At 53.3% G+C, this 115,343-nt stretch carries 91 protein-coding genes, 3 tRNA genes and 1 pseudogene (1 of these 95 running past the window's edge); 69 read left to right on the plus strand and 26 right to left on the minus strand.

What is annotated here, in order from left to right:
- Positions 1-1,763: 1,763 nt before the first annotated feature.
- The 10 genes from cysK (at position 1,764) to gyrA (ending at position 17,316) form a co-directional block, all read left to right on the plus strand.
- Entirely contained in the window at positions 1,764-2,771 is a 1,008-nt protein-coding gene (gene cysK / locus H8E27_08620; protein ID MBC8325675.1) for a cysteine synthase A, read from the plus strand.
- Between the two features lie 170 nt (positions 2,772-2,941).
- Positions 2,942-4,072, plus strand: coding sequence for a transcription termination factor Rho (gene rho / locus H8E27_08625; GenBank protein MBC8325676.1), 1,131 nt, complete (start codon positions 2,942-2,944; stop codon positions 4,070-4,072).
- 12 nt (positions 4,073-4,084) lie between these two features.
- Complete coding sequence (locus H8E27_08630; protein MBC8325677.1) at positions 4,085-5,098, plus strand: WYL domain-containing transcriptional regulator; 1,014 nt, start codon at positions 4,085-4,087, stop codon at positions 5,096-5,098.
- Between the two features lie 159 nt (positions 5,099-5,257).
- A complete protein-coding gene (gene smc / locus H8E27_08635; GenBank protein MBC8325678.1) occupies positions 5,258-8,998 on the plus strand; it encodes a chromosome segregation protein SMC in 3,741 nt (1,246 codons plus the stop codon).
- 65 nt (positions 8,999-9,063) lie between these two features.
- Entirely contained in the window at positions 9,064-10,002 is a 939-nt protein-coding gene (trxB, locus tag H8E27_08640) for a thioredoxin-disulfide reductase (GenBank protein MBC8325679.1), read from the plus strand.
- Between the two features lie 41 nt (positions 10,003-10,043).
- Entirely contained in the window at positions 10,044-10,709 is a 666-nt protein-coding gene (gene hisB / locus H8E27_08645) for an imidazoleglycerol-phosphate dehydratase HisB (GenBank protein MBC8325680.1), read from the plus strand.
- Positions 10,710-10,713: 4 nt separating this feature from the next.
- The gene (locus H8E27_08650; GenBank protein ID MBC8325681.1) at positions 10,714-11,316 is read left to right on the plus strand and encodes a sigma-70 family RNA polymerase sigma factor; all 603 of its coding nucleotides are present in this window, start codon (positions 10,714-10,716) and stop codon (positions 11,314-11,316) included.
- 21 nt (positions 11,317-11,337) lie between these two features.
- Positions 11,338-11,904, plus strand: coding sequence for a hypothetical protein (locus H8E27_08655; GenBank protein ID MBC8325682.1), 567 nt, complete (start codon positions 11,338-11,340; stop codon positions 11,902-11,904).
- Between the two features lie 233 nt (positions 11,905-12,137).
- Positions 12,138-14,660 (plus strand): DNA topoisomerase (ATP-hydrolyzing) subunit B, encoded by a 2,523-nt coding sequence (gene gyrB / locus H8E27_08660; protein MBC8325683.1) that lies wholly within the window; start codon positions 12,138-12,140, stop codon positions 14,658-14,660.
- Between the two features lie 10 nt (positions 14,661-14,670).
- Positions 14,671-17,316, plus strand: a complete 2,646-nt coding sequence (gene gyrA / locus H8E27_08665; GenBank protein MBC8325684.1) for a DNA gyrase subunit A — start codon at positions 14,671-14,673, stop codon at positions 17,314-17,316.
- Between the two features lie 21 nt (positions 17,317-17,337).
- On the opposite strand, the gene H8E27_08670 is transcribed toward gyrA, so the two are convergent.
- Complete coding sequence (locus tag H8E27_08670) at positions 17,338-18,465, minus strand: terpene cyclase/mutase family protein (protein MBC8325685.1); 1,128 nt, start codon at positions 18,463-18,465, stop codon at positions 17,338-17,340.
- 1 nt (position 18,466) lies between these two features.
- Complete coding sequence (locus H8E27_08675; protein MBC8325686.1) at positions 18,467-19,459, minus strand: hypothetical protein; 993 nt, start codon at positions 19,457-19,459, stop codon at positions 18,467-18,469.
- 109 nt (positions 19,460-19,568) lie between these two features.
- Here H8E27_08675 and glgP point away from each other — a divergent pair, with 109 nt between their 5' ends.
- The 4 genes from glgP to H8E27_08695 are packed head-to-tail and all read left to right on the plus strand — an operon-like array spanning position 19,569 to position 24,079.
- Positions 19,569-21,677, plus strand: coding sequence for an alpha-glucan family phosphorylase (glgP, locus tag H8E27_08680; protein MBC8325687.1), 2,109 nt, complete (start codon positions 19,569-19,571; stop codon positions 21,675-21,677).
- Position 21,678: 1 nt separating this feature from the next.
- Positions 21,679-22,755: a 23S rRNA (adenine(2503)-C(2))-methyltransferase RlmN gene (rlmN, locus tag H8E27_08685; protein ID MBC8325688.1), complete on the plus strand. Its 1,077-nt coding sequence runs from the start codon at positions 21,679-21,681 to the stop codon at positions 22,753-22,755.
- A 37-nt stretch (positions 22,756-22,792) separates the two neighbouring features.
- Positions 22,793-23,410 carry an imidazole glycerol phosphate synthase subunit HisH gene (hisH, locus tag H8E27_08690; protein MBC8325689.1) on the plus strand — a complete coding sequence of 206 codons (618 nt, stop codon included), beginning with the start codon at positions 22,793-22,795 and terminating at the stop codon, positions 23,408-23,410.
- Between the two features lie 51 nt (positions 23,411-23,461).
- On the plus strand, positions 23,462-24,079 hold the full coding sequence (locus H8E27_08695; GenBank protein ID MBC8325690.1) for a superoxide dismutase: 618 nt from the start codon (positions 23,462-23,464) through the stop codon (positions 24,077-24,079).
- 42 nt (positions 24,080-24,121) lie between these two features.
- Here the strand turns inward: H8E27_08695 and H8E27_08700 are convergent, their stop codons facing one another.
- From H8E27_08700 to H8E27_08710, 3 genes are read right to left on the minus strand one after another with little or no spacing between them, the layout of a single operon-like run.
- Positions 24,122-25,084 carry an acetamidase/formamidase family protein gene (locus H8E27_08700; GenBank protein MBC8325691.1) on the minus strand — a complete coding sequence of 321 codons (963 nt, stop codon included), beginning with the start codon at positions 25,082-25,084 and terminating at the stop codon, positions 24,122-24,124.
- A 32-nt stretch (positions 25,085-25,116) separates the two neighbouring features.
- Entirely contained in the window at positions 25,117-26,424 is a 1,308-nt protein-coding gene (locus H8E27_08705; GenBank protein MBC8325692.1) for an amidohydrolase family protein, read from the minus strand.
- The gene (locus H8E27_08710; GenBank protein MBC8325693.1) at positions 26,421-29,270 is read right to left on the minus strand and encodes an amidohydrolase family protein; all 2,850 of its coding nucleotides are present in this window, start codon (positions 29,268-29,270) and stop codon (positions 26,421-26,423) included. Before H8E27_08710 ends, H8E27_08705 begins: the two co-directional genes overlap by 4 nt.
- Positions 29,271-29,424: 154 nt before the next feature.
- Here H8E27_08710 and H8E27_08715 point away from each other — a divergent pair, with 154 nt between their 5' ends.
- The 10 genes from H8E27_08715 (at position 29,425) to H8E27_08760 (ending at position 39,903) form a co-directional block, all read left to right on the plus strand.
- The gene (locus tag H8E27_08715; protein MBC8325694.1) at positions 29,425-30,063 is read left to right on the plus strand and encodes a phosphoribosylglycinamide formyltransferase; all 639 of its coding nucleotides are present in this window, start codon (positions 29,425-29,427) and stop codon (positions 30,061-30,063) included.
- A 138-nt stretch (positions 30,064-30,201) separates the two neighbouring features.
- Positions 30,202-31,092 carry an ATP phosphoribosyltransferase gene (locus H8E27_08720; protein MBC8325695.1) on the plus strand — a complete coding sequence of 297 codons (891 nt, stop codon included), beginning with the start codon at positions 30,202-30,204 and terminating at the stop codon, positions 31,090-31,092.
- Positions 31,093-31,302: 210 nt separating this feature from the next.
- Complete coding sequence (locus H8E27_08725) at positions 31,303-33,057, plus strand: tetratricopeptide repeat protein (GenBank protein MBC8325696.1); 1,755 nt, start codon at positions 31,303-31,305, stop codon at positions 33,055-33,057.
- A gap of 57 nt (positions 33,058-33,114) precedes the next feature.
- Complete coding sequence (locus H8E27_08730) at positions 33,115-33,393, plus strand: DUF2203 family protein (GenBank protein ID MBC8325697.1); 279 nt, start codon at positions 33,115-33,117, stop codon at positions 33,391-33,393.
- Positions 33,390-33,467 (plus strand): DUF2203 family protein, encoded by a 78-nt coding sequence (locus tag H8E27_08735; protein ID MBC8325698.1) that lies wholly within the window; start codon positions 33,390-33,392, stop codon positions 33,465-33,467. The genes H8E27_08730 and H8E27_08735 overlap by 4 nt, the downstream gene beginning before the upstream one ends.
- 57 nt (positions 33,468-33,524) lie before the next feature.
- Positions 33,525-34,262: an ATP-binding cassette domain-containing protein gene (locus tag H8E27_08740; protein ID MBC8325699.1), complete on the plus strand. Its 738-nt coding sequence runs from the start codon at positions 33,525-33,527 to the stop codon at positions 34,260-34,262.
- Positions 34,263-37,133 (plus strand): Gldg family protein, encoded by a 2,871-nt coding sequence (locus H8E27_08745; GenBank protein MBC8325700.1) that lies wholly within the window; start codon positions 34,263-34,265, stop codon positions 37,131-37,133. It abuts the gene before it with no gap.
- Positions 37,130-38,365 carry a DUF4340 domain-containing protein gene (locus tag H8E27_08750; protein MBC8325701.1) on the plus strand — a complete coding sequence of 412 codons (1,236 nt, stop codon included), beginning with the start codon at positions 37,130-37,132 and terminating at the stop codon, positions 38,363-38,365. The genes H8E27_08745 and H8E27_08750 overlap by 4 nt, the downstream gene beginning before the upstream one ends.
- A gap of 108 nt (positions 38,366-38,473) precedes the next feature.
- Positions 38,474-39,190, plus strand: a complete 717-nt coding sequence (locus H8E27_08755; GenBank protein MBC8325702.1) for a hypothetical protein — start codon at positions 38,474-38,476, stop codon at positions 39,188-39,190.
- 2 nt (positions 39,191-39,192) lie between these two features.
- Positions 39,193-39,903, plus strand: coding sequence for a hypothetical protein (locus H8E27_08760; protein MBC8325703.1), 711 nt, complete (start codon positions 39,193-39,195; stop codon positions 39,901-39,903).
- A 160-nt stretch (positions 39,904-40,063) separates the two neighbouring features.
- Here the strand turns inward: H8E27_08760 and H8E27_08765 are convergent, their stop codons facing one another.
- Both H8E27_08765 and H8E27_08770 read right to left on the minus strand, forming a co-directional pair.
- Positions 40,064-40,624 carry a 5-formyltetrahydrofolate cyclo-ligase gene (locus H8E27_08765; GenBank protein MBC8325704.1) on the minus strand — a complete coding sequence of 187 codons (561 nt, stop codon included), beginning with the start codon at positions 40,622-40,624 and terminating at the stop codon, positions 40,064-40,066.
- 1 nt (position 40,625) lies between these two features.
- Entirely contained in the window at positions 40,626-41,891 is a 1,266-nt protein-coding gene (locus H8E27_08770) for a replication-associated recombination protein A (protein MBC8325705.1), read from the minus strand.
- A gap of 374 nt (positions 41,892-42,265) precedes the next feature.
- On the opposite strand from H8E27_08770, the gene H8E27_08775 reads away from it, so the two are divergent.
- The gene (locus H8E27_08775; protein ID MBC8325706.1) at positions 42,266-43,573 is read left to right on the plus strand and encodes a sulfatase-like hydrolase/transferase; all 1,308 of its coding nucleotides are present in this window, start codon (positions 42,266-42,268) and stop codon (positions 43,571-43,573) included.
- A gap of 108 nt (positions 43,574-43,681) precedes the next feature.
- On the opposite strand, the gene metG is transcribed toward H8E27_08775, so the two are convergent.
- A complete protein-coding gene (gene metG / locus H8E27_08780) occupies positions 43,682-45,190 on the minus strand; it encodes a methionine--tRNA ligase (GenBank protein MBC8325707.1) in 1,509 nt (502 codons plus the stop codon).
- A gap of 83 nt (positions 45,191-45,273) precedes the next feature.
- On the opposite strand from metG, the gene H8E27_08785 reads away from it, so the two are divergent.
- The 15 genes and pseudogenes from H8E27_08785 (at position 45,274) to H8E27_08855 (ending at position 61,142) form a co-directional block, all read left to right on the plus strand.
- On the plus strand, positions 45,274-47,568 hold the full coding sequence (locus H8E27_08785) for a hypothetical protein (protein ID MBC8325708.1): 2,295 nt from the start codon (positions 45,274-45,276) through the stop codon (positions 47,566-47,568).
- Entirely contained in the window at positions 47,568-50,276 is a 2,709-nt protein-coding gene (gene alaS, locus H8E27_08790) for an alanine--tRNA ligase (protein MBC8325709.1), read from the plus strand. Before H8E27_08785 ends, alaS begins: the two co-directional genes overlap by 1 nt.
- Before the next feature lies 1 nt (position 50,277).
- Positions 50,278-51,516 (plus strand): bifunctional 3,4-dihydroxy-2-butanone-4-phosphate synthase/GTP cyclohydrolase II, encoded by a 1,239-nt coding sequence (locus H8E27_08795; GenBank protein MBC8325710.1) that lies wholly within the window; start codon positions 50,278-50,280, stop codon positions 51,514-51,516.
- A gap of 2 nt (positions 51,517-51,518) precedes the next feature.
- The gene (gene ribH, locus H8E27_08800) at positions 51,519-51,986 is read left to right on the plus strand and encodes a 6,7-dimethyl-8-ribityllumazine synthase (protein MBC8325711.1); all 468 of its coding nucleotides are present in this window, start codon (positions 51,519-51,521) and stop codon (positions 51,984-51,986) included.
- Positions 51,987-52,157: 171 nt separating this feature from the next.
- Complete coding sequence (locus H8E27_08805; protein ID MBC8325712.1) at positions 52,158-53,258, plus strand: COX15/CtaA family protein; 1,101 nt, start codon at positions 52,158-52,160, stop codon at positions 53,256-53,258.
- Positions 53,258-54,175, plus strand: coding sequence for a protoheme IX farnesyltransferase (gene cyoE, locus H8E27_08810; GenBank protein MBC8325713.1), 918 nt, complete (start codon positions 53,258-53,260; stop codon positions 54,173-54,175). The genes H8E27_08805 and cyoE overlap by 1 nt, the downstream gene beginning before the upstream one ends.
- A gap of 20 nt (positions 54,176-54,195) precedes the next feature.
- Positions 54,196-56,097 (plus strand): cbb3-type cytochrome c oxidase subunit I, encoded by a 1,902-nt coding sequence (locus H8E27_08815; GenBank protein ID MBC8325714.1) that lies wholly within the window; start codon positions 54,196-54,198, stop codon positions 56,095-56,097.
- Between the two features lie 17 nt (positions 56,098-56,114).
- Positions 56,115-56,483: pseudogene (locus tag H8E27_08820) on the plus strand (cytochrome c oxidase subunit 3).
- Between the two features lie 183 nt (positions 56,484-56,666).
- Positions 56,667-57,260, plus strand: a complete 594-nt coding sequence (locus H8E27_08825) for a cytochrome c oxidase subunit 3 (protein ID MBC8325715.1) — start codon at positions 56,667-56,669, stop codon at positions 57,258-57,260.
- A gap of 7 nt (positions 57,261-57,267) precedes the next feature.
- Positions 57,268-57,657, plus strand: coding sequence for a cytochrome C oxidase subunit IV family protein (locus H8E27_08830; GenBank protein MBC8325716.1), 390 nt, complete (start codon positions 57,268-57,270; stop codon positions 57,655-57,657).
- A 6-nt stretch (positions 57,658-57,663) separates the two neighbouring features.
- Positions 57,664-58,092, plus strand: a complete 429-nt coding sequence (locus H8E27_08835; GenBank protein MBC8325717.1) for a hypothetical protein — start codon at positions 57,664-57,666, stop codon at positions 58,090-58,092.
- 6 nt (positions 58,093-58,098) lie between these two features.
- Entirely contained in the window at positions 58,099-59,085 is a 987-nt protein-coding gene (locus H8E27_08840; protein MBC8325718.1) for a cytochrome c oxidase subunit II, read from the plus strand.
- A gap of 20 nt (positions 59,086-59,105) precedes the next feature.
- Positions 59,106-59,756, plus strand: a complete 651-nt coding sequence (locus tag H8E27_08845; protein ID MBC8325719.1) for an SCO family protein — start codon at positions 59,106-59,108, stop codon at positions 59,754-59,756.
- Positions 59,746-60,243: a DUF420 domain-containing protein gene (locus H8E27_08850; protein ID MBC8325720.1), complete on the plus strand. Its 498-nt coding sequence runs from the start codon at positions 59,746-59,748 to the stop codon at positions 60,241-60,243. The genes H8E27_08845 and H8E27_08850 overlap by 11 nt, the downstream gene beginning before the upstream one ends.
- The gene (locus H8E27_08855) at positions 60,240-61,142 is read left to right on the plus strand and encodes an L-histidine N(alpha)-methyltransferase (protein ID MBC8325721.1); all 903 of its coding nucleotides are present in this window, start codon (positions 60,240-60,242) and stop codon (positions 61,140-61,142) included. The genes H8E27_08850 and H8E27_08855 overlap by 4 nt, the downstream gene beginning before the upstream one ends.
- On the opposite strand, the gene H8E27_08860 is transcribed toward H8E27_08855, so the two are convergent.
- Positions 61,136-62,023 carry a dihydropteroate synthase gene (locus H8E27_08860; GenBank protein ID MBC8325722.1) on the minus strand — a complete coding sequence of 296 codons (888 nt, stop codon included), beginning with the start codon at positions 62,021-62,023 and terminating at the stop codon, positions 61,136-61,138. The two genes, H8E27_08855 and H8E27_08860, sit on opposite strands and share 7 nt — an antisense overlap.
- Before the next feature lie 41 nt (positions 62,024-62,064).
- Positions 62,065-62,141: transfer RNA gene (locus tag H8E27_08865), tRNA-Arg, on the minus strand.
- Between the two features lie 80 nt (positions 62,142-62,221).
- On the opposite strand from H8E27_08865, the gene H8E27_08870 reads away from it, so the two are divergent.
- Positions 62,222-63,274 carry an aminopeptidase gene (locus tag H8E27_08870; GenBank protein MBC8325723.1) on the plus strand — a complete coding sequence of 351 codons (1,053 nt, stop codon included), beginning with the start codon at positions 62,222-62,224 and terminating at the stop codon, positions 63,272-63,274.
- Complete coding sequence (locus tag H8E27_08875; GenBank protein MBC8325724.1) at positions 63,249-65,258, plus strand: prolyl oligopeptidase family serine peptidase; 2,010 nt, start codon at positions 63,249-63,251, stop codon at positions 65,256-65,258. Before H8E27_08870 ends, H8E27_08875 begins: the two co-directional genes overlap by 26 nt.
- A 235-nt stretch (positions 65,259-65,493) precedes the next feature.
- On the opposite strand, the gene H8E27_08880 is transcribed toward H8E27_08875, so the two are convergent.
- Positions 65,494-66,003: a hypothetical protein gene (locus tag H8E27_08880; GenBank protein ID MBC8325725.1), complete on the minus strand. Its 510-nt coding sequence runs from the start codon at positions 66,001-66,003 to the stop codon at positions 65,494-65,496.
- Positions 66,004-66,027: 24 nt separating this feature from the next.
- Here H8E27_08880 and H8E27_08885 point away from each other — a divergent pair, with 24 nt between their 5' ends.
- The 9 genes from H8E27_08885 to lepB all read left to right on the plus strand — a co-directional run bounded on the left by H8E27_08885 (position 66,028) and on the right by lepB (position 80,016).
- Positions 66,028-67,560: a PQQ-dependent sugar dehydrogenase gene (locus H8E27_08885; protein MBC8325726.1), complete on the plus strand. Its 1,533-nt coding sequence runs from the start codon at positions 66,028-66,030 to the stop codon at positions 67,558-67,560.
- Positions 67,561-67,637: 77 nt separating this feature from the next.
- Entirely contained in the window at positions 67,638-69,641 is a 2,004-nt protein-coding gene (locus H8E27_08890; GenBank protein MBC8325727.1) for a DUF1549 domain-containing protein, read from the plus strand.
- Positions 69,638-71,077: a DUF1501 domain-containing protein gene (locus H8E27_08895; GenBank protein ID MBC8325728.1), complete on the plus strand. Its 1,440-nt coding sequence runs from the start codon at positions 69,638-69,640 to the stop codon at positions 71,075-71,077. Before H8E27_08890 ends, H8E27_08895 begins: the two co-directional genes overlap by 4 nt.
- The gene (tilS, locus tag H8E27_08900) at positions 71,077-72,399 is read left to right on the plus strand and encodes a tRNA lysidine(34) synthetase TilS (GenBank protein MBC8325729.1); all 1,323 of its coding nucleotides are present in this window, start codon (positions 71,077-71,079) and stop codon (positions 72,397-72,399) included. Before H8E27_08895 ends, tilS begins: the two co-directional genes overlap by 1 nt.
- 174 nt (positions 72,400-72,573) lie before the next feature.
- Positions 72,574-74,469, plus strand: a complete 1,896-nt coding sequence (gene hflB / locus H8E27_08905; GenBank protein ID MBC8325730.1) for an ATP-dependent zinc metalloprotease FtsH — start codon at positions 72,574-72,576, stop codon at positions 74,467-74,469.
- 5 nt (positions 74,470-74,474) lie between these two features.
- Positions 74,475-75,143, plus strand: coding sequence for a ribulose-phosphate 3-epimerase (gene rpe / locus H8E27_08910; GenBank protein MBC8325731.1), 669 nt, complete (start codon positions 74,475-74,477; stop codon positions 75,141-75,143).
- On the plus strand, positions 75,143-76,579 hold the full coding sequence (locus H8E27_08915) for a phosphoglucomutase/phosphomannomutase family protein (GenBank protein MBC8325732.1): 1,437 nt from the start codon (positions 75,143-75,145) through the stop codon (positions 76,577-76,579). Before rpe ends, H8E27_08915 begins: the two co-directional genes overlap by 1 nt.
- Positions 76,580-76,656: 77 nt before the next feature.
- On the plus strand, positions 76,657-78,447 hold the full coding sequence (gene lepA / locus H8E27_08920; protein MBC8325733.1) for an elongation factor 4: 1,791 nt from the start codon (positions 76,657-76,659) through the stop codon (positions 78,445-78,447).
- Between the two features lie 75 nt (positions 78,448-78,522).
- On the plus strand, positions 78,523-80,016 hold the full coding sequence (lepB, locus tag H8E27_08925; protein ID MBC8325734.1) for a signal peptidase I: 1,494 nt from the start codon (positions 78,523-78,525) through the stop codon (positions 80,014-80,016).
- An 87-nt stretch (positions 80,017-80,103) separates the two neighbouring features.
- Here lepB and glgA read toward each other — a convergent pair whose 3' ends face one another.
- The 6 genes from glgA to H8E27_08955 all read right to left on the minus strand — a co-directional run bounded on the left by glgA (position 80,104) and on the right by H8E27_08955 (position 85,923).
- Positions 80,104-81,513 (minus strand): glycogen synthase GlgA, encoded by a 1,410-nt coding sequence (glgA, locus tag H8E27_08930; protein MBC8325735.1) that lies wholly within the window; start codon positions 81,511-81,513, stop codon positions 80,104-80,106.
- A gap of 6 nt (positions 81,514-81,519) precedes the next feature.
- Complete coding sequence (gene serS, locus H8E27_08935; protein ID MBC8325736.1) at positions 81,520-82,815, minus strand: serine--tRNA ligase; 1,296 nt, start codon at positions 82,813-82,815, stop codon at positions 81,520-81,522.
- A gap of 41 nt (positions 82,816-82,856) precedes the next feature.
- Positions 82,857-83,786, minus strand: a complete 930-nt coding sequence (locus H8E27_08940; protein MBC8325737.1) for a glucosamine-6-phosphate isomerase — start codon at positions 83,784-83,786, stop codon at positions 82,857-82,859.
- A 1-nt stretch (position 83,787) separates the two neighbouring features.
- Entirely contained in the window at positions 83,788-84,591 is an 804-nt protein-coding gene (locus tag H8E27_08945) for a PIG-L family deacetylase (protein ID MBC8325738.1), read from the minus strand.
- A gap of 2 nt (positions 84,592-84,593) precedes the next feature.
- Positions 84,594-85,625 (minus strand): Gfo/Idh/MocA family oxidoreductase, encoded by a 1,032-nt coding sequence (locus H8E27_08950; GenBank protein ID MBC8325739.1) that lies wholly within the window; start codon positions 85,623-85,625, stop codon positions 84,594-84,596.
- Positions 85,626-85,849: 224 nt separating this feature from the next.
- Positions 85,850-85,923 (minus strand) — tRNA-Gly (locus tag H8E27_08955).
- A 102-nt stretch (positions 85,924-86,025) separates the two neighbouring features.
- Here H8E27_08955 and H8E27_08960 point away from each other — a divergent pair.
- The 5 genes from H8E27_08960 to lysS all read left to right on the plus strand — a co-directional run bounded on the left by H8E27_08960 (position 86,026) and on the right by lysS (position 91,242).
- Positions 86,026-87,390 carry a dihydroorotase gene (locus H8E27_08960; protein MBC8325740.1) on the plus strand — a complete coding sequence of 455 codons (1,365 nt, stop codon included), beginning with the start codon at positions 86,026-86,028 and terminating at the stop codon, positions 87,388-87,390.
- Positions 87,391-87,434: 44 nt separating this feature from the next.
- A complete protein-coding gene (locus H8E27_08965; GenBank protein ID MBC8325741.1) occupies positions 87,435-87,872 on the plus strand; it encodes a thioredoxin family protein in 438 nt (145 codons plus the stop codon).
- Between the two features lie 111 nt (positions 87,873-87,983).
- Entirely contained in the window at positions 87,984-89,129 is a 1,146-nt protein-coding gene (gene carA / locus H8E27_08970; GenBank protein MBC8325742.1) for a glutamine-hydrolyzing carbamoyl-phosphate synthase small subunit, read from the plus strand.
- 69 nt (positions 89,130-89,198) lie between these two features.
- Complete coding sequence (locus H8E27_08975) at positions 89,199-89,717, plus strand: FHA domain-containing protein (GenBank protein ID MBC8325743.1); 519 nt, start codon at positions 89,199-89,201, stop codon at positions 89,715-89,717.
- Between the two features lie 67 nt (positions 89,718-89,784).
- Positions 89,785-91,242, plus strand: a complete 1,458-nt coding sequence (gene lysS, locus H8E27_08980) for a lysine--tRNA ligase (protein MBC8325744.1) — start codon at positions 89,785-89,787, stop codon at positions 91,240-91,242.
- A gap of 57 nt (positions 91,243-91,299) precedes the next feature.
- Here the strand turns inward: lysS and H8E27_08985 are convergent, their stop codons facing one another.
- Positions 91,300-92,523 (minus strand): threonine synthase, encoded by a 1,224-nt coding sequence (locus H8E27_08985; protein MBC8325745.1) that lies wholly within the window; start codon positions 92,521-92,523, stop codon positions 91,300-91,302.
- Positions 92,524-92,653: 130 nt separating this feature from the next.
- Here H8E27_08985 and H8E27_08990 point away from each other — a divergent pair, with 130 nt between their 5' ends.
- Together H8E27_08990 and H8E27_08995 are read left to right on the plus strand one after the other, a co-directional pair.
- Positions 92,654-93,694 carry a Gfo/Idh/MocA family oxidoreductase gene (locus tag H8E27_08990; GenBank protein MBC8325746.1) on the plus strand — a complete coding sequence of 347 codons (1,041 nt, stop codon included), beginning with the start codon at positions 92,654-92,656 and terminating at the stop codon, positions 93,692-93,694.
- Positions 93,695-94,669, plus strand: a complete 975-nt coding sequence (locus H8E27_08995; GenBank protein MBC8325747.1) for a hypothetical protein — start codon at positions 93,695-93,697, stop codon at positions 94,667-94,669.
- 51 nt (positions 94,670-94,720) lie between these two features.
- Here H8E27_08995 and H8E27_09000 read toward each other — a convergent pair whose 3' ends face one another.
- The 4 genes from H8E27_09000 to H8E27_09015 all read right to left on the minus strand — a co-directional run bounded on the left by H8E27_09000 (position 94,721) and on the right by H8E27_09015 (position 98,181).
- Entirely contained in the window at positions 94,721-96,010 is a 1,290-nt protein-coding gene (locus H8E27_09000; GenBank protein MBC8325748.1) for an MFS transporter, read from the minus strand.
- Positions 96,010-96,465 carry a hypothetical protein gene (locus tag H8E27_09005; protein MBC8325749.1) on the minus strand — a complete coding sequence of 152 codons (456 nt, stop codon included), beginning with the start codon at positions 96,463-96,465 and terminating at the stop codon, positions 96,010-96,012. The genes H8E27_09000 and H8E27_09005 overlap by 1 nt, the downstream gene beginning before the upstream one ends.
- 39 nt (positions 96,466-96,504) lie before the next feature.
- Positions 96,505-98,073, minus strand: a complete 1,569-nt coding sequence (locus H8E27_09010) for a protein kinase (protein ID MBC8325750.1) — start codon at positions 98,071-98,073, stop codon at positions 96,505-96,507.
- Between the two features lie 17 nt (positions 98,074-98,090).
- A tRNA-Ser gene (locus tag H8E27_09015) sits at positions 98,091-98,181 on the minus strand.
- A 96-nt stretch (positions 98,182-98,277) separates the two neighbouring features.
- Here H8E27_09015 and H8E27_09020 point away from each other — a divergent pair.
- Positions 98,278-98,448 carry a hypothetical protein gene (locus tag H8E27_09020; GenBank protein MBC8325751.1) on the plus strand — a complete coding sequence of 57 codons (171 nt, stop codon included), beginning with the start codon at positions 98,278-98,280 and terminating at the stop codon, positions 98,446-98,448.
- A 60-nt stretch (positions 98,449-98,508) separates the two neighbouring features.
- Complete coding sequence (gene rmuC / locus H8E27_09025; GenBank protein MBC8325752.1) at positions 98,509-99,621, plus strand: DNA recombination protein RmuC; 1,113 nt, start codon at positions 98,509-98,511, stop codon at positions 99,619-99,621.
- A gap of 4 nt (positions 99,622-99,625) precedes the next feature.
- Here rmuC and H8E27_09030 read toward each other — a convergent pair whose 3' ends face one another.
- Positions 99,626-100,159 carry a hypothetical protein gene (locus H8E27_09030; protein ID MBC8325753.1) on the minus strand — a complete coding sequence of 178 codons (534 nt, stop codon included), beginning with the start codon at positions 100,157-100,159 and terminating at the stop codon, positions 99,626-99,628.
- 185 nt (positions 100,160-100,344) lie between these two features.
- Here H8E27_09030 and H8E27_09035 point away from each other — a divergent pair, with 185 nt between their 5' ends.
- Together H8E27_09035 and H8E27_09040 are read left to right on the plus strand one after the other, a co-directional pair.
- On the plus strand, positions 100,345-103,443 hold the full coding sequence (locus tag H8E27_09035; protein MBC8325754.1) for a DUF1553 domain-containing protein: 3,099 nt from the start codon (positions 100,345-100,347) through the stop codon (positions 103,441-103,443).
- A gap of 5 nt (positions 103,444-103,448) precedes the next feature.
- Positions 103,449-104,906, plus strand: coding sequence for a DUF1501 domain-containing protein (locus H8E27_09040; GenBank protein MBC8325755.1), 1,458 nt, complete (start codon positions 103,449-103,451; stop codon positions 104,904-104,906).
- Here H8E27_09040 and H8E27_09045 read toward each other — a convergent pair.
- Entirely contained in the window at positions 104,903-105,913 is a 1,011-nt protein-coding gene (locus H8E27_09045) for a bile acid:sodium symporter (protein ID MBC8325756.1), read from the minus strand. The genes H8E27_09040 and H8E27_09045 overlap by 4 nt on opposite strands.
- Positions 105,913-106,788, minus strand: coding sequence for a serine/threonine protein kinase (locus tag H8E27_09050; protein MBC8325757.1), 876 nt, complete (start codon positions 106,786-106,788; stop codon positions 105,913-105,915). The genes H8E27_09045 and H8E27_09050 overlap by 1 nt, the downstream gene beginning before the upstream one ends.
- Positions 106,789-106,862: 74 nt before the next feature.
- Here H8E27_09050 and H8E27_09055 point away from each other — a divergent pair, with 74 nt between their 5' ends.
- The 3 genes from H8E27_09055 to H8E27_09065 all read left to right on the plus strand — a co-directional run bounded on the left by H8E27_09055 (position 106,863) and on the right by H8E27_09065 (position 109,439).
- On the plus strand, positions 106,863-107,753 hold the full coding sequence (locus H8E27_09055) for a CPBP family intramembrane metalloprotease (protein MBC8325758.1): 891 nt from the start codon (positions 106,863-106,865) through the stop codon (positions 107,751-107,753).
- On the plus strand, positions 107,728-108,453 hold the full coding sequence (locus H8E27_09060; protein MBC8325759.1) for a ComF family protein: 726 nt from the start codon (positions 107,728-107,730) through the stop codon (positions 108,451-108,453). Before H8E27_09055 ends, H8E27_09060 begins: the two co-directional genes overlap by 26 nt.
- 62 nt (positions 108,454-108,515) lie before the next feature.
- Positions 108,516-109,439: an acetyl-CoA carboxylase carboxyltransferase subunit beta gene (locus tag H8E27_09065; protein MBC8325760.1), complete on the plus strand. Its 924-nt coding sequence runs from the start codon at positions 108,516-108,518 to the stop codon at positions 109,437-109,439.
- On the opposite strand, the gene H8E27_09070 is transcribed toward H8E27_09065, so the two are convergent.
- A complete protein-coding gene (locus H8E27_09070; GenBank protein ID MBC8325761.1) occupies positions 109,436-109,819 on the minus strand; it encodes a DUF3568 family protein in 384 nt (127 codons plus the stop codon). The genes H8E27_09065 and H8E27_09070 overlap by 4 nt on opposite strands.
- Before the next feature lie 160 nt (positions 109,820-109,979).
- Between H8E27_09070 and H8E27_09075 the strand changes: the two genes are divergently transcribed.
- The 4 genes in view from H8E27_09075 to ybeY are tightly spaced (at most 45 nt apart) and all read left to right on the plus strand, a layout consistent with a single transcriptional unit that may run on beyond the window.
- Complete coding sequence (locus H8E27_09075) at positions 109,980-113,552, plus strand: PAS domain-containing protein (GenBank protein ID MBC8325762.1); 3,573 nt, start codon at positions 109,980-109,982, stop codon at positions 113,550-113,552.
- A 45-nt stretch (positions 113,553-113,597) separates the two neighbouring features.
- The gene (locus H8E27_09080) at positions 113,598-114,089 is read left to right on the plus strand and encodes an HIT domain-containing protein (protein ID MBC8325763.1); all 492 of its coding nucleotides are present in this window, start codon (positions 113,598-113,600) and stop codon (positions 114,087-114,089) included.
- Position 114,090: 1 nt separating this feature from the next.
- Positions 114,091-115,044 (plus strand): PhoH family protein, encoded by a 954-nt coding sequence (locus H8E27_09085; GenBank protein MBC8325764.1) that lies wholly within the window; start codon positions 114,091-114,093, stop codon positions 115,042-115,044.
- Positions 115,041-115,343, plus strand: the 5' portion of a protein-coding gene (ybeY, locus tag H8E27_09090) for an rRNA maturation RNase YbeY (GenBank protein MBC8325765.1). It continues 150 nt past the right edge of the window; only the first 303 of its 453 coding nucleotides appear in the window; it begins with the start codon at positions 115,041-115,043; the stop codon falls past the right edge of the window. Before H8E27_09085 ends, ybeY begins: the two co-directional genes overlap by 4 nt.

Below are 115,343 nucleotides of genomic sequence, written 5' to 3' on the forward strand. Positions count from 1 at the left end.
CCCGTGAGTGCTTGGCCGAAGATTGCCATTTCGTATTCGTTCCCTGTATTGCGAGCGGGTAACTTGCAGCCCGCAAAACACGGGAGCACAAGACTGGCAGCCAGAATTAAATTGCACGCTCCCGTCATCCGTTCCATACTCCCCAAGGCAACACGGAAAACCAAACACAGTAAAGAGGAACTAATTCACTATGGGTCAACAAACCAATAAAGTACAAAAACGCCGCCGTCGCATTGACTATCTCAAACGCAAAAAGGCCAATAGCAAAGGCAGCAAATAATCCAGCCACATCACCTTCGCAAGCCCCTCAACGGGGCTTTTTTTGTGATCTTAATTTCAGATTTATTCACAAGCTGGAACTCACATTTTTGCCCACCTTGAGAAAGTTTTCACAATCACCCAGTTCAGACCCTAAAAATAAGGCTTTCCAGCAATCTTCACTCGATCAAAAAACGCAATATTTGGGGATAAGCTGTTCACAATATCTACTAGCCAACCCCCGAAAACGTGGTAACTTGTTCTTAGTTCCGCGAGCAATCGCTGGGGCTAAGGTTCCTTGAAAGAACAGAGTGAAGTGCCGGGCAACCGGCAGGAAACTCTCAGGATAAAACCCAGGAGAACTGGGAGAAAGGGCAGGCGAGGCTGATTCGACTGCCCCCTTTGAAGCGCGACGGATTTGCGGTGAAATTCGGTTGGAAATCACTTCGGTGATCTGATGGCCGTTTGGAATCGGGAAAAACCGAGCGTGAAGGAGGCACAGTTCACGTGAGTATCCGGTGGCGGTCGCACGCCATCGAAATGCGAAAAAGATACTCATGAGGTTAGGGGCGAACGGGCGCAAGCCCGACTAGAAACCGCCCCGAGCTGGCTGGAAAACGCGCTGACACGCGTCAGGCTCACTTCGGTGAACCCGATCATTCGTGACAGTTGCCGGACACAGCCCGGTCGCAAGTCCTTCGGGGTGCGGGACTGAGTTAAGTACGTGCGAGCCCGTTTCGAGCGAGCACAGAAAACAGTTGCCCAGAGGGTGTTGATTACCTACTGAAGCATCAGCACGGCGGGAAACAAAAATTGACCGGAAACGGTCAGCCAGACGAAATCCTCCGAAAGGAGGGACAAAGCTGGGGATCCCGTCGGGATGGCCACGAGCCTAAGACAACGGCCGTGAAAACCATCCAACGCGGTGGCGATACAAAAACTGTAGCGCTGCCATGTGAACGAAATGGTAATCTGAGGGGTAAGAGGCGAGACCCGTGGCAAGGGCCAACGCACCGTCAAAAGCGGTGGCAGACCCGTGCTAGATGGCTTGGAGGTGAAAAGTTCACATCCGCGTCCAAGTCTGGTCCGCAGGTCGGTGGCCGCAACTACTGGCTGAAGCGGGCTTATAAACCTCACCCAATAATTCATGTGCCGAGAGGCCTTGGACGGCCCTGCTATGAGGCCGACAACTCCGCGAGTCACGGAGAATGGCGTCGGGGAGCAACCGACCCGCATTGCGGGTGCCCAATGGTTGCATCGGGAAAGAGCGCGTGGCGAGCGCCCACCCCCCAATTTGTCCCTGCTGGACTTCGGTCCGGCAGGGACTTTTTGTGTTCACGCGAAATTTTCATGCGGGCAAAAAGTTCTCGGAAAAAGTTCTCGGATAAGGAAACCCCAATTTCTATCCCAGATCTTTTCGGCAAACAGCATCGGGCAGAAGCGGCACAAAAACCTTGCCCGAAGCACTGCTTCCGTGCTCAATCAGCCCTCACCACTTTTCGATTATGGGTAAAATCTACGACAACATCGTGCAAACCGTCGGCGGCACTCCGCTCGTCCGGCTCAACAAAGTCACCGAAGGCATCGACGCCAACGTCCTGCTCAAGTGCGAATTCTTCAACCCACTCTCCAGCGTGAAGGATCGCATCGGTCAGTCTATGATTGAAACTGCAGAAGCTGACGGGACGCTCACAAAAGACACCATCATCATCGAGCCCACCAGTGGCAATACCGGCATCGCCCTCGCTTTTGTCGCGGCCGCTAAAGGCTACAAACTCATTTTAACCATGCCCGAAAGTATGTCGCTGGAGCGCCGCACCTTGCTGGCGATGCTCGGCGCGGACCTCGTCCTCACACCAGCCGCAAAGGGAATGAAAGGCGCCATTGCAATGGCAGAAAAACTGGCCGCCCAAACGCCCAACTCTTGGATCCCTCAACAATTTGAAAACCCGGCCAATCCCGCCATCCACCGTAAAACCACCGCCGAAGAAATTTGGACGGACACTGACGGGGCGGTAGATTTTGTCGTCGCTGGCGTGGGCACCGGCGGCACCTTGACCGGATGCTACGAAGTCATCCACCCCCGCAAAGAATCATTTCAGGGCATCGCCGTGGAGCCGGCAGATTCTCCAGTGATTTCACAAACCATTGCCGGAGAAGAACTCACACCCGGCCCGCATAAAATTCAAGGCACCGGTGCCGGTTTTATCCCAGGCAACCTCCACTTAACCTCCGAAGCCGGTGACACCCAAATCGCTGAATGCATAAAAGTAAGCAATGATGATTCGTTTGCGATGGCCCGTACACTTGCCAAAACAGAGGGCATACTTTGCGGCATTTCCACGGGTGCAAACGTTGTGGCTGCACTCGAGGTAGCCCGTCGGCCGGAGAATGCCGGGAAGACTATTGTGACAATCGCGCCCTCCACCGGTGAACGTTACCTGAGCACTCCGTTAGCAGAAGAAGCACGAATGGCGGTCGCCGAACTGCCGGTTCAAGACCCTGCGGCTTAATATTTGCTGAAAAAAGTTATTGCCAACTCCGTTGGCTTGCCCCTAAATATCCGCGGCTAACGCCCCCATCTCGGATTCAGTCCGCGAAGGGTATCCCCGTTCGATCGTCTCGTTGCAGGCCATACTTGTTTCGATTCTGTTGCGCATGTTTGCACACACCAATTTTTATCATGGGAAAAAATAATAAGACCGAGTGGCCCGAAGAAGGCGAAGGCTACCTCGAAATCTCCGACAAAGGCTTTGGGTTCCTGCGCTCACCGGGCAACCGGTTCCAGTCCAAGCCCAGCGACGTTTTTGTGACGCCCGACACCATTCGGCGCCACTACCTCCGCGAAGGGTGCCACATTCAAGGCAGGCTCGTCCCGCCCCACAAAGGCCACAGTCCGCAACTTAAGGAAATTTACACCGTGAACGAAATGCCGTTCAAGGAATACACTGAATGCGCGCGGTTCGAAAACCTAACCACCATCGACCCGGTGGATAAATTTAATCTCGAGACCGAGCCCGACAGTATCGAGACGCGCATCATCGACCTCGTTACTCCTATCGGCAAAGGCACCCGCGGGATGATTGTCTCCCCCCCGCGCACGGGGAAGACCACCATCCTTAAGCAAATTTGCAACGCCGTGACCACCAACCATCCTGAGGTAAAAACCATTGTGATGCTCATCGACGAGCGCCCCGAGGAAGTCACCGACTTCGAGCGCTCCGTGGATGCAGAGGTGGTTGCCTCCTCCAACGATATGGACCTCGAAACGCACGTGCGACTATCGCGGTTTATGATCGAGCGCTGCCGTCGAATGGTCGAGTGCGGTCAGGATGTTTTTGTGTTGATGGATTCCATCACCCGCATCGCTCGCGCTTACAACAACGTTAACACCGGAAGCGGCCGCACAATGTCCGGCGGTGTGGATGCGCGTGCGCTTGAGATTCCGCGCCGGATGTTCGCCGCCGCGCGCAACATCGAAGGGGGCGGCTCACTCACGATTCTTGCCACTGCGCTGGTGGACACTGGCAGTCGAATGGACGAACTGATTTTCCAGGAGTTCAAGGGCACCGGTAACATGGAGTTGATCCTCGATAAAAAACTTGCGGAACGGCGCCTCTATCCGGCGATCGACATCCCCAAGAGCGGCACCCGCAAAGAAGAGAAACTCTTTCCGGAAGAGCACCTCGGTGCCATCCACAAACTGCGCCGGACCATGATTGATCTGGATCCCGTTCAGGCAATGGAAACGTTGATCGGCGCGCTGAAAAAACACCCAACCAACGTGGAGTTGCTTTCTAAGTTAAAAACCTAGATTATCCACCCTATGGCACGCACCACGGGGGCATCGAAAAAACTAAAGCGAGGCCGACCCGCTGATCTAAAATCGCGCCCGCCCTATGCGCGGATGCTGCAAATTCACGATATGGTGCAACGCGGCAATTATCCCAACGCCACGTCACTTGCGGATAAATTGGAAGTCACCACCAAAACCATCCATCGCGATATTGGGTTTATGCGCGATCGATTTAATCTGCCCATCGAATATGATGCCTCCCGGAACGGATACCATTACACTGCACCCGTGGATTCATTTCCAATGCTGCAAATCGACGAGGGCGAACTCTTTGCGTTGCTCGTTGCCGAAAAAGTATTGCAACAATATCGCGGAACCGTTTTCGAAAAGCAACTGAGCACCGCGTTCAGGAAAATTTCCGAGTCCCTGCCGGACACCGTTTCCGTCCGCCTCAGTGATTGGGACGATGCATTAGACGTACGCTCCACAGGCAAGGTGGAAGTGGATGAGAAAATTTTTGATCTGCTATTCAAATCTGTGGCCAAAGGGCGCCAGTTAGAAATCATTTACACCAAGCCCAATGCCGCACCCGAAAAACGCATCATTGATCCCTACCAAATTTCCAACATCAACAATGATTGGTATCTTTACGCCTACGACCATAAACAAAAGGACATCCGCTGCTTCGTGCCTACGCGGATGGAATCGGCAACAATCACTGGACAAAAATTCAAGCGTCCCGATTCGTTTTCGCTCGACCAGCACCTCTCCGGGGCCTTCGGCCCGTTCTCCGGTAATGATTCATATGATATCCGTATCCAATTCACCAAAACTGCTGCGCCGTTCATTTGTGAAAAGCAATGGCATCCGACCCAAAAACTCAAACAGATGAAAAACGGCGGGGTCGAAATTTCACTCAAGCTGAGCCACCTAACCGACATTCGCCGATGGATTCTCGGCTGGGGCGGCGAAGCAAAAGTGATTGCCCCCAAGGAATTATTGCAATCCATCGAGAATGAAGCTCGGGCGATTTTAAAGAAATAACCACTTTTTCGCTCGCCAACTGTTCTAAAACCGCTAAAATCTTTTGGTGTTGAATTTGAGCGGCAATCCACCTGTGGGGGTGGGTGTGCATAACTCACACCTTATATTGTGGGTTTTTGATTGCCAGTGTTCCGCTCTGCAAGGCACAAGGAGGTCCACATGTATTTGAAAAGCCTAAAGGCGATCGGGTTTAAAAGTTTTGCTGACAAGACAACCCTGAGTTTCGAGCCGGGAATCACCGCCGTCGTCGGTCCTAATGGCTGCGGAAAATCCAATATTTCTGATGCCATTCGCTGGGTACTTGGCGAGCAATCTGCCAAAGCGTTACGCGGCGGAGAAATGGCGGATGTCATTTTCAGCGGAACTGATGGTGCCCGTGGACGCAAGGCAACCGGCATGGCCGAGGTGTCACTTACGATTGGTGACGTGGATGAAGCAAATCTCAGTGCTGCCGGGGTGGACTTGGAGTTCAATGAAGTCACCGTTACGCGGCGAGTGTTTCGTGATGGAGGTAGCGAGTATTTTCTCAATGGCACCGGTTGTCGCCTGCGTGATGTGCAGCAACTCTTTATGGGAACCGGCGTCGGTCGCAATAGTTACAGCATTATGGCCCAGGGCCAGATCACGCACATTATCCAAAGCCGCCCGATGGAGCGCCGCGCAGTTTTTGAGGAGGCGGCCGGCATCACCAAATTCAAACAGCAGAAAAAAGAAGCGCTTCGTAAACTCGATTACACGGAACAAAATTTACTGCGATTGGATGACACGATCCGCGAGGTGAAGCGCCAGATCGGTTCCCTCCAGCGCCAAGCCGGAAAAGCGAGGCGTTTCCAGAAAATAATGGACGAACTGAAGCACCTCGAAACGCAACTTGCTCGTCATGAATTTGATGCGATCGATGCGGCTTTGAAATCCATTCGTGAAGAGTCAGATCAGATTCGCGACAGCCTTGAGGCCCATTCCAGCGGCATTATTGAAGAAGAATCTGCGCTCAAGCAACTGCGTGAATTGCTGGCCGATCTTGATCGGCAGGTCAATGCGGCCCAAACTAAGGGGCTCGAGTTGAAATCCGAAACCGACCGGCACGAGAATCGAATTCAGTTTAACGAGCAGCGGATGGGGGAGTTGGGTGTTCAGCACGCCGAAGCCGAGGTTGACATCTCCGGGGCACAGGAGCGCCGCAAACAGGTGGATGCCGAGCTGGAGAGCATCAATCAGCAACTCGGTGACTCAGGGCATTCACTTGAGCGCGCCAATCAGCACGTTGCCGAAAAGCGCGGTGTGCTCGATTCAATTGACTCGGGCATTCGTGCTCGCCAAGCCGAACAGCAGCAGGCCCAATCTGAATCCGGTGAATTGCAAAACCGCCTCACCCATACCCGCAACGATTTGACCGCGTTGGATTTGCAGAAGCAAGGGAACGCCGTGCGATTGGAAAAACTTTCAGCGGAGAAAATTCAACTAGAAGAAGAGCGTGTTAAGCTGGAAGACAGGCTTTCTGAATTTGAAAAACAGGTTGCGGGGGATTCGTTGCACGTCCAATCCCATCGCGGCACAGTTGAGGAAAGGCAGATCCGACTCGCCCAATTAACCGATGAGCTGAATACTGTGGACGATGCGCTCGATGCTCAACTCCAGAGCCAAGCTGAGGCCAAAGCGCGCCGCGACGTGCTGCAACAACTTATCGAAAACAAAGAGGGCTTCAGCGCGGGGGCGCAGGCAGTGCTTTCACATTTTGATGCGGCTCTGGGCTCCTTGGCTGACCAAATTCGAGTGCCGGATCAACACGTGCGTGCCGTGGAGGCTGCTCTCGGTGCGAATCTGCAGCTCGTGCTTACCGATCAATTTACGCATGCCAACGATATGCTTGGCCACCTCGCCAGCGGCGAGCAGGGGCGTGCGAGCATCGTGGCGCTGGAGCTTTTACGTGAGCGTGGCGGCGCAATCCCTGCGAGTGATTTGCCCGCTGAAGGCACGCTCGCATTACACGTGGTGGAAACGGATGACCGTAACCAGCCGTTATTGCAAACCTTACTGGGGCGGACAGTAATTGTCGACACGCTGGAAACCGCCACGCGATTATGGCGCGCAAACCCCGGCCGGTTTGACTATGTCACGCATCAAGGCGAGTCACTCAGTCAACAAGGCATTTATACCGGGGGGCGCGGGCACGCGAATGAGAAAGACCACACCTCGGTGCTCGCACGTCGCAATCAAGTGGATGAGCTCGACCGGCAACTTAGCTCACTTGCGCGCGAGATAGACGAAGCCAGTCGCCATAAAGGGCAATTATTGGCAGAGCAAACTGAACTTCAAGCAGGCCTGCAAAATGCCCGCGACGAATTGAGTGACCGTGAAGTTGCTGTAGCAACTTCAAAGGGAGAATTCAACGCACTTCAGAATTCGCGTGAGCTGCTCCATCAGAAAATTGATACCGTGGTGTTTGAAGTGCGAAACCTTGCTGAGCAGGAGGAAGGCGCCAAAGGCAGGGCGCAAGGTTTGGCTTCGCGTATTCGTGAAATGGAAGATCGGGCGCGCAGCTTTCAAGAAGCGTTGGATGAGCATGACCTTTTTATTCACGAACAACGCGAGCGACGTGAAACCGCCATTGAGGATTTGACGGAGGCGAAAGTGGCGCTGTCCAAGGCCGAGGAGCGCGAAAATTCGCTGCTTGAACGCAAGACGCCAATGGAGCAACGACTGGAGGAACTGCAGCGGACCCTCGAACGCGCACAACAAGTGCTAAGCGAAAGCGCGGAGCGCAAAGTGCAGTTTGAAGCACAGAACGTCGAGTCCCGCCGCGAGATCGATCGGTTGCGCATTGAGCGCGAAACGGCCGGCGAGCAATCCGCGCAATTGACGCAGCAACGAAACCAACAGGCTGCCGGAGCCGAGCGCCGCGAGATGGAGCTTTCCGAAAAACGCAATTCGCTCACCGAACTGCAAGAACGCAAGGGTGAGATTGAAGTGGAACTGACTCAAAAAAGAATGGCACAAGAGCAACTTGTGGAACGCATTCGCGAAAAGTACACCGTAAATCTTCACGAAGTGCGCGGTGAATGCGTGACCATTAAAATCACGGATAATGGTCAAACCACCACCGAAACGGTCACAGCCGAAGAAATGGCGGGCGAGGCAGCGGCGACAGACTGGGATGCAGTGAGTGGACAGGTCAGCGCTTTGCAGGAAAAAATTGATGGTATGGGGCCGGTCAATTTAGTGGCCATCGACGAGTACGAGGAAATTGAGGAACGCCATACTTTTCTCAACACCCAACATGATGATTTGGTTAACGCCAAAGCCGAATTGCAGGAAGTGATTACCCGCATCGACAAACAGTCACGCGAAATGTTCACAGAAACCTTTGAGAAAGTGCGGGGGAATTTTCAGAAAATGTTCCCCGATCTCTTCGGGGGCGGCAAAGCCAACCTTGTGCTCACCGAGGAAACAGATGTCCTTGAAGCCGGCGTTGAAATCGTAGCTTCACCTCCAGGCAAACAGCTGCGCAGCATCAGCTTGCTTTCCGGTGGCGAACAAACCATGACCGCCGTCGCGCTTTTATTTGCACTTTACCAAGTGAAACCCAGTCCTTTTTGTGTGCTTGACGAATTGGACGCACCGCTCGATGACGCTAACATCGAGCGGTACGTGAAAAAACTCAAAGAGTTCCTCGCCTACTCGCAATTCATCGTGATCACCCACAGCAAGCGCACCATTGCGGCGGCGAATGTATTGTACGGCGTCACGATGCAGGAACGGGGTGTGAGCAAAATTGTCAGTGTAAAATTTCATTCAAATCAGGCCGACGACCCGCCCGAAACAGACCGAATCGTTTCCCAAGACACTCTCGGAGGAGTGCCGGACGTTACTGAGGACGAGGAAGTCTTCCTCGCCAAATAATCTCGAGCTCCCCCCAAAAGCTTGCCCTTGCAAACATTGGGGCAGATGCGTAGCGTTCCCGCCGCATGTTAGAGGACTCCGAACAAATCGTCATCATTGGCTCCGGTTGCGCCGGTCTCACTGCCGCTTTATACTCAGCGCGAGCACAGCTTGCGCCCACTGTGCTTACCGGCGCGATGCCAGGCGGGCTGCTTACCACTACGAGTATTGTGGAAAACTACCCGGGCTTTCCCGAGGGAATTGATGGCACGGAATTAATGATCAACATGCAGCAACAAGCCGAACGGTTTGGGGCGAAAGTGAAATTTGGCAGTACCGTCGAAGCGGTCGACCTGAGTGAGCGACCGTTTAGGCTCACCGTTGATGGCGAATCGATGCGGGCCCAGGCACTTATCATCGCCAGCGGAGCAGGGCACCGGCATCTTGGGTTGGATAGCGAAGCGCGGCTCGATAAAAAAGGTGTCACTTATTGCGCCACGTGCGATGGAGCATTACCGATGTTTCGCGACCAACCATTGGTGGTAGTGGGTGGCGGTGATTCAGCCTGCGAAGAAGCAACTTTTTTAACACGGTTCGCCAGCAAAGTTTATCTAGTGCACCGGCGTGATGAATTACGCGCATCAAAAATCATGGCCGATCGCACGCTCGAAAATGAAAAAATCGAAATGGTTTGGGATTCGGAAGTGGAAGAGATTCTCGGCGACGAACAGGTGAGCGGCGTGCGATTACGGAATAATCAAACCAACGCTGAGCAAACTATCCAATGCGCCGGTGTATTCATCGCCATTGGCCATGTGCCCAATACCCAAATCTTCAAAGGGCAACTGGACATGGATGACGCCGGATATATCACCCGTAAAGAGGGAGCGCAAACAAGCGTGGCCGGCGTATTTGTGGCCGGCGATTGCTCGGATAAAGTGTATCGGCAAGCCATTACCGCCGCCGGCATGGGATGCGCCGCCGCCATCGAGGCGGAGCGATTGCTTGCCAGCGAAGGTCAATAAACATCGCAAACACCTTTATTTTGGCGTATAAAAGCTCACCCATGAAAGCACGTGCGGCGCAGATAGAACGCGCCACGGGCGAGACCCGGATTCAGCTGAAATTAAACATCGACGGCCGAGGCAAGGCCTCGATTGACACGGGCATTCCGTTTTTTGACCACATGCTCACGCTTTTCGCGAAACATTCAGTGTGTGATCTCAAAGTGAAATGTACGGGCGATTTAGAGGTGGATGCTCATCACGCCGTGGAAGATTGCGGGATCGCGCTTGGCCAGGCATACAATGAGGCGCTCGGCGAAAAGCGCGGTCTTCGGCGTTACGGCACAGGATTCGATCCACGCAATCCGCTGTGGGGCGATGCGCATGTGCCGATGGACGAAACGCTGGCTCGTTGTGTCATTGATTTCAGTGGTCGACCCTATTTAGTTTGGAATGGAATGGGCAAGCTTGGCTTTCGGGTTTTGAAACACGAAAAAGCGCAGGACGATGCGTGCGCGTTTCGGTTTGGTTTGGCGCGCGAATTTTTCCAGGGCTTCGCGAATGAAGCACGTTGCAACTTGCACTTAGAATTATTGTACGGGCAGGAGCCGCATCACGTGGTGGAAGCGTTGTTTAAGGCATTTGCGAAGGCAGCGGATTTTGCCTGCCAAAAAGATCCGCGCATTGGTCAAACCGTGCCGAGCACGAAAGGTCGATTGAAGGGCTGAGCCAATGGCAAAGAAGCTGGACATTCCGAATGCCGAAGATGAGGCGCTGGTGCGCGCCGCGCAAAAGGGTGCAATGCCGCCTTACGAAGAATTGGTCCATCGGCATCGTGATAAAATATATGCGCGAGCATTCAGTATGTTGCGAAACGAGGATGAGGCCCTGGATCTCTCGCAGGAAGCGTGGGTGAAAGGTTGGCAGCGCTTGAAGCAGTTCAAGCACAACGCCAGCTTCACTACTTGGATGACTCGGATTTGCATCAATTTGTGCCTTGATTTTTTGCGGAAGCGGAAACGGAAGCAAACTGATTCACTTGATCAAATGGAGGAAGAAACCGGCGGCGTGGAGCGGCGGATGCCAGTGGAAGAATTCAACCCCACCGGTAATGTGGAGCGCGAAGAGCTTCGTTTACAAATTGATGAGGGCCTGGCAAAGCTCAGTTATGAGCATCGCACCGTATTGATTTTACATGAATTCGAACGACTCGAATACAAGGAGATTGCCAAAGCGATGCACTGTTCCATCGGCACGGTGATGAGCCGGTTGTTTTATGCCAGAAGAAAATTGGCCACTCTGTTAATTTCTTTGAAGAAAGAACGGCAAGAGTGAGTCTACAGAAAACGATACGAAATGAAGCAAGAAGACGAACTAAAGATTCAGGCTTGGATGGACGGTGAGTTAGCACCTAAAGAAGCTGCTCAGATCGCCACGCTGATTGAACAAAACTCCGAGGCCTTGGCGCTTTCCGAAGAATTAAGAGTGGTGGAAAACGCCCTGCATCTCGGCGAAAAGCAGGCAATTCTTGATGATTCTCGCGATTTTTACTGGTCACAGGTTGAGCGCCAAATTGAGGCGGAAGAGCCGTTGGTGGAACCTTATGCCGCTCCCGTAATCGCTTCTGGCACACCATTACGCTGGCTGGTCCCTGTGGGCAGCTTGGGGGTTATCGTAGTTCTAATGATGAATTTTGGCACAATGAACCCAAACCCATCATTTCCCGCGCCTGGCGGCTCTCCGGTATCCCCAGCTGCAGTGCCCTCTGGGCTTACTGAATCGGCAGGCATATTGGAGGAAGCTGGCAATGATCCTGACGGCGTGGGTGTGATCAATTTCCAAGGAAGCCAAGGTTCGCGTCACCTGACGGATCCGGAAGATCCAAATACGTTGCCTGAATCGATCGAGAACCCTGATCGATAACTTTTTGCTGAGCGCAAAAAAGGGCTAATTTTCAGCGTCCCCGCTTGGGGGCGCTTTTTATTTGTTACAAACTTATTCACACGGCTGCATCTTGGGGCTCGACTGGCAGGCGGCACAACATCTTGTGTCATATTCCTGTATTTCAAACAAAAAGATTTGTCGTGAAATTGGATTTCAGGTAGACTTCTCCTTTAAGTTTGCGCCCGATAAAACAGGCGTTTCATAGGATTTATATGGCGAATAAAAAGGAGGCGACACCAGTCGCGGAACAGAAGTACGACGCGTCGAAAATCGACAAACTGGAGGGCCTTGAGGCTGTCCGCAAGCGGCCTGGAATGTACATCGGCGATCCCGATGAGCACGGGCTGCACCATTGCGTTTTTGAGGTGCTGGATAACTCGATCGACGAGCATCTGGCCGGCTATTGCAATCACATCACCATCGCCATTCACGTGGATGGTTCGGTGAGCATTCGCGATGATGGCCGCGGCATTCCGGTGGACAACCATCCTAAGTTTAAAATCCCGGCAGTTGAATTGGTGCTCACCAATCTGCACGCGGGCGGCAAGTTTGGGCAAGGGGCTTACAAATTTTCAGGTGGGTTGCACGGGGTGGGCGCGAAGTGTGTGAACGCGCTTTCGGAATGGTTCAAGGTGGAGGTGAGTCGCGATGGCAAAGTCCACACAATGGAATTCGAGCGAGGCAAGACGACGCGCAAGCTGGAAGTCATCGGCAAAACAAAAAGCACAGGCACGTTGGTGACCTTCAAGCCGGACGCGCAGATCTTCACCATCACCACGGAGTTTCAGTTTAACCTGCTGTCAACCCGCCTGCGGGAATTGGCGTTTCTGAATCCGGGCGTGGAGATCACGCTGATTGATGACCGCGAGGATGACAAGTCGGAGACCTTTTTCTATCGGGACGGCATCGAACAATTTGTGCGGCAGCTCGGGAAAAACAAACAGTTGGTGCATGCCAAGCCGGTTGTGATTGCCAACCGAAGCGAGCTGGAGGTGGGTGGAGTAAAAGAGGAAGTGTTCGTGGATATGGTCATCCAGTACAACGACAGCTACAACGATCAGATTTTATGCTACGCAAACTCAATCCCCAATCCGGATGGCGGCGCGCATCTGACGGGCTTTCGTTCAGCGCTCACTCGGGCGGTTAATCAGCACGCGAAGGCCAATAATTTACTGAAAGAAAAAGACCCGAACATTTCCGGCGACGATGTGCGCGAAGGTCTGGTTGCAGTGGTGAGCGTAAAGTTGGAGCATCCGCGCTTTAACTCGCAAACCAAGGGCAAGCTGGTGAATGGCGAAATTGAAGGTGTCGTGAGCAAGGCGACTTACGACGGCTTGATGCATCATTTTGACACAAATCCTTCGGTCGCCAAACGAATCATTGAAAAAGGACTCACCGCCGCACGTGCGCGCGAAGCCGCCCGCAAGGCAAGGGAAACGGTTCGCAAAAGCGCGATGGCCGGTGGCGGGTTGCCGGGGAAATTGGCCGATTGTTCGGATCGTGATCCGGCCAATACAGAGCTTTATATTGTGGAAGGTGACTCGGCGGGGGGCTCCGCCAAACAGGGTCGGGACCGCAAGTTTCAGGCAATCCTTCCGCTGCGTGGTAAGCTCATCAACGTAGAAAAGGCGCGCCTCATTAAGGTTTTGGAGAACAAGGAGATCCGCACGATGATCACCGCCGTGGGCACGGGCATTGGAGACGGGGACACCGAAGGAGCATTCGACCTTAGCAAGTTGCGCTACCACAAGGTCATCATCATGACGGATGCGGATGTGGACGGCAGTCACATCCGCACCCTGTTGCTTACGTTTTTTTACCGGCAGATGCCGGAGCTGTTGAAGCAGGGATATATGTATATCGCCCAACCGCCACTGTACCAAATCTCCCGCAAGAAACGTGTGGAGTACGTGCAGGACGACAACGAGCTGAACAAGATTCTGATTAATCTTGGCGCAGAGGATGTGACACTCAAGCTCGTTGACAAAAAGAAAACGCTCGACACCAAGCAGCTTGGTGAAATTTTAGAGTTGCTCGAGACGCTTGATAAATACGCCCGTTCCATCCGGCGACATGGCGGTGATTTTAATGAGTACGTCGGGCAGCGCAAAAAATCCGGAGAGTTGCCCACGCATTTGGTAAAAGTGCGCGACGGCAATGATGAGTCAGTCCATTATTTTCACTCTGATACAGAATTCGCAAAATTTGCCAAAAAGAACACAGATCTCAACTTATTTGAAGATGAACGCAACGAGGAAACTGAGGAAACCAACGGCTCCGTCAAAGCTGCTGCTACAAATAGTAACACCCGTCGCGGTACGCACGTGGAGCTGCACGAATCCAAGCCGGCTCAGGAATTGTTGGGCCAACTCAATCGCAAGGGGTTGCCGATGGAGCATTATGCCGCGCAAGACAAGCCGCTCTTTGAGCTGATAGAAGGTGACCACGATGGCCGAGCGCATCCGTTGTTTTCCGTTTCTGAAATCCTCGATACGGTTAAGGAAATCGGTCGGCGTGGCATTCAGCTCAAACGATTTAAGGGGCTCGGCGAAATGAACCCCAAGGAACTTTTCGATACTACGATGAATCCTGAAACACGCAAACTCCTGCGCATCGAAATCACCGACGCCGTTGAGGCGGAGGATATGTTTACCAAACTCATGGGCGACGAGGTGCCCCCGCGCCGCCAGTTTATTGAAGACAACGCATTAAACGTCCGCAACCTGGACATCTAATTTACCCAACATGGCCAAGAAAAAGAGTTCTGAAGAACTCCCCGTAAACACTACCCCGCTTTTCGCCGCAAACGAGAAGATTGCCCCGATCAACGTCGCCGACGAGATTAAAAACTCGTTCCTCGACTACTCCATGTCGGTCATCATCTCCCGCGCGCTTCCCGATGCGCGCGACGGTCTCAAGCCCTCGCAACGCCGCATCCTTTACGCGATGCACGAGCTTTCGCTTTACCCACCCAAAAAACACTTCAAGTGCGCCAAGATTTGTGGTGATACCAGCGGCAACTACCATCCTCACGGCGAAGCGGTCATTTACCCGACGCTCGTCAACATGGCTCAACCATGGAATATGCGAGACACCCTCGTTGATGGCCAAGGAAACTTTGGCAGTGTCGAGGGCGATCCTCCCGCTGCCATGCGTTACACTGAAGCGCGCCTCACCCATTTAGGCGGCACGTTAATGAGTGATATGGAAAAGGGCACCGTCAACTGGGTGCCTAACTATGATGAGCGGCTCACAGAACCAACAGTGTTCCCGGCCGCCTTCCCAAACTTGCTCGTCAATGGCGGCACCGGCATCGCCGTCGGTATGGCCACCAATATGCCACCGCATAATCTCGGCGAAGTCATTGATGGCATCACCGCGCAAATCGACAATCCCGAAATCACGCTCAAACAATTGATGAAGCACGTGAAGGGGCCGGACTTCCCGACCGGTTGCACCATCTGCGGCCTCAGCCCCATCGAGCAGTATTTCAGCACCGGCAAAGGCTCGGTGAAAGTGCGCGGCCGCCTCGGTGTGGAGGAAATGCGCGGCGGCAAACAGCAAATCATTGTCACGGAAATCCCGTACAACGTGAATCGCGCCACGCTGGTCAGCCGCGTGGCGGAGCTGGCCAACGAGAAAATCCTCTCAGAAATCACCGCCGTGCGCGATGAGTCGGATGAAAACACCCGCGTGGTCATCGAGCTCAAGCGCGATGCCGTGCCCAAAGTGGTCATTAACAATCTCTACAAACATACGCAATTGGAGACGTCGTTCAGCGTTAACATGCTCGCCATTGACCACGGTCGGCCGCGGACATTGCCGCTGAAGGATGCGATCAATTGCTACATCGAACATCGCCGCGAAGTGGTGGTGCGTCGAACGCGATTCGAACTGGAAAAAGCCGAGCGCCGCGCCGAATCGTTGGAAGGCTATCTTATCGCGCTTTCCAATTTGGATAAATTTATTAAAATCATTCGCGAATCCTCCAACCGCGAGGAGGCTAAAGTGAAATTAATGGCTCACGACTTCACAAAAGCAGCAGTCGAAAAGCTCGGCATACTCATTCGCAGCAAAGACCGCCTTACGAATGGTCGATACGAATTTAGTGAAGAGCAGGCCAACGCCATACTCGAGCTGCGCCTTTACCAACTCACCGGACTCGAAATTGACAAAGTGCGCGCCGAATACAAAGAGTTGGTCAAAAAAATCAAAGATCTGCTCGACATTCTTTCCAAGGAATCCCGCGTTTTAACCATCATCAAAGACGAGCTGTCCGCTATCCGCGAGAAGCACGCCACCCCGCGACGCACGGACCTCGCACCAGACGAAGGCGAGATGTCTATCGAAGACCTTATCGCTAACGAAGCGGTGATTATCACTCTCACGCATAACGGTCTCATCAAGCGCACCAATATCAGCGAATACCGCGCCCAACGTCGAGGCGGCAAGGGCGTCATCGGCATGAAAACCCGGAAGGCCACCACCGAAAAAGATACAAGCGACTTTATCGAGCATCTGTTCACGGCAAGCACACATGATTATTTGATGTTCTTCACCAACACCGGCCGCGCCTATGTGGAGCGCGTGCACGAAATTCCAGATCTCGGCCGGGCCTCCAAAGGCCGGAGCATTGCCAATGTGCTGGAACTGAAGCACGGGGAAAAAATTGCCGATGTCATCCGAGTGAAAGCTGTTTATGGGGAAAACAAGGCAGACGTTACTTGGCAACAGAAATATTTTATCTTTTTCGCTTCACGCGATGGCAAAGTGAAAAAGACCACGCTCAGCGATTTTGCAAATGTCCGTCGCGGTGGCATCATCGCCATCAAAATTGTTCCGGGCGACATCCTCATCGAGGCACGCTTCACTTCCGGTCAGAACGACGTGGTGCTCATCACTAGCGATGGCAAGAGCATTCGGTTCCACGAAGAAGACGTTCGCACCATGGGCCGCTCAGCGGCGGGTGTGCGTGGCATTCGGTTGAATAAAGAAGATCACGTCATCGCGCTTGCCATCGCTGATCCGGATGCAACTTTACTTGTCGCCAGTGAAAACGGGGTGGGCAAGCGCACTGAATTTGACGAGTACCGCGTTCAAGGTCGTGGCGGCAAAGGCATCATCACGATGAAAACCAACAATAAAACCGGCAAAGTGGTCGGGGCACTTACGGTGCATGACGATGACGAAATCATGATCATCACCGTCGGCGGCCAAATGGTGCGCACCAGCGTGAAAGGTATCCGCCAAGCCGGCCGCAATACACAGGGAGTGCGCATTGTGAGGCTTGATTCCAACGATCGACTACAGGACATTGCACCCGTCATCACCGCCGAGCGTGAAATTGAAGTCGAAAAAACCGAAGAAAGCGACGTGGGTGAAGCCGATTAGCTTAAGTGTGTTTGGCGCGGGTTATTCGCCGCGATAGATATAGCCTAAAGCGATGACACTATAGGCAGTGACCAGCGGTTTTTCGTTCTCCCACCAACGCGCGGATTGCGTGTTTATCCATGAACCGTCCTGCTGCTGCAATCCGATCAGTTTTAATCCCACTGCTTTGCGCCAATCAATTTTTTTACCTTTCACGTTGATGATTCGGTCTCCGGAAACTGACAGTGCCTTGGTCATCAAATAATAATAATAATACAACCCTTGGGCTCCCATCGCCGGGTTTTCTTCGAGTGTAAAATTATCGAAGAGCCATTTGCGAACGGCAACTACACGCGGGTCATCGGCCTTCAGTTGGGCGTAGGAGTAGCTGAGCATTCCGGCGTAGCTGATGCTGCCATAACTGCGCAGGGCAGTGCGTCCGTTTTTATCCTTAACTGTGCCGGCCATACTTTTGCCGGGGAAATAAATCATCCCGCCTTTTTGTTTCGGGTCATTGCTGGCCCACGGCTGTTTGTTGTGGCTGGGGAGGTTTTGGCAATTTTGAATAAATCCGATCGCTGCCTTCCAGTTGAGGTCATCCTGCGGAGGAGCGTCCTTCACAAGATGGCGCGTATAGTAAAGTGCTTCCAGCGAAGAAAGAGTATTATTGAGATCACTGTGCGGGTAGCGGCCGCCGTAGCCCACGCCGCCATCGAGTGGATGGTCCTGCTTGCCTTGTTCGCCAAGGTCCCATTGTTGTTTGGCCAAAAAGGCGCGCGCTTTGAGCAATACAGGGTTGTGCTGTTTGTCGTTTGCGGCAAGCAATGCCATCATGCATAATGATGTGTTGTAATTCGCCAGCCCCTTGCCGGGGACATAAATACTGCCATCGGGTTGAACGTGGGTGAGGAGGAATTTATACCCGTTTTCAATCCACTTTGGCGTTTGCTTGGGCTTATTGGGATTGCCTTGCCATGCGATTAGTGCGAGTGCAGTCACGGCCGGATGTTCGGGGCTGGTCCACCACCCCCCGGGGTTTTGGCTGGCCTTCAGTGAGGTGATGCCGCGATCGACGGAGCGCTGCAGCTCGTTCATGAAGGAAATGTCGCGTTGCGCCTGGGCAGGGCAGGCGAGGATGAGAAGCGCAAATAATGTTAATGCAGTTTTCATTTTATTGTTTGGATTCAACACCATCCGGATCCCATGAACGTTGGGAGATTAATTTGCCGTTTTGATATGTCAGCTCCCAGCGCTTTACGCCGGAATCATACCAGTGGGTTTCCACGCCTACTTGAATTCCGTTTTTGTAAAAGCGTTCAGATTCTAGTTGTTTGTTTTTGTAATGCCCGGCCACGCGTCCGCTGTAGGGTGCTGATTCCCCGCGTTTATACCATAAGCCCTTTTCGAGCAGCCCCACGCGTTCGCCTTTGGCGTTGCGCTTTTGCATTGCTTCAAATGTTGCGGTGGGAATTTCGGTTGGTTTTTTATGGGGAGGTTTTAGTAATCGAATCACTACTGTCGCTTTGTGATCTTGAGCCGGCAGCCCTTTCGGTTGCGGCCGCCATAGCTCGTCATCCTCACGGCCGGGCCGGGGATTATTGAATTGAGCTGCGTTATCAGTAATGAGCGAAACGATGGAACCATCACGTTGCGCCAAAAACTGCCCTTCGAATACGCGGGAACCGTTGAAGATGAACGGGCCTTTTTTAGCCGGTCGCAATGCAGGCCGAACGGTTTGCACAAATTGTTCGATGCGGGCCTTTTTCTGTTTTCCGTTTTCTTTCCAATGTAATTCGATGTCAACTGGTTGCCCTGGGATCGCTTTGGCTTCATCTTCGGGAATGAGTTTGCCGTCGCTTCCTTTTGCGTTTAGCAATAACATGGCTACTTGCACATGGAAAGGTTCAGCAGTGGTCACCAGCAGGCTTTCATGAACCTTCCCGCGGCCAGTGACGACCAGGTATTCAATGGGGCCTTCGCGAATTTCCACCACAACGGGAATGTGAACTTCGCGGGCCTCCTTCACCAGTTTCACCGTTCCGACCTGAAGTACGCCCGGAGAAATTTCTTTAATGACCGGTTTGGGTAATGGCTCAGGTTTGAAAGGGTCATCCTGTGCACAAACGCCGACCGCCATTAAAATGCAAATGCATAGGTGTTTCATATTCTCCAGGTAGTTTGACGGCGGTGCGCTATGTTTGCGACATATTTCTTGTTAAGCAAATGTAAAAACCGCTTGGTTTTTCGGGCCGGCGCCTCTACCAATTCCGCAGATGGATATTTCCAAAACAGTCGTTGCGCTCAATCAATTGGCGCGAAATATTTGGTGGACTTGGAATCAGGATGCACGCGGCATCTTTGGTGAGCTTTCGCCGCGCACATGGCAAAATGTGTACCACAATCCGGTGGCCATTTTGAGGGAAGTATCCGATGCGGAATTGCGCGCCCGCTTGCTCGAACCCGATTATGCCGAACGCGTGGCTGATGTACTGGCGGAATTTGACGGCTATATGAATTCCCGCGACACGTGGGTGACGCGGGAGGCGCCCAAACTGGCTGATCGGCAGGTGGCTTATTTCTCGGCGGAGTTTGGATTGCACGAAACACTCCCCATCGCTGCCGGTGGCTTGGGCGTGCTCGCGGGCGACCACATTAAAAGTGCCAGTGATCTTGGCCTCAACTTTTGTGGCATCACTTTATTTTACCGTGAAGGGTATTTCCAACAAACCATCAACCAGGATAACTGGCAGGCTGAATACTATAACCAACTCAACCCGCGCAACCTCCCGATGGATGTCGTGACTAATGCCGAGGGTAAACCCATCACCTGCGCGGTGGACATCGCCACCGATACCATTCGCTTCCGTGCGTGGCGCATCAATGTCGGCCGTTGCCCGCTGTACTTACTCGACACCAATTTGCCTGAAAACCCTGCCCACTATCGTGACCTTACGTTGCGCGTGTATGGCGGCGACACCACCACGCGCATCCAACAGGAAATCCTACTTGGCATCGGTGGCGCGAAACTAATACGCACACTTGGCAAAACCCCCAGCGTGTTTCATATGAACGAAGGTCATGCTGCATTTCTGGCGCTGGAACTCATTCGTGAAAAAATGACTGGCGGCAACAGCTTCGATGATGCCCTTGCTGCCACGCGCGAGGAATGCATTTTCACTACGCACACGCCCGTGCCGGCGGGGCACGATCGCTTTTCGCCCGAGTTAATGAGCTATTCGCTCAGCCGTTACGCAAAGCAACTAGACCTTTCCCACAAGGAACTCATGGCACTCGGCCGTTTGGATGCCGAGGACGACGATGAGCAATTTTGCATGACCGTGCTCGCCCTCAACGCCGCCCGCGCCGCCAATGGAGTCAGTGAATTGCATGGCGCGGTGAGCCGGGAAATGTGGCGGGGGAAATATAATGTGCCCGTCGACGAAGTGCCCATTGGCCACATCACCAACGGCATTCACACGCTCGGCTGGATGAGCCGCAGTGCGCGCGATTTCTGGCAACCGCGCCTCGGCAACGGCCCGAAGTTTTACGAACACATCAATGACGCTGAATTCTGGGCCAAGGTGGCGGATGAAAATTTTATTGCCGACGAGGAACTTTGGGCGTTGCGCTATCGGTTGCGGCGGGAATTGATTGATTTTGTGCGCAGTCGCCTCATTGACACTCCACCCTCCCGCGAAGGCGACTTTATCAGTTATGATCATTTGCTCGATGCCGACACGCTTACCATTGGCTTCGCCCGGCGCTTTGCCACTTACAAACGCGCGCCGTTGATTTTTGATCACTTTGAAGAAGTCGTGAAACTCGCTAAAAACGCCGACCGTCCGGTACAATTTATTTTCGCCGGCAAAGCGCATCCGGCCGATGAGGAAGGTAAAAGATTCATTCAAAAAATCGCGCATCTGGCCAAGCACAGCGAATTGCAGGGGCACTTGGTGTTCATTGAAAACTACGATATTCAAATTGGCCGAATGCTCGTGGGCGGCTGCGACGTGTGGCTCAACAACCCCCGGCGCCCGCTTGAGGCCAGCGGAACGAGCGGTATGAAAACCGCCGCGCACGGAGGGCTCAACTGCAGTATTATGGACGGCTGGTGGCGCGAGATTTATGATGGCGAAAACGGCTTTTCCATTGGCGACGATTCACATCCGGATAACCTCGAAGAACAGGACCGCGTCGATAGTGAGAATTTATTCCGCGTGCTGTCGGATGAAGTGATCCCCACTTTTTACAATCGCGACGCCTCGGGTTTGCCGCGCCAATGGATTCACAAAATGCGCCACGCGATGGCGACGGTGACCCCAAAGTACAACACGTGGCGAATGGTGCAGGATTATTCGCGCAACTATTATTTAGGGAGCTAACGTGCGTCTGCCCATCTCATCGCAAACTCCAGAAACCCTCCGTACGTGGCTGGACGAACGGGGCGAGAAACCATACCGCGCTTCGCAAATCCTCAAATGGGTGCATCAACATTTTGCCGTCGATTGGGCGGCGATGACGAATCTCGGCGAATCGCTACAAATCAGCCTCGCCGAATCCTTCAATTTTTCTACTGTCGAACTTGCCCGCAAACAAGGCGACGCCGACACCACTCAAAAATTTCTCTGGAAATTGCGCGATGGGCAACTAGTCGAGAGCGTCCTCATCCCCGCCAGCCCCGCGCTTTATGGCGAGCCCAGCGATCGCCACACGTTATGCATCTCCACGCAAGTGGGCTGCGCGTACGGCTGCACTTTTTGCGCCAGCGGATTGGACGGATTCAAGCGCAACCTCGAACCCGCCGAAATCATCGACCAAGTGCTTGCGGTCGAACGCGCGCAGGGCAGGGCAGGGCAACGCGCCATCAATAATCTCGTCATCATGGGAATGGGTGAGCCAATGGCGAACTACGATAACCTGATGTTGGCGCTGGAATCGTTAAATGCTGATTGGGGTGCAAATATCGGCGCACGTAAAATCACCATCTCGACCAGCGGACTCGTGCCGCAAATCCAAAAACTCGCCGCTCAACCACGCCAATATCGCCTGGCCATCAGCCTTCACGGGGCCACCGACGAAGTCCGCGATCGCATTATGCCCATCAACCGGAAATATCCATTGGCAAAACTAGCGGCTGCCGCCGAAGAATATCAGCAAGCCAAAAGCGGCAAGCTCACACTTGAGTACATCCTCATCGCCGGTGTAAATGACGCCCTCGACCAAGTCGCCCCGCTCGCGGAACTCGCCCATCGCCTTCGCGCCAAAGTCAACCTCATCCCCTACAATCATGTCGACGGTCTCGAATGGGGCCGACCGGACCGCGCCATCCAAGATGCCTTTCACGAGGCATTAGTTTCCCGCGGAACGCTCACCACTCTTCGCCGTGAAAAAGGCCACGATATTGACGCCGCCTGCGGGCAATTACGATTAAGGACCGAAAAGGAATTGGCCGCGACGTGAAGTTTGCATTCAACAATTTGATCGCTAAGGTCTCCCCGTGATTGCCTTACTTGATTATGGCGCGGGGAATGTCCGCAGTGTACAGAAGGCGCTAACGGCGGCTGGTGCTGAGGTCGCATTGGTGGCTAATCCGGAGGACGTCGCGCGGGCGGATGCAATGGTGCTGCCGGGCGTGGGGGCGTTTGACGATTGCGTGAATGCGATGCAGCGGCAGGAGTTGTTTGCTGCAGCGAAGGATTTCATTGGCACGGGCAAGCCGTTCCTTGGGATTTGCGTGGGCTATCAGGCGTTGTTCGAGAAGAGTGAGGAGTTTAATTCGTGCGCGACAGGCTTGGGAATTTTTGGTGGCAGCGTGGTGCGGTTTGCGGAGAATGAAATTAAAGTGCCACAGATTGGCTGGAACGAAGTGGAATTTGAAAAACCGGAGTGCCCCATTCTGAAAGGCATCGAATCGGGGAGTCATTTTTATTTCGTACACAGTTATTTCCCGAAACCCACGGACGAATCCATTGTCGCCACGCGCACCAATTATGGCAAACCCTTTGCCTCAGCCGTCTGGCGCGACAACGTTTTTGCCACGCAATTCCACCCGGAAAAAAGCCAAAAGGTGGGTCTGAAATTACTAGAAAACTTTGTCCAGTTGGCAGATTCTTAACGCGGGCTTGCCGAAAGCAGGCGGGATTGTTACCGTTTCGCCGAACCAAAAATTATGGCCTACGAACTCCCTGAACTCCCGTACGCGCACGACGCGTTGGAACCCCACATAGATGCACAGACGATGGAAATCCATCACGGCAAGCATCACGCCACTTACATCGCCAAGCTCAATGCGGCGCTAGAAGGTCACGACGATCTTGCCGCCAAAAGCATCGACGATCTTGTCAGTGATCTCAATGCCCTTCCTGAAGGCATTCGCGGTGCCGTACGCAACCATGGCGGCGGCCATGCCAACCATTCGTTATTCTGGACCATCATGGGTCCCGGCGGTGGCGGCGAACCCACGGGCGCACTGGCCGATGCCATCGAGGCAGAATTCGGCAGCTTGGATTCCTTTAAAGAAAAATTTGAAGCCGCTGGGGCCACGCAGTTTGGCAGTGGTTGGGCTTGGCTGTGCGTTAAATCCGATGGCGGACTTTGCGTTTGCAGCACAGCCAATCAAGATACGCCGTTGATGGAGGGCCGCACGCCCATCGTCGGCTGTGACGTATGGGAGCACGCTTATTATTTGAAATACCAAAATCGCCGCCCGGATTACTTGAAGGCGTTTTGGAGTGTAGTAAACTGGGACGCGGTCGCCGCGAATTACGATGCCGCCAAAAGCTGATCCCGATCTTAAAATATTTCAGCGCGCCTCCGGGCGCGTTTTTTATTGCGTATATTTCAGCGGGATTTGTGCTCCGGCGACAAAGCTTAATTTGGCGATGTTGACCATTTGGTAGACGTTGATGCGAAAGTCCGGGCAGGTACTGACCAGACAATAGGCGTCGGTCGGGCTGAAATGGTAATCGGAGACGAGCCACTCGATGAGATGCTTGGTGGCGGTATCGACCGCTTGCTCGAGCGGGCGCGCAGCTTGAATGGCGATCAGGAGATCGGGGGTCTCGATGCGCATGAAGGGCAGGGGGGCTTGCTTCTTCAGCTCGAAGCGTAGCCGCACAGTAGCGCAGGTTTCCGCAGCCGTGCCGGTGTATTCAGTATCGCCCTGGCTCGCATGAACATCGCCAAGGTAAAACAATGCGCCGGGGTGGCTGACCGGAAGGTGGATGCGATTGCCAACCGTGACATCACGGATGTCAAGATTGCCTCCCCACGTCCCTTGGCCGTCGATACTGGTGGTTACTTCGCGGTCTGGGGCGGTGCCGATGGTCCCGATGAAGGGCGTGATCGGCCATGAGATTTCTTCGCTGAAATGCAGCGTGCCATCGCGCATCGTGCCGCTGGGACCGAGGCTGTGCTTAAAAATTTTTGTGGTGTATTCGCTGGAAAGTTCTGGCCAGCGGGTGGATTGGCCGAAGGGCCCGCGGTTGGGGCCGGTGGCCACCCATGAGTAATCAGCCACTTCGATGTCCTCAATGCATGCCACGAGCACGTCGCCGCGTTCTGCGCCCTCAACAAAGACGGGGCCGCCAATGGGATTGGCCATGGGCGGGTTGCGATCGAAACCGGGCCGGTTGCCGGGGATCGCTTTGTCGTCGGGGGTTTTAAAATAGCCGGCACTCGCATCCCAAGTTTCAACTTCAAAACTCTCATCGATCTGCACGTGCAGCAACGGCTCGTCATGCCAATCAAAGGCATATTTTCTTGCGTCGTCTCGGAGGATTTTCTGCATGATGATGGGGGTGGATACGCTAATACGGTGCCCTAATGAATTGGCTTCGGTCGTTTGTTATATTTTTCATAAAGACGGGTGTGCCGGCTTTGGAGGTCGATTTTTTGCCCGGCAATCCACATATGCTTTACGTTGGCGCGGATATCAAAGATGTCGCCGTTCACCGCGATGAAGGTGGCTTCTTTTTTGGGTGTGAGTGAGCCAAGGCGATCGGCCACGCCGAGCATTTGAGCGGGGTGCAGTGTGAGGCTGCGCAGAGCGATTTCGCGAGGCAAACCGTAGGCCATGGATTGCGCGGCGGCGTAGACGATATTGCGCACCCGGGATGCACCCCAGGAACCGATTGGCTCGCTGTGAGCGATTTGAACGCCGGCTTTATGGAGGATGCCAGCGGCGCGAAAGTGAATATCGTGCGGGTCGATGTCGCGCTGGGGCAGGGTGAAGACATTATCGTAAATCACCGGCACTTTTTCTTTCGCCAACAAATCGGCCACTTGCCACGCATCGCGCGAGGCAGCCAGGACAATCTTGAATTTCCGACCCTTGGCCCACGCGACGGCAGATTTGATTTGTCGGACTTCATTGGCGTGCACGATAATCGGTTGTTGGCCCGAAAGCGTGCCGAGCATCCCCTCCCATGCGGGGACTTTTTTGAAACTTGCAGCACCAGCCTTTCGTGCGCGCGCGTATGCCTCGGCGTCATCGAAAAACTGATCGATCGTTTTTAATTTCTTGTTGCGTGACTCAGTTTGTTCTTTCGGTGATTTATATTTGGATGGGTCGCGCAACGATTCTTTCGGAAGCGTGTTGAGCTTCATCACGGGCCACCAGAGATGCAGGGCCGCGTGTGATTTTAGCGTCATCTCTTCAACTCCCCAACCGGATAGTTTGATTAGGCCAGATGTGCCGGTAATCGTACCGCCCATGGGCGCCACCAGCGCGTGGGTGAAGCCGTTGGCGCGGGCGACGGGAATGAGTTCGGAATCGGGGTTGACAGAAACCCACGCTTCCACGTCAGGCGTAAATTCGCCCACTTCCGTGGTATCTTGCGTGGCGCGCACGGCGTTAATTTCGGTCAGGCCGAGTGAAGTGGCTGCGGCAATCAGGCCGGGGTACAACTGCAGGTTTCCAAGGTCGACAACTTTGGTTTGGCGTGTGGCTCGAAGGTTCGGCCCGATCGCTTGAATGATCCCATCAGTGACAAGCATTTGGCCGTTTTTTACCGTGCCTTTGTCCGCCGTATGGATTGCAGCGGCTTTGTACAATACAGTTTGCGGTTGTCCTTGCGGCTGCGCCTGCAGCGTTGCGGCGGTAAATAGAATCAGAATCAGCTTGTTCACGGTTTAACCTTTCGACATTCGTAACAGTTGTTTAGGGCGTGTGCCTTTTCGAGTGCACGAAAAAAGAAAGCGGATCGCGCGGCTACGCCGGCGTTTTCTTTGCCGTTATTTTTACGGGCCTTGGCAAGGAGCGCTGTGCGCTCGGCGGCGAGTGTCTTTGTGCGGGCGGCGGCTTTTGCGCGGTCGTAGTATTGGGCCCCTTCGATCCACGTTTGTTCGCAGATCGTTTGAGTGGAAAGTGGATGGCCGCTCCACAATACAATATCGGCGTCCTTGCCGACTTCAAGTGAGCCGACCCATTGATCGATGCGAAGCTGTTTGGCAGGATTGAGCGTCACAAATTTGAGCGCGTCTTCCTCGCTGGTGCCGCCGTATTTTACCGCTTTTGCCGCCTCGAGATTCAATCGGCGGGCGAGATCGCTTGAATCGGAGTTAAAACTCACCAGTGCACCGCGCGCGTGCATCAGGGAGCCGGCGTACGGGATGGCATCGTACACTTCAAATTTATACGCCCACCAATCGCTGAAGGTGGAGGCGCCCGCTCCGTGTGCAGCAATTTCATCGGCGATTTTGTACCCCTCCAATACGTGTTGCAGTGTGCCAATTTTTACACCAAAACGTTCCATCGTGCGTATGAAAATGAGTATCTCATCCTGCCGGTACGAATGGCAGTGGATGAGGCGTTTGCCATTGATGATTTCGCCAATCGCTTCGAGTTCGAGATTGCGGCGGATTGGCGCAACGTCTTCGCGCAATTGATCGGCAAGATACTGACGAGCGGCGGTGAAGCGATTGTTGAAGAATGTTTTCACGCCCATTCGTGTTTGCGGGAAACGCGTGGTTTTGTCATCGCCCCAGTTGGATTGCTTTACATTTTCGCCAAGAGCGAACTTGATGCCGGCCGGTGCGTTCGCAAATTTCAACGCATCCGGCGGGGCGCCGTGGCGTAGCTTGATGACTTGGTTTTGACCGCCGATAGGATTGGCCGAGCCGTGTAAAAGATTAGCCGTTGTCAGTCCGCCGGCGAGTTGGCGGTAAATGTTTCCTGTCTCGGAATTCACCACATCACCGATGCGCACCATGGCGGTAGAGGGCAGTGTGCCTTCGTTGACGCCGCCGAGAATCATGCTGTGGCTGTGGCAATCGATCAGCCCGGGCGTGACGTGCATCCCCTTGGCGCCGATCACAATGCCATCGAAGGATTCGGGCGGGTTTAAGGCGCGGCCCACTTCGGCAATACGGCCATTGGCGATACGAATCGAGCCGTTGGTGATGACGCCTTCGGGGCCGCAGGTCCAAATCGTGGCGTTTTGGATTATCACATTTTTCGGTGAAAGCAGCGGTCCTCGAAAGGCGTCGGGTGATTGGGCGATGCGCGGGGAGGGTTTGGTTTTTTCTTTTCCCTTACCAACCATTCCGTTTTTCGGTTTAGTGTCAGATTTTTTAGATGCGGGGTTGTCGTTGATGAAATGACGGCCTTCGATCCACACGGAATCAATTTCATTGTCAGGATCAAACCAACTCCCCCCATCAACAACAGTGAGATTGGCAAGCTTGCCTTTTTCAATCGTTCCGATTTGTTTGTCCGCACTCATCAATCGCGCAGGTTCGGTGGTGAGTGCGGCAAGCGCCTGTTGTTCGGTGAGGCCTCGCTCAATGGCGCGTGCAATATTTTTACGGAAAGATTTGTAGTCTGCCAGGCCGTGGGTCGTGAGGGTGATTGCGTGGTCGCGGCGGAGCAGGGCGGGGATTTCCGGTGCCCAATCCCAAGCACGCAATTGATCAAGTGAAATTTGATTCCAATCTTCCTCCTCCGGCAGCTCGGGGATTGCGGGAAACACCACAGGCACGATGAATGCCGCCTTAATTTGTTTTAGCATTTCTGGGCGCCGCCATTCCTGACCGGTGGCAACGAGAATGGGATCAAACCCGAGTTCGGCGCTGAGCACTTGGGCGCGACTGAGCATCAAGACGCTTCCGGGTTCGATGATGATGCGTTGTTTGTACGCCTTGGCCAGCACGGGGCGCAATGCTTCGAGGGAAGGATTGTACTCTGGGCGTGCATCGGTCGGGTGCGTTTTGTGCCACGATTGCATCGCGAAATAATGCTGTGCATCGAACACGGTTTGGCGAATGACAGCGATCGCGCCCATCAGCGAATTGGGGTATCCTTCAGCGCGTTCGCCCGTGGTGGAAAAAGCCAGATGCTGTACCGTGTCCGGCTTCAGGATGAGTTGATTGGGGTTGCCGGTGCCCAGCAACGCCAACGTGCCGGTGCCACGATAAATGCCTTTAGTGGGTATCACGTTGGCTGCGGTGAACCCGAGCGCCCGCAGTGTGACGAGTTCTTTTGGGTCGGGCGAAAATTGCGCTGCCACGCGATGCTCCGGCCGCACACCAGCAATTTCGTAACCGGGTCCTTTACGCCCCATATCGGTTTTGGTGGTGGGCAGACCTGTGAAGCTCACGCCCGCGCGGGCGTCGATGGGCACCGTCCATCGGTTGGAAATCGGCTTGGCCTTGTCCTCGCCCAACGAAAGATACGGATCAATGAAGCCGGCGTAAATCGTTTTACCCTTCATCGACCAAACGCGAGCATCGGCGGGAATGCCTTTCTTCCCTGCAGGCAACACTGCCTCAATTCGTCCGTTGCGGATGAGAATAGTCGCGCCTTCCAAAGCCGTTCCTGGCTTGACGATCACCCGAGCCCCCATCAACGCGTGCGCCCCCAACGGCTGCGGCCGCTGGCCCGGCGGCAGAATTTCAGCAGCTGGAAGTAATGAGGGGGCAATCAATTGCCCTGTCAATAATGCCAATGCCGTCAGGGCGATGAAAATTGATTTCATACGCGAAGCGTAGGAGGCGTTTGACTAATGACCAAGCCCCAAATCCTGTGGAGACAATTGGATTTAAGAAATGGATCCCTGATGTTTTGAAAATTCCATTAGCCAAGGGAATTGAGTTTGCGATGGGGGCGCGGCTTTGGTAATCTACTGTTTTATGGCTGAATTTGTTCCGTTTCGATTGGGTGTGCTCGGTTCGGGCGGGGGCTCGAACTTTGGGGCAATTGTGGAATCGTGCCAAAACGGGGCCCTTTCAACCGTGCAGGCAAGCGTGGCGGTGGTATTAAGCGATGTGGAAAAGGCGTTAATTTTGGAACGGGCGCGGGATGTGGAGGTGAATTGCACGCACATTGCGCCGGGGAATTTTCGCACCAAGCTGGATGACGCAGCGGAAGCCGCTTATATAAAGGCGCTTAATGATGTGGAGGTGGACTTGGTGGTGCTCGCGGGGTTTATGCGGGTTTTGAAGGGGGAGTTTTTGCGGGCGTTTGAGGGGCGGGTGGTAAATGTGCATCCGTCGCTGCTGCCGGCATTTCCGGGGTTGGAAGCGTGGAAACAGGCACTGGATCACGGGGTGAAGGTGACGGGGGCAACGGTCCATTTTGTGGATCAGGGGGTGGATAGCGGCGCAATTATTGCCCAAAAATCGGTGCCGGTGCTGGATGATGACACACCGGGAACCTTGCATAAACGCATTCACGGCGCGGAACATCGGATTTACCCCGAGGCCATTGCGGCGATTGCGCGGGGGGAAATCGCATTGCGCGGGCGCGGCACGATCAAGGTTGCGCGATGAAAAATCGGGTTAAAAAATCAAAGAAAAAGATCGCTTTTCCGCGGCGACGGTGGCAGATCAACCCGTCCACGCGAGTGGAGGAGTCTTCCAAGCGCTATTCCCGCCCGAAAGCGAAAGTGCAAGCTCGGCGATTATTAGATGACTAAAAGCAACAAAAACAAAATTTTGAAATTCGGTTTACCGAAAGGCAGCTTGCAAGATGCCACGGTTGAAAAGCTGGCGAAGGCGGGTTGGAATGTATCCATCAGCAGCCGCTCGTACATTCCCGTAGTGGACGACAGCGAGTTGGAAATCCGCACCATCCGCGCACAGGAGATGAGCGTTTATGTGGAGCGCGGCTATTTGGATTGCGGCATCACGGGGCTGGATTGGATTGAGGAAAACAATTCCAAGGTGCACGAGGTGGGCGAGTTTTTGTTTAGCAAAGCCACGCGTCGTCCGGCGCGCTGGGTTTTGGCGGTGCCGGATAAATCCAAAATCAAATCGGTCAAGGATCTGCAAGGCAAACGCATCGCCACAGAAGTAGTGGGGCTCACCAAGCGTTGGCTGAAAAAGAACGGCGTCAAAGCCGAGGTGGAATTTTCCTGGGGCGCCACCGAAGTGAAGGCACACGAATTAGTGGACGCGATCGTGGAGGTAACCGAAACCGGCAGCAGCCTCCGCGCGAATAATCTACGCATCGTGGAGGAATTAATGAGCAGCACGCCGCGATTGATCGCCAACAAAAATGCTTGGAAAAACAAGTGGAAGCGCCAGAAGATTGAAACGATGGCGATGCTGCTGCGCGGCGCACTGGATGCCGAGGCGATGGTGGGCTTAAAGTTGAACATCAAACAGGCCAACCTCTCCAAAGTTTTAGGAAAATTGCCCGCGCTACGAAATCCAACCATCAACGAACTCAGCCAAACCGGCTGGGTAGCGGTGGACACGGTGATCGAAGAACACGTGGCCCGCGAAATAATTCCCAGCCTCAAAGCGGCTGGCGCAGAAGGAATTATTGAATATCCACTGAATAAAGTGGTATATTAACCCTTCTCACAGACAGACAAGAAGAGACAAAAACATGGGATCGTTAAAGAAACGACGCAAATCCAAAATCAACAAGCACAAGCGGCGCAAGGCCTCACGGGCCAACCGTCACAAGAAGCGTAAGTGGCAAAAGTAGGTTAACCCCTGCGCCCTTGCAATTCGCCCAACCGGGCGTGCTCCAATTGCCCTAATATAACGGGTCTGATTAACATGATGAATCGAAACCAATTCATGGTCTTCGCAGGTACACTCGTGCTTGCAGCCTGCGCCGGCCCCGTCAAGATGCCCAGCGAAGAAGCCCCCCCTTCAACCGCAGAGCTGCAGCCAAGCCAACTGATTGCCGAACCTGCCCCGCCAACGGCGAAACCCGATGCCGAAGCGAAGCGGATCGCCGAAGATGCGGCTATTGAACGCCGGATCCGTTCGATGGCGCATTACGCAGCCGCCACAGCCGCAATGGAGCGGGGCGAAAGCGCGGTGGCGATGGAAGAATTTGAACAGGCTGCCTTGGCAGATCCCGCAAACGAAAAAATTGTGCTCGAAGTGGTGCGCATGTTGCTGGCCCAAAAGAAATTCGACAAGGTGCTCGCGCTCTTGGTTAAAGCGACTGCTAACCCAGACGCGTCCGCCAAGGTGCACACACTGCTCGCAGTGACCTACGCACAAAAAGGGAAACTTGACTTGGCCCGCATAGCCGCCGAAGGCGCTATTCGCATGGCCCCGGATTCCATCCTCGGCTACAAAACATTAATTCAAGTTTACCAAAAAGAAATGAATGGTGGCGCCAAGCGCCTGCCTCAAATCCGCAAGACCCTCGATCAGGCCTTTGCCCAAAAGAAACCCGACATCACATTTCAGGTCGAACTGGCACTCATGGCCGGCGGTTATTTACAAATCGATAAAACTGCTGCGGAAGAACTCAAGCCACGCATCCGCAAGCTGCTGGATGCGGCGTGGGCCAGTAAACCGACTGTCCCCTTGATGATTGAGCAAATCGGCCGAGGTTACCGTATGATCGATGCCCGTAAAGAAGCGGCGGTGGTGACTCAAGAATTACTAAAAGCCTTACCCGGCAACCCGGCCGTGCTAATGCAGTTGGCACAGGATTTAATTATCGCAGGCAAGATTAAGGAAGGCCGAATGCACCTTGAGGCAATTCTTAAGAAGAACCCCAATTCATGGCGTGCCCACCAACTGCTTGCCGCGGTGGCAATGGATGAAGACGAATTCGCAACAGCCGCCCAACATTATCGTGCGGCAATCAAGCTCAATTCCCGAATCGAGCAACTGTATTTTGATCTGATTTCCGCATTGCTCTCGGACGACAAAAGTGATGAGGGGCAAAAGGTGTTGGATATGGTGAAACGGAAATTTAAGCCGAATTTTTTGCAGGCTTATTTCGCGGCGATGATCGCTTTGGAAAAACGGGATTTCAATCAAGCATTGGATGACTTGCGCCGTGCCGAATCGATCGCAAAAAATGCTGATCCCACACGCCTCAATCACATTCTTTATTTCCAATTGGGAACCACTGCCGAGCGTGCCGGAAAAATTGAAATTGCCGAAAAATATTTCCGGCAATCAATTGAGAAAAATCCGGAATATGCAACCGCGTTAAATTATCTCGGATATATGTGGGCCGATCGCGGTGAAAAACTTGATGAAGCAATCGAACTGATTGATCGAGCACTCAAGCTCAGCCCCGATAACGGTGCATATCTTGACAGCCGTGCGTGGGCACTCTTCAAGCAGGGCAAATTCAAGGAAGCGCTCACGTGGCAACTCAAGGCGCTCAAACACACCGAGGGCGATGATGCTGAAATTTTCCTTCACCTTGGCGAAATGTATTTGAAATTGAAGCAGCCAAAAGAGGCCCGCGGATACCTTGAGAAAGCCGCTGCCATTAAAGACACTGAACCAGACGTGAAACAGCGCATTCAGGATGTGCTTAAACAACTTCCCTAACGCAGACTGATGCCTCTGCAGTTTACCCGGCACTATACTCTGCCCGAAGCTCGCGAAATGCTCCCCACACTTCGTGAGTGGTTTGCGGAACTCGATGAGGTGACTCCCCTTATTCATCAATCCGAACAATCCTTTGAGCCCCGCTTGGCCGCCGGCGAAGATCTCGGAGGGCAGGGGGTTGTTGAATGGGCCAAAAACCTACGGCGCGTTCATGAAGTGCTGCGTGAATTTCAAGCGCGCGAAATTCAATTGAAGGATGTGGCGCGCGGGCTCGTCGATTTCCCTGCGATTCTTGACGAACGCGAGGTCTTTCTCTGCTGGGAAAAACCGAAATGAACATTACCCACTGGCACGACATCGACACGGGTTTTGCCGGGCGAAAACCATTGTGGGAGGTCCGCGAGGATTGACACAAGGGCGGGTAACGTATAAAAGGCCTCCCGATTTTTTCCGACATCGCAGATACTATGATTAAGGTAAAAAACCTCCGCAAAACTTTTGGCGCCAACGTCGCCGTGGACAGCATCAGCTTCAACGTGAAGCAGGGCGAAGTGCTTGGCTTTCTCGGCCCCAATGGCGCGGGGAAATCCACTACGATGCGCATGATTACCGGTTACCTTGTGCCCGATGAAGGCAGTGTGACGGTTGGCGAATTCGACATCGTCGAATCCCCCGCAAGCGCCAAGTCGCTCATTGGTTATCTGCCGGAAAATGCACCCAGCTACCCGGACATGACCGTGCAGGCTTTCCTGCGCTTCACAGCGGAAATCCGCGCCCTCACAGGCATGGCGCGAGACAAGGCAGTGGACGGCGCCATCGATACGTGCTCGTTGCAGCCTGTTCGGCATCAGAGCATTGACACGCTTTCCAAAGGCTTCCGCCACCGCACTTGCCTTGCGCAATCTCTACTGCACGAACCCGAAGTGCTGGTGCTCGATGAACCGACTGACGGCCTCGACCCCAACCAAAAACGCGAAGCCCGCCAACTCATCAAGCGATTGGGTGAAACGAAGGCGGTGATTTTTTCCACGCATATTTTGGAGGAAGTGGACGCCGCCTGCTCGCGCGCCATCATCATCAACAACGGTGGGATCGTAGCCAACGGCACGCCGGACGAATTAAAACAAAAAACCAAGTCCGGTCGGCTGGATGACCTGTTCCGTGAACTCACCATGAGCGACACCCAAACAAAGGAGGCAGCTTAAATGAACTCCCCTTTTCGAAATGTTCTCACCCTCGCCAAGCGCGAGTTCACCGGGTACTTCGCTACGCCGGTGGCTTATGTGTTCCTCGTCATCTTTTTGCTGATGACCGGTTTCTTCACGTTCATGCTGGGCATGGATTTGTTCGACCGTAATCAAGCCTCGCTGGAATCCTTTTTCACCTGGCATCCTTGGCTGTATTTATTTCTCGTGCCCGCAGTGGCAATGCGGTTGTGGTCGGAAGAAAAACGGACCGGCACCCTTGAGCTGCTACTCACACTCCCGATTACCGCCTGGCAGGCGGTGCTGGCAAAATTCCTGGCCTCGTGGGCATTCCTCGTTTTGGCGTTGGCATTAACATTCCCGGTTTGGATAACGGTTAACAAGCTCGGCTCGCCAGACAACGGTGCGATTTTTTGTGCCTACGTGGGCAGCGCATTAATGGCCGGCGCATATCTCGCCATCGGTTGCATGACCTCCGCCCTTACGCGCAATCAAGTGGTTAGCTTTATCCTGTCGGTGGTGGTTTGCCTCTTTACCATTTTGGCCGGCTTTGCGCCGGTAACCAACTTTATGACCGGCTTGTTTCCCAACAGCCCGGGCGTCGTGGAGTTCGTGGCCAATCTTAGTGTCATCACTCATTTCGAATATTTCCAACGGGGCGTGCTCGATTTTCGTGACCTGGTATTTTTTGGTTCGGTGATTATTTTCGCCCTGTTTGTCACAGGCATCATTGTCCGCAACGCGCAAGAGTCGCGAACGGCAGGTAATTTTTCCTACTCCCTTGGTTTCTGTGGGCTAGGGGCACTCATCCTGATCGCGGCCAACGCGATGACGGCGCAACTCCGCTGGAAGGCTGATCTGACTGAGGGGAATATTTATTCATTGTCCAAAGGCACCGAGCGGATTCTGTTGCGCCTAAACGATGATCGTGGCGGGGAGCCGGACGCCTTCAAGTTGGAGATGCGTTTATATCAAACCAGCGACCAGCGAGTACCCAACAATTTGTCCCGCTACGCAAAGCGCGTGGAGGATATGCTAAAGGAATACGTGGGGCTTGCGAGTAACATGTCGAAAGGCGGCAACGAGTCCCTGATTCTTCATCGGATCAATGTGCAGCCCGATTCTCCCGAGGAAGATCAGGCCATGAAGGATAATATCGAGAAATTTCCTATCGGCCCGGAAGAATTTGCTTATCTTGGGCTATCACTCAGCTATGCCGACCGCACCGAAAAAGTAGAATTACTAGTCTCCACTCAAACTCAAAGTGGGCGCTCCATGTCGCTTCGTTCTGAAGTAACGTTGGAATATGAAATTTCCCACGCGATTACCCGTTTATTAAAATCAGAAGACGTCCGGGTGGTCATTGGAGTTATGGCGCCACCCACTGTTCAGGTGATGGGCGGCTTACCGCATGGCATCCCGCCACAAATGGCCATGCAACGCGGTATGGAGCCAAGACCGCCGTGGGCACTAATCCGCTTGTTGCAACGTGAATACGATGAAGTGCGCGCCGTAGATTTTAACTCCGGCATTTCACGCAACGATCAAAGCGAAGAGCAATCGCTCGTTGAGAGCGACATCGACATGCTGTTGGTCATTCATCCGCAAAACATCAGCGAACGAGCGCAATTCGCTATCGACCAATACGTGCTTAATGGCGGAAAGGTGGTCGCCTTTCTCGATCCTTTTTATGGGCTTTCCGCCGGAGCGATGGGCGGTCGCGGCCCTGCGGACAGCTCTTCCACGCTCAGTAAGTTGCTCCCCGCGTGGGGACTGAATTTTGATAATTCACACATCTTGGCTGATATGGATAACCCGTTTCGACCGGATCCACGTGAATCAGAAGTGTGGCCAACATTGGTGGAGTTGTCCGGGAAAAGCCACAGCCAATCTGAAGTTATCACACAGAATTTGGGCACAGTGAGCGTGCTGCACGTTGGCTCGTTTACCGGCAAGGCGGCAGACAAGGGGCTAACCCAGGTCAACCTCTTGAACAGCTCGACCAACGCCATGCAGCTCAACACAAAGACACCCGCCGGCACTGCCACTAATGCCACGGCCATCCTTCCAAGAGCCCCATTTACCGCCGCCCAAAACAAGATTGCCCGCACGTTTAAAGGCGGCGGGAAATCCAGCGTGTTGGCCGTGAAACTCACGGGCAATTTTACCACCGCTTTCCCGCAAGGCGATCCTGAAGCCATACCGCCCGCAGATGCCAACGCGACTGTGCCGAAAGATGCCTCCCTGAAATCCGTGCGCGAAAACGCTTTGCCGGTGGTCGTGTTGGTGGGAGATGTGGATTTGCTGAATGACCAATTAGCAGCCCAACCGATGAGGGATGCCTTCGGCCAGTTCGTCGGATTTCGCTACAGCAACCTCACTTTTGTGATGAATCTGGCAGATTACCTTACCGGCGATGAGGATCTCATCCGCGTCCGCAGTCAATCCCAGCGAGATCGGCCATTGGAGTTGCTCGATCGTATGCTAGAAAAGGCTACTCGCCGCGTGCAAAAAGACATTGATTTGCTGCAGAAAGAACTCGAAACCGCCAAAAAGAAAGTTCGGGAAATTGAAGAAAAAGTTAATGAACAGGTTCGCCAACTCATGGCGAGCGGCGGCGGTCAATTGCAGATTAGCGAAGCTGACGTTAAAAAATTAAAGGACATGGAGACCGAAGAGAAAGCGGCTGAAGACAAAGCGCGCAAAACAATTCGCGAAAAAAAACGTGAGTTGCGGGAGGAAATCAACGCGCTGAAATTCCGCATCAAGTGGGCCAATATTCTCATCATGCCGGCGCTTGTAGCGCTTTTTGGCTTGTTCGTTGCCGTCACCCAGTCCAAACGTTCTAAACGTTCGGTAACTTTATCATGAAGACCAAACAATTAATTTCAATGGTGGCGCTATTGGTCGTCACGATTGCGGGCTATCTGATTTTCAGCCCCAGTAGCGAGTCCGCCTCGGCTATTGACAGCAACGTAGGCGACGAACCAATGGCTGACTTAAATATCGGCAGCATCGCCGCAATCTCCATTGCGGCCGACGGAGAAAACGGAATTTCCACATTACGCGTGGAGAAAAAACTGGGCAATTGGGTGGTTGCCCAACGGGGTGGATATCCCGCGGACACCAGTCGCATAGAAGGATTGGTTAAAAATCTGATCGCAATGAAAATTCTGCGGCGCGTTCCTGCGAGTAAAAGTCAACTGGACCGACTGCACCTTAAGGAGCCCGGCACGGGCAAAACGGCGGCTACCCGGATTGAGTTTTTCGCGGCGGATGGCAAATCCATCAAAATCGTTCACCTTGGCAAAGAGTTGAGCGCTCCGGGCGGCGAGGAGAACACTTCAGCTCTGGGAGGTGGCGGCAATTATCCGGATCGCCGTTTCATCATGCTTGATGCCAAGCCGGCAAGCGCGGCGGTTGTCGATCAAACATTCAGCAACGCAAACGCCGTCCCTTCAGACTGGATTAACCGTACGGATTTTTTTGATGTAAAGAACGTGCTCACACTCGCCGTGGATTACCCCGGAACCGAAGCCACCAATTCCTGGAAACTCACTCGGGAAAACACCGCCACCAATTGGACGCTCGTGGCCGCCCGCGAAGGGGAGGCGCTGGATCAAAGCAAGCTCAATTCTTTGGGCCAGCCATTTCAGTCGCCCACGTTTAATGATGTCCTTATTGGCGACGCGGCCGCTGCCTCGATTAGCACGAATGCCACCCGCATCACATTAGGCACTGAAGATCACTTCACCTACACCATCTCCCTTGGCAAACCAAATGAAGGCGGGGATTTCCCGATGCGGCTTGCGGTTTCCGCTAAACTTCCCGAGAAACGCATCCCCACCAAAGATGAAAAGCCCAACGCCGCCGCCAACCTCGATCTTCAATGGCTTAACCAACAACGACAACTCAAAATCCGGCTGGCCCTTCACCAATCTTACTCCGGCGAATACTGGACATATCTTGTCCCCGGCTACACAATTACTGACTTGCTGAAAAAACGCAGCGAATTGATGGCTCCTAAGCCCACCCTGCCGCCACTTGGACCGTTACTGCCCGGGCCGCCAAGCCTAACGCCAATTCCCCCGAACGATCCTTAAACGTTAACATTTTTCTTCGATGCCCGCATTGACAGGCGGTACATTTAGTGGTTTATTTGTGAAGCAGAGGAACGCGATATGGCCAATCTAACAAAAATCATTCTCGGGTTGAACATCCTCGCCGCGGGCGCAGGAATTTTCTTTGGAATCACAGTTTCTGGCAAAACCGGGAAACTCGTGGAAGATGCCGCCACGGCCAAGGGGGAAGCCAGCCAGGCCAAGGGGAAGCTCACCCAACTGGAAACTGAAAAAGCTGATCTTGTTCAAAAATTCGCCGCTGCCGATAGTGAAAAGAAATCCATCAAAGCTCAGTACGATCAATTGACTGGGAATGCCAGCGGTAAAGATGCTCAACTCGCAACTCTCCAACAGGAGAACAGCACCCTGAAAGCAAATGCAACAAGCTGGGCAACGGAGCGCCAGAATCTTCAAGCCAAGGCTAACGAGGCTGGAACATACAAAACCCAACTCGCAAGTGCTGAAGCGCAGGTGGCATCTCTAACCACCGAATTGAACAAACTCAAAAACCCTCCCGCAGCCGTCAAACCGGTGGCACCTAAGGTGGACAGCGGGGGCAAGGTCGGCAAAATCGCAAATGTGGACCCAAAGACTGGGTCAATAATTTTAAACCGCGGATCCGCTCATGGATTTAAAATCGGTGATCAATTCAATATATTTCGAAATAACACGCTAATTGGCCGGATTAAAGTAACCCGATTGAGCAGCACAAACACGGGATTATCAATCGCCCAGCGGGAAGAGGGTCTCGGCGTTCCGACTGGCGCGCAGTTTCAAGTGAATGACGATTTGATCAAGTTTCAATAACCATGAAGAAATCAGCCACCATCATATTGGTCGTTTTGCTCATGGGCTCTGTTGCCGCCAGCGTGTATCTGCTCCTCGATCAAAAAACAAAACAGGAACTGATCGCCAGCAAAGATGCCTCAATTGCCGGACGCGATCAATCAATCGCTGATATCACGGGTAAGTACAAAGAGCTCACCAACTCACTTACTCAAGCAACTCAGGCAGTTGCAAAAAATGAAAAGAACTACAGCGCCCTGAAATCCAAAAACGAACTTCTCCTAGTAAAAATCACCTCTGCAGAATCAAAGTTAACGACCCAGGCTGATGGATTGAACGAGGCCAACGAAAAGCTGCAGGAAGAGTTAACCGCACTAAAATCTGAGGCTACGACAAACGCAACTCAACGGGCCGCTTTGGAAGCAGAAAATTCATCCCTCAAAGTTCAGGTGACCGACCACCTCAAGCAACTCCAAAACCAGAGCAATGCCCTCGCAAAAGCAGAGGCCGATTTGAAGCCTTTCGAGGAATTAGGGAAAACCCCGGACGAAATTACACGGGGCCTCATGAAGCGGCCGGTGAGCATTTCCCAGCCCCTGCCACCTCGCCCCGCCAGCCAGGCAGGCAAAATCACCCAGCCTATTCGTCCCCCTAAACCCGCACCGGATCCGGCGCCTGAAACCGCACCCGCTCCTGCCCCGCCCGCGCCCCCTATTCTGCAGAAACAACCATGAAAAAAAACATCTCCACTTTTATGTTCGCCGGCCTATTATTCATAGCCGGTTTGATAATGCTCACCACCGGTGGTTGCGGGTCTATGTCTCCCAATGATTCTGACCGGCCATGGAGCGAGACTCGCGGCTTTCAAAATCAAGGTGGCTCGCGCCTCGACCGTTAATTTTCGGCTCCAGCTGTAAGCCAGCGCCCGGGGGTCACCACGCTGTCAAGTTTCACATCGTGCAACTCGCATGGCACGGCATCAATGAGTTGATGGTCGAAGCCTACCCCTATTTTGTGTCCTGCAATATCGATCAGCCAACGATCATAGAATCCTCGTCCGCGACCCAGTCGGCGGCAATTTTCGTCAAAGGCGACCCCAGGCAAAATCACCAGCGCAATTTCGCCCGCCAATATTTCAGTTGCGTCAGAAGGCGGTTCGAGGATTCCAAACTTTCCGGGAATCAACTCCCTTTTCGACGCAACCTGAGCTGCTACGTATAAACGGTTGGCTTGGTATCGCGGGAAACAAAATCGTTTCTCATCGGTCATCAACGGCGATACATCCAACTCATCCGGCAACGGTGCATAAATGAGAATTGTGTCGGCAGAACGAAACTCCTTTGAGTCGCGCAACCGGTTACAAGCCGCCGCCGAGGCTGCCGTGCGTTCTTCAGGGCGGATTCGGATGGCGCTCATTTCAGCGCGTACAGCGGATTTGCGCTCTTTAATCTCCATGCTACTTTTTAGCTTTAGATTGCAATGAGCGCCAGTGCAACACTCGGGCTTTGATTTTTTGCTCCACACCTTCTTCGGTCGGATTGTAAAAAGTGCGGTCCACCCCCAGATAATCCTGAGCCACAAAATGGCCGTCGTAGTCGTGTGCGTATTTGTAATTGTCACCATTGCCAAGCTGTTCTGCGCCTTTGTAATGCGAATCGCGGAGATGTTTTGGGACTGGAACAGTGCGGCCATTTTTCACTACCTCCAACGCGGCATCAATGGCGACATATGAGCTGTTGCTTTTGTGGGCGGTGGCGAGATACACGGCGGCCTCGGCAAGGGGAATGCGCGCTTCGGGCCAACCAACAAATTCTGAGGCCGTGTGCGCTGAAGTGGCCAGCACCAAAGCCATCGGATCCGCGAGGCCAATGTCTTCGGCGGCACTGATCATCAATCGCCGTGAAATAAAGCGCGGGTCCTCACCTGCGTGGATCATTTTTGCGAGCCAATACAGCGCCGCATCAGGATCGCTGCCGCGGATACTTTTAATGAAGGCCGAGATAGTATCGTAATGCTGGTCACCATCAGCGTCGTAAACCACGGATTTTTTTTGGATGCATTCCTCGGCCACGGCGAGCGTAAGGTGGATCGCGCCGTCTTTGCCCGGTGGCGTGGTGAGCGCGGCAATCTCCAACGAGTTGAGCGCCTTGCGCGCATCGCCATCGGAAATTATCGAGAGATGATCGAGTGCTTCGGCATCCACATTCATTTTAATGTGACCCACGCCGCGCTCTTTGTCGACCAAGGCACGATCGAGCAACGTGCGGATGTCAGTTTGGTTGAGCGGTTGCAGCTCGAAGATCTGCGAGCGCGACACGAGCGGGGAGTTGACGAAGAAAAACGGGTTGTGCGTGGTCGCGCCAATCAATTTCACCGTGCCACCTTCCACATCCGGTAGCAGCACGTCTTGTTGTGCTTTATTGAAGCGATGGATTTCATCGATGAACAGCACGGTGGCGCGGCCTGTGTTTTCGAGCCGATTGGCTGCGCCGGAAAGCACGCGGCGCATTTCGGCCACATTACTTTCTACGCCGCTGAGTCGTTCAAATTTACTTTCCGTGCGGTTGGCAATAATTTGCGCGAGGGTGGTTTTGCCGGTACCGGGTGGGCCGTAAAAAATCAGCGATTGGATCCGGTCCGCCTCAATGGCTCGGCGCAAGAGCATGCCGCTTTTGAGGATGTGCTGTTGCCCGGCGTATTCATCGAGCGTACGCGGGCGCATTCGTGCAGCGAGAGGCGCCTGCCGGTTGCCCGCCGCGCGATCGGCTTTTGGCCCATCGTGCTCCTCCGGTGCATTGAATAAATCCTGTCCCGCCACGAGCGAATGGTGGCACAGTCCCAAAAAATACCCAACCCAAACCGCGCAAACTGGCCCAAGGAACGATGATTCCTAGGTGGGACCCAATCGATGCCTTAAGACTTCCAGTCAAGGCCTGACGGCCAGCATCGAAGGCAAGGCCCCATTTTATTTTGATTACCTTCCGGGGCGATAAACGTTGCGCGGCCCGGGTGGGCTGAGGTCAATTTAGCCCAAAAGAATGTTTTCCTCAAGTTGCATTGCTTGCGCCGCCACAAAACTTGTTGCATCCTCCGGGCATGCAACGTGTACTTTTTTTACTTGCCGCCATCGCCGCTGTTTCCAACACCGTTTCCGCCGCGGCCAAGCCGCCCAATATCGTGTTTATCATTTCTGATGATCAAACCTGGACGGACTACAGTTTTATGGGGCACAAAATAATTGAGACCCCGAAAATCGATCGGCTTGCCGCGCAAAGCCTCACCTTTACGCACGGTTATGTGCCGAGCAGTTTGTGCTGCCCTTCATTGGCCACGATGATCACGGGGCTTTATCCGCACCAAACACGCATCACCGGCAACGAACCGCCCATCCCCGTTGGCGGAAAACGTACGCCCGAATACGCGCGGCGTTTTGCGGAACACGTGGCACTCATTGACGCTGTGCCGACGCTCCCGCGAATGCTCGCCCAGCGCGGCTATGTAAGTCATCAAAGCGGCAAGTGGTGGCACGGCAATTTTAAACGCGGCGGCTTTACCCACGGTATGACTCACGGCGACCCCAAGCGCGGAGGCCGGCATGGTGATGTGGGGCTCAAAATCGGGCGCCAGGGCATGAAGCCCATTTTTGATTTTGTGAAACAGGCGAACGACAAACCGTTTTTTATTTGGTACGCGCCCTTCCTGCCACACACGCCTCACACGCCACCCAAGCGGTTGTTCGACAAGTATGCAGCGAAGGTCGATTCGCCGCACGTCGCCCGCTATTTTGCGATGGTGGAATGGTTCGACGAAACGGTGGGCGAGCTCGTGAACCACATCGATAAGCACGCGCCGGATACGATCATCATTTATGTGACCGACAACGGATGGATTCAGGAACCCGGCAATCGGGGTTATGCCCTCAAAAGCAAACGCTCCCAGTACGATGGCGGCACCCGCACGCCCATTATGGTGCGTTGGCCGGGCAAGGTGAAGCCGGGCGCATCAACGACTCCTGTTTCCAGTATCGACATCGCGCCGACGGTCCTCAAGGCAGTTGGTTTGAAACCGACCAAAGATATGCACGGGCTGGATTTACTGGTTACCGATGCCGTGAACGCACGCAAATTTCTTTACGGAGAAATTTTCTTGCATAACGCGGTGAACCTGAGCAAGCCCGCCACAAATTTGACCTATCGCTGGGGCATCCAAGACGGCTGGAAACTCATTCTTCCGCATAAAGAGAATGTCACCACTCGCGCTGCTAAAGGAGCCAATGGTACCGGCCAAATTGAATTGTATCATTTGACAAAGGATCCCTTCGAGACCAAGAACCTCGCCGCGACGAATGCGGAAAGGGTCGCGCAACTCCGAAAACAAATAAATGCCGCCTGGCCAGCCAAGTAAGGCCATCCCAAACCGCGGTTACCCCAACTTCTGACGCCAATTTTCGGCTGCATGCCGACATGACATCGAGGCTCGCAGTCGAGGGTAGGGCGGGGTGTCCCATCCCGCCTATTTGTCGCGGCGGGGGAAGAGGGCTTCGGGTTGGCCGGTTTGGTGGCCCTCGGGGAGTTCGCCCCAGTTGGATTCGGCGATGTTTTGCAAGTGGGTGGGGAGATTGAGTTGCTCGCGGATGCGTTGGCTGGTGGTGGGGAGGTAGGGCTGGAGCCAGAGGGCGAGGTGGCGGCACCCTTCGGCGAGGTTGTAGAGGACTTGGCCGAGGCGTTCGGCATGGGCTTCGTCTTTGGCCAGCTTGAAGGGGGCGGTTTCGTCGACGTATTGGTTCAGGCGGGCGACAAAGGTCCAGATGGTCTGGAGGCCCGCCTGGAGTTGGTTGGCTTTTAAATCGGAGATGAGCTGGTCGCGGGTGGCGTTGGCCTCGGCGGCAAGGTCGTCGTGGGGTGGCGGCACGATGCCTTCGCGGTAGCGGGAGAGCATGGAGAGTGAGCGGTTGACGAGGTTACCCAATCCATTGGCCAGCTCGGCGTGATAACGGCTGGCGAAGCTTTCGTCGGTCCAATTTCCATCAGGACCAATGGCGAGTTCGCGCACGACATAGTAGCGAAAGGCATCCAACCCCCAATTGTCGATGACGGCTACGGGGTCTACGACGTTGCCGATGCTTTTGCTCATCTTCTGATTATCCTTTTGCCACCAGCCGTGCACGAGCACTTGCTTGGGCAACGCGAGCCCGGCGGCTTTGAGCATGATGGGCCAGTAGACGGCGTGGAACTTGAGGATGTCTTTGCCGATGACGTGGATGTCAGCGGGCCAAAGGGCAGATTCGTCGCCGCGCGCGCGTGGGATGCTGAGGTAATTGGTGAGCGCATCGAACCACACGTAGGTGACGTAATCCGGATCGAAGGGCAGGGGGATACCCCATTCGAGGCGCTCTTTGGGGCGACTGATGCAAAGATCCTCGAGGGTGTTGTTTTTGAGGAATCCGAGCACCTCGTTGCGGCGATAATCGGGTGCGATAAATTCAGGGTTAGCCTCAATGTAATCGATGAGCCATTGCTGGTGTCGGCCGAGCTTGAAGTAATAGTTCTTCTCTCGCAGTTCCTGCACTTCGCCATAGAGCGGATCAAAATGACCATCGGCGTCACGATCTTTGTCGGTTAAAAAACTTTCCTGCTTGGCTGAGTAGAAGCCGACATATTCATCCTGGTAAAATTCGTCCGCGTCATAAAGCTGCTGCAATATTTCGCAAACAACGGTTTGATGACGCGCGTCGGTGGTGCGGACGAAATCATTGTTTGAGATACCCAGTTTTTTGACAAACGCCTGCCAGTCGTCAGCTAGTTCGTCGGTGTAAGTTTGCGTATCCTTACCGGCAGCTTCGGCAGCTTGCTGAACTTTCTGGCCATGCTCATCGAGGCCGGTGAGGTAAAATGCCTCTTCGCCAAGGCAGCGTCGTGTGCGCGCGATGACATCGGTGATTACCTTTTCGTAGGCATGCCCAAGATGCGGTTGGCCATTCACGTAATCAATGGCGGTGGTGATGTAGAATTGCTTGCTCAACGGGCGGCCTGTTGTAGCTGAGACAAGCGTAACACGCAAGACAGCACTATTTTATCGCTATTTGACCACAAATTTGGCAAGGAATGCCGATGCGATTTTTGGGGTTAATGGTGTTGGCGTCTTGGGCACTTGGTTTAACCACGCTGTCCGCGGCGCAAAAGAAGCGCACAAAATGGGACGAAATGGACATCGGCCCATTTCAGGCTTATGGTTTGGAGACTCAACTGAATGGCAAACTTTGGCGTCCGGCGCTCAAGGGGCTCAACATCAAGCTCGGCCCGAATGCCTCAGTTTGTTTCGACACCGAACGCCTGCGAATGGCTGCGGGGTGGACTGGCGGGTTTCTCGATCTCCCCACCGGTCGTGACGGTTTGGAAGGCGTGCCGAAAATTAACGGAGAACTGGCATTCCACACGCCGATGACGCCCGGTTGGGCTGGGCCCAAAGGCGAATGGGTCGAACCCACGCCACCCACCATCAATGGCAAGGACGTCTATTCAATGGGACCACTTCCGCGTCAATGGGCAAAATGGCGGGGGCATTACACGCATGGTGACCAGGTTGTTTTGTCTTATAGTGTTGGGGCATCGGGCGTGCTCGAGGTTCCCGGCTTTGCCAATGGAATTTTCACACGTCAATTTGAAATCACTCGCAGCCCGGCTAAAAGCCCAATGAGCCTGATGCTCTGCAAGCTGAGCGACGCCATTGGCTCGGTGAATGGCAATGTGGCCACGCTTGAAAAAGAGGGGGTCGTCACCGCCGTGGCAGTGATGGGTACGGGCGTGGAACTAAAAATTAAAAATGCCCGAATCATCGCTGAAGTTAAATCGCTCCTCCCCACCAATCATTTTAAAATTGGCATCTGGCACGGCCCAAAAGCGGGCCTCAATAAATTAATAAATTTCTCGAAACAACCCATCAATGCCGTGTCGCTCAGCAAACTCATCACTGGGGGGGAATCAAATTGGAACCAACCTGTCACCACAGTCGGTCGGCTGGGAGTGTTGCCGGGGGCATACGCGGTTGACACAATTACCGTGCCCGAGAAAAACCCTTGGAACTCGTGGATCCGCTGCAGCGGATTTGATTTTTTTAAGGACGGCACAACCGCTGCGGTGTGTTCCGTAACCGGGGATGTCTGGGTCGTGAGCGGAATCAACCAGACACTCAAAAAGCTGGAATGGCGCCGATATGCCACAGGATTGTTTCAGCCGCTTGGTCTCAAAATCGTGGACGAACAAATTTACGTACTTGGCCGGGATCAAATCACGCGCTTTCACGATTTAAACAAGGATGGTGAAGCGGATTTTTATGAAAATTTTAACAACGACATTTCCATCAGCAACCATTATCACGAGTTTTGCCTGAACCTCAGCACCGACCCCGCGGGTAATTTTTATTTCATTAAAGGGGGCAACCTCCGCCAAGCCACCGTGCCGCATCACGGCTGCCTTGTGAAAGTTAGTAAAGACGGCAGCCAGCTTGAAATTGTGGCTACTGGCCATCGCGCCCCAAATGGAATGAGTGTGGGGCCCAAAGGCGAGCTGACTAGTTCCGATAATGAAGGCAATTGGGTGCCTGCCTCCCGAGTGAATCTCGTGAAGCCCGGTGGCTTTTATGGGCACGTTCACACGGCGCATCATGAAAAAGCGCCAACCGATTACGATAAGCCGCTTTTCTGGCTTCCGCACCAAGTGGATAATTCCAGCGGTGGCCAAATCTGGATTGCCAGTGAAAAATGGGGCCCCTTTGAAGGCGACTTGCTGCATCTTTCCTACGGAAAAAGCAGTCTTTTTAAAGTAATGAAAGAAGAGATCAACGGCCAATGGCAAGGGGGGGCAGTTCGCTTCCCGTTAAGTTTTGATTCCGGCATCATGCGCGGCCGCTTCAATAATCACGATGGTCAGCTATATGTGGTTGGCTTGCGTGTGTGGCAGAGCAATGGCGCAAGGTTTGGTGCTTTCCATCGCGTCCGCTACACCGGCAAACCGGTCCACATGCCCACCTCAATCAAGGTTCAAAAGAACCAACTTGCGGTGACCTTCACCAATCCACTCGACGCAGCCACCGCCGTAGATGATCAAAACTGGGCAATTGACCAATGGAATTACCAGTGGACCGGCGCTTATGGATCCAAAATGTATTCCATCAAAGATCCGACCAAAGTGGTGGGCGACAAAAAACAAGGCGAGTTTGGAGGGGACACCATCCCTATCGAGAGCATTAAGCTTTCCGGTGACAAAAAAACGGTGTTCATTCAAATCGGCGGCCTCAAACCTGTCATGCAGTCCCGCATTCGTTTCAACATTAAGGCGGCCGATGGCACGTTTTTGAAACAGGAACTTTTCCACACCATCAACCGGGTCCCTTCGAAGTAATGAGTGAGCCTTCACCTCTCACTGGCCGGAAAATCCGCCAGGATTTCCTGGATTTTTTCAAAGCCAAACAGCACACCCTCGTGCCTTCCGCGAGCCTGATGCCCGATGCACCTAATCTGCTTTTCACAAATGCAGGTATGAACCAGTTTGTGCCGATTTTTCTCGGCGAACATAATTGCCCGTACACGCCCGGCCGCGCCGCTGACACCCAAAAGTGTATCCGCGCCGGCGGCAAACACAACGACCTTGAAGACGTCGGGATGGATACATATCACCACACGTTTTTTGAGATGCTCGGCAACTGGTCCTTCGGCGATTATTTCAAAAAAGAAGCCACCCAGTGGTCTTGGGAATTACTCACCGAAACGTGGGGGTTTCCTAAAGAGCGGCTGTACGCCACCGTTTACCAACCCGGCGAGGGCGACCCCGGCGAATTTGATCAAGAGGCACACGATTATTGGGCCGAAATTTTTTCCGACGCCGGTCTTGACCCCGCCGTGCACATTGTCAACGGCAACAAAAAAGACAATTTTTGGATGATGGGCGACACCGGTCCGTGTGGCCCGTGCAGTGAACTGCATATTGACCTCACCCCAAAGGGAGACACCAAGGGCAGCCTTGTCAATGCCGACAGTGGTCAATGCATCGAAATCTGGAATCTGGTATTCATTCAATATAACGCCAATGCAGACGGCACATTTCCACCGCTTGCAGCCCGACACGTGGACACCGGCATGGGCTTCGAACGCGTCGCGGCCATCATCCAAACGACGAGTAATTTCACTAATTTCAACAAACCGGTTTCCAATTACGACACGGATGTTTTTAGCCCGATCTTTGCCGAATTGGAAAAGCTCAGTGGCCACCTATACACTGCCACGCTCCCCGTCCCGGGCCAGACGGAGTTGAGCGAACAGGAGAAAATCGATATCGCGTTTCGCGTGATTGGCGACCACATTCGGACGCTCAGCTTCTCCATTGCTGACGGAATTCTCCCCGGCAACAACGACCGTAACTATGTCCTTCGCCGTATCCTTCGTCGTGCAGTTCGTTACGGCCGCACGCTTGGTTTCAATCAACCTTTTTTCTACCAGCTCGTGGATGTGCTCGTTGAGTCTATGGGCGATATTTTCCCGGAACTCCGAAAACGTAGAGAGACCATTCAGCAAGTTATTCGCACCGAAGAAGAATCATTTAACAAAACCCTCGACCGAGGCCTTGAACTGTTCCGCAATGAGGTAATAAGCCTCGATAACACAAAAAAGCTCACTGGTGATTTTGCCTTTAAGCTGTACGATACTTACGGATTTCCGCGGGACCTCACAGAGCTCATGGCGCGCGAAGCCGGGCTCACGGTGGATCCCATTGGATTTGACGCGTTAATGGAGCAACAACGTGATCGCGCGCGGGCGGCTCAAAAAAAGTCAATCATCAGCGTCAGCAACATTTCCCCGGATACGTTCACAAAATTTGTTGGTTTCGATCAACTCACTTCTAGCGCGACGGTTTTGGGGGTCGTCGAGGAAAAAACCCGATCCGCTATCATCTTTGACCGCTCGCCATTTTACGCCGAAATGGGAGGCCAAGTCGGGGACACAGGATCTCTTTCCGTTAACGGAAAAACCTGGGACATCACGGAAACCCAGAAAACTGGCGATGCTTTTTTGCATTTCATAAAAGGAAACGGAGCGCCCGAGACGGGCACCACAGGTCAACTTCAGGTTGATCAGGCCCGCCGTGCCGCCATTCAACGCCATCACACCGCCACCCATCTTTTCCACTGGGCACTCCACGAAATTACCAGCAGCGACGCGTCCCAAAAAGGTTCGTACGTTGGCCCAGATAAGTTAACCTTTGATTTCAACAGCCAAGCCCTCACCCCGCAACAACTGATCGACATTGAGCAACTGGTCAATGAACGCATCATTGAAAACTCAACGGTGAGCTGGACGGAAACCTCCCACGCCGATGTCGCCAATCGAACGGATATCCTTCAATTCTTTGGGGATAAATACGGCGACACAGTTCGAGTGGTGCAAATCGGCGGAGAGGCAAATACGCTTGACGGGTTTTCAATGGAGCTCTGCGGCGGCACACATACAAACGCCACGGGCCAAATTGGCCTCTTTCGAATCACTGGCGAGTCGGCCATCGCTGCCGGCGTTCGCCGCGTTGAAGCTGCGGCCGGGTTTGTCGCTGCCGAACAGGCACGCAACGATGCCGACCGCCTCCTCGCCTTAGCCGAATCTCTCAATTCCCCAATTAAGGACATTGAAAAAAAACTGGGGCAAATATTGGAGCAATCCAAGCAACTCCAGAAACAAATGAAAACCCTCCAGCAAAGCCGCGCGGCCGACATCGCCAAAGGACTACTCGGGCAGGCGACCCGCGCAGGGAATATAAACTGCATCACTGCACATCTCGGTGAGTCCGACGGTAATTTTGCTCAAGCTGTGGCGGATGCGCTCAAGGGCCAATTTGAAGGTGTGGTGGTTTTGGGTGCGACCAGCAACGGCAACGTCGTGCTGGTGGCTACCGTTTCCGATTCGCTTACCGACCAGACTCAAGCGGGCAAATTGATTCAAGCCATCGCCCCCATCGTAGGCGGCAAAGGCGGGGGCAAGCCCACACAAGCACGCGGCGGCGGCAACGATGCCGGCAAACTTGACGAAGCCTTGGCCAAAGTGCTCAATATTTTAGTCCATTAAAATGCCCGGAAGGAAAACTACCGTAAAACAGAATAGGGCGCCCAAATCGCCCTTTGATTCCATCGAATCAGTCATCACCGACATTCGACGCGGCAAAATGGTGATTGTGGTGGATGATGAGGACCGCGAAAACGAGGGCGACCTCATCATGGCCGGCGAACACGCCAACGCCAAGGCCATCAATTTTATGGCCAAATACGGGCGCGGCCTCATTTGTGTGCCCACCTCCGGTGATCGATTGCGTCAGCTCGGTATCGAGCGAATGGTGCCGAGTAATCAGGAAACGTTCAAAACAGATTTTCAAGTCAGCGTCGATGCGGCAACCGGAATCACTACCGGCATTAGTGCCAAAGATCGCGCCCGCACCATTCAGGTCATGTCCGATCCCACTGCCTTGCCTGAGGCGCTTGCCCAACCCGGGCATATTTTCCCGTTGCGTGCTTGCCCCGGCGGCGTCCTCCAGCGAGCCGGCCACACTGAAGCGGCGGTGGATCTTGCCAAACTTGCAGAATGCCGCCCCATCGGAATCATCTGCGAAATCATGAATGACAACGGCACGATGGCCCGGCTGCCACATCTCAAGCGTTTTGCCAAAAAACATGGGCTCAAAATTTGCAGCATTGAAGCCCTCATCAAACATCGCCGCGAGCGGGAAAAGCTCATTGAGAAAATCGAGGTCGTGGAAATGCCCACCGAATTTGGTGACTTCAAATTGCATTTGTATCGCAGCGCATTGGACGACCAACATCATTTGGCGCTCGTCATGGGCGAGGTGGACTCAGTGGAAAATGTAATGGTTCGAGTTCATAGCGAATGCCTCACCGGTGACGTATTTGGCAGTATGCGCTGCGATTGCGGTCCGCAACTAAATCATGCCATGCAACAAATTGCCGATGTCGGCGCAGGCGTCATCGTCTACATGCGGCAGGAAGGGCGGGGTATTGGGCTGGCACCCAAAATGCACGCCTATAAATTACAGGAAAAAGGGTTGGACACCGTGGAGGCCAATCAGCAACTCGGTTACGCGATGGACTTGCGCGAGTATGGTTTGGGCGCCCAGATTTTGGTAGACCTTGGCGTGCGACACATTAGGCTACTCACCAACAATCCCAAAAAAGTCGTGGGCCTCGAAGGATACGGCCTCGACATCACCGAACAACTGCCCATCCGCGTGCCGCCCAACAAACATAACAAAAAATACCTCGCCACCAAGCGCACCAAAATGGGCCACAAAATTTAGCGATGCTCAAACCCACACAACGCAAACCTGCTAAAAGCGCAGCCAAACAATCCACCCGCATCGCCATCGTAGCCTCGGCGTACAATGCAGAATTTGTCGATGGAATGATTGATGGCGCTCTGGAGGTGTTATCTGGCAAAGTGGAGTTGATCCGTGTCCCGGGTGCGTTTGAAATCCCAATCGCGGCAGCAGCCTTGGGGCGACGCAAACGGCTACGGCCGGCGGCAGTCATTTGCCTTGGCGTCATTTTGCGCGGCCAAACAACGCACGCGGAAAATGTGGGGCAAGCAGTAACCCAACAACTCGCAGAGCTGGCGGTGGAGACGGGCATCCCAATGGTTCATGAAGTACTTTTGCTAGAAAATAAGACTCAAGCCAAAGCCCGCTGCCTCGCCCCAAAAACCAATCGCGGAACCGAAGCAGCTTTCACCGCATTAGAAATGGCGCAGTTAATGGCTGAAATTAGCTAAAAAAAGCCTTTTACGGCCAATTCGCAATCTAAACGCTGCCTTGTGAATTGTTTCACAAAGGGCTTGATTGAGGCTTAAGCCGGTGCTAATTTCCCGCGCGAAGGGAGTGAGGTCAGCGTTTCCGGGGGTTCCAACCACTATTCCGGCGCTTTTCCATTTCACTTTCCGCTAATGGCTACCGAAAAACACAACCCTTGGCTGCACCGATTATCTGTGTTCGCCGCAGCGTGCACGCTCCTCCTGATTGGCTTGGGGGCGATTGTCACCAGTAAAGAAGCAGGGATGGCCGTCCCTGATTGGCCACAGACGCTGGGGCACAATATGTTTCTCGTTCCATTCAATCTTTGGGTGGGTGTCTCGGGTATTTTCGAAGAACACGCACATCGGCTCTTTGCTTCGTTCGTCGGATTACTCACCACTATTTTGGCGGTTTGGTTGTGGTTGCGCGATGACCGTAAATGGGTCCGTCGTCTTGGTGTATTTGCATTTTTTCTCGTAGTGGGGCAGGGCGTCATGGGCGGTTTGCGGGTCACTGAAATGAATCAAAATTTTGGGATTGTTCACGGCATAACGGCTCAAATTTTCTTGCTGATGATGCTTTGCCTCGCATTGGCAACAAGTCGTTGGTGGATGCGAACTCCTTCTGCTGGAAACGATGAGCAACGAGCACCTCGCGTAGTGCGAATGCATTTCATTATGGCGTCAGTTTTGATTTTCCTCCAGTTAGCCTTGGGCGCCACAATGCGACATCAACACGCAGGGTTATCAGCTTGGGATTTCCCAAAAGCACACGGACAATGGTGGCCCGCCACGGATACGGAATCGATTGCCCGCTATAACGCCGAACGCACCACGCTGAACAATCAATTGCACCACGAAGGTCAGCAGGTTTTCCTGATGACGGGCCGCGATATTCTTCCATTTCATCTGACCCTGCAAATGGTGCATCGCGTGCTGGCGGTGTTAATCATAGCATTGGTCATCGGCACACTTATGGTGGCGCGAAAACGATTGGGCGCAGCACATTCGCTGAGTCGGCTCAGCCTCGTATGGTTTGGATTAATTGCAGTCCAAGTAGCGCTCGGGATTTTAACGGTGATCAAATATAAACCGGCCGATATCGCAACGTTGCACGTGGTGTGTGGCGCGCTCGCTTTAGGCGTGGGAGCAATGGGCACATTCATTTCACAGCGCAAACACCTCCCCTCACTCATTAAGGAAGCCGCGCCTGAAAATAGTGCCGATGAAGCGAACATAGAGGCAGTCGTTTGATGAAAGGGAACGAATCCATTGCTCAATCAGGGTCGGGCGTCTTGCGCGCGCAGTGGGCGGTGTGGTCCGAGTTGGTCAAACTGCGCCTCACCACGATGGTGCTAATCACTGCGGCGATGGGATTTCACCTCGCCTCGCCCGCAGCCGCGCCGATGAATTGGGCCTTATTATTTCATGCATTGCTGGGCACGGGTTTGGTGGCGTGTGGGGCGGCGGTTTTGAATCAATATCTTGAAAAAGAATTTGATGCCAAAATGCCCCGCACAGCAGAACGCCCGATTCCCTCCGGTCGCATTCGGCCGGAGACAGCGTTGCTCGCAGGCGGCGCGATGGGCGCAGGCGGATTGGTTTATCTAGCCATTCTCGTCAATCCCCTCACCAGCGTGATTGGGGCGGTGACACTCGTTTCCTACATCGCGGTGTACACGCCGCTCAAGCGCGTGACCTCACTCAACACCCTCATCGGCGCTGTGCCCGGCGCATTGCCGCCGCTCATGGGGTGGACTGCCGCGCGAACGAACGCCACAGGAATTGCTCCCGAAGCATGGTCGTTGGTGGCGATTTTGTTCTTTTGGCAACTCCCACATTTTCTGGCTATCGCCTGGATGTACCGTGAAGACTACGAGGGGGCGGGATTTCGTATGATTTCAGAGGGATCACAGGGCCGCGAACACACAGGCCGGTTTGCGGTGATCAGCTGCTTGGCGTTGTTACCCGCAGCCTTGTCGCCGTTTTTCCTAACCATTTCAGGCTCAATGTATCTTGGAGGGGCATTGGCAATGAGCCTCGGTTTCGCATGGCTGAGTTTGCAATTTTCACGCGAAATGACTTTGGAATCCGCCAAGCGTTTGTTTTACTATTCGCTCCTTTACCTGCCGCTGTTGCTGGGGTTGATGGTTTGTGATCGCGCGACCTGAATGAATTTTAGATTTTAATAATGGAAACAACGACCCAACCCGAGACGGAACAGGACGAGCATGGTGATGATCACGGTCACGGCCACGCCGAGCAGAGCTTTCTCACCAAATACATTTTCTCGACTGATCACAAAGTGATCGGCATCCAGTACGGCGTCGGGTCGCTAGTGTTTTTATTAATGGGCTTTATTCTCATTATGGGGATGCGCTGGCAGATGGCAAAACCGGATACACCGGTGCCGGTGCTCGGGCCAATTCTTGAGAAAGTTTACGCCCACGAAATCGCATTGGATGGCGAGGGCAAGACGGTTCCAATTTTCAAGGACGGCAAAATCACCGCAAGCGGGTACAATCAATTCGGCGCGATGCACGGGACGATCATGGTGTTTCTTGCAATTGTGCCGCTTGGCTTTGCGGCGTTTGGCAACTACGTGGTGCCCCTGCAAATCGGTGCACCGGACATGTGTTTCCCGCGGATGAACATGGCCAGTTTCTGGGCATTCTTCGCTGGCTGTACCGTGATGACTGTTAGTTTCTTTATTCCGGGCGGAGCTGCGCAGGCAGGGTGGACTTCGTATTCGCCGTTAGCCTCGGTGATCCCCACTGATGGCCAAAGTTATTGGCTCGTGGGAATGGTGCTTCTGATCACCTCTTCACTGCTGGGTGCGGTGAATTTTATCGCCACCATCATTCAATTACGCGCACCGGGGATGACTTGGTTTCGTCTGCCATTTTTTGTGTGGGCGCAGTTTGTAACCGCGTTCCTACTATTGCTCGCGTTCCCGCCACTCGAAGCCGCGGGCATTATGCAGCTAATGGATCGCGTTTGTGACACGAGCTTCTTCCTGCCCTCCGGCGTGTTCGCGGCCGGCACAGAGCCCATGAGTGTCAGCGGCGGCGGCAGCCCCTTGCTGTGGCAGCATTTGTTTTGGTTTCTCGGCCACCCCGAAGTGTACGTGCTCCTTCTGCCGGCCATCGGCATGGTAACGGAAATCGTCTCCAATAACACGCGCCGTCCTATTTGGGGCTACAAACTAATGGTCGGCGGCGTGCTGGTATTGGGCTTTTTGTCCTTCATTGTTTGGGCGCACCACATGTACCTCACGGGCATGAGTAGCAAAATCGCCACATTTTTCCAGACAACCACAATGATTATTTCGATACCGTCGGTGATTCTATTGACGTGTCTGTTTATGAGTTTGTGGCGAGGGGCAATACGATTTAACACGCCCTCAATGTTCGCTTTAGCTTTTCTGCCAATGTTTGGCATTGGGGGTCTCACCGGTTTGCCCCTGGGCTTTAACTTCACCGATTTGCACTTACACGATTCCTATTACGTGATTGCACACTTCCATTATGTGGTGGCCCCGGGGACAATTTTCGCACTGTTCGCCGGCCTTTATTACTGGTTCCCGAAAATGACCGGGCGGCGCATGAGCGAGTACTGGGGTAAAGTCCATTTCTGGGGTTCGCTGATTTTTATGAACATCATTTTTATGCCGATGTTCATCCAGGGCTTTGCCGGAATGAGCCGCCGCATGAGTGATGGCGGCGCAACCTATTCCATGATCAACAACCCGGACATCACCTCCGGCGCGCTCACTGATTCGGTTATGAACATGAACTCACTCATCACTATGGGCGCCTTTGGCATGGGGCTCGTGCAGGTTGTGTTTATCGTGAACTTCTTCTGGAGTATTCGTAATGGTGAGAAAGTTAACAGCGACAACCCGTGGAGAGCCACCACGCTGGAATGGCAAACCCCCACGCCCCCACCACACGGCAATTTCCTAACCGAACCGAAAGTCTATCACGGCCCCTATGAATACAGTAATCCGGACGTGGACAATGGTGAAGATTTCCTCACTCAAAATGACCCGCATCAATCCGCAAGCGAAGATACCAGAGAGGCTCAAGCCTAACCCAATTTACTGACCCAATGGAAATCCCATATTACGACAAAGAACGACCCGACACCGGCCTGTACAATGGCAAGGCGGGGATTTGGCTTTTTCTCGCTTCGGAAGTAATGCTCTTCGGCGCGCTGTTTTCTGCTTACGTGCTACTGCGCGTTGGCGCCGAGCCCGGCACCTGGAGCATGGGGTTGATGAATCAATGGGTCGGCGCATTCAACACGCTCATCCTCATCGCCTCCTCCGCAACCATTGTGATGGCGTGGGTTTGCCTGAAACTCAACGACTGGAAAGGGTTTCGCAAATGGAAATGGGCCACCGTCGTTTTTGCCTTCATTTTTCTCGCAGTCAAATGGAGCTACGAATGGCCCGCTAAATTCACCCACTATGATGTGACCTTTGCCACCAACGAATCGGCCAAGAAAGTTTTTTCCGACGTCCTCGGAGAATCCTTTGAGGAACAGCAACAAGGCATTTGGGAAGATCGTTATGACCCCACTAAAGAAAATGCGGACTTAGTGGAATTGAAAGACCGGCCGCTCGATGGGCACATCGTGGCCTATATCGACTCCAATAATATTGAGCATTCAATTGACGAGGCGTGGGGGATCCCTTTTTGGAGCCACGCCTTCGCGTGGCGACATGACCGGAAAAATATTGAAAAAGAAAAAGACAAAAGCATCCGATATGACCAAGACGGCCGGCCGGTTTACAAGCAAGGCCATTATCGGGACACTTTTCGTGACAAGGACATCCAAGCAATTATCCTCGTTCCGGCTCACGGAACATGGGACCGCAAACCTTCAGAAGACAAACACGCGAGCCGCGCCACAGTTAAATATGCTGAAGCAACACACGATGGCAATCATGCGCACAGCGACACGCATGGACACCACCGCATCACCATCGCCCGAGAAGATATCAGCCGGCTTTCAAGCTATGAACCCGCGCACAGTACATTTTTTGCTACTTACTACACCCTCACCGGACTGCACGCGCTACACGTGTTAGGCGGCATTCTCGTAATGCTGTATCATCTTCTCCCCGTGAGTCGACGCGTTTACGAAAAAAACCCTGTGCAATTCACAAACCGTATTGAGATCACTGGCCTGTTCTGGCATTTCGTCGACCTGGTCTGGATCTTCCTGTTCCCCATACTCTATTTATTTTAACCAGCTTATGTCAGACGACCATTCACCCGAGTATTATAAAAAGAAATTCATCCCACTCATTTACTTGGTGGGCGGCATCCTCATTGCCGGTACGATCGTCACCTTTGCCGCAGATTTGATGGGAGTGTTCAAGAATTTCACTCACGCCATGATTTTTGCCCTCACCGTGGCCATTGTGAAAGCCAGCGCGGTCATTTATATTTTCATGCATCTGAAATGGGACATCAACCTGAAAACCATCTCACTAACACTAGCTTGCACGATGATATTCCTCATCGGCATGATGGTCCTTACCGTGGGCAGTGAGATTGACGCAAACAAACCCGGCCATGCTGAAAACACGTGGAATCACGTCAACACACCAGAACCGACGGCGATACCCAAAGATACCCAATAATCAATAATGTCACTTAAAGCATTCCATTTAATTTTTGTAATCGCATCTATCTTTCTCGGTCTGGGTGTAGGTGGTTGGGGAGTACACGAATACCAGTCTTCCGGAGAAATGGCACCATTGGTTATCGGTCTCGCTTTTTTTGCCATGGGAATCGGGTTATTCTTTTATGGTCGGCAAATGCTTAAAAAAACCAAGGACATTGGGTATTTGACGTTGGCAGGAATATTCTTTCTCGAACAAAACGCTAATGCCTGTGCTGCATGTTTTGGCGAATCAGATGCCCCGATGGCTGAAGGCATGAATGCCGGCATTTTCACCCTTCTGATTGTGGTGGGTGGTACGCTGACTGGCATCGCCGGTTTTTTTATTTTCATCATTCGCCGCAGCATGCAGTTAGCCAATTCAAATCTCGAAGAAGATTCCTCAACCATTTAATTTTTCATGAATAAAAAGTATATTGGACTGATTGGCGGCGCCGTTGCGGGTGTGGTCTTGGCTGTGCTGTTGGTCAACTCCGCAAAAACTGAAGGCACCAACTCCTTTACGAAACTTGATGACACGGTGGCCTACACCATGACGGAATTGTTCAAGTCACCACCGCCCATCACCGAGCACGGATGGAATGTCGACCGAATGATCGTGTTTGTGCATATTCTGATGGGGGTTCTCTTTGTGGGCTGGACAATTTATTTTCTCGTTTGCCTGTTTAAATTTCGCGAATCCAATCATCCAAAGGCAGATTATCACGGAGCAAAGTCCAAACTTTGGACTACATTAGCCGAATATGGCGTGATTGCTGCCGAGGTGGTGTTAATCTTTTGTTTCGCCATACCTCTTTGGGGAGAAGTGATGAATGACGCCAAACTGGCCGAGATTAAAGCGGACGCCAAGGATGGCACCGGTCTTGAAATTCATATTTTGGCAAAACAATTCGACTGGAGCGCCCGCTATGCAGGAAAAGATAAAATTTTTGCCCAGCAGGACATTCGCTTTGCTGACAAATCCAACAATCCGTTTGGCTTAGACCCCAACGACACATCCATTGATGACGTCCTGGTACTGGCAGCCAAAGATCGTAAAGGGGCCATTGTTGTCCCAGCGGACACTGCAGTGGCGCTGAAGATCACATCGATGGACGTGATCCATTCATTTAAGGTGCTGCCGTTACGCGTCTGCAAAGACGCCATTCCCGGCCTTCAATTGCCGATTCATTTCGAAGCCAAAACAGATTATCTAGACTCAAAACAAACTAACAAAGACGGCGAGCACATCTTCCTAATCACCTGTGCCCAACTCTGCGGCGACGGTCACGGATCTATGAATGGTTACCTCAAAATTGTAAGTAAAAAAGATTTCAAAACGTGGCTCGAGGCAAAGAGTACGGACGCTAAAAATTCCCGCAAGAAGAACCTTGCGGCGGCGAAATAACCCGCTACGACAGGTCAGCAATGACCAATCGCGAAACCAGACAAATTATCAAGTGGAGCCTGTTTGGTTTTCTCGCTGCGGTGATGGCAGCTACGCTGATCATTGGAAAGCGTAACCGACAGGAACACCCCAGCCCATCGGAACAACCCGTGCTGCCAGAAATCAGCACAATCCAACCCTTCACACTTACCAACCAATTCGGGGCAGAAATTATTCTCGATGATTTAAAAGGCCAACCGTGGCTGGCGGATATTATATTCACCCGTTGCCCAACCGTATGTCCTCGCATGACCCGAACACTTGCCGAGCTCCAAAAACAACTGCCGGAAAAAATTCGATACGTTTCCCTAACCACCGACCCTGAACATGACACACCCAAGGTATTAAATGCTTTCGCTGAAGTTCACGGCAGTAATGATGGCAAATGGCATTTTCTAACCGGCCGGAAAGCTGACCTCATGCGGCTTGCTGTGGATGATCTCAAACTCATTTCCGTGCCCAAAGAGGCCAGTAAGCGTGACAATCCAAACGATTTATTTGTGCACAGCAGCCTCTATATTCTGGTGGACGCGAATGGGCGTGTTCGGAAATCATTTGAGCACAACTCCACTAATTTACTGCAACAAATTCAAACAGCACTCAAACAATTGGAAAACAAAAATGACCGTTGATCAAATGCCCCTAATCAACGCCTCCCTTAACAGCTTGGCTTCTCTGTTTCTATTGATGGGGTTCATTTTTATCAAAAAAGGAAACCGTGCTGCTCACAAACGTTGCATGATCGCGGCTTTTACCACCTCGGCGGTTTTTCTTGCGTGCTATCTTTGGTACCACTACGCCTCGCACGCGCACACCGTATTGAAGCACCCATCTGACTGGGTTAATTATCTGTATTATTTTATCCTGATTACACACATCATTCTTGCCGTGGTAATCTTGCCGCTGGTATTCATCACCATTAACCATGCCCTGCGCGATCGCTTTGATAAGCATCGCCACATTGCGCGTTGGACGTGGCCGATTTGGATGTATGTTTCGCTTACAGGCGTGGTGGTGTATTTGTTTCTTTATGTTTTTTTTGCTGAACACACGGAAAAGAAATTGAAAATTGGAGGCACCGTAAAGCCGCCCGTGGAAGAACCCCAAAAAGGCCAATGAAGGCCATCATCCACCCAAGCCAATCGTCCGCGCAAGTAGACAGCCAGCGCGCAGAATGCTTGCGGCAACGCATCGTCGCCGCAAAATTTCTTTACGAAACACCACGCCAAGCCGATCTGTGGTTAAAATTGCATGCGCAATGTGCGCCTTCCAGCGATATTGCGGCCCCTTACCAAGCCGTGGCGGTGGCGCTGGCGGAACAGTGGGCGCATGTAAGCGGCACTCTTATTGCGCTCGGCTGTGGTGGTGGCGAAAAGGATCGAATCATTTTGAATGCGCTCCCGTCCGGCACGCATTTTGTGCCCACGGATGTAAGCGAGCCGTTGGCGCTCAAAGCCGCAGAGGCAGTTCCCGATTCCAAGCCGTTAATATTTGACCTCGCCGCCGCAGAAAACTTATCAGGTTTTATTGATCAACACGCTGGCCCTAATCGCATTTTCACTTTTTTCGGCATCATTCCGAATTTTCCACCAAGTGAAATTTTGCCGCAATTGCGAGCAATTTTAAAATCCGAAGACCGGCTTTTACTTAGCGCCAATCTCGCCCCTAATGGCATGGCAGCCATTCTGTCGCAATACGACAACGCACCCACGCGCGATTGGCTTGCCGAATTTCCCCGCACGCATGGAGCGGGTGAGGGTACGGTGATAATTAACATTGAACAGGACGGCTCGCTCGAGCATATCGCAGCTCGTTTTACTTTCGAGGAGGCTTGCTTGATGAAAACGAATGGCGAGCAGTTTAGTTTTCAGCCAGGCGATGATCTGCGACTGTTTGTTTCGTACCGCTACACGCAACAGTCATTGAGCAAAATCTTGTCTCTATACGGCATCATCATTGAGCGCTCTTTTTTGTCCGCCAATCGGGAAGAGGGCGTTTTCCTGTGCGCGCTTCAATAAATATTGAGCGTCTCAAGCACTGCACGCGTTCGTGGCACCTCGTGCGTGCGAAACAATGACGTTTTTCCAAGCGCAGCCAACAGCGCGAAGAACGGCTCAGCACAGCGCACTTCATCTTTGAAAATCTCCGCTGCGTGGGGCAGGGCGTGGCACACTGGCCAGCCGAGTTGACGCATTCGAAAGGTATTTAAAAACACCTCCATTTGGCGGCGCACGCGCACTGTACTGTCATCGAGGTTTTGATAATAAAACCCAAGACCGGGATCAATGATGATTTTTCGGACCCCCGCTAATTGTGCTCGATCAATTTCACCCGCAAAAAATTCAACCATTCGAGGGATCGCATCTACTTCCAAATCCACATCATTCACCTCGCGAACATTCTGACCCTGCACGAAACAGATGATCACGGCCGCCTCGTGCTTCGCACACAGTTGGTAGATTTCATTTGCCTCACCCGGGCCGGTAAGATTAACCACTCCCGCCCCTGCTTTGAGGCAAGCCTCAGCGACGGGGGGCTCGTATGTTTCCGCACTCACCAAAACGCCTGACTGGACCAGCCCGCTGATAACGGGAACCAAACGGGCTATTTGTTCGCTTGCGGGCACGCGCTCGGCATTCAGCACAGAAGATTCCCCACCCACATCGACCATCGCAGCGCCTTGGGCCGTCAATTGTTCGCCGCGTTTGACGGCGTCATTCGTGGAAAGACAAACGCTTTCCTGGTACCAGGAATCGGGCGAAAGGTTGACCACGCCCATCAAATACGGCGTGGTGTTAAAATTAAACGGCTTGCCTCCAATCGAGAACTCCCGCACTTCAGTTTTTAAATCTGCATGGTGCGTGCGCGTCAATTCAGCCAAGTATTCAAGAGAAAGCACACGCGCAAAACAACATGCCCGGCGTTTGTTGGCAATGAAAATGGCACTCCCGGCTGGACTCGAACCAGCGACCAGCGGTTTAGAAAACCGCTGCTCTATCCAACTGAGCTACGGGAGCCCGCTCCAATTTATGGTTCAATTCGTAATGCGGCAAGCCAATCCGGTTGCCCTCAATGACATCGTGTGATACCAACGCGTGTGGATTGGTTGCGCTTAATGCTGATGATCGGGCTTCCGTTTCTGACGGGGTGCAGCACTATTTCGTATTACGTCCAAGCTGTGCGCGGGCAGGGAGAAATGGTTTTCAAACGCCAACGCATTGAGGCGGTGATAGCGGATCCTGACCAATCGGAGTCCCTTAAATCCCGCTTGCGGCTGGTGACTGCTCTACGCCAGTTCGCTGATGAAGAATTAAATTTATCGGCGGGCAGCAGTTACACGCACTACGTTGCGCTCGACCGCTCAATGGCGTTGTGGGTGGTGAATGCCGCACCGGAATTTTCTCTGGAACTCAAATCGTGGTGGTATCCATTTGTGGGGCGATTCGAAGGAAGAGGGTTTTTTAACAAACAGCAAGCAGAGGGCTTGGCAGGCAAATTGCGGAAGCAAGGCTATGATGTCGCAGTGTCCGGCGCGCCCGCGTATTCTACTTTGGGCTGGTTTGCGGATCCCGTGCTAAGCACGTTTGTGAATTTTAATGATGCGGATTTGGCGGAACTCATTTTCCACGAACTCACTCACCAACGACTTTACATTTCCGGTGACACCACATTCAACGAAAGCTTCGCCACCGCCACAGCTCAAGCGGCAACCCTGAAATGGTTAGCCGCTCGCGGAAATGAAGAGGCGGTCAATTTATATACTGCTTCGATCAGGCGCCTGGATCGCACCACTCATAAACTACGCAACACACGCAGCGAATTAGACGTCCTGTTTTCGAAACCGAACAGAAATATTGCCACCCGGCGGAAGTTCAAGGCGGAGATTTATCAGTCCCTGCGGGCCGAACTACAACTTTTAAAGAGTGAGATCGACTTTTCCGGCGTCAAAACCCGCCGAACGGCTCCGATGAATAACGCCACATTGGGCTCAATCGCGGTATACCACAAATTTGTGCCCGCATTCCGTCAATTATTCCAAAACTGCGACCAAAAATTCCCTGACTATTTCGAAGCCGTGGAGCGGTTAGGGAAACTCCCGCGCGTTGAGCGCCAGCGTGCGCTTGATGCTCTGTGCATTCCCACTCCTTGAGTTTGCGATTAGCGGACGGTACACTTTACGCATGCAACGATTTCTTGCCTTACTGCTCGGGATCCCTTTGGGGGCTCTTGCCGCCAGTGCGCCGCCGGCGGGTGTTCCTATTTCCCAAAAAGACCGAGCTGAACTCAGCGCCGCCGCCAATGCGCTTAAATCGGGCATTGACGATTATAAGGGCGGGCAACACCAACTGCTGCCGGATGTCATCATTTTCTATAATGCCGTCCGATATGCATTGGATGACCAGATGTTTTATCAGACAAAGGATGTGGATTCAGCGCGCAAATTACTCGCTCTCGGCAATGAACGCCTTGCGCAGTTGAAATTAGGCAAGCATCCTTGGACCACTACCATAGGGCTCGTGCCGCGCGGATATCGCTCGCGATTGGATGATTCGGTGATTCCGTACGGCTTGGAAGTGCCCGCCAATTATCATCCGAAAGCACACCAAAAATGGCGTTTAGATATTTGGCTTCATGGCCGCAATAATACGCTGAGTGAAGTGCGTTTTCTCACGGACCGGCTTTACCGCAAAAGTACGTTTGCGCCGAAAGACACGATTGTGCTGCATCCGTACGGTCGATTTTGCAATGCCTATAAATTTGCCGGGGAAGTGGATGTGATGGAGGCGTTGCGGCATGTGCAACTTCACTATGGGATCGACCGTCAACGCATTAGCGTGCGCGGTTTTTCAATGGGCGGCGCCGGCGCGTGGCACATCGGCGCGCACCACGCCGGTCATTGGGCCGCCATTGCACCGGGTGCGGGGTTCGTCGAAACGGCAGTGTATCAAAATATTTTCGCAAAGAAACCAGCGCCGACTTGGTGGGAACAGAAATTGTGGAATCTGTACGATGTGCCCCCTATCGCGGCAAATTTTGCAAACACGACGACTGTGGCTTACAGCGGGGAAATTGATAAACAAAAACAAGCCGCCGACTTGATGGCTTCGGCGTTCAAGCGCGAAGGAATGGAATTGACCCACCTCATCGGCCCCAAGGTGGGCCACAAATATGAACCAAAAACCAAGCTGGAAGTTGCTCGCCGAGTGGATGCTGCCGCGAACAAGGGCGCAATTTCGCATGCACGCAAAGTCCGCCTAACCACATTCACGCTCCGGCAAAACCGGATGAAATGGCTTTCAGTTTGGGGGTTGGAGCAACACTGGAAAGAAGCGCGCGTGGAGGCGGAGTATGTGGATGATTGGCAGTATCGCGTTAAAACACAAAATGTAACCGCGTTGAAGCTTGGACAATTGGAAGTTCCGAACCAGGGCACAACTAATTATGTGATAAAAATTGATGGCCAAACACTGAAAACAAAACCGAAACGCAATGCGCCGATTCTGTTGCGCAAGTTTGAAAACCGTTGGGAGGTCGTGCTCAGTCTGCAGCAGAATTCACTTGTGAAATTGCCCGGCTTACAGGGACCAATTGATGATGCGTTTCTGGATCGATTTTTGATCGTGAAGCCGAGCGGCAAACCGATGAATGCCGTGCTTGGCAAATGGGTGGATCGTGAAATGAACGAAGCCATTACGCAGTGGCATCGACAATTCCGGGGCAACGCGCGCGTGATTTCTGACACCCATCTCACGCAAAAAGATTTTTCGCAAAACCTGATTCTATGGGGCGACCCAAAAAGCAATTCGATGATCGCCAAAATTGCCGGCCACTTGCCAATCGTTTGGACTCAAAAAGGAATCCAACTCAAAGATAAATCATGGCCCGCCGATAAATTTGTGCCGGTCTTGATTTACCCAAACCCGTTTAACCTCCGGCATTACATAGTGATCAACAGCGGTTTTACGTTTTCAGAATACGGGCACTTGAGCAATTCCATGCAAAATGCGAAGCTCCCCGATTACGCCGTGTTGGACATGCGCGTGCCGATTGCCAAACGCATCCCAAAAGGTATCGCGCATGCAGGGTTTTTTGGCGAACGCTGGGAGCTGACCCGTTCAGAAGGAAAAGATTAACCACAGAAATATAGAAATGAAAAATTGGATTTTTTTATTCCTCGTTTCGCCTTTTGTCTGGGGCGCGCCAAAGCAGCTCCCGCCTGTCTTCGATCCGCCTGATCAACTTTTCCGGATGGCGCCAATGCCACAGAGCAGTCGGAGTGTAGTCGTGCCTTTATCCAAAACACTGCATTTGGCATTTGATACTCAGCTGTGCCGCATCCACAGCGTTTGGCAGGGTGGAGGATTGAAGTTATTTGGGCCCGCTTATCACGGCGGAAAACGCCCGTTTATCTGCCAGCCGAATGGGCAGAGTCTTTGGGGTAACCCGCCGATTGCTCCCTGGCGATTTTCGGAGAATGGGGAACTCACGGGACAATACAAATCCTGTAAAACTAAATTTATTGGCATCAACACAGACGCAGGAAAGGTGACGTTTGTTTATGAATTGCTGATTCCCAAAACCCCGCCGGTGGAAATCCGGGAATCTGTCTTTGCCATTAAAGACAGCGTAGTGCGTCAGATTGAAGTTGGGCCTTGCCCGCATGCTTTGATGTATCTGGCCCACGTTGAAAAAGGGAAGGTGCCACAGAGCTGGGATGAAAATCGCGCCCGCCTTGAGCGGCTCAACAACAAAACGATTGCGACCAATTTTCTGCAACCGGTTGGTACGATCGGCGTGCTGAGCTTTTCCCAGCATCAGGGAAATATTACTGTGGAAACTTTCACAGAGGAAGGAACCTTGAAGGGCAACCTTTTTCATCTTGTAGAAGGCAGCATCGTTGAAATGCAACTTAAGTTCCCCAAGAGCAAGAATCCCTTCACATTTTATTTTTCATCCACGATAGAGCAGGAGAAACGATTCAATCTTGTTCATGAATTGAAAAACCCGGCAATCAAACAACTCGTCCCAGCACAAAAACCACTCATCCTCAAAGCGAACCCCCGCGCGCGGAGAAGTTTTGCCCTGAGCCCCTATTATAAAACAGAGGCGTTTACGTTACCGGAAAAAATGAATTTAATGGTGACGGGCATGGATTGGTTGTCGGAAGATCAGCTGGCTATTTGTACATACGCCGGTGAAGTTTGGGTGGTGGAAGGCGCCACGGGGCCGATTGAAAAAATGAAGTTCCGCCGATTTGCCCGTGGCATGAATGAGCCGATGGGGGTGCTGGTGAAAGACGGGAGCATCCACCTTAGCAACAAGGCTGAGCTGACGCGCTTAAGCGATACTAACAATGACGGCATCGCCAATTTTTTTGAATGCCTCAACCGTGATTGGGATTATACCGGCAGCTACAACGCATTTTCATATGGACCGATACTCGACCGAAAAGACAACTTCGTCGTCGCCAACGCCGGTCACGCGGGGCGCTGGAGCGCGCGGCATATGGGCTGGGCGTTGCGAATGGCACCAGGCTCCGCCAAGGCGATTCCATTTGCCAGTGGATTTCGGGAACCAAATGGCATCGGCACTTTCGGAGCGGATAAAGATATTTTTGTGACCGATAATCAAGGCGCGTGGATCGGGGCGTGCCGGTTGAACCATTTACAGGACGGCGGCTTTTTCGGGCATCCCGCTTCGATTCCAGCCCGGAAAGAAATGTATGCGGGACGAAAAACTCAAACGTGGCCAGCAATTTGGTTCCCCTATAAATTAGCCCGCTCCACCAGCGGATTCTGTGAAATCACCGATGATCGATTTGGCCCCTTCAAAGGGCAAATGTTAGTGGGTGATTTTCAAAACGCAATTGTCACGCGCGTGCAGCTTGAAAAAGTTAACGGCGAATGGCAGGGCGCGGTGTGGCCGTTTTTGAAGGGGTTTCAATCTGGCGTGAATCGGCTTGTGATGGGATCCGATGGCCATCTTTATGTGGGTGGCTGCAAGACCGTGGCGTGGGCGGCGAATGCTCCTTTTTCGCAGGGACTTGAGCGGGTAAAGTTTAACGGCAAGATTCCGTTTGAAATTAAAACAGTCCGCACCATGCCGGATGGGTTTGAGTTAAGTTTCACAAAATCGGTTGACCCCAAAGCCGCTGGCAATGCGGCAGGGTACGATGTGTGGCAATACAAGTACGAATACCACAAAAAATATGGCTCACCGGAATTCGATCACGACGGTAAAAAAGACAGCTTCACGGTTATCGATGTCACCAGCGCAACAGTATCTAAAGATGGCTTGAAGGTGCGGCTCCGCCTCAAAGGTTGGAAAGCGGGTTACGTCACCGCGGTGCGCGGCTTAGATGCCAGCAGCACCACCGGCGAAAAACTGTGGCATGATACGTTTTATTACACGCTAAACCGAATCCCCAAAAACTGACGTATCGCCGACTCCAGTCGGCCAACGTATGAATCCTCACCTTGTTTCCTGTGTCTAATTCCTTTAGGCTCATCGCGATGATTTTTTGGCGGTTAATTTTCTGCAGTTTGGCGCTCGGCACGATTGCCCTAGAAGGTGGGGAAGGGGAGCATTGGGCATTTCTCAAACCACAACGTCACGCGCTGCCAAAAGTGGAGCAAGCAAACTGGCCACGTAATGCGATCGACCATTTCATTCTTGCTGAACTCGAAAAAGCAAAACTTCGGCCTTCAGTTCAGGCAACCAAAGCCACACTGCTGCGACGGATCCATTTGGATCTAATCGGACTGCCTCCTACGCCGGACGAGATTGAATCGTTCCTCGCAGACAAACGCCCGGATGCCTACGGACGCGTTGTCGATCGGTTACTCGCGTCGCCACATTACGGAGAACGATGGGGGCGCTTCTGGCTCGATGCCGCGCGGTATGCGGACAGTGATGGCTACAGCCACGACGCACCGCGCGTGATGTGGCGTTATCGCGATTGGGTAATTGAAGCATTCAACGCCGACCAACCTTTTGACCAATTTGTCATCGAGCAACTTGCCGGCGATATGCTGCCCGGCGCCACGCAAGCTCAACGCATTGCAACTGGTTTCCATCGTAACACACAAATCAACACCGAGGGCGGCGTGGACAAGGAGCAATTTCGCATCGACTCCATCATCGACCGTATCGCGACCACGGGCGAGGTAATGTTCGGCCTCACCTTCGGCTGCGCACAATGCCACGATCATAAATTCGACCCGTTGAAACAAGTTGAATTTTATCGGATGTTCGCCTTTTTCAACCAAGCCGATGAACCGCGCATAGAAACCCCCACCGCCGCCGAGGCCGCCGCACGCGCAGCGCACGACCTCAAACTAAAAACCCTGCAGGCAAAAATAAATGGCGCTGAAAAAAACAGCGATGCACAGAAAAAGCTGGTGAAAGAATTGGCCGCATTGACAAAGAAACGGCCCAAATCAACAACTGCATTAGTAATGCGCCAACGCAATTCGCCGCGCAAAACATTCCGACTGGTGAAAGGAGATTTTACGCGGCCATCCGAAGAAGTGAAACCAGGCGTCCCGGCCGTGCTGCATCCGTTCCCTGATCAGGAAAAAGCCGACCGGCTGCAATTTGCACGTTGGGTGGCCAGCCGCGAAAACCCACTGCTCGCGCGCGTAACCGTGAATCGGATGTGGCAGCACCACTTTGGCGTGGGCTTGGTGCAAACAGAAAATGACTTCGGAACGCAAGGCACACGGCCCTCGAACTATGCATTGCTCGATTGGCTTGCCACGGAATTTGTGCGATTGAAATGGAGTCGCAAAGCGATGCATCGACTGATGGTCACATCGGCCACGTACCGCCAATCTTCAACACAACGCGCGGATTTGCGGCAACTCGATCCATACAATCGACTGCTTGGCCGACAGGTGCGGATGCGGTTGGAAGGCGAGATTATTCGCGACAACGCGCTTGCCATCAGCGGATTGCTCAGTCGCAAGCGGGGCGGCCCCGGCGTGTTTCCACCGCAACCGGACGGATGCATGAACTTGGGGCAACACTCACGAAGCTGGAAAGCCAGTGTTGGCGAAGAACGTTTTCGACGCGCAATCTACACGTTTCGCTGGCGCGCGACACCGCATCCAGCGTTAAAAATTTTTGACACGCCCGACGCCTTCGCCGCTTGTACGCGGCGTCTCCGTTCCAACACCCCGTTGCAGGCGCTTACGTTGCTGAATGATCCGGCGTACTTTGAAATCAATATCGGTTTTGCGCGACGGATCCTTAATCACGAAGGGAAGGGGAGCGATCTCGAAAAACTACGATTCGCCTTTCATCTGTGCCTCGCCCGAAACCCCGATGCAGATGAAACCAAAATCCTATCCAGTTTATTGAAACAAGAAATGACTGCATTCACCAAAGACCCGACCCAAGCGGAGACTTTGCTAAAGGGACGCGAAACCGGCGGGCTCCCCGTGATTGAATTGGCCGCATGGACAATTGTTGCGCGGGTGCTGATGAATATTGACGAAACGATCACACGAGAATGACGCCCAATACCCATAACCTGCAAGCCGCCACCCGCCGACATTTCTTCAGCCGATGCGGAATGGGGCTCGGCTCCATTGCATTGGCGTCCTTAATGGGCGAGCAGGCATCAGCAAAACAAACGAACCCGTTTGCGCCAAAACAGCCGCATTTTCTGCCCAAGGCGAAGAACGTAATCTTTCTCTTCATGGCCGGCGGGCCGTCACATTTGGATTTGTTTGACTGGAAACCGGAACTCAAAAAACGACACGGACAGCCCATCCCCGAGTCGTTTACCAAAGGCAAACGGTTTGCGTTTATGAACAGTTCGTTCAAAGACGCAAACAAATTGCAGGGCACCATTCGTGATTTCAAACAACACGGTCAATGCGGAATGTGGGTGAGTGAATGCTTCCCGCACATCGGCACAGTAGCAGATGAGTTGACGCTGGTGCGCACCTGCAAAACTGAACTATTCAACCACGCGCCAGCCAAACTATTCATGAACACCGGCACCGGACTCTTCGGCCGCCCAAGTATGGGTTCGTGGGTGACGTACGGCATCGGTACCGAATCGCGCGATTTGCCAGGATTCATGGTGCTGCAATCAGGCCCGCGCGGACCGCGGGGTGGGGGAGTCAATTGGGCCAGCGGCTTCCTGCCCACAACATTTCAGGGCGTACCATTGCGCGGAAATGGCGACCCCATCCTTAATCTGGCTAGCCCCAAAGGCATCAGTGACACCCGCCAGCGAGAATCAATTGATGCAGTGCGCGCGTTGAATCTCAAACGCGCGATCGAGACGGGTGATTCGGAAATTCAAACGCGCATCGCCAGCTACGAGATGGCGTACCGTATGCAAAGCAGCGCGCCGGAGCTCATTGATATTAAGAGCGAAAGCAAAGCCACGCTCGACCTTTACGGCGCGCAACCCGGCAAGGCTAGTTTTGCCAACAATTGCCTGCTCGCACGCCGACTCGTCGAGCGCGGGGTTCGCTTCGTGCAGCTTTACCACACCAACTGGGATTCACACGGCGGCCCATCCCAAACACTCACGAAGGATTTCGATAAGGTCACCAAAGATGTCGATCAACCGTGCGCCGCGCTCATCCGCGACCTCAAGGCGCGCGGACTACTTGACGACACATTAGTCATCTGGGGCGGAGAGTTCGGGCGCACGCCGATGAGTGAAAAACGCGAAACACCCGGTCGCAACCACCACATCGACGCCTTTAGCATGTGGTTCGCCGGGGGCGGCATCAAGCCCGGCAATCTAGTGGGCGAGACTGACGAGTTTGGCTTTGGCGCAGCTTCCGACGAATGCCATGTCCATGACCTCCACGCCACCATCCTTCACCAACTCGGCATTGACCACGAACGCCTCACATTTCGTTTCCAAGGCCGCGACTTTCGCCTCACTGACGTCGAAGGCAAGGTCATTAAACAAATGCTGGCGTGATGAGCGCAATCGCCCAAAGTGTTGCAGGGTGCTCATTGCCGACAAGTGAACCCGTGTTGGTCGCCGTTTCAGGCGGGGCGGATTCGATGGTACTGCTCCATGCATTGCGAAACCATCGAATTGTGGTGGCGCACTTTAATCATCAGTTACGCGACGGCGCCTCGGATGCTGACCAGCAACTAGTAGAACAAACCGCTGATGATTTTAACGTTCCAATTGTGATCGGCAATTGGGAACCGAATAAAGAAAGCATTCGGCGCCACGGCCTTGAAAAAGCCGCTCGCGATGCGCGACTCAATTTTCTTTCCAAAACGGCGCGACAATATCAATGCCGCTGGGTGGCCATGGGGCATCACGCGGATGATCAGGTGGAAACATTTTTCTGGAGACTGCTGCGCGGGGCCGGAGGGCGCGGCTTGGGAGGGATGAAGGCAGTCGCGCCGTTCCCAAAACAACCGAGCCTGCAGATTGTTCGACCGCTACTCAAGCATCGGAAAACTGAAATTCTGGCGCACGCCAACACGGAAGGTGTTTTGTTTTGCGAAGACGACAGCAATATGGATTCCGCACATTTACGCAATCGCATTCGCAATAAACTACTGCCATTGTTGCGTGATGAATTTCATTTGCAAACGGATTCGGCCGTCCTCCAATCCCAGAATTTGGTGAGTGAGGACGCAGATTGCATCAAAATTATAGCGGCGGAATGGTTAGCCGCGAAGGCACCTCAACCCTTTGATGCACTTCATCCTGCGCTGCAACGCCAAGTGATTTGGCATCAGCTCATTGCGTTTGGTGTGGAGCCGGGGCATCAGTTGATTGAACACCTGCGCCTCAGCCCCGGCCAATCACAATCCATCAATTCTGCAGAACGGTTAACGCGGGACATCGCAGGCCGTTTGCATTCAAAAAAATCTGAAACAGACAAACACTTTCTCGAATCATCAGAATGGACATTTCATTCAGGCTGGAATGAATCTGAATTTGGTGGGGCGACACTCCGCTGTCGCTCGGGCACTGATAAATTGGCTGTCCCTGGATTCGGCGTTGAGTGCTTCGATGCAGACCGAGTAGGGCCGAGTGTGGTGTTGAGACATTGGCAGGCAGGCGATCGCTTTCATCCGATCGGCTTGGAGCGATCGACCAAGCTCCAAGATTTATTTACGAACGCCAAAGTCCCCTCACCGGAAAAACACCGCCGCATCATTGCTTGCTCGGCAAAAGGCGAAATCTTCTGGGTCCAAGGCCTGCGCATCGGGGATTGGGCCAAAATTCGGCCGAATACACGGCGTTTTTTGGAATGGCGGTGGATGCCTGTCTAAGGGTTTGCCCAAACCTAATTTCTGTGATAGGATGCCCTTTCGCGAATGAAAGAAAAAGACCCCGATACGACCGAACGCTCGATGAAGCCGTGGATTATTTACCTCGTCATCTTCGGCGCAATTTTTGTGCTGCTTACGCTTAACACGGATCCCAAAAAAGGCGCAGAGCAACAAATGGATTATCGTGAGTTTAAGGAGCTGCTTGATAAGGGGCATATTGTTGAGGCGAAAATCAAATACTCGCAGACTACTGATTTACGCGAGTTCAGCGGGATCATTGCCAAAACAGATTCAAACGGGGACCCCATCCCCGAACCCGGACGTGATGGCCACAAACATGGCGAGCATTTTAGTTTTGAGTCGTATATTCCAAAAGACCACGAGGTTCAATTACTCACCGCACCCAACATCACTCAAGAACGCGAGAGCACGCTGCTAATGAGTTTTTTGGTTACAATCCTACCGTTTTTGATCATCGTTTTCATCATCTACTTTTTCTTCATTCGCCAAATCAAAATGGCGGGCAAAGGCGCAATGAACTTTGGCAAAAGCAAAGCGCGGATGATGGATAAGGACAAAAATAAAATTACATTCAAAGATGTCGCCGGCGTGGAGGAAGCCAAAGATGAAGTCAGCGAATTGGTTGAATTTTTAAAGGACCCGAAAAAATTCCAAAAACTCGGCGGACGCATTCCCAAAGGCATCCTGATGATTGGCGCACCGGGCACCGGAAAAACGCTGCTGGCTAGGGCCATCGCTGGTGAGGCAGATTCAGGGTTTTTCAACATCAGCGGCTCAGACTTCGTGGAAATGTTTGTGGGTGTGGGAGCGAGTCGCGTGCGTGACATGTTTGAACAGGCACGCAAAAGCACGCCTTGCCTGGTTTTTATTGACGAAATAGACGCTGTCGGTCGCCACCGTGGTCACGGTCTCGGTGGAGGTAACGATGAGCGCGAGCAAACGCTAAATGCATTGTTGGTTGAGATGGATGGTTTTGATTCGCAGGAGGGGATCATTATTATTGCCGCCACAAACCGACCGGATGTATTGGATCCTGCACTGTTGCGGCCCGGGCGTTTCGATCGACAAATCACCGTGAGCCTTCCTGATGTGCGCGGCCGCGAATCAATTCTTAAAGTGCACGCCAAAAAAGTGAAGCTCGCAAAGAAAGTGGATCTCTCCATCATCGCGCGTGGCACACCTGGTTATTCCGGAGCTGAGTTGGCTAATTTGCTCAACGAGGCGGCACTGCTCGCCGCGCGCCGAAATAAAAAACGCATCGGTATGGTTGAGCTTGAGGAGTCGCGTGACAAAGTCCGTTGGGGCCGTGAGCGACGGAGCATGGCGATGACCGAAGAAGATAAAAAACGCACCGCCTGGCACGAGGCCGGTCACGCAATCATCAATGTGATTCTGGAGCACTGTCATCCGCTGCACAAAGTCACCATTATTCCCCGCGGACAATCGCTCGGTTCCACAATGAGTTTACCCAAAGATGATGTGCTCAATTATCATCGCCTGGAAATGCTCGACACCATTTGCATGACAATGGGAGGGCGCATTGCTGAGGAGATGTATTCAGGCGACGTCTCCTCCGGTGCAGCGGGTGACATTCAGCAAGCCACGAAAATGGCCCGCGCGATGGTTTGCCAATTCGGCATGAGCGACAAACTGGGGATGGTGATGTACGGGGGCGATAACGAATACGTCTTCCTCGGGCGCGACATGGCTAAAGGCAAAGACTACAGCGAAGATACCGCACAATTAATTGATACCGAGATGATGCGCATCACGCGAGAATCCTACGAACGCGCCGAAACAATTATTAAAGACAACCGCGACAAACTAGAAATTATTGCCGAATGTCTGTTGGAGTATGAGACGCTTGACGGGAAGCAAGTGGAAGAAATTGTGCGCACGGGAAAATTTAACCCGCCTAATGATCAGAAAAAAGGTGGAGACGGGCCCGAAGGACAGGAAGCTGCCACGCCTCTATCCGACCCGCCTAAAAACAAAACCTCCGAGGATGACGGCGACCTCGGCAGCGCGCCTGCACCCGCGCCCGCCTAGAACCTATGAAAATTGCCCCCTCGCTTCTAGCGGCGGATTTCGGAAAATTCCAACAAGAGGCAGCACGAGCCGAGCGAGCCGGCGGCGACTGGCTACACCTCGATGTGATGGACGGGCATTTTGTGCCGAATATTTCCTTTGGGCCCGATGTGGTGAAGGCATTGCGGCCAAAAAGCAAAATGTTTTTTGACATCCACTTGATGTGTTCACGTCCGGAAATTCTCATCGAACCCTTCGCTAAGGCGGGCGGCGAACAGATTATTATTCACGCCGAACTCGACGATAAGGTGAACAACCTCATTTGGCAGATTCGCAATTTCAATCTCAAAGTCGGCCTAGCCGTGAATCCGCCCACTCCCATCGCCGCCACTGAACCCTATCTTGACAAAATCAATTTACTGCTCGTGATGACTGTGAATCCCGGCTTTGGAGGCCAATCCTTTATGAGCGAATGTCTCCCTAAAGTGGAACAAGCCTGGGAATGGCGCCGCACGCGCGGGCTGGGCTATCGCATTGAAGTCGACGGCGGTGTGAACCAAGCCACCGCCGCAGAATGCGCACGCGCGGGAGCAGATACCTTTGTGAGCGGCACTGCGCTCTTCAGTAAGCGCAATATGAAACAAGCCGTAAAGCGAATGCGTGAGGCCGCGGAGAACAACCGCAAATTCAACTGATGTCGGCACCGTATTCGAACATTAGATTTGGCACCGACGGGTGGCGCGCGGTGATGGCCGAGGAATTCACTTTCGCCAACGTGCGCGCCGTGGCGCAGGCCACTGCGGAATACTTTCGGCGCCGCAAAACCCGCACCACCCGCAAGCGAATAGTTGTGGGTTATGACCGGCGCTTTTTGTCGGATGAATTCGCGATGAGCGTGGCCGAGGTGTTGGCCGGGAATGGTTATGAAGTGATGCTCACAAATACACCCACTCCAACACCGGCGGTTTCGTGGATGGTAAAAGCAGGGCAGGGGAGGGCCGGAGTGATGCTCACCGCCAGCCACAACCCGGCCCGCTTCAACGGTTACAAACTCAAGCTCGAGCATGGCGGCCCGGCGGACCCGGAAACGTGTCGTGGCGTGGAGGCGCTCATCGGAAAACATCCCGTGCGTTCGATGCCGTTTAAAATGGCGCACTCGAGGAAACTCATTCGCGTGGAAGATATTCGCCCGCGCTATTATCGGGCCTTGCGAAAGTTGGTGAATTTTAAACTCATTGCCAAGAGCGGCTTGCGATTCGGGCACGAAGCTCTGTTCGGCGTTGGAGCCGGATGCTTTGAGGAGCTGCTCGAAGGCACTAATTGCGAAGTCACCACCTTCAACAGTGCGCACGATCCTAATTTCGGCGGCATCTGCCCCGAACCCATTGAACGCAATTACACAGCCACCGCGGAAGCGCTTCGACGTAAGCCGGTCGATTTTTGCCTCGTCACTGATGGTGACGCAGACCGCATCGGAGGCATGGACGGCCGCGGCAATGCGCTCACCACGCACCAAATTATTTGCCTGTTGCTTGAGCATTTTATTGTGCGCCGACAGGGGCAGGGGAGGGTGGTGAAAGCGCTCACGACCACCTCGATGGTTGATGTGATCTGCCGTCGATACGATCTGGAGCTCACCGAAACGGGTGTGGGCTTCAAATACATTTGCGAAGAAATGCTGCGCGACGATGTGTTGCTTGGCTTCGAGGAAAGCGGTGGTGTGGGATTCCCGAATCACATTCCTGAACGAGACGGTTTGCTGGCAGGCCTTATGATGCTCGAATTGCTCGCGACGGAAAAGCAGCCACTTAGAAAACTGCTCTCTCGATTGGACAGTGATTTTTCACCTCACCGTTATGGTCGGCTCGACACCCATTTCCCCCTCGATAAACGCAACGATCTCATGGGCCAATGCGCGGTGCATCCACCCAAGCAATTACTCGGTTCGCCAGTGGAGCGAATGCAAACTTTTGATGGCGTAAAATACACCGCCCGCAATGGCTGCTGGTTGATGTTGCGGGGTTCGGGCACCGAACCGGTACTCCGCATTTACGCCGAAGCCCCCACCGAGGCCGGGGTCGATCAGCTGCTTATGCTGGGGCAAAAACTTGCACGGGCCGCTTTGCGATAGCTTTTATCTTTTAACCCCGCCGTTTGTGGGTATCTTCTCGCGGACGCGTTTAAGCAAACGCTTTTTATAAATCAGGGATGGACCCCAAATACATACGAAATTTCAGCATTATTGCCCATATCGACCACGGGAAAACCACGTTGTCGGATCGGTTGCTTTCGTGCACAAATACAGTGAGCGATCGCGAAATGGAAGAGCAGTTACTCGACTCCATGGACCTCGAACGCGAGCGAGGCATTACGATCAAGGCGCACCCGGTGACAATGATGTATTCAGCCAAGGATGGCCACGACTATGAATTAAACCTCATCGACACACCGGGGCACGTGGATTTTTCCTATGAAGTTTCCCGCAGCCTCAGCGCGTGCGAGGGCGCGCTGCTCATCGTCGATGCCGCACAAGGCGTTGAGGCGCAAACGGTCGCCAACGTTCATCTCGCCAACCGGCAAGGGCTTGAGGTCATTCCGGTGATCAATAAAATCGACTTACCGCACGCCGACGTCCCCAACGCCATCAAGCAAATCGAAGATGTGCTAACCATCCCCGGCGACCACGCCATCCCTTGCAGTGCCAAGGAAGGCATCGGCATCGAAGATATTTTGGAGGCCATCGTGGAGCTCGTGCCACCGCCGAAGCCGACTGCGAACGGAAAACTGCAGGCACTCGGATACGATTCGGTATACGACCCTTACAAAGGCGTAATCATTCACGTACGGGTTTTCGATGGCGAGCTGCGGCCCGGCGTTCGCGTGCACATGCACCATTCGCAAAAAAACATCGAAATCAAAGAGGTCGGCAGCTTCAATCCCAAGCCATATACGCGCGACTGTCTTGGCCCGGGTGAGACGGGATATATTACCGCCAACATCCGCAGCCCGCGTGATGTGAAAATGGGCGACACCATCACAGACACCACCGATTCCGCGCCTGTGCTGCCCGGCTTCAAAGAAGTACAACCGATGGTGTTCAGCGGCATTTACCCGATCAACTCTGTGGATTTCGAAAGCCTCAAGGGCAGCCTCGCCAAACTCCAGCTCAACGATCCCGCATTTGTCTATCAACCGGAAAGCTCCGTCGCGCTTGGTTTTGGCTTTCGCTGCGGATTTCTCGGCCTGCTGCATTTGGAGATTATTCAGGAACGACTGCGGCGGGAGTTCGACATGGACATCATTGCAACCTATCCCAGCGTGATTTACCAAGTGGTGCTCACCGACGGCAGCAAAGAAGACGTGGACAACCCCGCGCACATGCCCGACCCCTCTGTTATTAATTGGATCGAAGAACCAATCGTTCGCTTCTACATCATTTGCCCAAACGAAAATATCGGCGACATGATGAATCTCATCAGTGATAAACGCGGACAACTGGAACACACTGAAACCCTAGACGTCACCCGTGTGATGCTCGAAGGCACGCTGCCGCTAAACGAAATCCTCATTGACTTTCACGACCGCATCAAGAGCATCACCCGTGGCTACGGCAGCATGGATTATGAAACAGCCGGATACCAGCAAGCCGATATGGTGAAGCTGGATATGATGGTGAACGGGGAAGGAGTAGACGCCTTTTCCAGTATCGTGCATCGCGAAAAAGCCACGGTCCGCGGTCGCTCACTGGCCGCCAAATTAAAAGAAGTGATCCCGCGACAACAATACAAGGTTGCCATTCAGGGCGCAATTGGCGGAAACGTCATCGCGCGCGAAACCATCGGTGCGATGCGCAAAGACGTCACCGCCAAATGTTACGGCGGCGATATCAGCCGCAAACGCAAATTATTGGATAAGCAAAAAAAGGGCAAAAAACGCATGAAAGCCATCGGATCAGTCAATATCCCGCAGGACGCTTTCATCAAAGTACTCAAAGCATAAGGCAAAAGTATGACGAAAAACTGGCGCTGGTTCATTTCTAAAACACTCCGCGACGCCGTGGAGTTGCACAAGCAAGTGGTTAAACTGCTCGCCGCCCAAAACGATCTCCTGAAGCCATCGCGCGTGGACGAACTGCAAGTCGCGATTGACGCACTCAAAAGCAAACTCACCGGCCCTATAGACAAAGCCGCACTTCAGGATGAAATGGACGCGATGATGGTCGTCGCCGACCGCGTGCTCATACCATTCCCTGACTCCACGGCGCGCGATTGGTCTGAAATGTGCCTCGTCGTCATGGTGCTCGTGCTGGCGTTCCGTACCTTTTTTTTCCAACCCTTCAAAATCCCCACCGGTTCGATGCAACCCACACTCTACGGCATCACTATTGAAAACCTAAAAGATCGCACCAGCACCGGGAAAGTGGAGCAGGGGGTGCTCACCGCCAACGTGCCCACTTTTGAACCCCAAGATCTCGGCCGGACCGTCACATTTGCCAACGATAAACAGGCCGTGATTACTCAGTTCACGGACAACCAACGCGTGAGCCTTTCACCGACCGACGCGATTGATGAGCAGGAATTTACGATTTCTTTTAAGTTGCCGAGTGCACCTGACAAAGTCGCTGATAAGCTCAGAGGATTTACCTACCACTCACTGAAAGCAGAAGGCCACTGGAAACTCACCCAAATCAACCCGCCAAAAACAGTTTTCCCATTCATCCGTAAACAGAACCTTGTGTTTAAAGATTTGGACACCGGCAAAACAGTTAAAAAAACTGTTTGGTTTCCACCATTTGACTCTCATCAACAACCGATAATTGGTGGAGTCTCGGCAAATCACGGTCAACCTCGGATTGGCAGTGAGTTTTTAAAAGGCGAATTCGCCTACAAGCTGAGAGTTAAAACTGGCGATCATTTGTTTGTCAACCGAGTCACCTTCAACTTCCGGCGGCCGCAGCGGGGAGACATTTGCGTGTTCACCACCAAAAATGTACCCGTTCCCCGTGACCCAAATGGGAGGCCGCTTTTCTACATTAAGAGATTAGTTGCACTTGGTAATGAAACCGTTTCCATCGGTCGCGACCGCCATATCCGTATCAATGGCAGACGCCTTGACGCCAATGATTCCGGGTTTGAATTCCTGTATGATTTCCCTGTGGACTACGCCTCCATTCATCGTGACCATATCCGCATTAACGGTCGTCGCATTGACACTGGTCATTCATCATTTCAAAATTTCCTTAACACCGAACCGGAAATCGATTTCCAATCCGCTACGGGCCAAATCATCCCCATACCAAGATATTTTGCTGTTAACTCAGCTAATTCTGGTCACATAAATAACAGTCACCCGACAGCCTCCCAAGCCCCGCCAACCGCACCGAAATTTCAACATTCCGGGATTTCCATGAAGATGCTTCCAGATCATTATTTAATGTTTGGGGACAACACCACCAACAGCGCCGACTCTCGCGACTGGGGCCAGCTACCAATGAAAGACGTCATCGGCAAATCCTCTTTCGTGTATTGGCCGCCACTTTCACCTAGATTCGGCTGGAGCCACCGATAGCCCCGCAACCCCACACAGTCTGGTTATTCGCACAATATATGTTATATGCAGTTCGCTTGGGGCGGGTGGTTTGGTGCGCAGGTTCGTTCAGGGTTGTTGGCTGTAAATTGAGACATATTTCCCGGCTGCAATCGGCCAGGAGAAATCTTGCGTCATCCCGGTACGGCGCACTTTGTTCATCCTCTTGGGGTGTTGAAATAAATCAAGGGCACGATGAATTGCGGCGGTGAGTTGGGGTACTTGAAATTGCTCATAGCGGATCCCGTTCCCTCCGGGATCTTGGATATCAGTGATGCTGTCCTTTAGTCCACCTACAGCATGGACGATTGGAATCGTGCCGTAGCGGAGGCTATAAAGTTGGTTGAGGCCGCATGGCTCAAATCGGGATGGCATCAGGAAAAAATCCGCGCCAGCCTCAATTTTGTGCGAAAGGGATTGATCGTACCCGATCTCCACTCCAACACAATTAGGAAATGCAGTTTTCAATTGAAGTAGCATGTCTGCCATAGCCTCATCCCCGGAACCCAACAAGACAAACTGAAATTGATTGTCCGCCAATAATTCCGATAACGCTTCGACCATTTGCCCGATGCCTTTTTGTTCCGCCAGGCGTGAAACCACCGCCACCAGTGGCATTCCCTTATCGGGAAGCCCGAATATGTTCAGCAACTGTTCTTTGCACGATGCTTTGCCTGATAGGTTTTCATAATCATATTCGGCGGCCAAATGCGGATTGCCGCGCGTGCACCACTCGACGTAATCCACGCCATTGAGAATGCCGGTGAGGCGATCCTGATATTTTAGCAATTCCCCGCTGAGACCTTCGCCAAATTCTTCAGTGACTATCTCCCGCGCATATTGAGGGCTCACAGTGGTGATGGCATCGGCATAGTGCAGACCGGCCTTCATGAAGTTAAGGCTCCCAAAATGCTCCGGACCCCGTTCGTGAAAGAGTTTTGCGTCAAGATTGGTAAAGCTGAATCGATTCGGGTCACAGGAACCCTGATACGCGAGATTGTGGATGGTAAACACCGTGCGCGGCGTGCTCTTCCCTGCCCCTTCCGTTAAGAGCATCGGCACGATGGCCGTTTGCCAATCGTGCAAATGAACCACGTCAAAATCCGGAGCCAATCGTGCGATGGCTTTGCTGAAAAAAATGAATCGTTCCGGGTTATCCCCATACCCTTCCCCGTGTTCCATATACAATCCAGAACGATCAAAGAATTGATCGTTTTCCAACAGCAACACGGTGAGGTTGGGTGACGGTTGATGACGCCACCAACGGCCAACAAATTTCGCATCACCCAAGGGCAAATCAAACTCCTCGCCGATGGCATCCATATCAGGGAATTGCTCCCGGATGCCTCGATACAAAGGCGTGGCTACGGTCACTTCATGGTTTTGCGATAAAGCACCGGAAAGCCCTGCAACCATATCGGCCAAGCCGCCGGTTTTGGAGTACGGGAAAAATTCACTAACCGCCTGAAGAATGCGCATCGTTAATTAGGCGGGAATGGAATCGGCGCGCAAGTAAGATTGCAGTGGTTCTGGAATGGCGATGGAACCATCCGGCTGTTGATATGTTTCGATCAGCGCCACAAACAATCGCGCGAGCGCCACACCGCTGCCGTTCAAAATATGCGGCAATTGATTACCGCCCTGCTCTGCCTTGAATCGGGTTTTCATTCGGCGCGCCTGAAAATCTTCGGTGTTGGAAACGCTGCTCACTTCGAGATAGCTTCCCTGCCCCGGCGCCCACACTTCAATGTCGTAAGTTTTGGCGGCAGCAAAACCCATGTCGCCACTGCTCAAAAGCAGCACGCGATAATGCAGCCCAAGCAGTTGCAAAACTTTTTCCGCGTTAGCAAGCATGGCTTCAAGTTCGTCGTATCCGGTTTCAGGCTTCACCACTTTGATGAGTTCCACTTTGTCGAATTGATGCACGCGAATCATCCCCCGGGTAGCCACGCCGGCCGCACCCGCCTCGGCGCGGAAGCAGGGACTGTACGCGCAGTATTTCTTAGGCAGCTCATCTTCATCTAAAATTTCGCCGCGATGCAAATTCGCCACGGGCGCTTCGGCGGTGGGAATGAGGTAACGTTTGCCAAGCGTTTCGCCGTCGAGTCCTTCTTGCACAGCGTAGGCTTGGTCGAGAAATTTTGGGAATTGCCCCACCCCTTCCATGCATTCCGCCTGGACCATAAAGGGCGGACTCACCTCGGTGTACCCGTGCTCGTGAATATGAAGGTCGAGCAGAAATTGAATCATGGCCCGTTCCAATCGTGCGCCCCAACCGGTGTAGAGCAGAAAACCGCTGCCGGCCAGTTTCGCGCCGCGCTCGAAATCAATGAGCTTCAGCGAATCGCACAAATCCAAATGACTCTTCGGCTCGAAATCAAACGTCGGTTTTCTGCCTTCAATTTTCACTTCAGCGTTGGCGCTTTCATCTCCGACGGGCACGCTGTCATGAGCAAGGTTGGGAAGCGTAAGAATCAAATGATTAAACGCATCATCAGCGTCAACCCGTTGTGCATTGAGAGAATCAATCTGATCGCCCAATTCACGGGTTTCAGTTTTCCTGGCCTCGGCTTCTTTCTTTTTGCCTTGGCCCATTAACGCGCCGATTTCTTTGGAAATGGCATTACGGGTAGCCTGTAAAGTTTCCGCTTCGGTGACCAACGCACGCCGTTGCTCGTCCAACGTCAGCAGTTCATCGATGCGGCTCGCGCCTTCGCCACGCGCGGCCAGTCGCTCCTTGGCAGCATCGGGCTCTTGACGGATATATTTAATGTCCAACACGGCGCGGATTATAATGACGGCGAGCCGGAGAGCAAGGCTGGTCAGTGCATCTCCACTTCGCAGGTGCCGAGACCGCCACGAAAGAAATTGAATTGAACGTTGGGATGATCCGCCAACAGACTCATCGGCACGGCGCTGTCGGCTATGCCTTTGGAGATCATCAACGTGGTCAGGCGTTGGCCGAAGGGGCTGTCGTGGGTACCCGCTTGCCAAATGCTGACCTTCTCCGCCTGCCACGTTTCGCGTGGCCCCACGGTGATAGCTTGTTGGGGAACAAGGCTGATATTGCCGCCGCCGCTGGTACGGGCGTTCTGCGCGAGCGTCACCGGATGCAAATCCACAATGCGCGTGCCGAGCTTGCGATATTCCTTGGCGGACGGCGGATTGTTCTTCCATTTCCCTTTACGCGGCAGTGGATCGTTAAATGCCCAATGTTTGATGTCGCCCTGTCCGCCTTGCATTACGGCGCAACGCACGCTGCCCCAACTCTCAATGAAGGGCTGGGGATCAGCTTTTGGGAAATGTAAATTTTCATCAGCCATACGCAGGCGTTTGTCGATTTGATTGAAACACAGCTCGCGGTCGGCCTTTTCGAACGAAAGCGGATGCTTCACCGAGACTTCGCGCCTGCCGTCATACCACTCGTCCATCCCCCAGAAATGGGCCGAACGAATACTCAACCCTAACGCATTCACCAGGCGCGCCACGAGCGGGAGTTGTTCAGTGGGGCCGATGGGGCCGCAGATGCCCACCGGATTGTCCAGCGTGGAAGCACGCCACGCATCGATGTATTCGAGTGCCTCGGCGAGATAAAAATCCTCCAGCGTATCGTACATCACCACGCGAAAGCCCGGCCGCCCAAGCTTCTCAATTTGGCGCGGCGTGAGTTTGGCGGCATCGCGGATGAGGTCGTTTTCCAGCGTGGTGTAATCCCACCAATCGGGGGCAATGGTGCTGAGTTTGCGTGGCATGCTAGTTTTCTTTTCCGAGTGCTCGCTCGTATTTTTGATTGATTAAATAATTTTTCCCGAGAGCATCCTTAAGCGGGTCCAATTGTTCCGAGCTTAATCCAAAATGTAAATGTCGCCGCCAACCTTCGGCAAACTTAAACTTGCCCGATAGGTTGCCCAACATTCGCGCGAAGTCTTCACCTGTCTTGATGTATGAATTCATCCCCTGACTCACATCCAGCCAATCTTGTTGGCTCGCGTGTGCGGCAAGCGCCCTCACTTGTTGTGCCCGGACTGACACAGTATTTACATAAGCGCCGGCCATCACGCGTTGACGCAAGGGGTCAAGCAAGCCATGCGGCATCGCATGATACACGGTAACATTGTGCGCATAAGGCTTAGCTGGAGGCGTGCACTTGAAATTCGGCATACCATGCGCGAACGCCGCAGTCACCGCCAGGCGACAAGTGTTGGTGTGGTCCTCCATATAATCAACCGGCGAATGCGTGAGCACCACCGAGGCTTTGGATTTCCGAATGACCGCCGCTACTTTGCGCAGCGTGGGCACGTCATACACAATTTCCAAATCATGACAAATGCTCGCATGATAATTGGCCCCTAAAACTTTTGCTGCAGCTTTCGCTTCGCGCGCGCGGGTTCGGATGGCCTGGGCAGCATTTAATTTAACGCTGCCCAAATTGCCGCTGGAAAGATTGAAATAATGAATCTCCCACCCCGCAGCCTGCAACTGCAGTAGTGTGCCGGCCATGGCGAACTCAATGTCATCCGGGTGTGCCCCAATGGCTATGGCCGAAGGTTTGGGCATGGTTACTTAATGCGAACGGGCTTGCCGGTGGCCGCGGATTGATCGGCGGCGAAAATAATTTTGTGCGTACGCGCTGCGTCCGAGAGATTGGTGTGTGGCATTTCCTTGCCCGCACGCAACGCGGTGAAAAACGCCTCAAATTGTGTTTGATACGGATGATCGCTCACATCCCCGGAATCCACCAATTGCGTGGCCAGCGTGCTCCATTCGTTTTTGTTGAGCGCCCCCATTTTGCTGGAGTAAAACTTATTATCCAAAACACTGCCCTCGCTGCCAACCAGATGGGTGTGGAAGTAATATGGCTGCAAGCAGTCAATGACGCTGGCAACTTTCCCGATACGACCATCCTTGAATTTCAGAATTGTGACGCTGGTGGTGTCGTATTCGTATTTTTTGAAAATTTTATTTTTCGATTGCGTGGAATGACTGGTTACTTCCACCACATCCGTGGAGCCCATAAAATACAAAAGCGCGTCCATCGCGTGGCAACCGGCCGAAAGCAAGCTGCTGCCGCCGGCATCCTTTTTAGTGTTCCAACGATACTGGCCGTACCACGGACCCACGCCGTGATAATAATCGACTTCGCCGTAGTGAATTTTGCCGATGAGTCCCTGATCGACAACGGATTTAATCGTAAGAAATTGAGATGCAAATCGGCACTCAAAACACACACAAACTTTCACACGCGCCTTCTTCACCGCCGCCAGCATCCGCCGCAAATTCGGCTGAGTCAGGGTGAGGGGTTTTTCAATAATGAGATGCTTGCCTGCCTTGGCCGCAGCGACCACTTGATCAGCGTGTTGGTAAGGGTAACTGGTCACATCCACCACGTCCACATTTGGGTCGTTGAGCATGGACTGAAGGTTAGTGGTGCTTTTAATGCGACTGCCGTGGCGCGAGCTGAGTTCATCATCGTCCAAAAGGCGTGATGAATACACACGAGTGACCTGGGCCATGCCCGAGGCGTTGATGGCGTCAATGTGAGCGGTAGCCGCCCAACCGTAACCGATAATTCCGACGTTGTATTTTTTCACAATAATGGCGAGTTGAATGCGAGGACCGATGGCACAATGAATACCCTCGAATGTCAAGAATGCCTGAATACCACATTAAATTTTTTTGAAAGCCACTTGCCCCGGGTTCATGCAACCAAACTGTCCGCCGCCATCGCGAACGAAGCGGCGTGCCAAGTCTAATTGAAGAGACCAAAGAGCAGAGTTGACTGCAGAACCGCTACGAGAGTCGGCCAATTGAAAACTGGAGCGGGTGGCGAGAATCGAACTCGCGTTATCAGCTTGGAAGGCTGGAGTAATACCATTATACGACACCCGCGCGGGCAGAATGGTAGCAATTTGAACGGGTTTGTCAATTCACAGAGCGCCTCTTCTGTATCACGCTTGGCATCATTCCCGCGAGCGGGTATGCTGCGGGCCGATGAGTTCTGTTCTCTTACAAGGCGGGCGTGTGATTGATCCGGCCAATGATCGCGATGAAGCGACGGACGTGTTTTTGTCCGACGGCAAAATCAAGGCGGTGGGTAATGGGTTGGAGACACCGCCGGACACCGAGGTGATTGATTGCACCGGCCAAGTGGTTTGTCCGGGATTGATTGATCTGCACGTTCATTTTCGCGAACCGGGCCAAACGGCCAAGGAAAATATCGCCACCGGTTCGGCGGCAGCTGCGATGGGCGGATTCACTTCCGTGGTGTGCATGCCCAACACGTCGCCTGCGATTGACAGTCCCGCGACGGTGGCGCTCATTCAAGATCAAGCGGAACGCGAAGCAGTGGTGAATGTGTACCTCACCGGCACGCTCACGCTGAACATCGCCGGGGAAGAGCTCGCGCCCATCGGCTCACTCAAACAAGCGGGCGTTGTGGCGATTACCGATGATGGCCATTGCGTGCAAAACAATGACCTGATGCGACGCGCGCTTGAATACGCCAAAATGTTTGACCTCCCGGTGATGGATCATTGCCAGGATTATTCCATTGTGACCGACGGCGTGATGCACGAGGGCTACTGGAGCACTAATCTTGGGTTAAAAGGCTGGCCCGCGACGGGCGAAGATTTAATCGTGGCGCGGAATATTGAATTGGCCGAATTAACCGGCACGCACATTCACTGCCAACATGTGAGCAGCGCAAAATCCGTGGACTTGATCCGACAGGCGAAAGCGCGTGGGATATGCATTTCTGGCGAGGCGTGCGCGCATCATTTCACGCTCACCGATGCGGCCATCGGCGGCAGCGAACATTTCTGGGCCGAGGATGGCCGCGATCTGCAAACCGAAACGCAGCGCACTGAATGGCCTTCGTTTGATACTAACTGCAAAATGAACCCGCCGCTGCGCGCGGCCGAAGACCGCAAGGCCATCATCGCCGGACTTACCGATGGCACGCTGGAAATCCTCGCCAGCGACCACGCGCCGCATTGCGCGCATGAAAAAGAGGTGGAGTTTGACTATGCCCCCTTCGGCATCACGGGCTTGGAAACGGAACTTGCCCTGTCACTAATGCAGCTTTATCACGCGGGCCACCTCGATTTATCGGCGACCATTTCCAAATACACAGTCAACCCCGCCAAATTGCTCAAGCTTGAAAAGGGCACGCTAAACGAAGGCGCGGATGCGGATGTGACGGTGTTCGACCCCGATGCCGAGTGGGTGTACGACGCGGCCACGAGCCCCAGCAAATCTGCCAATACCCCCTTCCACGGCTGGACGCTCAAGGGGCGCCCAACGATGACAGTCGTCGCCGGAAAAATTGTGTGGCGCGAAAGTGGCGTTGCGGCGTAAACTTAACGCATCGAAATTAACCCTAAACCCAAAAGGTTTTGAACATGAAAAAAGTAATCGCATTAACAACCTTGTTTGCCTTGAGCCTCAGCCTTACCGCCGGCGAAGGTTGGCTAACCAACATTGAAAAAGCCAAAGAAACAGCTAAAAAAGAAGGTAAAACTGTGCTCGTGGAGTTCACCGGCTCGGACTGGTGCCCACCGTGCAAGGCCTTGAAAAAGAATGTCTTCAACACGGATGAGTTCAAGGCATACGCCAAAAAGAACCTCGTGTTGGTGGAGCTGGACTTCCCTCGCGACAAAACAAAGGTGACCAAAGAACAGGCGGCTTATAACCGCGAGCAAGCGAAAGCATTCTCGATCCGCGGCTATCCGACCATCATTTTGATGGATGCTGAAGGAAAAGAACTCACCAAGAAAGTGGGTTACGGCCGCACCTCAGCCGCGAAGTACATTGAGTCGTTGAAGAAAGCGGCCAAATAACTGCAAGCGAATTCACGGCGCGACCTTCGGGTCGCGCCTTTTTTGTGTCACCGCTTGACGGGGTGGCGGACGCTCCCTAGACTCGCGCGGCTTCACGGCCCACCCAACAAAATGGCAATCCTCGCTCTCGAAGACGGAACAGTTTTTCATGGCCAAGGTTTTGGCGCGCACGCCACGGCCTGTGGTGAAGTATGTTTTAATACATCGATGACGGGCTACCAGGAAATCCTCACGGACCCATCATACAAAGGGCAGATTGTGACGATGACTTATCCGGAGATCGGCAATTACGGCGTGAACCCGGACGATATCGAAAGCTATCAGCCGCATGTCTCCGGCTTTGTGGTGCGCGAGCTTTCGCCGGTGGTGAGCAATTGGCGCGCGAGGCAGTCGCTCGATGACTACCTGAAAGAAAACGGTATCCCCGGCATGGAAGGCATCGACACACGCGCGCTCACCAAAAAACTCCGGGTGCGCGGCGCTATGAATGGCGTGATTTCGACTGAAGTAATTTCAGAAGCCGCCGCCAAACAACGAGCCGCCGAATGGCCCGGATTGGTGGGTGCTGACTACGCGAAAGAAGTCACACACGCCGAGGCATTCGATTGGGAGACTCACGAACAATCCAGCGAAGAGTTTGCAATCCCAATCGGGAACGACCCCGCGCCACACCCCCCTGCCCTGCCCCCGGCAGATGTGCCGATTGTGGCGTACGATTTTGGCATCAAATATAATATCCTGCGCTGCCTTCGACGGCATGGTTTCCGGGTGCACGTTGTACCCGCGAGCACGACCGCGGAAGCAGTGTTGAAGCTCAACCCTGCCGGCGTATTCCTTTCCAACGGCCCGGGAGATCCTGCTGCACTGGATTATGCGGTGAAAGCAGTGGCCGATTTAGTACGTCACGGAATCCCTATTTTCGGCATTTGCCTCGGCCATCAAATCCTCGGACAGGCATTAGGCGGCAGCACCTTCAAACTCAAGTTCGGCCATCGCGGGGCAAATCAACCGGTGAAAGATTTGGAATCGGGTCAGATCGAGATTACCTCCCAAAACCATGGTTTTGCAGTGGATTCTTTGACACTTCCCGAAGAAATTCAAGCCGACCGCATCAATCTCAACGATCAAACCATTGAGGGGTTGCGCCACCGTTCCAAGCCAATTTTCAGTGTGCAATACCACCCCGAAGCTTCGCCGGGCCCCCATGATTCCAACGGACTATTCGGTCGTTTCCGGGAAATGACCACCCAAGCCTAATTGCTTGACACCACTGAATAAGTTAGTAAGTTCGACAGACCCGACCGTTAGGGTAGCATGTTTCGAGGCATGGCTACGCTGTTATACATCATCACCGAAGGGATCCAAGGCGGTCCATTCGAGTTAACCGAAGGGACTCACATTCTTGGGTCCGCTGAAGGGTCTTCTATTTTCATTTCAGATTCCACCATCTCTGCGCAACACGGACAGTTCACCATTACTGACGGACAGATTGTCTATCAGGATTTGGGTTCCCAAAATGGCAGCTTCGTGGAGCAACAGCCCGTCACTTCTGTGACTCTCGTGGCGGGCCACATCATTCAAGTCGGAAACATACACGTGCAGTTGGTTGATGACCCGAATGTGCTTGAATCGATGAAACGGGAAACCGCTGTCATACAAACCGGCCCCAAAGCAATCCAGCCTGGCGACTTTGGTGGCAGTGAGGAAGTGAAATCACCCTTCCAAGCCAAGAAATCCGGTTGGGTAAAAATTTACATTATCGCCATCACCATCATTGGGGTCTTGGCTGTGGGAGCACTCATCATGCTACTTTTCTTCCCGCAAGTGCTTAGCCCTTCCTCATAACCAAAAGGGCACCATCAAAATACAAAGGGTTGCACTTTCGCCGCCAATCCGTATTGATATCCGCCGCGTGGATGACACTAATCAATTAATCGAGCAACGCCGCGAAAATCTGGCTGCCTTGAATGAAGCGGGCATCAACCCCTTTGCCAACAAATTTATCCCCAGCGAAAGCTGCGGTGACGCCAAGGCCAATTATACCGAAGATCGCATCGTGGCGGTGGCCGGCCGTCTTGTTTCCAAGCGTGAAATGGGGAAAACAATTTTTGCGCACATTCGCGACGTTTCGGGCACCCTCCAGCTCTTCATTCGCAAAAATGATATTGGTGACGAGGCATTCGCGATGTTTAAGGGGCTAGACCTCGCAGATTTCGTGGGCGCAAATGGCGCGATGTTTACGACCAAAACCGGCGAAATCAGCGTCAAAATGACTGACTTTGTCGTGCTCGCCAAAGCCCTGCGCCCCCCGCCCGACAAATGGCACGGACTCGCCGATCAAGAAACGCGTTATCGCCAACGCTATCTCGACCTCATCGCCAATGACCAAGTGCGCGACACGTTCCTCAAGCGCAGTGCTATCCTTCACGAGATTCGAAACTTCATGGCCGAGCGCGGGTTTGTGGAAGTAGAAACACCAATCCTGCAAAACATCCCCGGCGGGGCCGCAGCGCGACCTTTTGTGACGCATCACAACACATTTAACCGCGATTTTTTCATGCGCATTGCACTGGAGCTTTCATTGAAAAAACTGCTCGTGGGTGGCATCGACCGCGTGTTCGAGATTGGCCGCATCTTTCGCAACGAAGGTATTTCGCGCCGACACAATCCAGAATTCACGATGCTCGAAGCCTATCAAGCGTACGGCGATTACGAGACGATGATGGAATTGCTCCAATCGATGATTTGTCATCTCGCCGAGAAGGTGCGCGGCACATTGGTCATCGAACAAAAAGACGAGGAAGGCAACGTCACGCAAACAATCGACCTCACCCCCGATTGGCGTCGGGCGAAGTATAAGGATTTGATCCGCGAAAAAGCCGGCGACGACTGGTTTGATCTCACCCCCGACAAACGCCGTGCGCGTGCCACCGAGGAGTTGAAAATTGAAACCGACCCCGATGAACAGGATTTTGAAGTGACCAATGCTGTCTTCGAAAAGCTCGTCGAACCAACGCTCATTCAACCCACCTTCGTGACGCATCTCCCCAAAGAACTCGTACCACTCGCCAAGCTTTCCCCCGATGAACCCGATTGCGTCGAGGTGTTCGAATGCTGCATCAATGGCCAGGAAATTGCCCCCGCGTACACCGAACAAAATAACCCCATCGAACAACGTGAGCGCCTCCAGCAACAAGCCGGTGGCGAACAGCAAAAGCTTGATGAAGATTTCTTAACCGCCCTCGAACACGGAATGCCCCCCGCCGGCGGCATCGGCATCGGCATCGATCGCCTCTGCATTATGCTCCTCGGCCAGGAAAGCATCCGCGACGTGATCCTCTTCCCGCAACTCAAGCCACGTGAGGAATAGGTTAATAAGGCAGGGCGTGTTCTCCGAGCGCGCCAAGGCGGTTTTGGAGAAACCGCCCTACCCTAACGCCCCCCAATTCATCGGCGCATTCAAATCAATCCGCGGCACCTCCGCGCTTACACTCTCCGGATATTTCTGCGCCGCGCCGGTATTGAAAATTAACACGCGATCCTTCAGCTTCACCTTCCCCTGCCCCATCAACTGATCCAACACCCCGAGGCAAACTGAAGTCTCCGGACACACGGCAATGCCCTCCATAGAATTCGCCAGCTGCATCCATTTCGAAATATCCCCCTCCGGCGCGCTCATCGCCATGCCGCCACTTTCACGCACGGCATCGAGGATCATAAAATCCCCCACCGCCTGTGGCACGCGCAACCCACTCGCAATCGTCGCCGCATTCGCCACGCGCTTGGCGTGACGCGCCCCCGTTCTAAACGCCTTTACAATCGGGGCACAGCCATCGCTTTGGCAGGCAACCATCTTCGGCCGCTTGCCGCTTTTCAGCCAACCCAACGCCTCCAACTCGGCGAATGCTTTCCACATTCCAATCAACCCCGTGCCGCCGCCGGTGGGGTACAAAATCCAATCCGGCAGCTCCCATTCAAACTGCTCGGCCAACTCCAGCCCCATTGTCTTTTTGCCTTCGATCCGATACGGCTCCTTCAACGTCGACACATCAAACCAGCCCATCGCCTCCGCCCCTTCGCGCACCAGCCGCCCGCAGTCATCAATCAACCCATCCACCGCAAACACCCTCGCACCGTGCAGCAGACATTCTTTTTGGTTAATCAAGGGCGTGTCCTCCGGCATAAAAACAAAACACTCCATCCCCGCCCGCGCCGCATACGCCGCTAACGCGCCACCGGCATTACCTGCCGTCGGCGCGGCGACTCGTTTAATGCCTAACTCTTTAGCCATCGTCACCGCCATAGCCATCCCACGCGCCTTGAAGCTTCCAGTCGGCAAACGGCTTTCGTCTTTGATCAACAAATTCTCTAAACCAAACTCCGCGCCCAATCGTTTGGCGGGAAGAATAGGCGTGATGGTTTCCGTAAGCGAAACAATGCTCGCCGGATCATCCATCGGTAACAATTCCAAATAACGCCAAAGCGTGGGCGGTCGGCCAAAGAGCGCCTTTTTCGGAAACTCTTTTTTCACCAAATCCAAATCGTACCGCACCCAAAGCGGTCGCTGACAGCGCGTGCACAATCCGTGCACCTCGCCCGCGGGATATTCCGTGCCACAATCAGCACACTCCAAATGCGTCACAAACGGCATTCGCGAAGAAACCCTATTTAGGCGTACGCCGTCAAGGATGTCAGCAACATGCCGTGCACACACCATGAACATCCATGCTGCGATGCAAGCTTGAATCCGCATTCCCAATTCAGGCACAGTCCCCTCCGTTATGGCGCGGAAAATTCGTATGGGCTTTATCGGTGTCGGCTCGATGGGCTTCAGTCATTTACAGCTATTCCACAAGGATTGCGGTAAACAAGCTGAAGCCGTCGCCCTCTCCGCCCGCGATGCCGGACGCATCCAACGTGCCAAGACGATCGCGCCAGAAATGACGCTCTTCAAAAACGAAAAAGACCTCATCCAAAGCGACCTCGACGCCGTAGTGATCTCTTCACCCAACTTCACCCACGTGCCACTCGCGCTAGCAGCTCTCAAAACGGACAAACATGTTTTCCTGGAGAAACCCATCGGTATCACCTCCGCCGAATGCCAAAAACTCCTGCGCGCCTCGCAGCGTAGCGACCGGGTGCTAATGATCGGCCATGAGCTACGCTACTCACCGTATTTTGCAAAATTTAAAACGCTGATCGACGGCGGTGCGATTGGCACGCCGCGGATGACCTGGTGCAAAGAATTTCGCGGGCCATTCCAACCCAAAAGTCGCGATTGGATTCAAGACCGCCGGAAAAGCGGCGGTTGCCTCGTGGACAAAAATTGCCATCATTTTGATTTAATGAATTGGTGGCTCGGCGCGCGCCCCAAACGCGTGTGCGCTTTCGGCAGCAACGCCGTCAACCGCGTCATCCCCGACCCCAACCAAGCGCACGACCACGCGACCGTTAGTTGGGAATACGACAATGGCGCGAAAGGCACACTGCACCTCAGCCTCTTCGCCCACGAACCGCCCAAGGAAACCCTCGAGATGGGCATCGTTGGCGACGCCGGCGTTTTGCAAACCGACCTCGACAACCTGAAAATTCTCCACTGGAAAAAAGGCCACGACAAACCGCGCGCCATTTCCGTAAAAGCCAAGCGCGGCATCGGCTGGGGCGGCCATTTAGGGTTTGCCGAAATGCATCCCGCGTTCATTCGTGCCATTCGGAAAAACGAAACACCGCTGACTTCCGTGGCGAACACCCTCGATGGATCGCTGCTGGCAATTGCCGCTGAGGAATCCATTCGAAAAAAACAAACCATCACCATTAAATAAATGAGCAACCATCCCATCACCGAGCAACTCCTCAACGGCGCCCTCATCCGCGAACCCGTTGGCAACGAACAAGGCTATTGGTCCGGCGCACCCGGTTGGACTTGGGACCAAACCGACCAAGCCGCTTATGTGTGCTACCGCATCCGCCGCCCACGCGAGGTGGAACCGGATCGTGGCGGCGAATCGCGCATCGCCAAGACGACAGACTTTGAGAATTTCGAAGACGTGTGGGCCGTGCAAAAGAGCGATTACAATTCCGCTTCCATCGAAAAGAGCACCCTCAAACGCGGCTCTGACGGGCAATGGCGCTATTTTACCAGCTACGTTGCACCCGAAGACGGCCGTTGGTGCACCACGATCAACACGGCTGAAAACATCGAAGCACTTGATCCCGCAAACACGAAGCGACTTTTCACCGCCACCGATCTTGGCCTCGAAGGCGTGAAAGATCCGTGGCTGATGGAAGTAGATGGCACGTATTATTTATATCTCAGCGTCGCCATCAACACCGCCACCACCAGCGACAGCTCGCACGAATCACTAGATATTTTCAATACCGGCGAATGCAAAAGCGCCACCGCGTTGGCCGCTTCCACCGATCTCGATAATTGGGATTGGCAGGGCATCGTCCTCCAACCCGAAGGCGACACTGCGTGGGACAAATACTGCCGCCGCATCAACAGCGTGCTGCCACTCGATGGGAAATATTACGCCTTCTACGACGGCAGCGAAGGCCACCACCAAAACTACGAAGAACGCACCGGAATCGCCGTTTCGGATGATTTGAGAAATTGGGAAATCTTAACGCCCGATGCGCCTTGCATCACCAGCCCGCACACCACCGGCTCGCTGCGTTACATCGACGCCCAACATCACGGCAACGAAATCATTTTCATGCACGAACTCACCCGCGAAAACGGTGCGCACGAGATGCGGTTGACAAAATTTGCGGCGGATGGGTTTTCATTGGAATAAATTTCAGACACAGATTCACAAACTTTTACGAATGAAAAAACCTGTGTCAAATTACTCTGGCAAATCCTTCCCTTTCGTCTCCGGCAAATAAGCGATCGCCACAAGCCCGAGTAAAAAAGTGGTTCCGAGCAAGCTCAGGGCATCTCGAATTGCGAAGCCTTCAATTGATTTGACAATACCGGAAAGAATTAACATTGGCGCCGCAACAATTCGGCCGACATTGAAACAAAAACTTGTGCCCGTCGCCCGCAGGTGATTTGGGAACAATTCCGGAAAATAAACTGCATATCCCGCGTGCATACAGAGTGTGAAAAACCCAAACACCGGCAGCAACCACAACAGTTGATTGTAATTCTGGGGCAAAAAACAAATGACCGGCACCACCAAAAACGCCCCCAAATGGCCGAGAATGAACGCCTTGTGTCGACCGATGCGCGCACAGATTGGCCCGAAAAGCAGCAGCCCAACTCCGGCCCCGGTTGTCTGCACAATGCCATAGGCGAACTTCGATTGCTTGGCCGCCTCTGCCACACTCGCGCCTTCAGCCAGCAACATTTCTTTCGCCAATCCTTGTGTGGCAATGACCACCGCCCAAAAACTCGCCAAGCCCACCGCCGCCAGCATCATCCCCAGCAGCGCGTGCTTGCGCCATTTGGAATGCTTGAACAATTCACGGTAACTGCCCGCATTAGATTTTGAGTTGTCCGCCGCTTTTTTCCAACGTTCAGGTTCTTTCACTGTCGCGCGCACCCACACGACAAGCAGTGCTGGCAAAATGCCAATTAAATAAGCGTACCGCCATTGCGCGCCCACCGCCATTCCGGCCAGGGCGGCCATCCACGTGCCCAACACGCTGGAGGCGTGAAAAATACTGGCAGCGTGCGTGCGAGCGTGTTTGGGGAAAATCTCCGCCACCAAGCTCGCGGCTACTGCCCATTCGCCGCCCACGCCCATCGCCACAAAAAATCGCAGCGCAGCGATCTGCCACAAGTCAGTTGCAAAATAAGTGAGGCCGGAAAAAAGTGAGTAAGTGAGGATGGTCGCAATCATTATCGGCCGTCGCCCATAACGATCGGCCAGCGAACCAAAAAGCAATCCGCCCGCGGTGCCGCCCAGCAGAAACGCGGCGAGAAACCAGTCACCCCACATATCCACTTTTGCCGCGCGCACCTTGTCGTCGGTGATGCCCGAAAGCAAATCGTTAAGCATCTCCCCACGTGTGAGATTGAAGATCTGCCCTTCGTAGACATCAAAAACCCAACCCGCACAAGCGATGACAAGAATCACCCATTGATACCGCGTGATACCACTGTACCAATGTTTGCCAGCGGGTTCTCCCATTATTCCGTTTCCTCTGGGCGTTGGAGGTGAAAGGTGCCGTGATCTTTGGGGCTGCGATAGTTGAACTGCAGTTGATTGGTGGTGCCGCTGCCGTTGTAGTGATAAAGGCCGCCTGCAAGCTTGCCGAGGTCGGCCTCGCCTCGGAATTGATATTGGTGATTAGACTCGGTGACGGTCATATCCAGCCCGTATCCGAAGCTGATGGGCAGGATGCCCCATTTGTACTTGGCGTGAAAGCGCGTGTGATAAACGCCTCCCTCTTTGCGCGTGATGAGGCAGCGCAGCACGTCGTTGTGTTGATTGGTGTCGCTATGCCAACGGCCAACCCATTGGCCTACGATGCCGCTGCCGGTGCTGGCGGTATTACTGGCAGCCTCCCAATCCCGATCAAACGTGGAGCAACCCGCACCCAACAATGCGAGGCCAAGCGAAAAAATCAATGTGCGCGGGTTCATTTGCGGGAGGTTAGCGGGCGGAATGCTTCGTGGCAATACTCAGGTGAGCGAGGCATCGCAATGCGGGCACGGGCCGGGTTGGTCACTCAGCAATTTTCCACCGCATTGACTGCAGGTGAATCGCTTGGGTTTCAATAAGTGTTTCCCGATTGCCGAAAGCCCAAACCAAAAGATTAGAATAAAAATAACACTGCCCAGAATTTTATCCTTCGGCAAATCCCTCAGGCCGATCACCAGCAACAAAGCAAAAAATGCGACCACGGCAATGAAGCCCTGATACCACGGATTATCACGTGCCTCGATACTGCCCCAACCTGCGGCAGCGATTTTTTCGTGCACGGTGGGCTGGGGGATTTCAAACACCGGCGGTGTGGAATCGTTCCGCGTGGGCACGAGTGGCGGCGGTTCGTCAGAAGGCGCGTGGCCGAGTGTCGAAGGGGTGATTGGCGGCAAGGATGAATCGTCGCTACTGGAAATCCATTCTTCAACAGCAGCGGCACTGGCGGGGCGATGGGCGGGATCTTTGGCAAGGCACGCCATGATCATTGCGCAGACGGCATCGGGCACTTGGTTTTGTAAACCTAATTCGGAGAGGCGCTCGGCGAGCGGCTTGGCTTCGACATTGAGAACCTGATAGGTGACATCGCCGCTGGAGAACGGCGGACGGCTGGTGAGCAGTTCGTAAAAAGTAGAGCCGAGCGCGTAGAGATCATCACTGGCACGTGGAATTTCGCCGCGCATTTGCTGGGGGCTCATATAAAGCGTGGTGCCGCTCACGCTGCCTTGCATTGAGGAACGACTGAGACTATCGGCCATCGAAGCGGCAATGCCAAAATCGGCGAGCTTCAAATTGCCTTCCGCATCAACCATCATATTTGCCGGCTTGAGATCGCGATGGACGATTTTGTTTTGATGCGCGTACTCGAGCGCGTCGCAAAGCTGCGACATCAAAGGCCGCAGTGTTTCCCATTTAAAACAATTGCCGGGTTGACTGAGCCGCATCGTGGCGAGGTCTTGGCCGTTGATAAATTCCAGCGTGACAAAAGCCGGTTCGCCCGGCGGCTGCACGAGATCGTGAATGCGGATGATGTTGTTATGGCTAAGATGGCGGCTCTTTTGCACCTCGCGTCTGAGATCAGAAATCGCCACGGCATCATTGGCCATTTCTGGCGGGAGACGTTTCAGGGCGATTTCTTCACTCAACTCCTCATCACGCGCCAGCCAAACCTCGCCGCGTCCACCGCGACCGATGGGGCGAATGAGCCGATAACGCCGCGCCAACACTTCATCCACCTTAGCCTGGACGCTCGTTGGCGCTTGCAAGGCCAGCCAGCGATCGCCCACTTGGAGGGTTTGGCCGGGGCTCACGCCCAAGCGACCGCGCACGCCCATCCCATCCAGAAAAATACCGGCCGTTGTGCCGAGGTCTTCGATGAAGAGTTCGCCGTTTTGCAAATGCAAGCGCGCGTGCTCCGCCTCCGCGCCTCCGATGAGAATTGCCGACCCCGTTGCCGAGCCAATCGCGTGCACGCCTTCGCCGAGGAGGAATTCGGAAAGCACCACGCCATCCGCACCGGCTATCAGCACTTTGATCGCGTCCGTGGGCATCGCGGCATTTTGAAGAATGGCGGAGAGGGCGGGATTCGAACCCGCGTTACCCGTTATAGGTAAACCAGTTTAGCAAACTAGCGCATTCGACCACTCTGCCACCTCTCCGACCGGTTCGGCGAGGAACTTACCCCCCTTTGGTGAGTGAGTCAAACCCTCGCGCAAATTGGACATCGCCCGCCACCTGTGGCACATTAGGCAACTATGAAACAGCTACAACAAATCGACCCCAAATCCCTCATCATCGGCTTCCTCCTCTGCGCGGTAGTTTTCCTAACCCTCGGCCTCGCCCAAGCCGAAGTCGTCAAAGTCCGCATTATCGGCATCGACAAAGGAACCTTCGAAAGCTGGGATGCCGTCAAGGTAAGTAATTAAGATTACCCAAGATTAGCTCCGAGCTTGCCAACGCCAGTGGAGAGATTAAAACTAGGCGCGATGGATATTCTTTTGCCCGTCGTGCTATTTGTTGTCGGATTTATTCTTGGTGCCTTAATCATTTGGCAGCTCAAAAAGACCGAAGCCGATGCTGCCCGCCGTAGCGCGGAAGAGATCGAAGCCTCCTTTGGGCATTTATCCCGACAAGCCCTCTTCGAAAATCAACACCAATTTCTGGAGCTGGCCCAAAGTGAATTTGCCAAACTTCAAGTCGGTTCTGGACAACAGTTGGATCAAAAAAAAGAACTGATCGATTCAAGCCTTCAAACCATTCACCGCTCATTGAAGGATCTAGGTGAAAGCACTGCGGGGCTTCGTGAACAAATTCAATTATCACGAAACCGAATTGACAACCTCAACGAGACAACCGACCAATTGCGCCTCACCCTTTCCAACAGCCAAGCACGCGGCCAATGGGGCGAACGATTGGTGGAAGATATTTTGAGCTTACTCGGAATGATGGAAGGGAAAAATTATTCCAAACAATCCAAAGAAGGCGATGGCCGACCGGACTTCACGTTTAACCTGCCCAAGGAAAAGCGCTTGAACATGGATGTTAAATTCCCCATCACCCATTATGAAAAATACCTCGCCTCAAAAGATGAAACGATTCAAGCCGGCGAAAAGAAACAATTTCTCACTGATGTGCGCAATCACGTCAACGCCGTGGCTAAGCGTTCTTACATTGACCCCGCCGGCGGCACGGTTGATTTCGTCCTGCTTTTCATTCCCAACGAAAGTATATATAGCTTCATCAATCAGGAAGACCACGAGCTGATCGATTTCGCAATGAAAAAACAAATCGTGCTCTGCTCCCCACTTACGCTCTATGCCATCCTCTCGTTGATCCGCCAATCCGTCGCCAGCTTTGCTGTCGAGAGAAAAGCTGGTGACCTCCAGAAATTAGTGCAGGATTTCAGCATCCAATGGGAGAAATACAGCGAAAAAATTGATGCCTTGGGCAAGACTCTTTTCACTGTAAACAATCATTACGATCAACTCAAAACTACCCGCGCTAGCGCTCTCGAGCGCCCAATGCGAAAAATTTTGGATTTGAAACTAGAGCAGCAGGATGAAAGCCCGCCCGCGATCACTGGAAGCAATTCAGATTGAGACTTCAATTGTTTCGCAATTCTTCTCCAGGCAACTCCGGCCACGGCAATTCGCCTTCGGGTTTGGGGAGGTTGAAACGGTTGCTGAGGGGGAGTTCCTGTTCGGATTCACCTTCCTCTTCCAACATCCGAGCTGCCTCAGCGGCGGTTTTGCCTTGGTGCAAAATGGCCATCACTGCGGAATGAACACAATCCAACGCGCAAATAGCAAACCCTATCGTCGTGAAGATTGCTTCTTCACTCAGGCCGCACTCGGAATCGAAATACAACCGGCTCCGCGTCATCAGGAGGCCCCTGTCGAAGTCCATCTCGAGCCTACACATATTGTTACGCGGCCCGATTCGGACAATCAGTTCCGCGAGTGCCGCACGAGTGTCTTCCGGAATGCGCAGCGGATGATACGCCATCACCTGTAACGCCTCGTCCTCCACCTTCACAAAGGTGTTCCAAGCGCCTTCGTCAGTGGGCAAAACCGCCCAAGCAGCCTCATTTTCCGGATCGGCTTTGAACAACACTTCCGCCTCTTCGAACTGGTTCACGACTCTTTTAAATGTATCACTCATGGTTTTCCTTTTGTTGAATTAATTTCTATACGCACGATGGCATACTCGATGGGTCAAACACTGTCCCACCCGTGATTGCCCGAATACAATTATTATGGTATCGTCAAAGCCGTATGCGGATTTTTGCTTTTGTATTGGGGCTTGTTTTTGTGTGCTTGGGAATGGCAGCAGAGCGATTGCCGGAGGTGGTTCGGTTTAATCAGGACATCCGGCCGATCCTCTCGAATAACTGTTTTTTGTGCCATGGGCCCGACGAAGGACGACGCAAAGAGAAGCTGCGTTTGGACGTAGAAGCCGCAGCCAAAAAAGAAGTCATTGTCGCCGGCAAACTTTTGGAAAGTGAATTGTGGGCGCGGATTACGGCTACCGATGTGGAAGAACGAATGCCGCCGCTTAAGTCCAAGAAAAAACTGACGCCGCATCAAATCGCGCTTATCAAAAAGTGGATTGAACAAGGTGCAAAATACGAAGGCCATTGGGCTTTCATTGCGCCGAAGCCCCCTGCCCTTCCTCAGTTGAAACCCAAATGGGGTCACAACCCCATCGATCGTTTCACCGCTGCAAAACTCGAAGCCAACGGACTGGCCCCTTCACCTGAAGCCAAAAAAGAAATCCTCATTCGGCGTGTGACTTTTGATCTCACGGGCTTGCCGCCGTCATTGCCCGAGGTGGAAGTGTTTGTAAACGACAATAGCCCAAACGCTTATGAAAAAGTCGTCGACCGCCTACTTGGCTCCAAAGCATACGCCGAGCGGATGACGCTGCATTGGATGGACGTCGCCCGCTACGGTGACAGCAGTGTGCATCACGCTGACGGCCCACGCACGATGTGGCCTTGGCGCGATTGGGTGATTAATGCCTACGACACGAACAAGTCGTTCAAAGATTTTACCATCGAACAACTCGCCGGCGACTTGCTGCCGAATGCAACGGTGGCGCAGAAAGTCGCCACCGGTTTCAATCGCAACCACGGGACGACCGACGAAGGCGGGCTCATTGTCGAGGAGTATCGCGTGGAGTACGTGGTGGATCGCGTGAAGACCACCGGCAACGTCTGGCTCGGCCTCAGCGTGGAATGCGCCCAATGCCACAGCCATAAATACGATCCCATTTCCCACAAGGAATACTACCAATTTTTTGCATTCTTTAACAACAACGCCGACAGCGGCAAACAAAGTCGGGGAGGCAACGCGCCGCCGATGGTGAATGTGGTTTCTGATGAACAACAGAAACTGCGCGATGCCGCCCAAGCTCGCCTGAAAGCCGCCACCACAAAATTAGCTGCGCGAAAAAAGGCCGCGCAAGCGGACATCGAAAAATGGGCCATCACCGCCGCGCTCAAAAACCAAGAGCAACCGCCGGAACCGGATGGCCTCATCGCGCATTTGCCATTGGATCAATTCAAAAACAAAATCACAGCCGAATTAATTGGCAAGAAAACCGCTGCCAAATTAGAAGGCGACGCACTGGCGAGTGCAGGAAAATTCAGCGGCGGACTGCGCGTGATTAAGAATGGCTTCGTCAATGTGAAAGGCATCACGCCGCCGGAATGGAATGAGCCGTTCAGCTACGGCTGCTGGGTGAAGCCCGACGCGGCAAATGCCAATGGCGCGGTTTTCAGCAAAATGAATGAGGGCAACGCCTTTCGCGGTTTTGATATTTGGCTGCAACAAGGCGCGCCCGGGACGCATATCATCAACAACTGGCCCAACAACGCGGTGAAAGTTGTCGGCAAAGAAAAAACCAAAGCCAAACAATGGTCGCATATTTTTGTAACTTACGATGGCTCGGGTAAGGCGAGCGGCACACGGGTATATCTCAACGGCAAACGCCTCGAGCACAACATCGAGGCCGATGGCTTGAGTGGCACGATCCAAACACCCGTTGATTTCCGCATCGGCCGCCGGTCCAATTCAGCCCAAGCCAACAACATCGAGATCGATGACGTGCGCCTTTACGAACGCGCACTGACTGACGCCCAAGTCGCTACCTTAGCGGGCAACGACCCCATCGCGCCTATCCTCGCCATCCCGGCCGAAAAGCGGAATACCAAACAACAAGCCGCGCTCGCCAATCATTATCTTAACTCCATCGACAAAGAATACAAAACGCTGACGACCGAAAAACAAAAGGCACAAAGCGATTTATCGGCCCTAAGTAAATCCAAAATCACCACAATGATTATGGGCGATCAAGGCACGATTCGCCCTACTTACGTTCTTGAGCGCGGCCATTATTCGCATCCGCGCAAGGACGAGGTCATCAAACCCGGCGTGCCCGCATTCCTGCCACCGCTGCCAAAGGGCGCACCGCAAAACCGCCTTGGCCTCGCGCAATGGCTTACGCGCCCCGACCATCCACTAACGGCCCGCGTGGCGGTGAATCGTTATTGGTCGCTGCTCTTCGGCAAGGGGCTTGTGAAAACGGTTTCGGATTTGGGCACGCAAGGCGATTGGCCTTCGCATCCGGAGTTGCTTGATTGGCTGGCCACGGATTTTGTGAAGCACGGCTGGGACATCAAACGCACGCTCAAACAAATTGTGATGAGCGCCACGTATCGACAATCCTCGCGCGTCACCCGCGAGTTGTTCGCTCAAGACCGCTCCAACGCCCTGCTTGCGCGCGGCCCGCGCTTTCGTTTGCAAGGCGAGTTTGTACGCGACAACGCGCTCGCGGTGAGTGGATTGCTCGTGCGAAACATCGGCGGACCCAGCGTGAAGCCTTATCAACCGCCCGGCCTTTGGAACGAAGTGAGCCTCGGCGGCAACGTGCGTTTCCGGCAGGACAAAGGCGAGTCGCTCTACCGGCGAAGTATGTATACCTACTGGAAACGCTCCGCGCCTGCGCCCACGATGACCATTTTCGATGCGCCGACACGCGAGAAATGCCTCGTGGAACGCCCCCGCACCAACACGCCATTGCAGGCGCTCGCCACTCTGAATGATCCACAATTTGTTGAAGCCTCGCGGCATTTGGCGGAGCGAATGATGAAGGAAGGCGGTAAATCGCCGAAGGATCGCGTTGCGTTTGGTTATCGAGTGGTCGCGGCGCGTGCGCCTAAGGCGTTGGTTTCGCAAATCCTTTCCAGCGCGTTCAATGAAGAATTTGAGCATTACAAAAAGAATCCCGAAGCCGCCACCAAGTTGTTGGCTGCCGGTGATTCCAAACGCGACGAATCACTCAACGCCACCGAGCACGCAGCGTGGACTATCATCGCCAGCATGTTACTGAACCTGGACGAAGTCATTTCCCGTCTCTAAACATTATGAATCCACTTTACGAAAATGGCCTACTGCAAACCCGGCGGGAACTTATTTTTAATTCCGCCAAATGCCTCGGCGGCGCGGCGCTCGGCTCGCTGATGGCGCCCAACCTCATCGCTGCGCCCCGCGCTAATAATGGCATTGGCGGCTTGTCCGGGCTCCCCCATTTTGCGCCCAAAGCGAAGCGCGTGATTATGCTCTTTTTCTCCGGTGGCCCAAGCCATATCGATATGTTCGATTACAAGCCGGCGATGCGTGGCTTCCACGGCACTGAACTTCCTGACTCCATTCGCAATGGCCAACGCATCACGGGGATGACCAGTGGCCAAAAATCGTTTCCGTGCGTCGCGCCAATGTTCAAATTCAAACGCCACGGCGCGCACGGCACTTGGGTGAGCGAGTTGCTGCCGAACATCGCCGGCATCGTCGACGACGTCACGCTCATCAAAAGCATGCACACCGAGGCGATCAATCACGATCCCGCCATCACTTACATTCTCACCGGCACCCAACAACTCGGCAAACCCAGCTTCGGCTCGTGGATTAGTTATGGGCTCGGCAGTGAAAACAAGGATTTACCCGCGTACCTCGTGATGATTTCCAAAGGACGCGGCCAAAGCCAAGCCCTTTACTCGCGCCTGTGGAGCAGCGGATTTCTGCCCAGTAAACATCAGGGCGTCAACCTCCGCAGCGGACGCGAGCCGGTACTCTTCCTCAAAGACCCCGAAGGCATCGACCGCCCGCTGCGCCGCCGGATGCTCGATGGTATTGCAAAAATTAATCAGGAACAATTTTCCGAGTTCGGCGATCCCGAAACTCAAACCCGCATTTCACAATACGAGATGGCCTTTCGGATGCAGGCGAGCGTGCCGGATTTGATGGATGTTTCCAAAGAACCCAAAGCCGTAAAAGAAATGTACGGCAAAGACACCGCCAAGCCCGGCACCTTTGCCAGCAACTGCATCCTTGCCCGTCGGATGGCCGAGCGCGGCGTGCCGTTCATTCACCTCTTCCATCGCGGCTGGGATCAGCACGGCGCGTTGCCCGTGAAACTGCGCCAGCAATGCGAAGACATCGATCAACCCGTGGCCGCGCTCATCAAAGATTTGAAACAACGCGGGATGCTAGACGAAACCCTCGTCATCGTCGGCGGCGAATTTGGCCGCACCATTTACTCTCAGGGCGCCCTCTCCAAAACCAACCACGGCCGCGATCACCACGGCCGCTGCTTCACCACACTGGTTGCCGGCGGAGGATTCAAAGGCGGCTACGAACACGGCGCCACCGATGATTACAGCTACAACATCACGCGCGACCCCGTGCACATTAACGACCTCAACGCCACCCTCCTCCAACAAATGGGCATCGACCACGAACGCCTCACCTACCGCTTCCTCGGCCTAGACCAACGCCTCACCGGCGTGGAGGGTGCGAAAGTGATTCCGCAGTTGGTTGGCTAACTTTCTTCGCTGGCGTGACAGGCAAAAGTCTGCTTGCCGTCATGCTTACCGCAAGCCGGATTTCGTTTTTCGAACCACGGCACTAGCAGTGTGTCCACGAGTAATTGGAAAAGGTGGTAGAGCACCAGTGGCACTGCGCCGTAGGGGTTGGTGGCGAAGAAATTGCTCCAGACGTAGATGCCGTTGGGAAGGGTTTTTTGGGATCCGTTGAGCATCATCGCAGTGCGATCGGGCCAGTCGAAACGGAGCCAGCCGGAGAGGAGGTAATTCCAGGCGAGTAATGCGAGGTGCAGAATGGCGCACGCGGCTAAGAAACGCAGGACGATATTAGGCGCGCCTTGGAGTTGTTGGGCGCCGGAGGCGAAGCCGGTGTAAACGAACATCAAAATAATAAACTGCGGCACGATGCGAATGAAGGGGCGAATGGGTTCAGTGCGTTCCCAAAGTAATGGGCGAAGCAATTGCCCGGCAGCGATGGGGAGGAGCACCATATAAACCATCCGCAACATCATTTCGCCCACGCGAAAATCGACATCTGCGCCAATGCTAATTTCCAAGATAAATGGCGTGAGCAAAAAGGTGAGGCTATTGGAGGCGAGGGTGCAAATGAGGGCGAGTTCGCGGTTGCCGCCGGCCATCATGGTGAGGGCAATTGCGGAGGCAAGGCTGCCGGCTTGGGCGGCCATAATCATCATTGCGGGGAGGAAATGTTCATTGCCCGCGGGTGCGAACCACACGCCCAACCCAAAAGCCAAAGCGGGCGAAAATAAATAAATACTGAGCAGCACAGGAATGACGGCTTGAAAGTTGGTGGCTTGTTTCACGAGGCTTGAGGTATCCATCGTGAACCCGGCAATGCCCAGCATGATGCCGACGAAGACAGGGATGACCCAGCCGGATTCTTTAAGTGTTAACCCCGCTTGGGGTGCAATAATTCCTACGGGGATGAGCAGGATCAGCGCGGCGAGAAACCAATAACGCCGGACGAAATCGCGATTAAGATCCATCAGCGCACTCCCATCACTTTATGCAAATCGCGCGCCATCATGCCCATGGTGAGGTAGCGTTTCTCGGGGACATACTCAATGCATTTCAGGATTAGTTCTTCCAATAAAACGGGGATGTTCGGATTGAATTTGCGCGGCTTGCGGATGAGATATTTTGGGTTGAGTTGGTTAGTGAGTTTTTCCTTGGAGCTCTGACCCTCGAAGGGTTTCACCTGCGTGAGCATTTCGTACACGGTAACGCCAAAGGAATACACATCGGCGCGCTGATCAAAGCGCCAACCATTCACGACTTCCGGAGCCATATAAAGCGGGGTGCCGGATTTGCGGTCAAACTTCATCGGCGAATCGGGGATGGGTTGCGCGGTATCAAAGTCACACAAATACAACGTACCTCCGCGGCTAATGATGAGGTTCTCCGGTTTCAAATCGAGGTGCATGATCCCCTGTCCGTGGAGGTGCACTAATCCCGCGCAGAGATCGATAATCATATCGCTGAGGATTTCCTCGAGCATCGGATCTTCGCGCACGTTCATTTCGCGCAGGTTTAATCCCTCCACATATTGAAGCACGGCATACTCGCGTCCGCTGATTTTGCCGCTGTCGTGAAAGGTAATTACATTACGATGAGGGGCGAGTTTAGACATAATTTCACAACCATGACGAAACAAGGTGGGTCCATTTGATCCGGACCCGAAAGTGTCATGCATTACCCGCAAGGCAAGGCTCCGACCCTCCGGATCGGCAACCAGCCAAATCGTGGCCAGTCCGCCCTGAGCGATGCGCTCTAACAGGCGGTAGTCACCGAATTTACCATTTTCTACCAGTTGAATCTTTGTCTCCTTTGTATTATGCCGATGAGGCCGCGTACTGGGCAATCCAAACGGGGAACGGGGATTGTTTCAATAAAAATCACTTGGCGCAGCGGGGATTAGACGCTGTACTGCGGCACTTGCGACATACGGTTGCCATCCTAATTTATTTAATCTGCGTGTTTTTGGGCGCGGCACTCCTCTCGCCCCTAGCGTGGAAGGCGGTTTTTTCTGATTGGGCTTTCCTGCAATTCCTGAACGACCACGATGATTTCCACCGCTATTTCAACCGCTGCCTGTTAGGCTTGGCCTTGCTGGGGCTGGGATTGTTGTGCCGGTATTCCGGCATTCAATCTGCATTGGAAATCGGCTGGGCACATCCCCGCAAACATTGGCCGGGGCTGCGCAACGGCCTTCTACTCGGGCTCGCTTCGCTGACGGCCGCGGCTGCCCTGCCCCTCCTCACTGGCGCGCGGGAATGGCTTCCCACACCCGGACTCGCCGAATGGACCCGGCATTTCGCAAACGCTTTGCTAGCTGGAGTTTTAGTGGCAGTGATGGAAGAAACCCTTTTTCGCGGCGTGCTCTTTGGTTTGTTGCGGCGTGATTTGCCGTGGCGTTGGGCGGCGGTGATCGGCTCCCTCTTTTTTGCAGCGATGCATTTTCTGGATCAAAAACCTGAACTGGAATCCATCACTTGGGCCTCCGGTTTCTCGGCACTGCCGGCGATGGTTCACGATTTTGAGGACGACCCGTATTGGGCCGCAAAATTCATCAACCTAACGTTGGCGGGAATTATCCTTTGTGCGCTTTGGCAACACACGGGAAATCTTTTTTGCTCCATCGGCGTACACGCCGGCTGGATTTTTTGCCTGAAGACCAATGGGTTTCTCACAAAATCGACCGCTGAAACCGCATCAACCTTTTGGGGCAACGGCCAAATCAGTGACGGCTGGGCTGCGACACCCTTGCTGGCATTGATGCTTTGGTACATAATACAAAGCAATGAAGAGCGCCCTCCACCTGAATGAGGTTTTGAAGGGGCTTGCCTTCCCGGAGGTTTGCCAAGTGTGCGGCATATCACAAGCTGATGCAGCAAATGGATTCACCTGCCGAAATTGCCGCTCTCAGATTTCCCGGACTAAACCTCCTTGGTGCGAACAATGCGGACTCCCGTTTGGGGGAGCCGTGGGTGAGGCGGTCACCTGCAAAAATTGCTACGAGGCAAAATGGCAATTTGCCTGTGCGCGTTCAATTATGGCTGCCCGCGGATTGGTGCGCGAAGTTATTCATCGCTACAAATACAACCAACACGAATTCTTTGAACCGTTGATGATTCTGTGGCTGCATAGCTGCGGCTCGTTATTTCCTGACCAGCCGCAATGTATTGTTCCAGTTCCATTGCACCCGGTAAAAGAACGGGAGCGCGGCTTCAATCAAGCCGAGCGATTAGCAGCCGGAGTCGCAAAATATTTGGGATTGCCCATGGAAACAAAGTTTTTGCGGCGCGTGAAATACACCAAAACTCAAACGAATCTAACCCGCAAGGAACGCCTAGCCAATATGCACAATGCGTTTGAAGCTCCAGGCCGAATGCCATTTTCGCGCTTATTATTGATCGATGATGTGATGACCACCGGATCCACAGCCAGCGCCTGTGCGGCGGCACTCCGAGGGGCTGGAGCCGCAAGAGTGGATGTGTTGACACTTGCGCGCGGCATGCCCGATTAGTTTTGGCTTGAGGAAGAGGCATGTTTGCCCGACATAATCCCCAACGGCTGCATTGCCGTATTATGGCTGAAAAACCTAAAAAAACTCTCGGACTAGAAACCGTTGAACCGGCGGTCACACCGCCCCCCGCGGAACAGGAACCGGACTTCGAGAAAAAACCTGTAATCACCGGCACCATTCGCAAACGTGAAATCCCGCAAGGACTGTGGACCAAATGTCCCGAATGTGAGGAATTGATTTTCGACAAGGAACTGGAAGAAAATTTGAAGGTGTGCCCGAATTGCGATCACCACTTCCCCACAACCGCCCACGCGCGAATCGCGTCACTCACGGAACCGGATTCGTTCGAAGAATTTGATGCGGATATGATTAGCGTAGACACGCTTGAATTCACCGGCACTGCCGCTTACGCGGACAAGCTCGTGAAGCACCGCGAGAAAACCGGCCTGAAAGACGCGGTCATCACCGGCATCGGGCGCATCGGAAATCACGATGCGGGATTGGCAGTAATGGACTTTAATTTCTTAGGTGGCTCAATGGGGTCGGTGGTTGGCGAAAAAATCACCCGCATCGTAGAAGCCGCCACGGAACGACGATTACCCGCGATTATTATTTCCAGCAGCGGCGGCGCGCGGATGTACGAAGGGATGTTCAGCCTCATGCAGCTGGCCAAAACCAGCGCTGCCATTGCGTATCACGGCCGCCAAAAACTTCCGTACATCAGCGTACTCACCCATCCTACCACGGCGGGGGTGATGGCGAGCTACGCCAGCCTTGGTGATTTGATCATTTCTGAACCCAAAGCGATGATTGGATTTGCCGGGCCCCGCGTGATTAAAGACACCACACAAAGCGAACTGCCCGAAGGATTTCAAACGGCCGAGTTTTTGATGGAACGCGGGTTGATCGACGCAATCGTCCCTCGCACAGAATTGAAAGCACGGTTGAGCGAGTACTTGGATTACCTCTGCGGCGAACTCAACTAAAGCTTAGGCTTCAGTTTAGCATAAATTAAATCCGATGCTTCGCGATCACCAAATACGCCCACCCGAATTGATAGTTGAGTGAGGTCAGTAGATTTGCTTTTCACTTTAAATGTGACGTTCCCGAAATCACTCTGCGCGGTGATCATGCCTGAAAACGCTTTCTTGTCATTCTTCTGAACTTCAAACTTGAGTTCCTTGCATGTTTGCTCCACCGCAGCAAACACTTCATCAAAGGATTTGGATGAATCTACTTCAAGATCACCACCGACAAATTTCACTAAACCCGCACCAACCCCAACGGCGGCCACAACCAGGCAAGCGGTTTGACTCGCAATGATGACCCCGGCGACACAGCTAATTAATAATTGTTTGATTTTCATAAAGCCTCCTTGATGCCGAAGGCATCGCTGCGAAAGTAGAATCAGATTGACCTGCCGTCAAGAGAGAGCGCGAGTGAGTTATTAACACGGCCGATCCACCCAGCCGTCAAAGTCAACGCTTGCGCTGAGCTTTTGGCGATGTAAAAATAAATGCACACCAGTGGCTGACTCAACACCATTTCCCGTACCCGAAAATGAGGCCGCGCGACTTAAACTGTTGCGCGGACTGGAGTTCACACAAACCAATCTTTCGGGAGATGTGTTGACGAATGCAACGGAACTTGCCACCCACATCGCAGGCACACCTCAAGCTTGGATCGCCATGGTTGAGAAGGATTCCACCAACCGCATTGCCTGTTCGGGCTGTGAGCCGGACACCATTCCGCGTGCGGGTTCTCATTGCGCACTGGCCATTATGAATGTTGAACCCACGGTCATCAGCGATGCCACCGTTGGTGAATATGGATTTTACGCAGGGTTCCCCATTCAAATAAACAACCTCATTGTGGGGACCCTTGCAGTGGCCAGCCCGGATTTGCATCAACTTTCCGATTCGCAAATCAATCAACTGCAACTTCTTGCCAATCAATGCGGCTCACACCTGAGCCTGCAATACCGCATGGCCACCTTGGAATCTGAAAATGCCGAGTTGCTCATTCAGGAACTGGGCGTGGAGTTAGCCGAAGAAAAATACCGCAGTATATTTGAAAATGTCCAGGAAGGCATTTTCCAGACCACCGAAGAAGGCCAGTTTATTTCAGCGAATCCAATGTTGGCAAAAATCTATGGATTTGATTCGCCGGAAGATCTGATGGCTAATTTGAACGATATTTCAAGCCAACTTTATCTTGAACCGGACCGACGCAATGAATTTGTAAAGCGCATGAACGTTCAGGATGTCATTCATGATTTCCAATCACCGGTACGTCGCCAGGACGGTGAGTTGATTTGGATTTCCGAAAATGTCCACGCGGTGCGCAATAATGCAAACGAGTTGCTTTATTTTGAGGGAACAGTGGTTGATATCACTGAACAAAAGAAAGCTGAGCAAGCATTACACGCCTCAGAATTGCTGTACCATTCACTGGTCGAAATAATTCCGCAAAATATTTTGCGCAAAGACACTGACGGACGGTTTACTTTTGCCAACCAACGGTTTTGCAAACTGAACAACCGGACATTTGATGAGATTATTGGTAAAACCGATCACGATTTGTTCCCAAAAGAACAAGCGGACAAGTATCGCCGCGATGATATCCGGGTGATGGAGAATGACGAAACCTATGCCACCACTGAAATCCACACTCAACCCGATGGCACCGAACTGCACGTCGAAGCGATCAAAACCCCGCTCCATAATGAGGCCGGGGAAATCACCGGCTTGCAGTGCATGTTTTGGGATGTCACCGAACGCCACCTCATGGAGGAACAATTGGCTTACGAACGCGACTTGTTAAATGCGTTGCTAGAAAATGTTCCGGATCGAATTTACATTAAGGATACCGAGTCGCGGTTCATCCGTGGCAGTGCCGCGCTCGCCCGACGATTGAGTTTGAATTCATCCGAGGAAATCGTCGGCAAAACGGATTACGATTTCCACCCGGAAGAACAAGCGCGGGAATTCCATGAAGACGAACAACGCGTGATTCTCACCGGCAAATCGATCATCAACAAAGTAGAGCAACAAACAAGTGAAGAAGACCGAACCGTTTGGGCTTCAGTCACCAAAGTCCCGTTTCGAAACCGCTCTGGATTAGTCACGGGGATCATTGGCATTTCGCGTGACATCACTGCTTTAAAATTAGCTGAAGAAGAAAGTGCGCGCGCACGGGACCTTGCTTTGGAAGCGGCACAAGTGAAAGCGCAATTTCTTGCTGTGATGAGCCACGAAATCCGGACGCCAATGAACGGGATCATCGGCATGATCGACCTCCTGCTTTCCTCAGAACTATCAGATGATCAACGTGAATATGCCCAAACCGTCCGCACCAGCGCCGATGCGCTGCTCGATATTCTCAATGACATTCTGGACCTCTCGAAAATTGAAGCCGGGCACCTCGAGTTAGAAAAAGCAGAGTTTTCACTTCGAACCGTAATGGAGGAAGCGGTCGAACTTCACGCCCTCCGAGCTGAAACCAACCAAATCGAACTCAATGCCAATGTCTCCCCGGAATGTGAAGGGCGTTACCGTGGCGATGCAGGTCGGCTTCGGCAGGTGTTGCTCAACCTTGTCAGTAATGCCGTAAAATTTACCGAGCAAGGAGAAGTGCAGGTCTCAGTAAACCGTCAGCAGGAAACTGATGCGGGCGTTGAGCTGCATTTTTCGGTTCGCGATACTGGCCTCGGGATCAGCCCCGACGAACAGGAAAAAATATTCGAAGCCTTCCGGCAAGCTGATGGATCGAGTAACCGCCGTTATGGTGGTACCGGGCTCGGCCTTTCCATTTCGCGGCAACTCACCGAAATGATGGGTGGCCGTATGTGGCTTAAAAGCGTGCCGGGCGAAGGATCAATATTTCATTTCACAGTGCACCTAGAACATACGGCGAATGAGCCGCAGATTCCAGATAACGAGCTCGAAGGCCGCAAACTCTTGGTCGTTGTCCCGAATGATTTTGCACGCGAAGCCCTCGCCCAATACGCCAACGATTGGCACATGAACCTCACCACCGCCGCCACCGGCGAAGGCGCACGCCAACGACTCAATGACCACACACGGTTTGATCTTATTTTGGTGGATCTCGCCCTTGATGACGAAGACAGTCTGAACCTGATCCAGGAAATCCAATCCCACGAGACACATCGCGAGGCCAAAACCATTCTCCTCACCTCACGCCGACACAAGGTGGATCCCGGGCTGCTACGCACACTTGGCGTGGCCGGCACGTTATCCAAACCATTGCGCCGCAGCCGCCTGCGTCAAGTTTTGCTTAATGTAATGACGGGAGTGTTGCCTGCCCCAAAATCGGTTAAATCAAATAATGCAGCAAATCATCGTTCTCTACGCATTCTGGTCGCAGAAGACAATCCCATCAATCAACGGGTAGCCACACTGCAACTCAATCAATTAGGCCATAGAGTTGAGTTATGCAATGATGGTCAGAGTGTACTGGATACAGATATCAGCGGATTTGACATGATATTAATGGACTGCCAAATGCCCAATATCGATGGTCTGGAAGCCACCCGAACGATTCGCCAACGCGAGCAGACAAACCCCAGGCAACAAAATATATACATCATCGCGATGACCGCCAACACCCAAGAGGATGACCGAAGCGCATGTTTTGAGGCCGGAATGGATGATTTCATTTCAAAACCCGTACAACTGAAGGAACTTGAATGTGCATTGAATAAACCACTCGGATTGGAATCTGAAACTGATTCAGAAAACCCGAGCACCGTTTTGCTTGACGATTCCCAACTTGATCAGTTCCGCGCAAATGACAATGACGATATGCTCAGCGAATTGGTTTCTATGTATCTTACTGAAACAGATGGACAGATCGGATCACTCAAAACACAGCAAGATCCGGACACCGTGGCGCGCATCGCCCATCAGCTCAAAGGCAGTAGCGCCAACCTTGGCGCACGCCAGCTAGCCGATGCATTTTCGCGCCTTGAAGCTTCGGCTAACCTTGGCAATCTCGAGGCCACGGGCGACTTGATCGGAGAAATACAAGGCACATTCGATCGAACGCGGGTAAAACTCAATGCCTTGCTTGGGCATTAATCGTTGACTTTGACAACCCACCACGTCCCCTTTAGATTTACCCCAATGGAAGCACTGCACGCACCCTGGCGCATCGAATACATTCTCGGCCCCAAGCGTGCAGAAGGCAAAGGTTCCATTTTTACAACCATTGCACAATCCACTGATGACCAAGCCAACCACGTGATTGCCCGCGGCAAATCCTGCTTCGCCGTGATGAATAATTTTCCGTACAACGCCGGCCACCTCATGATCGTCCCCTATCGCGAAGTACCCGATTTGGCCGATCTCAATAACGAAGAACTACTCGAACTAATGCAGCTTTGTCGCCGATGCCAAGCCGCGCTGCGAGAAACTATGGATCCTGGCGGATTTAATATCGGCCTCAACCTTGGCCAAGCCGCCGGGGCCGGCATTCAGGAACATTTGCATTTACACGTGCTACCCCGCTGGAATGGAGACACCAACTTCATGCCTGCTCTCGGTCAAACCACCGTCATCCCCGAAGCAATCACCGAGACTGCTGCCAAACTCCGCGCTGCACTTGCACAGAATTAATATGGCGGAAACGACACTCACCTTCGACAGTGCCCGGCAAGCCCAGCAATTATTCGATAACGACCCACACAATCTCAACCTCCTGAAGGAACAACTCCAAGTAAACGCCACTGCACGCGACGGCTGGATTAAACTTGAAGGTGAGGAAAGTGCGATCGCCCGTGCCAAAATTGTTTTTGATTCCCTCCGTGAACAATTGAATTCCGGCCAACACCCCCGCCAACGCGAAATACTTAAAGCGATCCAAACCGTAAAAGAAAATGGCGCCGACGCCCTCAAAAGCCTCAACACCCATCGTATCACCACCTCTCCACGCAAGCCGCAGGTCATCCCCAAAACCATCGGCCAAAAAACTTACCTCGATGCCATTACCGCCCACGATGTCACCTTCGGCATCGGCCCCGCTGGCACGGGCAAAACCTATCTCGCCATGGCGATGGCCGTCAGCGCGCTGTACCGCGGCGAAATCTCGCGCATTATTCTCACCCGCCCCGCCGTGGAAGCCGGTGAAGCGCTGGGGTTTCTGCCCGGCGATTTGCGCGAAAAACTCAGCCCCTATTTGCGGCCCCTGCACGATGCACTCACCGACATGATGCCCGTAGAGGACGTGCAGAAACACATGGAACGCGAAACCATCGAGATTGCACCGCTCGCATATATGCGCGGGCGAACACTCAACAACGCGTTTGTGATCCTCGATGAAGCGCAGAACACCACCAACGAACAGATGTTTATGTTCCTCACGCGACTGGGTTACCATTCAAAAGCAGTCGTCACCGGCGACCCAACTCAGATCGACCTGCCCTCCTCAAAACAATCCGGCTTGGTTGAAGCGCGACTCACGCTTGAAAAGAACACAGACATTTCCATAATCGAATTCAGCAGAAAAGATGTGGTGCGACATCCGCTCGTGCAACAAATCATTGAAGCCTACGAAACCCGCCGCAGCAAATGAAACAGCTCAGCGTCGGCAACCAGCAAAGACGCTACCCCGTGGCCACCCGCGAAGCCCGCAACGCAACCGGAATATTGATGGATGAATTGCTGGAACTTGATGCTTACGATTTATCCATCCTATTTGTGAACGAAACCCGAATGGCGCAGATCAACAAAACTTACCTCCAACACGAAGGCCCCACAGACATCATCACGTTTGATTATTGCACCCCCACCCTGCTCCACGGCGAATTGGTAATTTGCCCCGCCGTGGCCAGCGAGCAAGCTAAAAAATACCGCGCCAGCCTTGGCCGTGAA

This window comes from Limisphaerales bacterium (genome assembly GCA_014382585.1).
Lineage (GTDB): Bacteria > Verrucomicrobiota > Verrucomicrobiia > Limisphaerales > UBA1100 > JACNJL01.

Bases quoted from the DNA above. Each gene is read 5' to 3' on its own strand.
- H8E27_08880 (MBC8325725.1), bottom strand. From the start codon at position 66,003: ATGAAAAAGGTTGCCCTTCAAGGTTCCTTCCTCTGTGAAAGTTTCCAC.
- gyrB (MBC8325683.1), top strand. From the start codon at position 12,138: ATGGCGAATAAAAAGGAGGCGACACCAGTCGCGGAACAGAAGTACGAC.
- H8E27_08750 (MBC8325701.1), top strand. From the start codon at position 37,130: ATGAAGACCAAACAATTAATTTCAATGGTGGCGCTATTGGTCGTCACG.
- H8E27_08715 (MBC8325694.1), top strand. From the start codon at position 29,425: ATGGCTGAATTTGTTCCGTTTCGATTGGGTGTGCTCGGTTCGGGCGGG.
- H8E27_08765 (MBC8325704.1), bottom strand. From the start codon at position 40,624: ATGGAGATTAAAGAGCGCAAATCCGCTGTACGCGCTGAAATGAGCGCC.
- rmuC (MBC8325752.1), top strand. From the start codon at position 98,509: ATGGATATTCTTTTGCCCGTCGTGCTATTTGTTGTCGGATTTATTCTT.
- H8E27_08815 (MBC8325714.1), top strand. From the start codon at position 54,196: ATGGAAACAACGACCCAACCCGAGACGGAACAGGACGAGCATGGTGAT.
- H8E27_08965 (MBC8325741.1), top strand. From the start codon at position 87,435: ATGAAAAAAGTAATCGCATTAACAACCTTGTTTGCCTTGAGCCTCAGC.
- trxB (MBC8325679.1), top strand. From the start codon at position 9,064: ATGTTAGAGGACTCCGAACAAATCGTCATCATTGGCTCCGGTTGCGCC.
- H8E27_08795 (MBC8325710.1), top strand. From the start codon at position 50,278: ATGCCCGGAAGGAAAACTACCGTAAAACAGAATAGGGCGCCCAAATCG.
- H8E27_09070 (MBC8325761.1), bottom strand. From the start codon at position 109,819: ATGAAAATCAAACAATTATTAATTAGCTGTGTCGCCGGGGTCATCATT.
- glgP (MBC8325687.1), top strand. From the start codon at position 19,569: ATGGATATTTCCAAAACAGTCGTTGCGCTCAATCAATTGGCGCGAAAT.
- tilS (MBC8325729.1), top strand. From the start codon at position 71,077: ATGAGCGCAATCGCCCAAAGTGTTGCAGGGTGCTCATTGCCGACAAGT.
- H8E27_09010 (MBC8325750.1), bottom strand. From the start codon at position 98,073: ATGCCCACGGACGCGATCAAAGTGCTGATAGCCGGTGCGGATGGCGTG.
- H8E27_08710 (MBC8325693.1), bottom strand. From the start codon at position 29,270: ATGAAATCAATTTTCATCGCCCTGACGGCATTGGCATTATTGACAGGG.
- H8E27_09065 (MBC8325760.1), top strand. From the start codon at position 108,516: ATGGCTGAAAAACCTAAAAAAACTCTCGGACTAGAAACCGTTGAACCG.
- H8E27_08875 (MBC8325724.1), top strand. From the start codon at position 63,249: ATGCTCTGTGCATTCCCACTCCTTGAGTTTGCGATTAGCGGACGGTAC.
- hflB (MBC8325730.1), top strand. From the start codon at position 72,574: ATGGATTATCGTGAGTTTAAGGAGCTGCTTGATAAGGGGCATATTGTT.
- H8E27_08770 (MBC8325705.1), bottom strand. From the start codon at position 41,891: ATGCGCCCGCGTACGCTCGATGAATACGCCGGGCAACAGCACATCCTC.
- H8E27_08655 (MBC8325682.1), top strand. From the start codon at position 11,338: ATGAAGCAAGAAGACGAACTAAAGATTCAGGCTTGGATGGACGGTGAG.
- H8E27_08630 (MBC8325677.1), top strand. From the start codon at position 4,085: ATGGCACGCACCACGGGGGCATCGAAAAAACTAAAGCGAGGCCGACCC.
- cysK (MBC8325675.1), top strand. From the start codon at position 1,764: ATGGGTAAAATCTACGACAACATCGTGCAAACCGTCGGCGGCACTCCG.
- H8E27_08700 (MBC8325691.1), bottom strand. From the start codon at position 25,084: ATGCAGAAAATCCTCCGAGACGACGCAAGAAAATATGCCTTTGATTGG.
- H8E27_08670 (MBC8325685.1), bottom strand. From the start codon at position 18,465: ATGAAAACTGCATTAACATTATTTGCGCTTCTCATCCTCGCCTGCCCT.
- H8E27_08650 (MBC8325681.1), top strand. From the start codon at position 10,714: ATGGCAAAGAAGCTGGACATTCCGAATGCCGAAGATGAGGCGCTGGTG.
- smc (MBC8325678.1), top strand. From the start codon at position 5,258: ATGTATTTGAAAAGCCTAAAGGCGATCGGGTTTAAAAGTTTTGCTGAC.
- H8E27_08885 (MBC8325726.1), top strand. From the start codon at position 66,028: ATGCAACTTAAGTTCCCCAAGAGCAAGAATCCCTTCACATTTTATTTT.
- H8E27_08730 (MBC8325697.1), top strand. From the start codon at position 33,115: ATGCTCCCCACACTTCGTGAGTGGTTTGCGGAACTCGATGAGGTGACT.
- gyrA (MBC8325684.1), top strand. From the start codon at position 14,671: ATGGCCAAGAAAAAGAGTTCTGAAGAACTCCCCGTAAACACTACCCCG.
- H8E27_08990 (MBC8325746.1), top strand. From the start codon at position 92,654: ATGGCGCGGAAAATTCGTATGGGCTTTATCGGTGTCGGCTCGATGGGC.
- H8E27_08915 (MBC8325732.1), top strand. From the start codon at position 75,143: ATGTCGGCACCGTATTCGAACATTAGATTTGGCACCGACGGGTGGCGC.
- ribH (MBC8325711.1), top strand. From the start codon at position 51,519: ATGCTCAAACCCACACAACGCAAACCTGCTAAAAGCGCAGCCAAACAA.
- H8E27_08945 (MBC8325738.1), bottom strand. From the start codon at position 84,591: ATGCCCAAACCTTCGGCCATAGCCATTGGGGCACACCCGGATGACATT.
- H8E27_09080 (MBC8325763.1), top strand. From the start codon at position 113,598: ATGGAAGCACTGCACGCACCCTGGCGCATCGAATACATTCTCGGCCCC.
- H8E27_08675 (MBC8325686.1), bottom strand. From the start codon at position 19,459: ATGAAACACCTATGCATTTGCATTTTAATGGCGGTCGGCGTTTGTGCA.
- lepA (MBC8325733.1), top strand. From the start codon at position 76,657: ATGGACCCCAAATACATACGAAATTTCAGCATTATTGCCCATATCGAC.
- H8E27_08785 (MBC8325708.1), top strand. From the start codon at position 45,274: ATGCCGATGCGATTTTTGGGGTTAATGGTGTTGGCGTCTTGGGCACTT.
- glgA (MBC8325735.1), bottom strand. From the start codon at position 81,513: ATGCGCATTCTTCAGGCGGTTAGTGAATTTTTCCCGTACTCCAAAACC.
- H8E27_09000 (MBC8325748.1), bottom strand. From the start codon at position 96,010: ATGGGAGAACCCGCTGGCAAACATTGGTACAGTGGTATCACGCGGTAT.
- H8E27_08890 (MBC8325727.1), top strand. From the start codon at position 67,638: ATGATTTTTTGGCGGTTAATTTTCTGCAGTTTGGCGCTCGGCACGATT.
- carA (MBC8325742.1), top strand. From the start codon at position 87,984: ATGGCAATCCTCGCTCTCGAAGACGGAACAGTTTTTCATGGCCAAGGT.
- H8E27_08855 (MBC8325721.1), top strand. From the start codon at position 60,240: ATGAAGGCCATCATCCACCCAAGCCAATCGTCCGCGCAAGTAGACAGC.
- H8E27_08745 (MBC8325700.1), top strand. From the start codon at position 34,263: ATGAACTCCCCTTTTCGAAATGTTCTCACCCTCGCCAAGCGCGAGTTC.
- hisB (MBC8325680.1), top strand. From the start codon at position 10,044: ATGAAAGCACGTGCGGCGCAGATAGAACGCGCCACGGGCGAGACCCGG.
- H8E27_08835 (MBC8325717.1), top strand. From the start codon at position 57,664: ATGTCACTTAAAGCATTCCATTTAATTTTTGTAATCGCATCTATCTTT.
- H8E27_08725 (MBC8325696.1), top strand. From the start codon at position 31,303: ATGATGAATCGAAACCAATTCATGGTCTTCGCAGGTACACTCGTGCTT.
- H8E27_09005 (MBC8325749.1), bottom strand. From the start codon at position 96,465: ATGAACCCGCGCACATTGATTTTTTCGCTTGGCCTCGCATTGTTGGGT.
- H8E27_08775 (MBC8325706.1), top strand. From the start codon at position 42,266: ATGCAACGTGTACTTTTTTTACTTGCCGCCATCGCCGCTGTTTCCAAC.
- H8E27_08830 (MBC8325716.1), top strand. From the start codon at position 57,268: ATGTCAGACGACCATTCACCCGAGTATTATAAAAAGAAATTCATCCCA.
- H8E27_09035 (MBC8325754.1), top strand. From the start codon at position 100,345: ATGGCAGCAGAGCGATTGCCGGAGGTGGTTCGGTTTAATCAGGACATC.
- H8E27_08975 (MBC8325743.1), top strand. From the start codon at position 89,199: ATGGCTACGCTGTTATACATCATCACCGAAGGGATCCAAGGCGGTCCA.
- H8E27_08720 (MBC8325695.1), top strand. From the start codon at position 30,202: ATGACTAAAAGCAACAAAAACAAAATTTTGAAATTCGGTTTACCGAAA.
- alaS (MBC8325709.1), top strand. From the start codon at position 47,568: ATGAGTGAGCCTTCACCTCTCACTGGCCGGAAAATCCGCCAGGATTTC.
- H8E27_08740 (MBC8325699.1), top strand. From the start codon at position 33,525: ATGATTAAGGTAAAAAACCTCCGCAAAACTTTTGGCGCCAACGTCGCC.
- rho (MBC8325676.1), top strand. From the start codon at position 2,942: ATGGGAAAAAATAATAAGACCGAGTGGCCCGAAGAAGGCGAAGGCTAC.
- H8E27_08960 (MBC8325740.1), top strand. From the start codon at position 86,026: ATGAGTTCTGTTCTCTTACAAGGCGGGCGTGTGATTGATCCGGCCAAT.
- rpe (MBC8325731.1), top strand. From the start codon at position 74,475: ATGAAAATTGCCCCCTCGCTTCTAGCGGCGGATTTCGGAAAATTCCAA.
- H8E27_09060 (MBC8325759.1), top strand. From the start codon at position 107,728: ATGAAGAGCGCCCTCCACCTGAATGAGGTTTTGAAGGGGCTTGCCTTC.
- H8E27_08735 (MBC8325698.1), top strand. From the start codon at position 33,390: ATGAACATTACCCACTGGCACGACATCGACACGGGTTTTGCCGGGCGA.
- H8E27_08940 (MBC8325737.1), bottom strand. From the start codon at position 83,786: ATGCCACGCAAACTCAGCACCATTGCCCCCGATTGGTGGGATTACACC.
- H8E27_08850 (MBC8325720.1), top strand. From the start codon at position 59,746: ATGACCGTTGATCAAATGCCCCTAATCAACGCCTCCCTTAACAGCTTG.
- H8E27_09040 (MBC8325755.1), top strand. From the start codon at position 103,449: ATGAATCCACTTTACGAAAATGGCCTACTGCAAACCCGGCGGGAACTT.
- cyoE (MBC8325713.1), top strand. From the start codon at position 53,258: ATGAAAGGGAACGAATCCATTGCTCAATCAGGGTCGGGCGTCTTGCGC.
- H8E27_08805 (MBC8325712.1), top strand. From the start codon at position 52,158: ATGGCTACCGAAAAACACAACCCTTGGCTGCACCGATTATCTGTGTTC.
- H8E27_08840 (MBC8325718.1), top strand. From the start codon at position 58,099: ATGAATAAAAAGTATATTGGACTGATTGGCGGCGCCGTTGCGGGTGTG.
- H8E27_09085 (MBC8325764.1), top strand. From the start codon at position 114,091: ATGGCGGAAACGACACTCACCTTCGACAGTGCCCGGCAAGCCCAGCAA.
- H8E27_08760 (MBC8325703.1), top strand. From the start codon at position 39,193: ATGAAGAAATCAGCCACCATCATATTGGTCGTTTTGCTCATGGGCTCT.
- H8E27_08895 (MBC8325728.1), top strand. From the start codon at position 69,638: ATGACGCCCAATACCCATAACCTGCAAGCCGCCACCCGCCGACATTTC.
- H8E27_08985 (MBC8325745.1), bottom strand. From the start codon at position 92,523: ATGCCGTTTGTGACGCATTTGGAGTGTGCTGATTGTGGCACGGAATAT.
- H8E27_09045 (MBC8325756.1), bottom strand. From the start codon at position 105,913: ATGGATCTTAATCGCGATTTCGTCCGGCGTTATTGGTTTCTCGCCGCG.
- H8E27_09020 (MBC8325751.1), top strand. From the start codon at position 98,278: ATGAAACAGCTACAACAAATCGACCCCAAATCCCTCATCATCGGCTTC.
- H8E27_08845 (MBC8325719.1), top strand. From the start codon at position 59,106: ATGACCAATCGCGAAACCAGACAAATTATCAAGTGGAGCCTGTTTGGT.
- H8E27_08995 (MBC8325747.1), top strand. From the start codon at position 93,695: ATGAGCAACCATCCCATCACCGAGCAACTCCTCAACGGCGCCCTCATC.